This window comes from Streptomyces sp. NPDC093109 (genome assembly GCF_040701725.1).
GTDB lineage: Bacteria > Actinomycetota > Actinomycetes > Streptomycetales > Streptomycetaceae > Streptomyces.
The window spans coordinates 113,385-226,730 of the sequence record NZ_JBFBEZ010000002.1 but is presented as its reverse complement, the minus strand read 5'-3'; the positions used below and the strand labels follow the sequence as shown (position 1 = coordinate 226,730).

The 113,346-nt window shown below is 69.8% G+C and carries 104 protein-coding genes and 4 tRNA genes (2 of these 108 running past the window's edge); 26 read left to right on the top strand and 82 right to left on the bottom strand.

Going from position 1 to position 113,346, the window contains the following annotated elements; translation table 11 throughout:
- The 16 genes from AB0389_RS03370 to AB0389_RS03295 all read right to left on the bottom strand — a co-directional run.
- A protein-coding gene (locus AB0389_RS03370) for a hypothetical protein (protein WP_366393615.1) crosses the window boundary here: on the bottom strand, positions 1-551 show its 5' portion. The gene continues 16 nt to the left of window position 1, outside the view; the window shows 551 of its 567 coding nt (coding positions 1-551); its start codon is at positions 549-551; its stop codon lies beyond the left edge, outside the window.
- Positions 552-709: 158 nt separating this feature from the next.
- On the bottom strand, positions 710-2,119 hold the full coding sequence (locus AB0389_RS03365; protein WP_366393614.1) for a glycoside hydrolase family 43 protein: 1,410 nt from the start codon (positions 2,117-2,119) through the stop codon (positions 710-712).
- A 305-nt stretch (positions 2,120-2,424) separates the two neighbouring features.
- Complete coding sequence (gene tuf / locus AB0389_RS03360) at positions 2,425-3,618, bottom strand: elongation factor Tu (protein WP_366393613.1); 1,194 nt, start codon at positions 3,616-3,618, stop codon at positions 2,425-2,427.
- A gap of 150 nt (positions 3,619-3,768) precedes the next feature.
- Positions 3,769-5,895 (bottom strand): elongation factor G, encoded by a 2,127-nt coding sequence (gene fusA, locus AB0389_RS03355; protein ID WP_366393612.1) that lies wholly within the window; start codon positions 5,893-5,895, stop codon positions 3,769-3,771.
- Between the two features lie 38 nt (positions 5,896-5,933).
- Complete coding sequence (gene rpsG / locus AB0389_RS03350) at positions 5,934-6,404, bottom strand: 30S ribosomal protein S7 (RefSeq protein WP_030351427.1); 471 nt, start codon at positions 6,402-6,404, stop codon at positions 5,934-5,936.
- 2 nt (positions 6,405-6,406) lie between these two features.
- Positions 6,407-6,778, bottom strand: coding sequence for a 30S ribosomal protein S12 (gene rpsL, locus AB0389_RS03345; protein WP_003948652.1), 372 nt, complete (start codon positions 6,776-6,778; stop codon positions 6,407-6,409).
- Positions 6,779-7,114: 336 nt separating this feature from the next.
- A complete protein-coding gene (locus tag AB0389_RS03340) occupies positions 7,115-11,026 on the bottom strand; it encodes a DNA-directed RNA polymerase subunit beta' (RefSeq protein WP_366393611.1) in 3,912 nt (1,303 codons plus the stop codon).
- Between the two features lie 125 nt (positions 11,027-11,151).
- Positions 11,152-14,634, bottom strand: a complete 3,483-nt coding sequence (rpoB, locus tag AB0389_RS03335; protein ID WP_366393610.1) for a DNA-directed RNA polymerase subunit beta — start codon at positions 14,632-14,634, stop codon at positions 11,152-11,154.
- Between the two features lie 586 nt (positions 14,635-15,220).
- Entirely contained in the window at positions 15,221-15,604 is a 384-nt protein-coding gene (gene rplL, locus AB0389_RS03330) for a 50S ribosomal protein L7/L12 (protein WP_366393609.1), read from the bottom strand.
- A gap of 83 nt (positions 15,605-15,687) precedes the next feature.
- Positions 15,688-16,248 (bottom strand): 50S ribosomal protein L10, encoded by a 561-nt coding sequence (gene rplJ, locus AB0389_RS03325; protein ID WP_366393608.1) that lies wholly within the window; start codon positions 16,246-16,248, stop codon positions 15,688-15,690.
- Between the two features lie 256 nt (positions 16,249-16,504).
- Positions 16,505-17,374 carry a DUF1396 domain-containing protein gene (locus AB0389_RS03320; RefSeq protein ID WP_366393607.1) on the bottom strand — a complete coding sequence of 290 codons (870 nt, stop codon included), beginning with the start codon at positions 17,372-17,374 and terminating at the stop codon, positions 16,505-16,507.
- Positions 17,375-17,552: 178 nt separating this feature from the next.
- Positions 17,553-18,275: a 50S ribosomal protein L1 gene (rplA, locus tag AB0389_RS03315; protein WP_366393606.1), complete on the bottom strand. Its 723-nt coding sequence runs from the start codon at positions 18,273-18,275 to the stop codon at positions 17,553-17,555.
- Between the two features lie 85 nt (positions 18,276-18,360).
- A complete protein-coding gene (rplK, locus tag AB0389_RS03310; RefSeq protein ID WP_114659687.1) occupies positions 18,361-18,795 on the bottom strand; it encodes a 50S ribosomal protein L11 in 435 nt (144 codons plus the stop codon).
- A 170-nt stretch (positions 18,796-18,965) separates the two neighbouring features.
- Complete coding sequence (nusG, locus tag AB0389_RS03305; RefSeq protein WP_366393605.1) at positions 18,966-19,844, bottom strand: transcription termination/antitermination protein NusG; 879 nt, start codon at positions 19,842-19,844, stop codon at positions 18,966-18,968.
- A 72-nt stretch (positions 19,845-19,916) separates the two neighbouring features.
- Positions 19,917-20,201 (bottom strand): preprotein translocase subunit SecE, encoded by a 285-nt coding sequence (gene secE, locus AB0389_RS03300; RefSeq protein WP_114622197.1) that lies wholly within the window; start codon positions 20,199-20,201, stop codon positions 19,917-19,919.
- Between the two features lie 108 nt (positions 20,202-20,309).
- A tRNA-Trp gene (locus AB0389_RS03295) sits at positions 20,310-20,382 on the bottom strand.
- Between the two features lie 227 nt (positions 20,383-20,609).
- Between AB0389_RS03295 and AB0389_RS03290 the strand changes: the two genes are divergently transcribed.
- Both AB0389_RS03290 and AB0389_RS03285 read left to right on the top strand, forming a co-directional pair.
- Positions 20,610-21,836 carry a pyridoxal phosphate-dependent aminotransferase gene (locus tag AB0389_RS03290; RefSeq protein WP_366393604.1) on the top strand — a complete coding sequence of 409 codons (1,227 nt, stop codon included), beginning with the start codon at positions 20,610-20,612 and terminating at the stop codon, positions 21,834-21,836.
- A 131-nt stretch (positions 21,837-21,967) separates the two neighbouring features.
- Positions 21,968-22,996, top strand: a complete 1,029-nt coding sequence (locus tag AB0389_RS03285) for an adenosine deaminase (RefSeq protein ID WP_366393603.1) — start codon at positions 21,968-21,970, stop codon at positions 22,994-22,996.
- Positions 22,997-23,017: 21 nt separating this feature from the next.
- Here the strand turns inward: AB0389_RS03285 and AB0389_RS03280 are convergent, their stop codons facing one another.
- The 8 genes from AB0389_RS03280 to AB0389_RS03245 all read right to left on the bottom strand — a co-directional run bounded on the left by AB0389_RS03280 (position 23,018) and on the right by AB0389_RS03245 (position 27,838).
- Complete coding sequence (locus AB0389_RS03280; RefSeq protein WP_366393602.1) at positions 23,018-24,073, bottom strand: UDP-N-acetylmuramate dehydrogenase; 1,056 nt, start codon at positions 24,071-24,073, stop codon at positions 23,018-23,020.
- Positions 24,074-24,146: 73 nt separating this feature from the next.
- A complete protein-coding gene (locus AB0389_RS03275) occupies positions 24,147-25,583 on the bottom strand; it encodes a DHA2 family efflux MFS transporter permease subunit (protein WP_366393601.1) in 1,437 nt (478 codons plus the stop codon).
- Between the two features lie 96 nt (positions 25,584-25,679).
- On the bottom strand, positions 25,680-26,240 hold the full coding sequence (locus AB0389_RS03270) for a TetR/AcrR family transcriptional regulator (RefSeq protein ID WP_366393600.1): 561 nt from the start codon (positions 26,238-26,240) through the stop codon (positions 25,680-25,682).
- Positions 26,241-26,353: 113 nt separating this feature from the next.
- Entirely contained in the window at positions 26,354-26,782 is a 429-nt protein-coding gene (locus AB0389_RS03265) for a MaoC family dehydratase (RefSeq protein WP_366393599.1), read from the bottom strand.
- Between the two features lie 7 nt (positions 26,783-26,789).
- Positions 26,790-27,242 carry a MaoC family dehydratase N-terminal domain-containing protein gene (locus AB0389_RS03260; protein WP_366393598.1) on the bottom strand — a complete coding sequence of 151 codons (453 nt, stop codon included), beginning with the start codon at positions 27,240-27,242 and terminating at the stop codon, positions 26,790-26,792.
- A 145-nt stretch (positions 27,243-27,387) separates the two neighbouring features.
- Positions 27,388-27,552, bottom strand: coding sequence for a 50S ribosomal protein L33 (gene rpmG, locus AB0389_RS03255; protein WP_003956487.1), 165 nt, complete (start codon positions 27,550-27,552; stop codon positions 27,388-27,390).
- Positions 27,553-27,645: 93 nt separating this feature from the next.
- A tRNA-Met gene (locus tag AB0389_RS03250) sits at positions 27,646-27,718 on the bottom strand.
- A 47-nt stretch (positions 27,719-27,765) separates the two neighbouring features.
- A tRNA-Thr gene (locus tag AB0389_RS03245) sits at positions 27,766-27,838 on the bottom strand.
- Between the two features lie 217 nt (positions 27,839-28,055).
- On the opposite strand from AB0389_RS03245, the gene AB0389_RS03240 reads away from it, so the two are divergent.
- Together AB0389_RS03240 and AB0389_RS03235 are read left to right on the top strand one after the other, a co-directional pair.
- Positions 28,056-29,354, top strand: coding sequence for an amidohydrolase family protein (locus AB0389_RS03240; RefSeq protein WP_366393597.1), 1,299 nt, complete (start codon positions 28,056-28,058; stop codon positions 29,352-29,354).
- Between the two features lie 55 nt (positions 29,355-29,409).
- The gene (locus tag AB0389_RS03235) at positions 29,410-30,072 is read left to right on the top strand and encodes an SDR family oxidoreductase (protein WP_366393596.1); all 663 of its coding nucleotides are present in this window, start codon (positions 29,410-29,412) and stop codon (positions 30,070-30,072) included.
- Positions 30,073-30,127: 55 nt separating this feature from the next.
- On the opposite strand, the gene AB0389_RS03230 is transcribed toward AB0389_RS03235, so the two are convergent.
- Positions 30,128-30,209: transfer RNA gene (locus AB0389_RS03230), tRNA-Tyr, on the bottom strand.
- Between the two features lie 183 nt (positions 30,210-30,392).
- Between AB0389_RS03230 and AB0389_RS03225 the strand changes: the two genes are divergently transcribed.
- A complete protein-coding gene (locus tag AB0389_RS03225) occupies positions 30,393-30,881 on the top strand; it encodes a YajQ family cyclic di-GMP-binding protein (protein ID WP_366393595.1) in 489 nt (162 codons plus the stop codon).
- 55 nt (positions 30,882-30,936) lie between these two features.
- Here AB0389_RS03225 and AB0389_RS03220 read toward each other — a convergent pair whose 3' ends face one another.
- A complete protein-coding gene (locus AB0389_RS03220) occupies positions 30,937-31,206 on the bottom strand; it encodes a GlsB/YeaQ/YmgE family stress response membrane protein (protein ID WP_366393594.1) in 270 nt (89 codons plus the stop codon).
- A gap of 165 nt (positions 31,207-31,371) precedes the next feature.
- The gene (locus AB0389_RS03215) at positions 31,372-31,932 is read right to left on the bottom strand and encodes an SMI1/KNR4 family protein (RefSeq protein ID WP_366393593.1); all 561 of its coding nucleotides are present in this window, start codon (positions 31,930-31,932) and stop codon (positions 31,372-31,374) included.
- A gap of 144 nt (positions 31,933-32,076) precedes the next feature.
- Between AB0389_RS03215 and AB0389_RS03210 the strand changes: the two genes are divergently transcribed.
- Positions 32,077-32,478, top strand: a complete 402-nt coding sequence (locus AB0389_RS03210) for a YccF domain-containing protein (RefSeq protein WP_366393592.1) — start codon at positions 32,077-32,079, stop codon at positions 32,476-32,478.
- Between the two features lie 20 nt (positions 32,479-32,498).
- On the opposite strand, the gene htpX is transcribed toward AB0389_RS03210, so the two are convergent.
- The 11 genes from htpX to AB0389_RS03155 form a co-directional block, all read right to left on the bottom strand.
- Positions 32,499-33,362 carry a zinc metalloprotease HtpX gene (htpX, locus tag AB0389_RS03205; RefSeq protein WP_366393591.1) on the bottom strand — a complete coding sequence of 288 codons (864 nt, stop codon included), beginning with the start codon at positions 33,360-33,362 and terminating at the stop codon, positions 32,499-32,501.
- A gap of 147 nt (positions 33,363-33,509) precedes the next feature.
- Positions 33,510-35,036: an NADH-quinone oxidoreductase subunit N gene (locus AB0389_RS03200; RefSeq protein WP_366393590.1), complete on the bottom strand. Its 1,527-nt coding sequence runs from the start codon at positions 35,034-35,036 to the stop codon at positions 33,510-33,512.
- Positions 35,033-36,637, bottom strand: a complete 1,605-nt coding sequence (locus AB0389_RS03195) for an NADH-quinone oxidoreductase subunit M (protein WP_366393763.1) — start codon at positions 36,635-36,637, stop codon at positions 35,033-35,035. Before AB0389_RS03195 ends, AB0389_RS03200 begins: the two co-directional genes overlap by 4 nt.
- Positions 36,638-36,663: 26 nt before the next feature.
- Positions 36,664-38,673, bottom strand: a complete 2,010-nt coding sequence (locus AB0389_RS03190) for an NADH-quinone oxidoreductase subunit L (RefSeq protein ID WP_366393589.1) — start codon at positions 38,671-38,673, stop codon at positions 36,664-36,666.
- The gene (gene nuoK / locus AB0389_RS03185) at positions 38,670-39,047 is read right to left on the bottom strand and encodes an NADH-quinone oxidoreductase subunit NuoK (RefSeq protein ID WP_366393588.1); all 378 of its coding nucleotides are present in this window, start codon (positions 39,045-39,047) and stop codon (positions 38,670-38,672) included. Before nuoK (AB0389_RS03185) ends, AB0389_RS03190 begins: the two co-directional genes overlap by 4 nt.
- A complete protein-coding gene (locus AB0389_RS03180) occupies positions 39,047-39,676 on the bottom strand; it encodes an NADH-quinone oxidoreductase subunit J (protein ID WP_366393587.1) in 630 nt (209 codons plus the stop codon). Before AB0389_RS03180 ends, nuoK (AB0389_RS03185) begins: the two co-directional genes overlap by 1 nt.
- Entirely contained in the window at positions 39,673-40,233 is a 561-nt protein-coding gene (locus tag AB0389_RS03175; RefSeq protein ID WP_366393586.1) for an NADH-quinone oxidoreductase subunit I, read from the bottom strand. Before AB0389_RS03175 ends, AB0389_RS03180 begins: the two co-directional genes overlap by 4 nt.
- Positions 40,233-41,201: a complex I subunit 1 family protein gene (locus tag AB0389_RS03170; protein ID WP_366393585.1), complete on the bottom strand. Its 969-nt coding sequence runs from the start codon at positions 41,199-41,201 to the stop codon at positions 40,233-40,235. The genes AB0389_RS03175 and AB0389_RS03170 overlap by 1 nt, the downstream gene beginning before the upstream one ends.
- Positions 41,198-42,088: an NADH-quinone oxidoreductase subunit C gene (locus tag AB0389_RS03165; protein ID WP_366393584.1), complete on the bottom strand. Its 891-nt coding sequence runs from the start codon at positions 42,086-42,088 to the stop codon at positions 41,198-41,200. The genes AB0389_RS03170 and AB0389_RS03165 overlap by 4 nt, the downstream gene beginning before the upstream one ends.
- Entirely contained in the window at positions 42,085-42,735 is a 651-nt protein-coding gene (locus AB0389_RS03160; protein ID WP_366393583.1) for an NADH-quinone oxidoreductase subunit B family protein, read from the bottom strand. The genes AB0389_RS03165 and AB0389_RS03160 overlap by 4 nt, the downstream gene beginning before the upstream one ends.
- A complete protein-coding gene (locus AB0389_RS03155; protein ID WP_366393582.1) occupies positions 42,726-43,118 on the bottom strand; it encodes an NADH-quinone oxidoreductase subunit A in 393 nt (130 codons plus the stop codon). Before AB0389_RS03155 ends, AB0389_RS03160 begins: the two co-directional genes overlap by 10 nt.
- Before the next feature lie 222 nt (positions 43,119-43,340).
- Between AB0389_RS03155 and AB0389_RS03150 the strand changes: the two genes are divergently transcribed.
- From AB0389_RS03150 to AB0389_RS03130, 5 genes are all read left to right on the top strand, one after another.
- Positions 43,341-44,567, top strand: coding sequence for a sensor domain-containing protein (locus tag AB0389_RS03150; protein ID WP_366393581.1), 1,227 nt, complete (start codon positions 43,341-43,343; stop codon positions 44,565-44,567).
- 180 nt (positions 44,568-44,747) lie between these two features.
- Positions 44,748-46,052, top strand: a complete 1,305-nt coding sequence (locus AB0389_RS03145; protein ID WP_366393580.1) for a sensor domain-containing protein — start codon at positions 44,748-44,750, stop codon at positions 46,050-46,052.
- Between the two features lie 154 nt (positions 46,053-46,206).
- Positions 46,207-46,866 (top strand): response regulator transcription factor, encoded by a 660-nt coding sequence (locus AB0389_RS03140; RefSeq protein ID WP_366393762.1) that lies wholly within the window; start codon positions 46,207-46,209, stop codon positions 46,864-46,866.
- 351 nt (positions 46,867-47,217) lie between these two features.
- Positions 47,218-49,182, top strand: a complete 1,965-nt coding sequence (locus AB0389_RS03135) for a 2-oxoacid:acceptor oxidoreductase subunit alpha (protein ID WP_366393579.1) — start codon at positions 47,218-47,220, stop codon at positions 49,180-49,182.
- Positions 49,175-50,266, top strand: coding sequence for a 2-oxoacid:ferredoxin oxidoreductase subunit beta (locus tag AB0389_RS03130; protein WP_366393578.1), 1,092 nt, complete (start codon positions 49,175-49,177; stop codon positions 50,264-50,266). Before AB0389_RS03135 ends, AB0389_RS03130 begins: the two co-directional genes overlap by 8 nt.
- Before the next feature lie 115 nt (positions 50,267-50,381).
- Here the strand turns inward: AB0389_RS03130 and AB0389_RS03125 are convergent, their stop codons facing one another.
- Positions 50,382-50,825 (bottom strand): helix-turn-helix domain-containing protein, encoded by a 444-nt coding sequence (locus tag AB0389_RS03125; RefSeq protein ID WP_366393577.1) that lies wholly within the window; start codon positions 50,823-50,825, stop codon positions 50,382-50,384.
- Between the two features lie 104 nt (positions 50,826-50,929).
- On the opposite strand from AB0389_RS03125, the gene AB0389_RS03120 reads away from it, so the two are divergent.
- Together AB0389_RS03120 and rarD are read left to right on the top strand one after the other, a co-directional pair.
- Positions 50,930-51,790 (top strand): SDR family oxidoreductase, encoded by an 861-nt coding sequence (locus AB0389_RS03120; protein ID WP_366393576.1) that lies wholly within the window; start codon positions 50,930-50,932, stop codon positions 51,788-51,790.
- A gap of 154 nt (positions 51,791-51,944) precedes the next feature.
- Entirely contained in the window at positions 51,945-52,976 is a 1,032-nt protein-coding gene (gene rarD / locus AB0389_RS03115; RefSeq protein ID WP_366393575.1) for an EamA family transporter RarD, read from the top strand.
- Here the strand turns inward: rarD and AB0389_RS03110 are convergent.
- Entirely contained in the window at positions 52,928-54,499 is a 1,572-nt protein-coding gene (locus AB0389_RS03110; protein ID WP_366393574.1) for an MFS transporter, read from the bottom strand. The genes rarD and AB0389_RS03110 overlap by 49 nt on opposite strands.
- A gap of 125 nt (positions 54,500-54,624) precedes the next feature.
- On the opposite strand from AB0389_RS03110, the gene AB0389_RS03105 reads away from it, so the two are divergent.
- Positions 54,625-55,083: a helix-turn-helix domain-containing protein gene (locus tag AB0389_RS03105; RefSeq protein WP_366393573.1), complete on the top strand. Its 459-nt coding sequence runs from the start codon at positions 54,625-54,627 to the stop codon at positions 55,081-55,083.
- A 34-nt stretch (positions 55,084-55,117) separates the two neighbouring features.
- On the opposite strand, the gene AB0389_RS03100 is transcribed toward AB0389_RS03105, so the two are convergent.
- Positions 55,118-55,762: a CGNR zinc finger domain-containing protein gene (locus tag AB0389_RS03100; RefSeq protein WP_366393761.1), complete on the bottom strand. Its 645-nt coding sequence runs from the start codon at positions 55,760-55,762 to the stop codon at positions 55,118-55,120.
- 150 nt (positions 55,763-55,912) lie between these two features.
- On the opposite strand from AB0389_RS03100, the gene AB0389_RS03095 reads away from it, so the two are divergent.
- Positions 55,913-56,845 (top strand): M28 family metallopeptidase, encoded by a 933-nt coding sequence (locus tag AB0389_RS03095; RefSeq protein WP_366393572.1) that lies wholly within the window; start codon positions 55,913-55,915, stop codon positions 56,843-56,845.
- A 37-nt stretch (positions 56,846-56,882) separates the two neighbouring features.
- Here AB0389_RS03095 and AB0389_RS03090 read toward each other — a convergent pair whose 3' ends face one another.
- From AB0389_RS03090 to AB0389_RS03075, 4 genes are all read right to left on the bottom strand, one after another.
- On the bottom strand, positions 56,883-57,773 hold the full coding sequence (locus AB0389_RS03090; protein ID WP_366393571.1) for an ABC transporter permease: 891 nt from the start codon (positions 57,771-57,773) through the stop codon (positions 56,883-56,885).
- The gene (locus AB0389_RS03085; protein WP_366393570.1) at positions 57,760-58,713 is read right to left on the bottom strand and encodes an ABC transporter ATP-binding protein; all 954 of its coding nucleotides are present in this window, start codon (positions 58,711-58,713) and stop codon (positions 57,760-57,762) included. The genes AB0389_RS03090 and AB0389_RS03085 overlap by 14 nt, the downstream gene beginning before the upstream one ends.
- A 93-nt stretch (positions 58,714-58,806) precedes the next feature.
- Entirely contained in the window at positions 58,807-60,135 is a 1,329-nt protein-coding gene (locus AB0389_RS03080) for a DUF2092 domain-containing protein (protein ID WP_366393569.1), read from the bottom strand.
- A gap of 312 nt (positions 60,136-60,447) precedes the next feature.
- Positions 60,448-61,458, bottom strand: a complete 1,011-nt coding sequence (locus AB0389_RS03075; RefSeq protein ID WP_366393568.1) for a polyprenyl synthetase family protein — start codon at positions 61,456-61,458, stop codon at positions 60,448-60,450.
- A gap of 149 nt (positions 61,459-61,607) precedes the next feature.
- On the opposite strand from AB0389_RS03075, the gene AB0389_RS03070 reads away from it, so the two are divergent.
- The 3 genes from AB0389_RS03070 (at position 61,608) to fahA (ending at position 66,625) form a co-directional block, all read left to right on the top strand.
- Positions 61,608-63,119 carry a peptide MFS transporter gene (locus AB0389_RS03070; RefSeq protein ID WP_366393567.1) on the top strand — a complete coding sequence of 504 codons (1,512 nt, stop codon included), beginning with the start codon at positions 61,608-61,610 and terminating at the stop codon, positions 63,117-63,119.
- Between the two features lie 83 nt (positions 63,120-63,202).
- Positions 63,203-65,257 (top strand): CocE/NonD family hydrolase, encoded by a 2,055-nt coding sequence (locus AB0389_RS03065; protein WP_366393566.1) that lies wholly within the window; start codon positions 63,203-63,205, stop codon positions 65,255-65,257.
- A 147-nt stretch (positions 65,258-65,404) separates the two neighbouring features.
- Positions 65,405-66,625 carry a fumarylacetoacetase gene (gene fahA, locus AB0389_RS03060; RefSeq protein WP_366393565.1) on the top strand — a complete coding sequence of 407 codons (1,221 nt, stop codon included), beginning with the start codon at positions 65,405-65,407 and terminating at the stop codon, positions 66,623-66,625.
- Between the two features lie 73 nt (positions 66,626-66,698).
- Here the strand turns inward: fahA and nuoN are convergent, their stop codons facing one another.
- The 14 genes from nuoN to AB0389_RS02990 all read right to left on the bottom strand — a co-directional run bounded on the left by nuoN (position 66,699) and on the right by AB0389_RS02990 (position 82,662).
- Positions 66,699-68,351 carry an NADH-quinone oxidoreductase subunit NuoN gene (gene nuoN / locus AB0389_RS03055; protein ID WP_366393564.1) on the bottom strand — a complete coding sequence of 551 codons (1,653 nt, stop codon included), beginning with the start codon at positions 68,349-68,351 and terminating at the stop codon, positions 66,699-66,701.
- Entirely contained in the window at positions 68,348-69,925 is a 1,578-nt protein-coding gene (locus tag AB0389_RS03050; protein ID WP_366393563.1) for an NADH-quinone oxidoreductase subunit M, read from the bottom strand. Before AB0389_RS03050 ends, nuoN begins: the two co-directional genes overlap by 4 nt.
- Positions 69,926-69,931: 6 nt before the next feature.
- Entirely contained in the window at positions 69,932-71,827 is a 1,896-nt protein-coding gene (gene nuoL / locus AB0389_RS03045; RefSeq protein WP_366393562.1) for an NADH-quinone oxidoreductase subunit L, read from the bottom strand.
- A gap of 14 nt (positions 71,828-71,841) precedes the next feature.
- The gene (gene nuoK / locus AB0389_RS03040; protein ID WP_114622923.1) at positions 71,842-72,141 is read right to left on the bottom strand and encodes an NADH-quinone oxidoreductase subunit NuoK; all 300 of its coding nucleotides are present in this window, start codon (positions 72,139-72,141) and stop codon (positions 71,842-71,844) included.
- The gene (locus tag AB0389_RS03035; RefSeq protein ID WP_366393561.1) at positions 72,138-72,968 is read right to left on the bottom strand and encodes an NADH-quinone oxidoreductase subunit J; all 831 of its coding nucleotides are present in this window, start codon (positions 72,966-72,968) and stop codon (positions 72,138-72,140) included. Before AB0389_RS03035 ends, nuoK (AB0389_RS03040) begins: the two co-directional genes overlap by 4 nt.
- A complete protein-coding gene (nuoI, locus tag AB0389_RS03030; RefSeq protein WP_366393760.1) occupies positions 72,965-73,522 on the bottom strand; it encodes an NADH-quinone oxidoreductase subunit NuoI in 558 nt (185 codons plus the stop codon). Before nuoI ends, AB0389_RS03035 begins: the two co-directional genes overlap by 4 nt.
- 85 nt (positions 73,523-73,607) lie before the next feature.
- A complete protein-coding gene (gene nuoH / locus AB0389_RS03025; RefSeq protein ID WP_366393560.1) occupies positions 73,608-75,008 on the bottom strand; it encodes an NADH-quinone oxidoreductase subunit NuoH in 1,401 nt (466 codons plus the stop codon).
- The gene (locus tag AB0389_RS03020) at positions 75,005-77,524 is read right to left on the bottom strand and encodes an NADH-quinone oxidoreductase subunit G (RefSeq protein WP_366393559.1); all 2,520 of its coding nucleotides are present in this window, start codon (positions 77,522-77,524) and stop codon (positions 75,005-75,007) included. The genes nuoH and AB0389_RS03020 overlap by 4 nt, the downstream gene beginning before the upstream one ends.
- Positions 77,521-78,882, bottom strand: a complete 1,362-nt coding sequence (gene nuoF, locus AB0389_RS03015; RefSeq protein ID WP_366393558.1) for an NADH-quinone oxidoreductase subunit NuoF — start codon at positions 78,880-78,882, stop codon at positions 77,521-77,523. The genes AB0389_RS03020 and nuoF overlap by 4 nt, the downstream gene beginning before the upstream one ends.
- The gene (gene nuoE, locus AB0389_RS03010) at positions 78,882-79,661 is read right to left on the bottom strand and encodes an NADH-quinone oxidoreductase subunit NuoE (RefSeq protein ID WP_366393557.1); all 780 of its coding nucleotides are present in this window, start codon (positions 79,659-79,661) and stop codon (positions 78,882-78,884) included. The genes nuoF and nuoE overlap by 1 nt, the downstream gene beginning before the upstream one ends.
- The gene (locus AB0389_RS03005; RefSeq protein ID WP_366393556.1) at positions 79,658-81,010 is read right to left on the bottom strand and encodes an NADH-quinone oxidoreductase subunit D; all 1,353 of its coding nucleotides are present in this window, start codon (positions 81,008-81,010) and stop codon (positions 79,658-79,660) included. Before AB0389_RS03005 ends, nuoE begins: the two co-directional genes overlap by 4 nt.
- A complete protein-coding gene (locus AB0389_RS03000; protein ID WP_366393555.1) occupies positions 81,010-81,732 on the bottom strand; it encodes an NADH-quinone oxidoreductase subunit C in 723 nt (240 codons plus the stop codon). The genes AB0389_RS03005 and AB0389_RS03000 overlap by 1 nt, the downstream gene beginning before the upstream one ends.
- The gene (locus AB0389_RS02995) at positions 81,729-82,283 is read right to left on the bottom strand and encodes an NADH-quinone oxidoreductase subunit B family protein (protein WP_066948586.1); all 555 of its coding nucleotides are present in this window, start codon (positions 82,281-82,283) and stop codon (positions 81,729-81,731) included. Before AB0389_RS02995 ends, AB0389_RS03000 begins: the two co-directional genes overlap by 4 nt.
- Positions 82,284-82,302: 19 nt before the next feature.
- Positions 82,303-82,662 carry an NADH-quinone oxidoreductase subunit A gene (locus tag AB0389_RS02990; protein WP_114659735.1) on the bottom strand — a complete coding sequence of 120 codons (360 nt, stop codon included), beginning with the start codon at positions 82,660-82,662 and terminating at the stop codon, positions 82,303-82,305.
- A 759-nt stretch (positions 82,663-83,421) separates the two neighbouring features.
- On the opposite strand from AB0389_RS02990, the gene AB0389_RS02985 reads away from it, so the two are divergent.
- Positions 83,422-84,300 carry a C40 family peptidase gene (locus AB0389_RS02985; protein WP_366393554.1) on the top strand — a complete coding sequence of 293 codons (879 nt, stop codon included), beginning with the start codon at positions 83,422-83,424 and terminating at the stop codon, positions 84,298-84,300.
- A gap of 276 nt (positions 84,301-84,576) precedes the next feature.
- Positions 84,577-85,128 carry a glycoside hydrolase family 25 protein gene (locus AB0389_RS02980; protein WP_366393553.1) on the top strand — a complete coding sequence of 184 codons (552 nt, stop codon included), beginning with the start codon at positions 84,577-84,579 and terminating at the stop codon, positions 85,126-85,128.
- Between the two features lie 16 nt (positions 85,129-85,144).
- On the opposite strand, the gene AB0389_RS02975 is transcribed toward AB0389_RS02980, so the two are convergent.
- Positions 85,145-86,431 (bottom strand): geranylgeranyl reductase family protein, encoded by a 1,287-nt coding sequence (locus tag AB0389_RS02975; protein ID WP_366393552.1) that lies wholly within the window; start codon positions 86,429-86,431, stop codon positions 85,145-85,147.
- Between the two features lie 107 nt (positions 86,432-86,538).
- Between AB0389_RS02975 and AB0389_RS02970 the strand changes: the two genes are divergently transcribed.
- Together AB0389_RS02970 and AB0389_RS02965 are read left to right on the top strand one after the other, a co-directional pair.
- Positions 86,539-87,066, top strand: coding sequence for a GNAT family N-acetyltransferase (locus AB0389_RS02970; protein WP_366393759.1), 528 nt, complete (start codon positions 86,539-86,541; stop codon positions 87,064-87,066).
- A 168-nt stretch (positions 87,067-87,234) separates the two neighbouring features.
- Positions 87,235-87,771, top strand: a complete 537-nt coding sequence (locus tag AB0389_RS02965) for a hypothetical protein (RefSeq protein WP_366393551.1) — start codon at positions 87,235-87,237, stop codon at positions 87,769-87,771.
- A 61-nt stretch (positions 87,772-87,832) separates the two neighbouring features.
- Here the strand turns inward: AB0389_RS02965 and AB0389_RS02960 are convergent, their stop codons facing one another.
- The 4 genes from AB0389_RS02960 to AB0389_RS02945 form a co-directional block, all read right to left on the bottom strand.
- A complete protein-coding gene (locus AB0389_RS02960) occupies positions 87,833-88,525 on the bottom strand; it encodes a demethylmenaquinone methyltransferase (protein WP_366393550.1) in 693 nt (230 codons plus the stop codon).
- Between the two features lie 123 nt (positions 88,526-88,648).
- A complete protein-coding gene (locus AB0389_RS02955) occupies positions 88,649-89,728 on the bottom strand; it encodes an acyltransferase (protein ID WP_366393549.1) in 1,080 nt (359 codons plus the stop codon).
- Entirely contained in the window at positions 89,728-92,016 is a 2,289-nt protein-coding gene (locus AB0389_RS02950; protein ID WP_366393548.1) for a bifunctional polysaccharide deacetylase/glycosyltransferase family 2 protein, read from the bottom strand. Before AB0389_RS02950 ends, AB0389_RS02955 begins: the two co-directional genes overlap by 1 nt.
- Positions 92,017-92,020: 4 nt before the next feature.
- Positions 92,021-92,434: a hypothetical protein gene (locus AB0389_RS02945; RefSeq protein WP_366393547.1), complete on the bottom strand. Its 414-nt coding sequence runs from the start codon at positions 92,432-92,434 to the stop codon at positions 92,021-92,023.
- 298 nt (positions 92,435-92,732) lie between these two features.
- Between AB0389_RS02945 and AB0389_RS02940 the strand changes: the two genes are divergently transcribed.
- A complete protein-coding gene (locus AB0389_RS02940) occupies positions 92,733-93,815 on the top strand; it encodes a hydrolase (protein WP_366393546.1) in 1,083 nt (360 codons plus the stop codon).
- Positions 93,816-93,824: 9 nt separating this feature from the next.
- On the opposite strand, the gene AB0389_RS02935 is transcribed toward AB0389_RS02940, so the two are convergent.
- The 4 genes from AB0389_RS02935 to AB0389_RS02920 all read right to left on the bottom strand — a co-directional run bounded on the left by AB0389_RS02935 (position 93,825) and on the right by AB0389_RS02920 (position 98,415).
- Positions 93,825-94,313 (bottom strand): hypothetical protein, encoded by a 489-nt coding sequence (locus AB0389_RS02935; RefSeq protein ID WP_366393545.1) that lies wholly within the window; start codon positions 94,311-94,313, stop codon positions 93,825-93,827.
- Between the two features lie 16 nt (positions 94,314-94,329).
- Positions 94,330-95,544, bottom strand: a complete 1,215-nt coding sequence (gene mqnC, locus AB0389_RS02930; protein WP_366393544.1) for a cyclic dehypoxanthinyl futalosine synthase — start codon at positions 95,542-95,544, stop codon at positions 94,330-94,332.
- A 115-nt stretch (positions 95,545-95,659) separates the two neighbouring features.
- On the bottom strand, positions 95,660-97,450 hold the full coding sequence (locus AB0389_RS02925; RefSeq protein WP_366393543.1) for a protein kinase: 1,791 nt from the start codon (positions 97,448-97,450) through the stop codon (positions 95,660-95,662).
- Between the two features lie 53 nt (positions 97,451-97,503).
- Positions 97,504-98,415 (bottom strand): menaquinone biosynthesis protein, encoded by a 912-nt coding sequence (locus AB0389_RS02920; protein ID WP_366393542.1) that lies wholly within the window; start codon positions 98,413-98,415, stop codon positions 97,504-97,506.
- Between the two features lie 342 nt (positions 98,416-98,757).
- On the opposite strand from AB0389_RS02920, the gene AB0389_RS02915 reads away from it, so the two are divergent.
- Positions 98,758-98,961 carry a cold-shock protein gene (locus AB0389_RS02915; RefSeq protein WP_003967102.1) on the top strand — a complete coding sequence of 68 codons (204 nt, stop codon included), beginning with the start codon at positions 98,758-98,760 and terminating at the stop codon, positions 98,959-98,961.
- A 177-nt stretch (positions 98,962-99,138) separates the two neighbouring features.
- Here AB0389_RS02915 and AB0389_RS02910 read toward each other — a convergent pair whose 3' ends face one another.
- The 5 genes from AB0389_RS02910 to AB0389_RS02890 all read right to left on the bottom strand — a co-directional run bounded on the left by AB0389_RS02910 (position 99,139) and on the right by AB0389_RS02890 (position 102,692).
- The gene (locus AB0389_RS02910; RefSeq protein WP_366393541.1) at positions 99,139-99,447 is read right to left on the bottom strand and encodes a DUF4229 domain-containing protein; all 309 of its coding nucleotides are present in this window, start codon (positions 99,445-99,447) and stop codon (positions 99,139-99,141) included.
- Between the two features lie 105 nt (positions 99,448-99,552).
- The gene (locus AB0389_RS02905) at positions 99,553-100,080 is read right to left on the bottom strand and encodes a GNAT family N-acetyltransferase (RefSeq protein WP_366393540.1); all 528 of its coding nucleotides are present in this window, start codon (positions 100,078-100,080) and stop codon (positions 99,553-99,555) included.
- 13 nt (positions 100,081-100,093) lie between these two features.
- Positions 100,094-101,287: an aminofutalosine synthase MqnE gene (mqnE, locus tag AB0389_RS02900; protein WP_366393539.1), complete on the bottom strand. Its 1,194-nt coding sequence runs from the start codon at positions 101,285-101,287 to the stop codon at positions 100,094-100,096.
- Positions 101,288-101,382: 95 nt separating this feature from the next.
- Positions 101,383-101,835, bottom strand: coding sequence for an Lrp/AsnC family transcriptional regulator (locus AB0389_RS02895; RefSeq protein WP_366393538.1), 453 nt, complete (start codon positions 101,833-101,835; stop codon positions 101,383-101,385).
- A 92-nt stretch (positions 101,836-101,927) separates the two neighbouring features.
- On the bottom strand, positions 101,928-102,692 hold the full coding sequence (locus tag AB0389_RS02890) for a UbiX family flavin prenyltransferase (protein ID WP_366393537.1): 765 nt from the start codon (positions 102,690-102,692) through the stop codon (positions 101,928-101,930).
- A 213-nt stretch (positions 102,693-102,905) separates the two neighbouring features.
- Here AB0389_RS02890 and AB0389_RS02885 point away from each other — a divergent pair, with 213 nt between their 5' ends.
- Positions 102,906-103,451 (top strand): rhomboid family intramembrane serine protease, encoded by a 546-nt coding sequence (locus AB0389_RS02885; protein WP_366393758.1) that lies wholly within the window; start codon positions 102,906-102,908, stop codon positions 103,449-103,451.
- Positions 103,452-103,495: 44 nt separating this feature from the next.
- On the opposite strand, the gene mqnP is transcribed toward AB0389_RS02885, so the two are convergent.
- A complete protein-coding gene (gene mqnP, locus AB0389_RS02880) occupies positions 103,496-104,401 on the bottom strand; it encodes a menaquinone biosynthesis prenyltransferase MqnP (RefSeq protein ID WP_366393536.1) in 906 nt (301 codons plus the stop codon).
- Positions 104,398-105,849, bottom strand: coding sequence for a menaquinone biosynthesis decarboxylase (locus AB0389_RS02875; protein ID WP_366393535.1), 1,452 nt, complete (start codon positions 105,847-105,849; stop codon positions 104,398-104,400). Before AB0389_RS02875 ends, mqnP begins: the two co-directional genes overlap by 4 nt.
- Before the next feature lie 126 nt (positions 105,850-105,975).
- Here AB0389_RS02875 and AB0389_RS02870 point away from each other — a divergent pair, with 126 nt between their 5' ends.
- Positions 105,976-106,398, top strand: coding sequence for a PLD nuclease N-terminal domain-containing protein (locus tag AB0389_RS02870; RefSeq protein WP_366393534.1), 423 nt, complete (start codon positions 105,976-105,978; stop codon positions 106,396-106,398).
- 99 nt (positions 106,399-106,497) lie between these two features.
- Here the strand turns inward: AB0389_RS02870 and ccsB are convergent, their stop codons facing one another.
- The 7 genes from ccsB to hemL all read right to left on the bottom strand — a co-directional run.
- Entirely contained in the window at positions 106,498-107,595 is a 1,098-nt protein-coding gene (gene ccsB / locus AB0389_RS02865; protein ID WP_366393533.1) for a c-type cytochrome biogenesis protein CcsB, read from the bottom strand.
- On the bottom strand, positions 107,592-109,481 hold the full coding sequence (locus AB0389_RS02860; protein WP_366393532.1) for a cytochrome c biogenesis protein ResB: 1,890 nt from the start codon (positions 109,479-109,481) through the stop codon (positions 107,592-107,594). Before AB0389_RS02860 ends, ccsB begins: the two co-directional genes overlap by 4 nt.
- 4 nt (positions 109,482-109,485) lie before the next feature.
- A complete protein-coding gene (locus AB0389_RS02855; RefSeq protein ID WP_366393531.1) occupies positions 109,486-110,223 on the bottom strand; it encodes a cytochrome c biogenesis protein CcdA in 738 nt (245 codons plus the stop codon).
- A 40-nt stretch (positions 110,224-110,263) separates the two neighbouring features.
- Positions 110,264-110,887, bottom strand: a complete 624-nt coding sequence (locus tag AB0389_RS02850; RefSeq protein WP_366393530.1) for a TlpA disulfide reductase family protein — start codon at positions 110,885-110,887, stop codon at positions 110,264-110,266.
- 78 nt (positions 110,888-110,965) lie between these two features.
- Positions 110,966-112,216: a hypothetical protein gene (locus tag AB0389_RS02845; protein WP_366393529.1), complete on the bottom strand. Its 1,251-nt coding sequence runs from the start codon at positions 112,214-112,216 to the stop codon at positions 110,966-110,968.
- Between the two features lie 169 nt (positions 112,217-112,385).
- A complete protein-coding gene (locus AB0389_RS02840) occupies positions 112,386-113,114 on the bottom strand; it encodes a histidine phosphatase family protein (protein WP_366393528.1) in 729 nt (242 codons plus the stop codon).
- On the bottom strand, positions 113,111-113,346 hold the 3' end of the coding sequence (gene hemL / locus AB0389_RS02835) for a glutamate-1-semialdehyde 2,1-aminomutase (RefSeq protein WP_366393527.1). It continues 1,096 nt past the right edge of the window; only the last 236 of its 1,332 coding nucleotides appear in the window; its start codon lies beyond the right edge, outside the window; its stop codon occupies positions 113,111-113,113. Before hemL ends, AB0389_RS02840 begins: the two co-directional genes overlap by 4 nt.

Sequence of the window (113,346 nt, the reverse complement as noted above, 5' to 3'; positions counted from 1 at the left end):
GGCACATAGACGTCGTAGTCACGGTTGTTGGAGTCGAAGTGGTCGGCGCGCGTGACGATGGCGCACTTCACACCGTTCTGGCCGCAGGTGACACCGGAGGCGATGTTCGGGTTGACGTGGATCGGCACGGAGAAGCTGCCGACGCCGCCGACGTTCGTGTACGGGGACGAGTTGGAGCCCGCAAGCCAGTACCAGTCGCTGTTGATCCAGTGCGAGGCGCCGGTGGTGCCGGCCTCGTCCTGGCCACCGAGACACGGCGTGGGCTTGGCGGTGAAGGTGCTGGAGTCGTTGGTGTCGACGCCGTCGGGGATGACGCAGAGGCTGACGTAGATCCCCTTGGCGATGTTGTAGCCGCTGCCCGTGACCGTGACGTTCTCGCCGGCGGCGGCCAGGGTGCTGGGCGCGGTGACCGAGAGGTTGTACGTCGCACTGCCGACGGTGACCGTGCGGCCGGCGGTCGCGGCGGACGCGGAGCCCGCGAGGCCGACGGTGAGCGCGGCGGCGGCGAGGCCGGCGACGGCGGTACGGGCGAGGAGAGCGGTTGGACGCATGAAGAAGGACACCTTTCAACGCGTAACGAGCGAGCCCGCCGCAGAAGCGAGCTTAGGTAAGGCATACCTAAGTATAAGATCGGCAAAGCGTCAACACCTTGCCGTCACTCACTCCTTGAAGGACCCTCATCAACTCCCCAACTCCCCTCTCCCGACCGTCAGTACCCGACGGAGAAGGTCGCGTCGGCCAGCTCGGTAGCGGTCGACACCGGGTCGATCCGCAGCAGGCTGTCGGCGTGCCGGATGTAGCGCGTCGGGAAGTTGTACGAGCGGAACGACGTCCAGGAGGAGTCGGCCAGCCCGGCGGTCCGGTGGAACGTGGCGTCGGCGGCGAACGCCGAGGTGCCGTCGTTCTCGTCCAGCCGCAGGTTGTAGCTGTAGTGGCGCAGATAGCGGGCCGGATAGTTGACCGACTGGAAGGACACGCCCGCGCTGTCGGCGAGGCCCGGCACGAGCTTCCAGTGCGCGTCGGTGTACGGGTCGAAGGGGTACGGGTCGATGCGGCCGACGAAGCCGGAGTGGCGGACGTAACGGCCCGGGTAGTTGTAGGACTTCAGCCGGTTCCAGGCCGGACTGCCCCACCGCGCGACGAGGTTGGAGTACTCGCTCGCGGTGATCGTCGCGATGGTGCAGTGCTTGGAGTTGACCGGCTGGGTGTAGAGGCGCTGGTCCACGGCCGCCCAGGTGCCGGCGGCGAGACTGCCGCTCTGCCAGGCGTAGAAGACACCGTTGGGTGTGTAGGTGTCGCCCCACAGGTACCAGGTGCCGGAGGTGAGGGATTTCACCAGCGTCGGCGCCTCGGTGCCGCCCTGCGCGACCGGCGTGCTGAAGGGGGTGAAGCTGCCGGGGGCGAGGGTGGTGGAGCGCGCGCCGACGAGGGCCTGATCCTTCTTGTAGTACAGGTAGTTGACGCCGTTCACACCGACGGCGAGGTCGCCGTCGATGACGTCGTAACCGGGGTCGAAGAAGACCTGCGGGGCCGTGGCCGTGACGAAGTCGGTGGTGTAGTTCACCATGATCACGTTGTGGCCGCTGGAGTTCACGGCCGAGTAGATGACCCCGTACTGCCCGCGCCCCGCGTCCCAGTACGCCTCGGGCGCCCAGCTGTGGGTGGCCATGTCGTGCAGCTTCAGCAGCCGGTAGCCGGTGAAGGTGCGCAGGTCGGCGGAGTCCCAGACGTGGATGTACTGGCTGTTGCGGCTCCAGTCGGTGCCCTTGAGATCGGTGGCGATCACAACGAAGCCGCCGTCCTGCTTGCGCATGATGAACGGATCCCGCAGCCCGGCCGCGCCCAGGGTGGGCACGACCACGGGGTTGTTCTGGTTCAGCGGCATCCACTGGAGCCCGTCGGTGCTGACGGCCAGATGCAGCCCGTAGTCGTCCCCCAGCCCGCTGGGCGACTCGGTGAAGTAGCCCATGACATAGGCGGAGTCCACGGCGTACGCGGGCCGCACACCAAGGCTCAGCGCCCCACTCAGGGCCAGCGGTACGGCCGCGGCGGCGCCGAGAAACAACCGCCGCGAGGGGCGGGGGCGGGGGCCTGAGCCGGTACCGGTGCTCGTGCTCATGTGCTCTCCAGGGTCCGAAGGTCCGTGCGGGGACAGTGGCGGCCGATATACCGAACACGGTTCGGCAAACCGATCAGAAGCTAGAGGTAGGACAGGTACACGTCAATCGTTCGGACATTCCTCGGTGCTTCCACCACTGCACGGCACCGACCAACGGCACCAGCACCAGCACCGGCACCGGCACCGGCACCGGCCAACAGCAACGCAAAGGGCCCCGCCCACCATCCGCAAGGACAGTGCACGGGGCCCTTCAGGTCGCTCCGGGGAGCTACCAGGCCGGATCAGGCCCGATCATCCGAGGATGATCAGACGTTGATCTTGGTGACCTGGCCGGCGCCCACGGTCCGGCCACCCTCACGGATGGCGAACTTGAGGCCCTCCTCCATGGCGACCGGCTGGATCAGGTTGACCGTCATGACGGTGTTGTCGCCCGGCATGACCATCTCGGTGCCCTCGGGAAGGGTCACCACGCCCGTTACGTCCGTGGTACGGAAGTAGAACTGCGGGCGGTAGTTGTTGAAGAACGGGGTGTGACGGCCACCCTCGTCCTTCGACAGGATGTAGGCCTGGGCCTCGAACTCGGTGTGCGGCGTGACCGAACCGGGCTTGATGATGACCTGGCCGCGCTCGACGTCCTCGCGCTTGATGCCACGGAGGAGCAGACCGACGTTCTCACCGGCCTGGCCCTCGTCGAGCAGCTTGCGGAACATCTCGATGCCGGTGACCGTGGTGGTGGTCTTGTCCTGCTTGATGCCCACGATGTCAACGGTCTCGTTGACCTTGAGGACACCACGCTCGATACGACCGGTGACGACGGTGCCACGACCGGTGATCGTGAAGACGTCCTCGATCGGCATCAGGAACGGCTTGTCGACGTCACGCTCGGGCTGCGGGATGTGATCGTCGACGGCCTGCATCAGCTCGAGGACGGTCTTGCCCCACTCGGCGTCGCCCTCAAGGGCCTTGAGCGCCGAGACCTTGACGACCGGAAGGTCGTCGCCCGGGAACTCGTAGTCCGAGAGCAGCTCGCGAACCTCGAGCTCGACGAGCTCAAGGATCTCCTCGTCGTCCACCATGTCGGCCTTGTTCAGCGCGACAACGATGTACGGCACGCCGACCTGGCGGGCCAGGAGCACGTGCTCCTTGGTCTGCGGCATCGGGCCGTCGGTGGCCGCGACCACGAGGATGGCGCCGTCCATCTGCGCCGCACCCGTGATCATGTTCTTGATGTAGTCCGCGTGACCCGGGCAGTCGACGTGCGCGTAGTGACGCGACGCCGTCTGGTACTCGACGTGCGCGATCGAGATCGTGATACCGCGCTGGCGCTCCTCAGGAGCCTTGTCGATCTGGTCGAAGGCCGAGGCCTCGTTCAGGTCCGGGTACGCGTCGTGCAGCACCTTGGTAATGGCGGCCGTGAGGGTCGTCTTACCGTGGTCGATGTGACCGATGGTGCCGATGTTGACGTGCGGCTTAGTCCGCTCGAACTTCGCCTTCGCCACTGGGTCCTCCTGGAGTGGTTCTGTACGCCTTACTCATCGGCGCCAGGTGATCTTTGCTGGGATGCCGGGGCCCTGCGTATCCCCCACCGCGATGCGGCGGGGATACCCCAGGACTTCCGGTGACAAGCCTAAAGCGTGGACTCGGAAGAGTTACTCGCCCTTGGCCTTCGCGATGATCTCCTCGGCGACGTTCCGGGGAACCTCGGCGTAGGAGTCGAACTGCATCGAGTAGCTTGCGCGACCCGATGTCTTGCTGCGGAGGTCTCCGACGTAGCCGAACATCTCCGACAGCGGCACCAGGCCCTTGACGACCTTGGCGTTCGCCCGGTCCTCCATGGCCTGGATCTGGCCACGACGGGAGTTGATGTCGCCGATCACATCGCCCATGTAGTCCTCGGGCGTGGTGACCTCGACGGACATCATCGGCTCGAGGAGTACGGGAGACGCCCTGCGGGCACCTTCCTTGAACGCCTGCGAACCGGCGATCTTGAAGGCCAGCTCCGAGGAGTCGACCTCGTGGTAACCACCGTCGAGCAGCGTGATGCGCACACCGGTCATCTCGTAGCCCGCGAGGATGCCGAACTGCATGGCCTCCTGCGCGCCGGCGTCCACCGAAGGGATGTACTCCTTCGGGATACGCCCACCGGTGACCTTGTTCACGAACTCGTACGAGGTGTCGCCACCCTCGATGGGCTCGATCATGATCTGCACCTTGGCGAACTGCCCGGTGCCACCGGTCTGCTTCTTGTGGGTGTAGTCCACACGCTCGACGGTCTTACGGATCGTCTCACGGTAAGCGACCTGCGGCTTGCCGACGTTCGCCTCGACCTTGAACTCGCGGCGCATCCGGTCGACCAGCACCTCAAGGTGGAGCTCGCCCATACCGCCGATGACGGTCTGGCCGGTCTCCTCGTTGCTGTGCACCTGGAAGGAGGGGTCCTCCTCCGCGAGGGACTGGATGGCGACACCCAGCTTCTCCTGGTCACCCTTGGACTTGGGCTCGATCGCGACCTCGATGACCGGGGCCGGGAAGTCCATGGACTCCAGGATCACCTGGTTCTTGTCGTCGCACAGCGTCTCACCGGTGGTGGTCTGCTTCAGGCCCATGACGGCGACGATGTCACCGGCGCCCGCCGACTCGATCTCCTCACGCTTGTTCGCGTGCATACGGTAGATCTTGCCGATGCGCTCCTTGCGGCCCTTCACGGAGTTCAGCACCGCGGTGCCGGACTCCAGCAGGCCGGAGTACACCCGGATGAACGTGAGCTTGCCCAGGTGCGGGTCGCGCATGATCTTGAACGCCAGCGCGGACAGCGGCTCGTCGACGGACGGCAGGCGCTTGACGACCAGCTCGGGGTCCTTCACGTCGTGGCCCTCGATGGCCTCGACGTCGAGCGGGGTCGGCAGGTAGCGCACAACCGCGTCGAGCAGGGGCTGAACACCCTTGTTCTTGAACGCGGTACCGCAGAACACCGGGGTGACGGTGGTCGTGTCGGACTTGCCGGAGGCGATGGTGATACGACGGATCGCCGCGTAGAGCTGCTCCTCGGTGGGCGTGGTGCCCTCCAGGTACAGCTCCATCAGCTCGTCGTCGTTCTCCGAAACGGTCTCCAGCAGCTTGGCGTGCCACTCCTCGGCGTCCTCGGCGTACTCGGCCGGGATGTCGACGACGTCGTACATCTCGCCCTTGGCCGCCTCGGCGGACCAGACGAGGGCCTTCATCGTCACGAGGTCGATGACGCCCTGGAAGTCGGCCTCAGCACCGATCGGAAGCTGCATGACGATCGGAACCGCGCCGAGGCGGTCCGAGATCATCTCGACGCAGCGGTGGAACTCCGCGCCGGTCCGGTCGAGCTTGTTGACGAAGCAGATACGGGGCACGCCGTAACGGTCGGCCTGGCGCCATACCGTCTCGGACTGCGGCTCCACACCGGCGACACCGTCGAACACGGTGACGGCACCGTCGAGGACGCGGAGCGAACGCTCCACCTCGACCGTGAAGTCCACGTGACCCGGGGTGTCGATGATGTTGATGGTGTGGTCGACGTCGTCGAGCGGCCAGTGACAGGTCGTCGCGGCAGACGTGATGGTGATGCCGCGCTCCTGCTCCTGCTCCATCCAGTCCATCGTGGCAGCGCCGTCGTGGACTTCACCGATCTTGTAGCTCACACCGGTGTAAAACAGGATGCGCTCGGTGGTCGTCGTCTTGCCCGCGTCGATGTGGGCCATGATCCCAATGTTGCGGACCTTGGCCAGGTCAAGCGAAGTGGTGGCCATAAGGCTCAATCTTCTCTCGGTCTCGATGTGGGTAGCGACTACCAGCGGTAGTGCGCGAAGGCCTTGTTGGATTCGGCCATCTTGTGCGTGTCCTCACGCTTCTTGACCGAGGCGCCGAGACCGTTGGAAGCGTCCAGGAGCTCGTTCATGAGGCGCTCGGTCATGGTCTTCTCACGACGGGCGCGGGAGTAACCCACGACCCAGCGCAGCGCGAGGGTGGCGGCGCGACCGGGCTTGACCTCGATCGGCACCTGGTAGGTGGCGCCACCGACACGGCGGGACTTGACCTCGAGCGTGGGCTTGACGTTCTCAAGCGCGCGCTTCAGGGTGATGACCGGGTCGTTACCGGTCTTCTCGCGCAGGCCCTCCATGGCGCCGTACACGATCCGCTCGGCGGTGGAACGCTTGCCGTTGAGCAGAAGCTTGTTGATGAGGGACGTGACAAGAGGAGAACCGTAGACCGGGTCGATGATGACCGGGCGCTTCGGGGCGGGGCCCTTACGAGGCATTCTTACTTCTCCTTCTTGGCGCCGTAGCGGCTGCGGGCCTGCTTGCGGTTCTTGACACCCTGGGTGTCAAGGGAACCGCGGATGATCTTGTAGCGAACACCCGGCAGGTCCTTCACACGGCCACCACGCACGAGCACGATCGAGTGCTCCTGCAGGTTGTGTCCCTCACCCGGAATGTAGGCCGTGACCTCGATACCAGAGGTCAGACGCACACGTGCGACCTTCCGGAGCGCGGAGTTCGGCTTCTTCGGGGTGGTCGTGAAGACACGCGTGCAGACGCCACGACGCTGGGGCGAGCCCTCAAGCGCGGGTGTCTTGTTCTTCTCGACCTTGTCCTGCCGGCCCTTCCGGACCAGCTGCTGGATCGTAGGCACTACTTCTCCGGTTTCTGTGTGCCGTTAGTGAAACTAACCTGGAACACCTCCGACCCACGCGGTCGGGTGTGTCGAATGCTGCATGACCCCGCACGAAGCAAAGGAAGCGCAGATTGCGGCGGCCGGTACTCGGACTCCCGATGCGGCTGTAGACACGCACAGGAGCCCAGGCACACCCCAGGCACAAGGTCTGAGCGTACCTACCTCATCCACTCCGGTCAAAACAAATGCCGGGCACCCCGACACGCCGGGGCTCAGCGGTCCCGTGAAGGGCCCGGAAACGCCCGGAGGGCGGCCGTCCCACGCCGGGACGGCCGCCCTCCGTTCACTCACATGTCACTGGTTGTACGGACCGTAGTCGTAGTCCTCCAGCGGTACGGCCTGGCCGGAGCCCGTGCCGAACGGCGAGTAGTCGATGTCGTCGTAGCCGACGGCCGAGTACATCGCGGCCTTGGCCTCCTCGGTCGGCTCCACCCGGATGTTGCGGTAGCGGGACAGACCCGTACCGGCCGGGATGAGCTTACCGATGATGACGTTCTCCTTGAGGCCGATCAGGGAGTCCGACTTGGCGTTGATCGCCGCGTCGGTGAGGACCCTGGTCGTCTCCTGGAAGGACGCCGCCGACAGCCACGACTCGGTGGCCAGCGACGCCTTGGTGATACCCATCAGCTGCGGACGGCCGGAGGCCGGGTGGCCGCCTTCCGTGACCACACGACGGTTCTCGGTCTCGAACTTCGAGCGCTCCACCAGCTCGCCCGGCAGCAGCTCCGCGTCGCCGGACTCGATGATCGTCACACGGCGCAGCATCTGCCGGATGATGATCTCGATGTGCTTGTCGTGGATCGACACACCCTGCGAGTTGTAGACCTTCTGGACCTCGCCGACCAGGTGGACCTGGACCGCGCGCTGACCGAGGATCCGCAGCACGTCGTGCGGGTTGGTGGCACCGACGGTGAGCTTCTGGCCCACCTGGACCGGGTCGCCCTCGCCGACCAGGAGACGGGCGCGCTTGGAGATCGGGAACGCCGTCTCCTCGCTGCCGTCGTCCGGGGTGACGACGAGCTTCTTGGTCTTCTCGGTCTCCTCGATACGGACGCGGCCGGCCGCCTCCGAGATCGGGGCGACACCCTTGGGCGTACGGGCTTCGAAGAGCTCGACGACTCGGGGCAGACCCTGGGTGATGTCGTCACCGGCCACACCACCGGTGTGGAAGGTACGCATCGTGAGCTGCGTGCCGGGCTCACCGATGGACTGGGCGGCGATGATGCCGACCGCCTCACCGATGTCGACCAGCTTGCCGGTGGCCAGCGAGCGGCCGTAGCAGAAGGCACAGGTGCCGACCGCGGACTCGCAGGTCAGGACCGAGCGGGTCTTGACCTCCTCGACCCCGGCGGCCACGACCGCGTCGATCAGGACATCGCCCAGGTCGACGTTTGCCGGCGCGATGACCTTGCCGTCGACGACGACGTCCTCGGCGAGCATCCGCGCGTACACGGACGTCTCGACGTCCTCCGCCTTGCGGAGCACACCGTCGGCGCCGCGCTCGGCGATCCGCAGCTTCAGACCGCGGTCGGTGCCGCAGTCCTCCTCGCGGATGATGACGTCCTGCGAGACGTCCACCAGACGACGGGTGAGGTAACCCGAGTCGGCGGTACGCAGGGCGGTGTCGGCCAGACCCTTACGGGCACCGTGCGTGGAGATGAAGTACTCCAGCACGGACAGACCTTCACGGAAGGACGCCTTGATGGGACGCGGGATCGTCTCGTTCTTGGCGTTGGACACCAGACCACGCATACCGGCGATCTGACGCATCTGCATCATGTTTCCACGAGCACCCGAGTTGACCATCATGAAGATGGGGTTGGTCTTCGGGAAGTTCGCGTTCATCGCCTCGGCAACCTCGTTGGTCGCCTTGGTCCAGATCGCGATGAGCTCCTGGGTGCGCTCGTCCTTGGTGATCAGACCGCGCTCGTACTGCTTCTGGACCTTCTCGTCCTGCGCCTCGTAGCCCTGGACGATCGCCTTCTTCGCCTCGGGCACGACGACATCGGAGATGGCGACGGTGACACCGGAGCGGGTCGCCCAGAAGAAGCCGGCCGCCTTCAGGTTGTCGAGCGTCGCCGCCACGATGACCTTGGGGTAGCGCTCGGCGAGGTCGTTGACGATCTCGGAGAGCTGCTTCTTGCCGACCGAGTCGTCGACGAACGGGTAGTCCTCGGGCAGCAGCTCGTTGAAGAGCGCACGGCCCAGGGTCGTACGGAACCGGAACGGGTCGCCCTGCTGCCACGCGACGGCGGTGCCGTCGGTGTCGGCCTCGGCGGCCGGCGGGGTCCAGCCGCGCGGCGGGATGGTGCCCACCGGGAAGCGGATGTCGACCTTCGCCTGGAGCGACAGCTCCCGGTTGTCGAACGCCATGGTCGCCTCGGCGGTCGAGCCGAAGGACCGGCCCTCGCCGATGACCTTGCGCTCCTCCTCGTCCGTGGTGAGGAAGAAGAGGCCGAGCACCATGTCCTGGGTGGGCATGGTGACGGGACGGCCGTCGGCCGGCTTCAGGATGTTGTTCGAGGACAGCATCAGGATGCGGGCCTCGGCCTGCGCCTCCGCGGAGAGCGGCAGGTGGACGGCCATCTGGTCACCGTCGAAGTCCGCGTTGAACGCGGTGCAGACGAGCGGGTGGATCTGGATGGCCTTGCCCTCGACGAGCTGCGGCTCGAACGCCTGGATGCCCAGTCGGTGCAGCGTGGGCGCACGGTTCAGCAGCACGGGGTGCTCGGCGATGACCTCTTCGAGCACGTCGTACACGACCGTACGGCCGCGCTCGACCATGCGCTTCGCCGACTTGATGTTCTGCGCGTGGTTCAGGTCCACCAGGCGCTTCATCACGAACGGCTTGAAGAGCTCCAGCGCCATGGCCTTCGGCAGACCGCACTGGTGCAGCTTGAGCTGCGGGCCGACGACGATCACGGAACGGGCCGAGTAGTCGACTCGCTTGCCGAGGAGGTTCTGACGGAACCGGCCCTGCTTGCCCTTGAGCATGTCGCTCAGGGACTTCAGGGGACGGTTGCCGGGACCGGTCACCGGGCGACCGCGGCGGCCGTTGTCGAACAGCGCGTCGACGGCCTCCTGGAGCATCCGCTTCTCGTTGTTCACGATGATCTCGGGGGCACCGAGGTCGAGGAGACGCTTGAGGCGGTTGTTCCGGTTGATCACACGGCGGTACAGGTCGTTCAGGTCGGAGGTCGCGAAGCGGCCACCGTCCAGCTGCACCATCGGACGCAGGTCCGGCGGGATGACCGGCACGCAGTCCAGCACCATGCCCTTGGGGCTGTTGCTGGTCTGCAGGAACGCGGAGACGACCTTGAGGCGCTTGAGCGCACGGGTCTTCTTCTGGCCCTTGCCGGTGCGGATGATCTCGCGGAGGCGCTCGGCCTCCTCGTCGAGGTCGAAGGACTCCAGGCGCTTCTGGAGCGCGGCGGCGCCCATCGAACCGTCGAAGTACGTGCCGAAGCGGTCGCGCAGCTCGCGGTAGAGCAGCTCGTCGCCCTCCAGGTCCTGGACCTTGAGGTTCTTGAAGCGGCTCCACACCTCGTCGAGACGGTCGATCTCGCGCTGCGCACGGTCGCGCAGCTGCTTCATCTCGCGCTCGGCGCCTTCGCGCACCTTGCGGCGCACATCGGCCTTGGCGCCCTCGGCCTCCAGCTCGGCCAGGTCGGTCTCGAGCTTCTTGGCGCGGGCTTCGAGGTCCGAGTCACGGCGGTTCTCGACCTGCTGGCGCTCGACGGAGACATGCGCCTCCAGCGAGGGCAGGTCGCGCGTCCGGCGCTCCTCGTCCACGAACGTGATCATGTACGCGGCGAAGTAGATGACCTTCTCGAGGTCCTTCGGCGCGAGGTCGAGCAGGTACCCGAGGCGTGACGGGACACCCTTGAAGTACCAGATGTGGGTGACGGGCGCGGCCAGCTCAATGTGGCCCATCCGCTCACGGCGCACCTTGGCGCGGGTGACTTCGACGCCACAGCGCTCACAGATGATGCCCTTGAAGCGGACACGCTTGTACTTGCCGCAGTAGCACTCCCAGTCCCGGGTCGGACCGAAGATCTTCTCGCAGAAGAGTCCGTCCTTTTCGGGCTTGAGCGTGCGGTAGTTGATGGTCTCCGGCTTCTTCACTTCGCCGTGCGACCAGGTCCGGATGTCGTCCGCGGTGGCAAGGCCGATCCGCAGCTCGTCGAAGAAGTTGACGTCGAGCACTTGTCGTCAATCCCTCTTTCGGGGGTTCGAGCCCCTCGCGTCAGCGAGTAGATGGGGCACTTCAGCAATGGTCTGAACGGGTCCGGGGAGAGCCGGCCGGATACGGGATCCGGCCGGCGAACCCGTCAGACCTCTTCGACGCTGCTCGGCTCGCGCCGGGACAGGTCGATACCGAGCTCCTCCGCCGCGCGGAAGACGTCCTCGTCCGTGTCACGCATCTCGATGGACATGCCGTCCGAGGAGAGCACCTCCACGTTGAGGCAGAGCGACTGCATTTCCTTGATGAGCACCTTGAAGGACTCGGGGATGCCGGGCTCGGGGATGTTCTCGCCCTTGACGATGGCCTCGTAGACCTTCACGCGGCCGGTCACGTCGTCGGACTTGATCGTCAGCAGCTCCTGGAGTGCGTACGCGGCGCCATAAGCCTCCAGCGCCCACACCTCCATCTCACCGAAGCGCTGGCCACCGAACTGGGCCTTACCACCCAGCGGCTGCTGGGTGATCATCGAGTACGGGCCGGTCGAGCGGGCGTGCAGCTTGTCGTCGACCAGGTGGTGCAGCTTGAGGATGTACATGTACCCGATCGAGATCGGGTCCGGGAACGGCTCACCGGAGCGGCCGTCGAACATCCGCGCCTTGCCGGAGCCCTTGACCATCCGCTCGCCGTCGCGGTTCGGGATCGTGGACTCGAAGAGTCCGGAGATCTCGTCCTCGCGGGCGCCGTCGAAGACGGGGGTGGCGACGTTCGTGCCGGGCGCGACATCGTCGGCGCCGATGGCCTTCAGCCGCTCCATCCACTCCTCGTTGCCCTCGACCTTCCAGCCCTGGCTGGCGAGCCAGCCGAGATGGATTTCGAGGACCTGTCCCGGGTTCATTCGGGACGGCACACCGAGCGGGTTGAGGATGATGTCGACCGGGGTGCCGTCCTCCAGGAACGGCATGTCCTCGATCGGCAGGATCTTCGAGATGACGCCCTTGTTGCCGTGACGGCCGGCGAGCTTGTCACCGTCGGTGATCTTGCGCTTCTGGGCGACGTAGACGCGCACCAGCTGGTTGACGCCGGGCGGCAGCTCGTCGCCCTCCTCGCGGTCGAAGACGCGGACGCCGATGACCTTGCCGATCTCGCCGTGCGGGACCTTCAGCGAGGTGTCACGGACCTCGCGCGCCTTCTCACCGAAGATCGCGCGGAGCAGCCGCTCCTCCGGGGTCAGCTCGGTCTCGCCCTTGGGCGTGACCTTGCCGACCAGGATGTCTCCGGCGACGACCTCGGCACCGATACGGATGATGCCGCGCTCGTCGAGGTCCGCGAGGACCTCTTCGGAGACGTTCGGGATGTCCCGGGTGATCTCCTCGGGGCCGAGCTTGGTGTCCCGGGCGTCGACCTCGTGCTCCTCGATGTGGATCGAGGAGAGGACGTCGTCCTGGACCAGCCGCTGGCTGAGGATGATCGCGTCTTCGTAGTTGTGGCCCTCCCACGGCATGAACGCCACGAGCAGGTTCTTGCCGAGCGCCATCTCACCCTGCTGGGTGGCCGGCCCGTCGGCGAGGACCTGGGACTCCACGACCCGGTCGCCCTCGTTGACGACAACCTTCTGGTTGACCGAGGTGCCCTGGTTGGAGCGGGAGAACTTGGCGATGCGGTACGTGGTGTACGTACCGTCGTCGTTGGCGACGGTGATGTAGTCCGCGGAGACCTCCTGGACCACACCTTCCTTCTCCGCCTTGATGACGTCACCGGCGTCGACCGCGCAGCGGTACTCCATGCCGGTGCCGACGAGCGGCGCCTCGGACGTGATCAGGGGCACGGCCTGACGCATCATGTTCGCGCCCATGAGGGCACGGTTGGCGTCGTCGTGCTCCAGGAACGGGATCATCGCGGTCGCGACCGACACCATCTGGCGCGGCGAGACGTCCATGTAGTCGACGTCGTCGCCGGGGATGTAGTCGACCTCGCCGCCACGACGGCGGACGAGCACGCGGGGCTCCGTGAAGCGCATGTCCTCGGAGAGCGTGGCGTTCGCCTGCGCGATGACGAAGCGGTCTTCCTCGTCGGCCGTCAGGTAGTCGACCTCGTCGGTGACGACACCCTCGGTGACCCTGCGGTACGGCGTCTCGACGAAGCCGAACGCGTTGACCCGGCCGTAGGAGGCGAGCGAGCCGATCAGACCGATGTTCGGGCCTTCGGGGGTCTCGATCGGACACATGCGGCCGTAGTGCGACGGGTGCACGTCACGGACCTCGAAGCCGGCCCGCTCGCGGGAGAGACCACCCGGGCCAAGCGCCGACAGACGGCGCTTGTGGGTGAGACCCGACAGCGGGTTGTTCTGGTCCATGAACTGCGACAGCTGGCTGGTGCCGAAGAACTCCTTGATGGAGGCGACGACCGGCCGGATGTTGATCAGGGTCTGCGGCGTGATCGCCTCGACGTCCTGGGTCGTCATGCGCTCGCGCACGACGCGCTCCATCCTCGCCAGACCCGTACGGACCTGGTTCTGGATGAGCTCGCCGACGTTGCGCAGACGGCGGTTGCCGAAGTGGTCGATGTCGTCGGTCTCGACGACGATCTGGGTGCCGTTCTCGCCGACCGTCTCGGTCTCACCGGCGTGCAGCTTGACCAGGTACTTGATGGTCGCGATGACATCGTCGGTGGTGAGCACGCCGGCGTCCAGCGGCTCGTCCGCGCCGAGCTTCTTGTTCACCTTGTAGCGGCCGACCTTCGCGAGGTCGTAGCGCTTCGGGTTGAAGTAGAGGTTCTCGAGCAGCGTCTGAGCGGCCTCGCGCGTCGGCGGCTCGCCGGGGCGCAGCTTGCGGTAGATGTCGAGCAGCGCGTCGTCCTGGCCCTGGGTGTGGTCCTTCTCCAGGGTGGCGCGCATGGACTCGTACTCGCCGAACTCCTCGAGGATCTGCTCGGTCGTCCAACCGAGAGCCTTGAGGAGGACGGTCACGGACTGCTTGCGCTTGCGGTCGATGCGGACACCGACCATGTCGCGCTTGTCGATCTCCATCTCCAGCCAGGCACCCCGGGACGGGATGATCTTGGCGGAGAAGATGTCCTTGTCGGACGTCTTGTCGATGGAGGAGTCGAAGTAGACACCCGGCGAGCGCACCAGCTGGGACACCACGACACGCTCGGTGCCGTTGATGACGAAGGTGCCCTTGTTCGTCATGAGCGGGAAATCACCCATGAAGACCGTCTGGGACTTGATCTCGCCGGTCTCGTTGTTGGTGAACTCGGCTGTGACGAAGAGCGGCGCCGCGAACGTGAAGTCGCGGTCCTTGCACTCCTCGATCGAATTCTTGGAGGGCTCGAAGCGGTGGTCGCGGAAGGTCAGCGACATCGACCCGGAGAAGTCCTCGATCGGGGAGATCTCCTCGAAGATCTCCTCCAGACCTGACTTCCTGGGGACGTCCTGCCCACTCTCGACAGCCGCCTCGACACGAGCCTTCCAGGCGGGGTTGCCGAGGAGCCAGTCGAAGCTCTCGGTCTGGAGCGCCAGAAGGTTCGGAACCTCAAGCGGCTCCTTGATCTTTGCAAAGGAGATGCGCAGCGGGGCAGTGCTTGCGCCGTTGTTCGTATTCGTGGTCGAGGCGTTGCGCGAGGCGGCCAAGAGGGGGTCCTTCCGAGGGCTCGGACTCACTACGCGCGTACCGGTCCCAAGCGGACACCGAGAGGGAAAGCCCAGTTCAGGGCTGTTAACTCACCGATGCTCTTGCGAGGGGGTGCCCCTGGTGACGGGCAGGGAGCAGCTAACAGGCAGCGCAAAGGGTCAGTGTAGCCACTTGGCACACTGATGTCCAGAGCGGGTTTTCCGACACCCTCGTTTTTCTCAACACCCTTGTCTCAACTGCATGTCTCTACTACGGCAATCATCGCGCCGCGGGCGCACATCGTTACTGCCCTCTTCGCCATCGATCCATGCCTCGGATCCGGATCGATTGTGACGACGCGTCCTGAGAATTGCGCGCTGCGTGCGGTTCGTCAAGGCCCCCGCCTCCCGCGAGAGGCCCCGGGCGTACGGAAGCACGGCGATGATCACGATACTCGCCGGGAGCGGAAGAGCAAGGCACCCCCCGCGCGAACGGCGAAGGGCGACCACCCGACTGGGTGATCGCCCTTCGCGTCAACGCTGCGCCGCGAGGCGCCGAGACAGCCTCCGTACGCCTCTCAGCGGCCGGAGACGGACTCGTGTGGTGTTACTTGACCTCGACGGAGGCGCCGGCGCCCTTGAGGGCCTCGGCGGCCTTCTCGGCGGCAGCCTTGTCGACCTTCTCGACGACGGCCTTGGGGGCGCCGTCCACGAGGTCCTTGGCCTCCTTGAGGCCCAGGGAGGTGAGCTCGCGCACAACCTTGATGACCTGGATCTTCTTCTCGCCGGCACCCGTGAGGATGACGTCGAACTCGTCCTGCTCCTCGACGGCGTCCGCGACGGCGGCAGCGCCACCGGCAGCGGCGACGGCGACCGGGGCGGCGGCCGTGACGTCGAACTTCTCCTCGAAGGCCTTCACGAAGCCGGAGAGCTCGATGAGGGTCATGTCCTCGAACTGCGCGAGCAGCTCGTCCTGGGTGAGCTTCGCCATGATGGCGGTCCTTCCACTATTCGGCTGGGTGCCGTATGTACAGTTCCGCGGGCGTACCGCCCGCTGTGGCCGACCGAGCGTGATTACTCGGAGTCGGCCTCGACGGGGGCCGCCGGGGCGGCACCGTCCTGCTCTTCCTTCTTGGCACGAAGCGCTTCCGCGGTGCGGGCGAACTTCGACGGAAGCGCCTGGAAGAGCGCGGCAGCCTGGGACTGCTTGCCCTTCATGGCACCCGCCAGCTTGGCGAGCAGAACCTCACGGGACTCGAGGTCCGCGAGCTTCTTGATCTCATCGGCGGACAGCGCCTTACCGTCAAGGACACCGCCCTTGATGATGAGATTCGGGTTGTCCTTGGCGAAGTCACGAAGACCCTTCGCCGACGTCACCGGGTCACCGGTGATGAAGGCAACCGCCGTCGGACCCGCGAACAGGTCGTCCAGCGCGTTGATCCCGGCCTCGTTGGCCGCGATCTTGGTCAGCGTGTTCTTCACCACGGCGTACTGGGCGTTCTCACCGAGAGAACGGCGCAGCTCCTTGAGCTGCGCCACGGTGAGACCCCGGTACTCGGTCAGCACAGCGGCGTTCGAGCTGCGGAACTGGTCCGTCAGCTCGGCTACCGCGGCAGCCTTGTCGGGCCTTGCCATGAGCGTCGGCCTCCTTCCGGGTGATGAGGACCGCTCAGAAGGGGCTGGGCAAAACGAAACGCCCCGGCGCAGGCGCACGGGGCGTAGCTCAACCGAATGGGATCCGGGAGCTTTCCACAGTCACCTGCGCAGGACGTCCGCAGCTAGCGGATCCTTCGGCCGCCGCACACTCTTACGAGCACACGGCAACGACCAGCGGTCTTTGGCTTCTGGGGAAGAGTACGTGCGAAGGGACGCGAAGGGCAAATCGCGTCGCTCAGACGTCGTCGCCGCCGCCTTCGCCCGCCATCATCTCGGCGAGGTCGGCCACCTCGGAGGCCGGCGGTTCCTTGATCTCGACCGGCTTGTTGTAGTCGACGAACTTGACCGTCATGTCGAGCGGGCCGTCCTCCGTGGCCGCCCGGGTCCGGAACTGCTTGGTCCGGTCGTTCCCGTCGATCCACATGTCCATCGTGAGCGTGTCGATGCCCATGTCCTCGTACGCCTTGAGGCTCTTCTCGCGCTGCGCCTTCCGCTTCGCGTCGAGGCCCTTCAGCGACTCCTCCATGGCGCTGAGCGGGAGCGAGCCCGTGTAGTGGGTGGTCTTCACCCCGCCGACGGTCTCCTCGCCGACCTTCTTGAGGTCCTTGGCCGCGGTCAGCGACGCGGACTCGGCGGCCGGGTTGCGGTCCACCTGGCCGCCCATTCCGCCGAGCGGGCTCTCCCCGTTCTCCGCGGCGGTCATCGCGTCGAGAGAGCCCACGGGGAACTTGATCCAGCGCTTGCCGTCCATGTCCGGATCGGACGCGGCGCTGTCGCCCCCGATGTACATGCCGCCCGAGGTGATCAGGATCTCGATCTCCTGGTCCTCCCCGTCCAGATTGCCCGCCATCTTCATCCGCATGGCCTGCGGATCCATGCTCATCGCCACCTCGCCCGTGACGGCCCCCTCGCCGGGAATCTTCCCTTCCATCGTGTACGAGAGCGAGGTGATCTTCTCGTTCTTGTCGGCGGCCCGCTGGACGGCGGCCACCGGGTCGAGCTCGACCGATTTCGAGGCGGAGTCCGTGGACGAACAGGCGGCGGTGGAACAGAGCAGCGCACCGCTCAGCACGGTCACCGCGGCGGTCCGGTACATCGAGTTCATGGTTCCCCCCACAGGAATGGCACAGTTGACCCAAATCTTGCGCTGACCTTACCGGCCGCCTCTGACAACGCCACCGGAACAACGGCCCGGAACAACGGCAAAGCCGGTCCCCGCACCTCCGGAGAGGTGTGGGGACCGGCTGCGTTCCGTGCGGTGCGACCCGCGGCTGCCGTCAGTGTCAGACGGAGGCCGGGTCCTCCTCGACGAGGAGGTTACGGGTGCGGTTGGCGTCCAGCGGGATGCCGGGGCCCATCGTGGTGGCCAGCGTGGCCTTCTTGATGTAGCGGCCCTTGGCGGCGGACGGCTTCAGACGGAGGATCTCGTCCAGCGCCGCGGCGTAGTTCTCGACCAGCTTCGTCTCGTCGAAGGAGACCTTGCCGATGATGAAGTGCAGGTTCGAGTGCTTGTCGACGCGGAACTCGATCTTGCCGCCCTTGATGTCGTTGACAGCCTTGGTGACATCGGGGGTGACGGTGCCGGTCTTCGGGTTCGGCATCAGACCACGCGGGCCGAGGACGCGGCCGAGGCGGCCGACCTTGCCCATGAGGTCCGGGGTGGCGACGACGGCGTCGAAGTCCAGACGGCCCTTCGACACCTCGTCGATCAGTTCGTCGGCGCCGACGATGTCGGCGCCCGCGGCACGCGCGGCCTCGGCGCGGTCACCGGTCGCGAAGACCAGGACCCGGGCGGTCTTGCCGGTGCCGTGCGGGAGGTTCACGGTGCCACGGACCATCTGGTCGGCCTTGCGCGGGTCGACACCCAGACGCATGGCGACCTCGACGGTGCCGTCGAACTTGGTGGAGGTGGTGTCCTTGGCGATACGGACGGCCTCGAGCGGGGCGTAGGTACGCTCCCGGTCGATCTTGGCTTCCGCGCCGCGGAGTGCCTTGCTGCGCTTCACTTCGTCTCCTGGTGTTTCTTCAGGTGTGGAGTTCGTGGTCCGGACCGCGCATGGCCCTGCCACTGGGTGGTACTGCGGGGCTGGATCAGCCCTCGACCGTCACGCCCATGGAACGAGCGGTGCCGGCGATGATCTTCTCGGCGGCGTCCAGGTCGTTGGCGTTGAGGTCGGGCATCTTCGTCGTGGCGATCTCGCGCACCTGGTCGCGGGTGAGCTTCGCGACCTTCTTGACGTGCGGCTCGCCGGAGCCCTTGTCCACACCCGCGGCCTTGAGGATCAGCTTGGCGGCCGGCGGAGTCTTGGTGATGAAGGTGAAGGAGCGGTCCTCGTAGACCGTGATCTCCACCGGCACGACCATGCCACGCTGCGACTCGGTCGCGGCGTTGTAGGCCTTGCAGAACTCCATGATGTTCACGCCGTGCTGACCCAGCGCGGGGCCGACCGGCGGAGCCGGGTTGGCCGCGCCGGCCTTGATCTGGAGCTTGATAAGCCCCGTGACCTTCTTCTTCTTGGGAGGCATTGCTCTCTCCGGGTCCTAGTGAGAGTTTTCGGCCGCCATCCGGTCATCCGGACGGAGGCATACCGCACAACGATAACGGGTATAGCTGCACGGCCAAAAACCGACAGGTCAGACAGGTGTTGAAGCCTGTCTGACCTGTCGGAAGCTGGGGAGCGCGGGCTTGGCCCGGCTCAGTTCTTCTGGATCTGGTCGAAGCTCAGCTCGACCGGGGTCTCGCGACCGAAGATCTCGACGAGGCCCTTGACCTTCTTCGAGTCCGCGTTGATCTCGTTGATGGTCGCCTGGAGGGTGGCGAACGGACCGTCGGTGACAGTGACCGAGTCGCCGACCTCGAAGTCCAGCACCTGGACCTCGACCTTGCGGGCCGGAGCCGGCTTGCCCTCGGCCTCGGCGGCCTCACGCGCGGCCTTCTCCTCGGCCTCCGGGGCGAGCATCTTGACGATCTCGTCCAGGGTCAGCGGGTACGGGTCGTACGCGTTGCCCACGAAGCCGGTGACGCCGGGGGTGTTGCGGACGACGCCCCAGGACTCGTTCGTCAGATCCATGCGCACCAGGACGTAGCCCGGGAGCTTGTTCTGGCGAACGTTCTTGCGCTCGCCGTTCTTGATCTGGACGATCTCTTCCTCGGGGACCTCGGCCTGGTAGACGAACTCCTCGACGTTCAGCGAGACGGCGCGCTGCTCCAGGTTGGCCTTCACGCGCTTCTCGTAGCCCGCGTAGGTGTGGATCACGTACCACTCGCCGGGCAGCGTGCGCAGCTCCTCGCGGAGCGCGGCGACCGGGTCGACCGCGGGAGCCGCGGTCTCGTCCTCGGTGGCCTCGTCGTCCTCGGCGTCGTCCTGAGCCTCGACCGTCTCGACGTCCTCGGTCGCGTCTTCGTCGTCCTCGTCCACGACGTGCACAGCGGCTTCCTCGGCCGGCTCGCCCGCGGCGATGTCAGCGGCTTCGGCCTGGTCTGGCTCGACAGCGTCCGCCGCCTCGACGATGCCGGTCGCGTCCTCTCGGGACTCCACCGACTCGCTGGCGTCGTTCAGTTTCGGGTCAGACACGGTGGCTGCTTCTTCCTGGCTCAATGGGTGGAACACGCGAAAGGGGCGCCGCACTGGGCGCCCTACGCGGGATCAGCCGAAGACGTACTTGATTGCTTGCTGGAAGCCATAGTCAATCACGGTCACCAGACCGATCATGACGACGACGAAGACAATCACGACTGTGGTGTACGTAGTCAGCTGACTACGAGTCGGCCAGACAACCTTGCGCAGCTCTGCGACGATCTGGCGGTAGAAGAGCGCGAGACGGCCCAGAGGGCCCTTCTTGCCTCGCTTGCCACCCTTGCGGGGCTTCTTCGACTCGGCGGACTCATCGTCGGCATCAGGCTTGTCGATGGAGCCCACGGCGTCCGTCACGCTCTCTCACCTGATTCCGGGTCGTGACCGTGCCGCGCCCGGGGGAGCCGCACGGCGATGCATTGAATGTACGTACATGCGCACACGCCCTGGCGAAGGCGTGTGTAGCAGGGCCGGAGGGACTTGAACCCCCAACCGCTGGTTTTGGAGACCAGTGCTCTACCAATTGAGCTACGACCCTTTGTGTTTTCCCGAACCTACCGCATCCGACCGGATACATGGAGTGCCCGGTATGGACTTGGCGGATGAAGGCCAACGACGAGTGAGTGTACGTGGTCGTCGGCCCTGCGTCGAACAGCTCCCCCGGGAACGGTCGGCGGCCAACCGTCCACAGTTCTTGTCGGGTTATGTGTCCACCGTACGAAACCTGTGTACCCCGGATGTTTCGGGTCTGCGAGCATGGTCCGTATGAGCGCTGCAACCCCTCCGACCGAGCGCCGGGTCTCCGCCCGCATCGGCGCGATCTCCGAGTCCGCCACCCTCGCCGTGGACGCCAGGGCGAAGGCCCTCAAGGCCGCCGGCCGTCCGGTGATCGGCTTCGGCGCCGGTGAGCCCGACTTCCCGACCCCCGGCTACATCGTCGAGGCCGCTGTCGAGGCGTGCCGCGATCCCAGGTACCACCGCTACACCCCGGCCGGCGGGCTCCCCGAGCTGAAGGCCGCCATCGTCGCCAAGACGAAGCGCGATTCCGGTTACGAGATCGAGCCGGCCCAGGTCCTGGTGACCAACGGCGGCAAGCAGGCGATCTACGAGGCGTTCGCCGCCGTCCTCGACCCGGGCGACGAGGTCATCGTCCCGGCTCCGTACTGGACGACGTACCCGGAGTCGATCCGGCTGGCCGGCGGCGTCCCGGTGGAGGTCGTGGCCGACGAGACCACCGGCTACCGCGTCTCCGTCGAGCAGCTGGAGGCGGCCCGTACGGAGCGCACGAAGGTCGTGCTCTTCGTCTCCCCGTCCAACCCGACGGGCGCCGTCTACAGCGCGGCCGACACCGAGGCCGTCGGCCGCTGGGCCGTCGAGCACGGCCTGTGGGTGATGACGGACGAGATCTACGAGCACCTCGTCTACGGCGACGCCGTCTTCACCTCGCTGCCGGCCGTCGTCCCCGAGCTGCGCGACAAGTGCATCGTGGTCAACGGCGTCGCCAAGACCTACGCCATGACCGGCTGGCGGGTGGGCTGGCTCGTCGGCCCGAAGGACATCGTCAAGGCCGCGACGAACCTCCAGTCGCACGCCACCTCCAACGTCTCCAATGTGGCGCAGGTCGCCGCGATCGCCGCACTCACCGGCGATCTCACCGCCGTCGCCGAGATGCGGACCGCCTTCGACCGGCGCCGCCGCACGATCGTGCGCCTGCTCAACGAGATCGACGGCGTCCTGTGCCCGGAGCCCGAGGGCGCGTTCTACGTGTACCCGTCGGTGAAGGGCCTCCTCGGCAAGGAGATCCGCGGCAGGCGCCCGCGGGACTCGGCCGAGCTGGCCGCGCTGATCCTCGACGAGGCCGAGGTCGCCGTCGTCCCGGGCGAGGCGTTCGGCACCCCCGGCTATCTGCGGCTGTCGTACGCGCTGGGCGACGAGGACCTGGCGGAGGGCGTGGGCCGGATCCAGCAGCTCCTGGGCGAGGCCAAGGACTGACCCGCTCCCGCACCGCGTGGGGCCCGACGGGCTCCCGGCCAGGCTGCCGGGAGCCCGTTTTTACGTTCGAACAAGACCACGATCGGGGAAAGTGGCTGCCACTGGGCCGATCCGTACGGCAGGATCTAGCAATGGAGAGCACCATCCCCCGCGATCTCAGCCTGCTGCCCAAGGCTCATCTGCATCTGCACTTCACCGGCTCGATGCGCCCCACCACCCTGCTGGAGCTCGCCGACAAGTACGGCGTACGACTCCCGGACGCGCTCACCGGCGGCGAACCGCCCAAGCTGCGCGCGACCGACGAGCGCGGCTGGTTCCGCTTCCAGCGGCTGTACGACATCGCCCGGTCCTGTCTGCGCACCCCCGAGGACATCCAGCGGCTGGTCCGCGAGGCCGCCGAGGAGGACGTCAGGGACGGCTCCGGCTGGCTGGAGATCCAGGTCGACCCCACCTCGTACGCCCCGCACCTCGGCGGGCTGATCCCCGCCATGGAGGTCATCCTGGACGCCGTGGACGCGGCCTCCAGGGAGACCGGCCTCGGGATGCGCGTCCTGGTCGCGGCGAACCGGATGAAGCATCCGCTGGAGGCAAGGACGCTGGCCCGGCTCGCGGTGCGCTACGCGGACCGGGGCGTCGTCGGCTTCGGGCTCTCCAACGACGAGCGCCGTGGCATGGCCAGGGACTTCGACCGTGCCTTCGCGATCGCCAGGGACGGCGGGCTGCTGGCCGCGCCGCACGGCGGCGAGCTGACCGGGCCCGCGTCCGTACGGGACTGCCTGGACGATCTGAGCGCCGCCCGGATCGGGCACGGCGTACGGGCCGCCGAGGACACCGAGCTGCTGCGCAGGCTCGCCGAGCGCGGGGTGACCTGCGAGGTCTGCCCGGCGTCGAATGTCGCGCTGGGCGTCTACGAGAAGCCGGAGGACGTGCCGCTGCGGACGCTGTTCGACGCCGGGGTGCCGATGGCGCTGGGCGCGGACGACCCGCTGCTGTTCGGCTCCCGGCTGGCCGCGCAGTACGAGCTGGCCCGGCGCCACCAGGGCTTCTCCGACGCCGAACTGGCCGAGCTGGCACGCCAGTCGGTACGCGGCTCGGCGGCGCCGGCGGACGTACGGGACAAGCTGCTCGCGGGCATCGACGCCTGGCTGGGCCCTGTCTGACCGCGTAGGACCGGGCCCGTACTACAGGCTGACGCCCACCGTCACCGGCTCGTTGACCAGCGTGATCCCGAAGGCCGCGTGCACCCCGGCGACCACCTCGCGGGCCAGCGCGAGGAGGTCCTCGGTGGTCGCCGCGCCCCGGTTGGTCAGGGCGAGGGTGTGCTTGGTCGAGATCCGGGCCGGGCCCGTGCCGTACCCCTTGGTGAAACCGGCCTTGTCGATCAGCCAGGCGGCCGAGGTCTTCGTGTACCCCTCCCCCTCCGGGAAGCCGGGCGGCGTCACGTCCTTGCCGAGCCGCTCCCTGACGCGGGCGGTGAAGTCGGCGTACCGCGCGTCGTCAAGGATCGGGTTGGTGAAGAAGGAGCCCGCCGACCAGGTGTCGTGGTCCTCGGGGTCCAGCACCATGCCCTTGCCGGCCCGCAGCCTCAGCACGGTCTCGCGGGCGGTCGCCGCGGGGACCCGCTCGCCGGGCTCGACGCCCAGGGCGCGGGCCGTCTCCGCGTACTTGAGGGGGGCGGAGAGCCCGCCCGCGTCCTCCAGGGCGAAGCGGACGCGCAGCACGACCCAGCGGCTCGGGTGCTCCTTGAAACGGCTGTGGCGGTACGCGAAGCCGCAGTCGGCGTTGGTGAGGGTGACCCGCTCGCGGGTGGTGCGGTCGTAGGCGTCGACCTCCGTGATGGTGCGGGACACCTCCTGGCCGTACGCGCCGACGTTCTGGATCGGGGTGGCGCCGGCCGAGCCCGGGATGCCGGCGAGGCACTCGACGCCCGCCAGGCCCGCTTCGACCGTACGGGCGACCGCGTCGGTCCACACCTCGCCGGCGGCCAGCTCCAGCGTGGTGCCGTCGAGGGTGAAGCCCCGGGTGGCGATGCGCAGGGCGGTGCCGTCGAAGCCCTTGTCCCCGATGATCAGGTTGCTGCCGCCGCCGATGATCAGCAGCGGGGTGCCGGTGTCGTCCGCCTCGCGTACGGCGGCGGTCACTTCCTCGTCGGTGGTGGCCGTGACCAGGCGGGTCGCGGGGCCGCCGAGGCGGAAGGTGGTCAGGGGGGCGAGGGGCGCGTCGTGGAGTTCCTGCACGGGGACAAGGGTACGGTCCGGTCCCGCGCGCGGGGCGACGCGCGGGGCCGGACCGCGGCCGGGTCGGCGGAGCTCAGGCGACGGTGGTCAGCTCGCTCCGGCCCTTCTCCGCCGCGCCGGCCGGGACTCGGGCGCCCCGGCCGGGGATGAGCAGCGCCGACAGCGCCGCGAGCGCCACGGCGCCGGCGCCGATCCACAGGGCGGGGACCGTGCCGTCGACGAAGGTGTCGGGGGTGTCGTACCCGCCGCGTGCGGCGAAGACCGCGCCGAGGACGGCGACACCGAGCGCGCCGCCGACCTCGCGCAGGGCGTTGTTGGTCCCGGAGGCGATGCCCTGTTCGGCGGTGCGGACGCTGGACATGACGAGGCTGGAGGCCGGGGCGAAGTACAGCCCCATGCCGATGCCGCTGATGATCAGGGCCGGCAGCTGGGCCGCGTACGACACGTCGGGGGCGAGGACCAGGGCGAACCAGCCCAGTCCGACGGCCTGGAGCGCCAGCCCGGCGGCCACGACGGGCCGGCCGCCGATCCGGTCGGAGACGAAACCGGCGATCGGCGAGACGAGCAGCGGCATCGCGGTCCAGGGCAGCATCCGCACCCCGGCCTCGGTGGGGGTGTAGCCGACGACGCCCTGGAGGAACTGGCTGAGCAGGAAGATCGAGCCGAACATGCCAAGGAACATCAGCAGGCTCGCCGCGTTGATGCCGGCGAAGGCGCGGTCCTTGAACATCCGCATGGGCAGCATGGCGTCCTGGCGGGTCAGTCCGTGCCGTACGAAGGCGACGAGCAGCGCGGTGCCGGCGAACAGGCAGAGCAGGACGATGGCGCTGGTCCAGCCCTCCTCGTTGGCGTTGACGAGTGCGTAGACGATGCCGAAGAGGCCGCCGCTGATGAGGAGCGTGCCGGGGACGTCGAGGCGGGCGCCGGGCGCGGACGACTCGGCCAGCCGGAACCGGGCGAGCGGCAGCAGGACGAGTCCTATGGGGACGTTGAGCCAGAAGATCCACTGCCAGGACAGGTGTTCGGTGAGCGTGCCGCCGACGAGCGGGCCGCTGGCGACGGCGAGGCCGGTGACGGCGCCGAAGACGCCGAGAGCCGCGCCGCGCCGCGCGGCGGGGACGGCCGCGGTGAGCAGGGTGAGCGTGAGCGGCATCATGACCGCCGCGCCGACGCCCTGGACGGCACGGGCGGCGATCAGCGCGTCGATGCCGGGCGCGAGGGCGGCGGCGGCCGAGGCGCCGGTGAAGACCGTGAGGCCGGCCATGAAGAGCCTGCGGCGGCCGAACCGGTCTCCGAGGGCCGCGCCGAACATGAGGAGGACGGCGAAGGTGAGGGTGTAGGCGTTCACCGTCCACTCCAGATCCGCCAGCTCGCCGCCGAGTTCGTCGCGGATGGAGGGGAGCGCGGTGGTGACGACGAGGTTGTCGAGGGCCGCCATGAAGCCGGCGAGGCCGGTGATGAGAAGGGCCCATGCGGCGCGGGTGCCGCCCGGTGCTGTCTGCTGATGCATCGCATCTCCAATTAGTAATTGCTAACTAACTTTCCTGGCCAGAAAAAAAGCCCGCCGGGCGGAGGGACGGAACCGCTCCGCACCGGCCGGCTCCGCTCACTCGCCGGACGGCCGCGTCGACTCGTAGAAGCCGGACCAGACGCGGTGCCCGACCGGAAAGCCGAGCGAGACAAGCGTGTTGATGAGCATGCCGTACGCCATGAACTTCGTGGTCTCGCCCGTCTCCGCGCCGAGCGACAGATGGGCCACGTCCCAGAGTTCCAGCCAGCTCGCCCGCACCGAATCACCGAATTCATGATCACCGGCGGCCTCCGCAGACGCCACGGCGACATACATCTGCATCTGCATGAGCAGCTTCTCCGGGTCGTCGGCGATGAGCCGCTGGTACGCGGCGCCCATGGCGTGCACGGCCTCCTCCCCGTCCAGCCCCTCCGTCGCCGCGACGAAGACCCGCTGGGTGTCTGCCAGGCAGCGCCGTGCGGCGGCGAGGAAGATGGCCTGCTTGTTCGGGAACAGCCGGAAGAGGTACGGCTGCGAGACGCCGACGCGGCGCGCGATCGTCTCGGTGGAGGTGCCGACGTATCCGGTGCGCGCGAACTCCGTGACCGCCGCGCGTACGACACTCTCGCGGCGTTCCTCCGCGCTCATCCTGACCATGGGATTAAGTTATTGGCCACTCACTAATCTTGTCAAGGGGTGACGGCGAGCACGTAAACGGTAAGGGGCGCCCGCACTGGCGGGCACCCCTTACCGCGGCCTCGTGCGGTGTCTCAGGCGAGCCGGACGACGGCGCGGGAGAGGCCCAGCACCTTCTGCCCCTCGCTGATGGCCGTCAGATCGACCCGGACCTGGTGGTCGTCCAGCTTGGCGGCGACCTTGGCGCTGACCTCGACGAGCGCGCCCGCGTCGTCGTTGGGCACCACGACGGGCTTGGTGAAGCGGACCCCGTACTCGACGACGGCCGCCGGGTCGCCCACCCAGTCGGTCACCACTCGGATCGCCTCGGCCATGGTGAACATGCCGTGGGCGATGACGTCGGGGAGACCGACCTCCTTGGCGAACTTCTCGTTCCAGTGGATCGGGTTGAAGTCCCCGGAGGCGCCCGCGTACTGGACCAGGGTCGCGCGCGTGACGGGGAAGCTCTGGGCCGGCAGCTCCGTACCGACCTCGACGTCGTCGTAACCGATCTTCGCGGTCATCGGTTTCTCACGCCTCCTCGGCGGCGCGCGCCACCAGCTTGGTCCACGCGGTCACGACATGCTCGCCGGCCTCGTCGTGCACATCGCCCCGGACATCGATGATGTCGTTCCCGGCGAGGGACTTGATCTCCACGATGGTCGAGGTGACCGTCAGCCGGTCCCCCGCCCGTACCGGACGGGTGTAGGCGAACTTCTGGTCGCGGTGCACCACGCGGCTGTAGTCCAGACCGAGCTGCGGGTCGGCGACCACCTCGCCCGCCGCCTTGAACGTGATCGCGAACACGAAGGTGGGCGGCGCGATCAGATCGGTGTGCCCGAGCGCCTTCGCGGCCTCCGGATCGGTGTACGCCGGATTGGGGTCGCCCACCGCCTCGGCGAACTCGCGGATCTTCTCCCGGCCGACCTCGTACGGCACGGTGGGCGGATAGCTCCGCCCCACGAAGGACTGGTCGAGCGCCACGACTCGCTCCCTCCTGACGTCCTGCTGAACGTCCTGCTGAACGTCCTACTGATCTTGTACTGATGTTCTACGGCATGGCGTGCCGCATGCCGAAACGACGCGAGGCCGTCCCCAGAACGGGGACGGCCTCGCGTACGAGCCTGATTCAGCGCGTTTCGCGGTGCGCGGTGTGCGAGTTGCAGCGCGGGCAGTGCTTCTTCATCTCAAGACGGTCCGGGTTGTTACGCCGGTTCTTCTTGGTGATGTAGTTCCGCTCCTTGCACTCCACGCAGGCCAGCGTGATCTTCGGGCGGACGTCGGTGGCAGCCACGTGAGTGCTCCTTGGACGGACAACGGATGAACGGATGAACGCATAAAAGAGTAGCCGATCGAAGGACCGACCCCACAATCGGCTACTTTTGTGTAGCGGTGACCGGACTTGAACCGGTGACACAGCGATTATGAGCCGCTTGCTCTACCGACTGAGCTACACCGCTTCGATGTTGGTTCTCCTCGCCCGAGGGCGAGGATCACCGAACATCTGAGCCCCAATACGGAATCGAACCGTAGACCTTCTCCTTACCATGGAGACGCTCTACCGACTGAGCTATTGGGGCGAGCGATGAAGACATTACACGGTCGGCTGCCGATCGCCCAAATCCGTTTCAACGGCCTCTTCCCCGTGCCTCACCAGCGCCCCACCCGCCCCGTCGGTGGGCTCGCCGGTACGACTATTTCGCTCCTCCTCGAAGCGCGGCGGAGCCGCCCCTAGGCTCGACCGCACCGCGTGATCCTTCCCTCATTCGCCCCGTCCCTCTGCACGTCCGGAGCCCGATGCCCGACAGCCCACCGCAGCCGTCCGACGACGCCACGGCCGACACCACCGCGCTCGTCCTGTGCGGCGCCCGGCTCGCCGACGGCAGGACCGTCGACGTACGGCTCGCCGCCGGCCGGATCGAGGCGGTGGGCACGGCCGGGGGCCTCACCGCGTACGGCACCCGTGTCGACCTCACCGGCTTCCTGCTGCTCCCGGCCCCCGCAGAACCGCATGCCCACGGCGACACCGCCCTCACGGCGCTCGCCGCCCCGGGCGGGGGGCCGCGCGGGCCCGTCTCGTACGCGCCGGAGGACGTCCAGCGCCGCGCCACCGAGGCCACCCTGCTCCAGCTGGGGCACGGCGCGACCGCGCTGCGGGCCCACGTACGGATCGGCGAGCGGCAGCGGCTGGGGCGGCTGGAGGCGGTGCTCCAGGCGCGGCGGTCACTGCGCGGGCTCGCCGATCTGACCGCCGTCGCGGTCCCCCGGCTGCTGACCGGCGTCGCCGGGGCCGACGGTCTGGCGATGCTGCGCGACGCGGTGAAGATGGGCGCGGGCGTGGTGGGCGGCTGCCCCGATCTCGACCCGGATCCGGCCGGGTACGCGGAGGCGGTGCTGGAAGTGGCCGCCGAGCACGGCTGTCCCGTCGATCTGCACACGGACGGCGCCGATCCGGCGCGGCTCGCGCGGCTGGCCGCGATGGCGGGCGGCGTACGGCAGGGCGTGACGCTCGGGCCGTGCGCGGGGCTGGCCCGGCTGCCGGCCGAGGTGGCGGCGCGGGCGGCGGACCGGCTGGCGGCGGCGGGGGTGACGGTGGTGTGCCTGCCGCAGGGCACGTGCGGCGGCGCGGAGCACGCGGGCGGCGATCCGTCCCGTACGCGGTCGCCGGGCGCGGAGCGCGGGCGCGGGGTGGCGCCCGTACGGCTGCTGCGGGCGGCCGGGGTGCGGGTCGCGGCGGGCGGCGGCGCGCTGCGGGACCTCGCGAACCCGGTGGGGCGCGGGGATCCGCTGGAGGCCGCGTATCTGCTGGCCTCCCGGAGCGGGCTGCGCGCGGCGGACGCGTACGGCGCGGTGAGCACGGCGGCGCGGGCCGCGATGGGGCTTGCCGAGGTGCGGGTGGAGGCGGGTTTCCCGGCCGAGCTGCTGGCGGTGCGCGGGGACAGCGTCGAGGGCGCGCTCTCGCTGGCGTACAGCAGGATCGTCATCCACCGGGGCCGGGTGGTGGCGCGGACGAGCGCGGTGCGGGAGTACTGCGATTCGGCGGCGGTGGTGGCGCTGGAGCTGCCGCGGCAGGGCCGCTCGGACCTCGGCGCGTGAGCGCGTAAGCCGTGCGGGACGGTGCCGGGCGTGCGGTCCGGCGTACGGTCTGATCATGCGAATCGTGATTGCCGGAGGACATGGACAGATCGCGCTGCGGCTGGAACGGCTGCTCAGCGCGCGCGGGCATGAGGCCGTGGGCGTGATCCGCGCCGCCGGGCAGGCGGACGACCTGCGCGCCGCGGGCGCCGAACCGGTCGTGCTGGACCTGGAGTCGGCCTCGGTGGACGAGGTCGCCGCGGTGCTGGCGGGCGCGGACGCCGCGGTCTTCGCGGCGGGCGCGGGCGGGGGCAGCGGCGCGGCCCGCAAGGAGACGGTGGACCGGGGCGCGGCGGTGCTCTTCGCGGACGCGGCGGAGCGCGCGGGCGTACGCCGGTTCGTGGTGGTCTCGTCGATGGGCGCGGACCCGGACCGCGCGGGCGGCGAGGTCTTCGACGCGTACCAGCGCGCGAAGGGCGCGGCGGACGCGTACGTACGGTCAAGGGCCGCGCTGGACTGGACGATCCTGCGGCCTGGCCTGCTGACGGACGACGCGGGTACGGGACTTGTCGCGCTGGAGGCGTCAACGGGGCGCGGTCCGGTGCCGCGTGACGATGTGGCGGCGGTCCTGGCGGAGCTGCTGGAGACCCCGGGGACGGCCGGTCTGACGCTGGAGCTGATCAGCGGGGCGGTGCCGGCGTCGGACGCGGTGAGGGCGGCGGCGGCCGACGGCTCCTGACACGAAAATGGCCCCTGTCGCACGTTTCCGTGGGACAGGGGCCATCTCGCTCGCGTGGCGGCGCCAGGATTCGAACCTGGGAAGGCTAAGCCGGCGGATTTACAGTCCGCTCCCATTGGCCACTCGGGCACACCGCCATGGGATGTCGCTGCCGTGAGGATCATCGCTGGTGGGCGGTGCTCCGTGGCAACGACGTAAACAATACCCGATGCCCGGGGGTGCTCCGCCACTGGTTTGATCAGCGCTGGGCGCGGGCGCGGGTGACTAGGCTTTACGGCAGCACAGCACCCCGCAGCACCGATGACAAGGAGCCACAGGACATGGCCGACTCCAGTTTCGACATCGTCTCGAAGGTCGAGCGGCAGGAGATCGACAACGCTCTCAACCAGGCATCGAAGGAGCTCGCCCAGCGTTACGACTTCAAGAACGTCGGGGCCTCGATCGGCTGGTCCGGCGAGAAGATCCTGATGCAGGCGAACTCCGAGGAGCGGGTCGCCGCGATCCTCGATGTCTTCCAGACCAAGCTGATCAAGCGCGGCATCTCGCTGAAGGCGCTGGACGCCGGCGAGCCGCAGCTGTCCGGCAAGGAGTACAAGATCTTCGCCTCGATCGAGGAGGGCATCTCCCAGGACAACGCGAAGAAGGTCGCGAAGTTCATCCGAGACGAGGGCCCCAAGGGCATCAAGGCGCAGGTCCAGGGCGATGAGCTGCGCGTCAGCTCGAAGAGCCGCGACGACCTCCAGACGGTGATCGCGCTGCTCAAGGGCCAGGACTTCGACTTCGCGCTCCAGTTCGTCAACTACCGCTGACGCCTGCCGACGGCCGCCGCCGCGCGGCGGCGGCCCCCGAGGGCGCCGTACCCGGTCAGCGGGACCGCGAGTGGCCGAAGAGGATCCGGTAGCCGATCAGCAGGACGAGCGCGCCGCCGATGGCCGCCGCCCAGGTGGCGCCGTCGTAGAAGCTGTTGTTGATGGGGTGGTCGAGCCAACGGGCCGATATCCAGCCGCCGATGAACGCGCCCGCGATCCCGATGATCGTCGTGCCGAGGATCCCGCCGGGGTCCCGGCCGGGGAGCAGAATCTTGGCGACGGCTCCGGCGAGCAGTCCGAGAATGATCCAGCCGATGATGCTCATGCCTTGAGTCCTGCCTTTCCGTGCTGTGTACCGGGGAAGACGTCGAGGTGGCGGGCGATGGTTGCGCGATTCCGCAACTCACGGCGTACGCACAGGAACACACGAGGGACGCACAGGGACGCGTAGGAACGCACAGGAAACCGTGGGCCCCGGGAACCCCGCGGCCTAGGAAGCCGTCGGCACCGCGGTCCGGTCCGCGAAGCCCGGCCAGGGCTCCACGTCCATGTCGCCGTCCTCGGACATGAACCAGGCCGTGCCGTCCAGCCAGCCGCGCAGCCACGCGTCGAGGCCGGCCGTGTCCACGTACCAGGCCGATTCGACGAAATCGGCGTTCGGCTCGAAGAGCAGGACGGCGGCGTCCTCGCTGCGGCAGTCGACGCAGGCCAGCATCCCGCAGCCCCAGTCGGCCAGCGGGAGGACGCCCTCGGGCCAGCCCCAGTCGTCGTCCCCGCCCGCCCGCTGCTCCGCGTACGCGGTGACGGCGCCCTCCAGCGGCAGCAGGCCGTATCCCGGGCCGAAGCCGCCGTCCCCCACGCGGGTGTAGAGCCCGGCCAGCAGCGGCGGCAGCGCGAAGCCCAGCGCCGCCTCCGCACGGGCGATCGCCGCCGGCCCGAGGGGCTCGGGGACCGGGCCCGCGTACGGGGTCGGGGACGCCGCCGCGTGGTCCGTGACGGCCTTCAGCAGCCGCTCGGTTCCTGTCGCCGGGCTCTTCGGCGGGTTCGTCATGGGACTAATCATGGATTCATCGTGGACCACGCCACTGACAACCGGCCGGGAACCGTGGACAGGCCCGTTTTCGTCTCAGCCGGTCGGAGCCGGATAATTGGTGTGAGCGGCGATGCGGGCAGACCTCGCGAAAGGCAAGTGATCATGAAGCTCATCGAGCTGATCCTCAACGTCCTGTGGCTGGTGCTCTGCGGCATCTGGATGGCCATCGGCTACGCCATCGCAGCCGTCATCTGTTTCGTGCTGATCGTGACGATCCCGTTCGGCATCGCCTCGCTGCGCATCGCCGGCTATGTGCTGTGGCCCTTCGGGCGCACCACGGTCGAGCGGCCCGACGCCGGGGCGCCGTCCTTCATCGGCAACATCATCTGGGTCGTCTGCGCGGGCTGGTGGCTGGCGCTCGGGCACCTGCTGACGAGCATCCCGCTGTTCGTCTCGATCATCGGAATCCCCTTCGGCTGGGCGAACCTCAAGATGATCCCGGTCTCGCTGATGCCCCTGGGCCGCGAGGTCGTGCCGTCGGACGCCCGCTTCGGAGCCCGCTGACGGCGGACCCCGCGACGTGCCTACGGCCGGTGGGGGCCGGCCATCTGCTCCAGCCGGGCGATGCGCTCCGCCATCGGGGGGTGCGTGGAGAACAGCTTCGAGACCTCGCCGGGCCGGAACGGGTTCGCGATCATCATGTGGCTCGCGGTCTCCAGCCGGGGCTCCGGCGGCAGCGGAAGCTGCCGCGTCCCGGCCTCCAGCTTGCGCAGCGCGCTCGCCAGCGCCAGCGGGTCGCCCGTGAGCTGCGCGCCGGAGGCGTCGGCCTCGTACTCGCGCGAGCGGCTTACCGCCAGTTGGATGACGGAGGCGGCGAGCGGGCCCAGGATCATGAGCAGCAGCATGCCGAAGAAGCCAGGCCCGTCATCGTCGTCGGAGCGGCCGAACGGGATCAGCCAGGCGAAGTTCACCAGGAACATCACCACCGAGGCGAGCGCGCCCGCGACCGACGAGATCAGGATGTCGCGGTTGTAGACATGGCTCAGCTCGTGGCCGAGGACCCCGCGCAGCTCGCGCTCGTCGAGGAGCTGGAGGATGCCCTCCGTGCAGCAGACGGCGGCGTTGCGCGGATTGCGGCCGGTGGCGAACGCGTTGGGCGCCTGGGTCGGTGAGATGTAGAGGCGCGGCATCGGCTGACGGGCCACCGTCGAGAGCTCCCGGACGATCCGGTAGAGCTGGGGGGCCTCGAACTCGCTGACCGGGCGGGCGCGCATGGCGCGCAGGGACAGTTTGTCGCTGTTCCAGTAGGAGTACGCGTTGGTGCCGAGCGCCACGACGAGCGCGATGATCAGGCCCGTACGGCCGAAGAAGCTGCCGATCCCGATGATGAGTGCTGAGAGTCCCGCGAGGAGTACGGCGGTTTTCAGCCCGTTGTGCCGGCGGTGCACGGTACGCCCTCCAAGTGGTGCGGCAGGGGAACCCTTTGCCTGGTGCTGCTCCACTCTCCAGTGGACCCTTACCTTCTGGTCAACGCGAGGCGAGCGGTCCGGGTTCCCCGCCGTGCCCGTACGGGCACGGCACCGTGGTACGGCCGGTCAGAACAGGCCGGTACCCGCGAAGCGCAGCACCAGCTGAGGAGCTCCCGACAGCACGATTCCGGCGGCGGCCGTCAGCCCGATGGCGGCGGTGATCGCGGGGGTGGCCGGCGTGGCGGTGATGGCGGGGGTGGCGGCCGAGTGCTCCGGCTGCTCCTGCGCCTCCGGGGCTCGGAAGAGGACGGCCGTCCACTGGAGGTAGTAGGAGAGGGCGATCACCACGTTGACGGCCATGACGACGGCCAGCCAGCCGAGTCCCGCGTCGACGGCCGCGGCGAAGACGGTGACCTTGGCGAAGAGGCCGATGATCCCCGGGGGCAGTCCGGCCAGGCAGAGCAGGAAGAAGGCCAGGGCGAGGGCGGCGAACGGCCGGCGCGCCCAGAGGCCCCGGTAGTCGGAGATCCGGTTCAGCGGCTTCGTACGGGCCACCAGGACGGTGACGGCGAAGGCGCCCAGGTTCACGACGGCGTACATCAGGGCGTACGCGACGGTGGAGCCGATCCGCTCCTCGCCCGCGTAGGCGGCCGACGCGATCGGTACCAGCAGATAGCCGGCCTGGGCGACGGACGACCAGGCGAGCAGCCGTACGGCGCTCCACGCGCGCGTGGCCGACTGCCGGAGCGCGGCGACGTTGCCGACGGTCATGGTGAGCGCGGCGAGGACCGCGAGGAGCGGGCCCCACACGTTCCCGTACGAGGGGAACGCGACGACGGTCACCAGGATGAGGCCGGAGAAGCCGACGGCCTTGCCGACGACGGAGAGGTACGCGGCGATGGGCAGGGGCGCGCCGACGTAGGTGTCGGGGACCCAGAAGTGGAACGGGGCGGCGGCTGCCTTGAAGGCGAAGCCGACCAGGGTGAGGGCGACACCGGCCTTGGCGAGCGTCGTCAGCGGGCCGGACACCTCGGCGAGTTCGCGGGCGATCTCGCCGAGGTGGAGGCTGCCGGTCGCCGCGTACACGAAGCTGACGCCCAGGAGCATCACGGCGGTGGCGGTGACCGAGGAGAGGAAGAACTTGAGCGCGGCCTCGGAGGAGAGCCGGTCGCCGCGCCGGAGCCCGACCAGGGCGAACGCGGGCAGGGAGGCGACCTCCAGGGCGACGACCAGGGTGGCGAGGTCGCGCGAGGCGGGCAGCAGGGCGGCGCCGGCCGCCGAGGCGAGCAGCAGGAACCAGTACTCCCCTACGGGGAGTTCCCCGGTGTCGTGGAGCGAGAGGAGCACGGTGAGCAGCGCCCCGCCGAGCACCAGCGCCTGGATGACGAGGGTGAAGTGGTCGGCGGTGTAGCTGCACACGTCGGGCTGGGCGGGGAGGCAGAAGGTGGCGCGGTGTCCGGCGCGCAGCGGTACGAGGGTGAGGAGCGCGGCCACGAGTCCGGCGGCGGCGAGCGCTCCGAGGAGCGGTTTGCGGTGCGCCGGTACGAAGAGATCGGCGACGAGGACGGTCAGGGCGACCGCCGCCGTGAGGGTGGGGGGCGCGATCGCGAGCCAGTCGACGGACTGGACGAGGCTGGCGGCGGCCACGGTCACGACTTGCCTCCTGCGAGGAGCTTCTGCACGGCGGGGTCGGTGAGACCGAGGAGGACCGCGGGCCAGAGCCCGGCGACCACGGTGAGGACGACGAGCGGGCTCCAGGCGGCGATCTCGTAGCCCTGGATGTCGGGGGCTCCGGTGCCGGAGGCCCGGGCTTCGGGGGCCGGAGCGTCAGCGGCCCGTTCCCGCGGGGGCACACCCATGCACACGCGGCGCACGACGACCAGGAGGTATGCGGCGGTGAGCAGCGTGCCGAGGGCGGCGATGGCCATGAAGGTGCGGAAGGCGGGGCGGCTGAGCCCCTCGGCCGGGTCGAACGCGCCGAACAGGGTGAGCATCTCGCCCCAGAATCCGGCGAGTCCCGGCAGTCCGAGGGAGGCGACGGCGGCGAAGGCGAGCAGTCCGCCGAGGCGGGGTGCGCGGCCGTAGAGCGCGGCGCCCGTCGCGCCGGCGAGGGTGTCGAGGTCGGCGGTGCCGTACCGGTCCTTGACCGCTCCGACCAGGAAGAAGAGCAGGCCGGTGATGAGTCCGTGGGCGATGTTGGCGAAGAGCGCGCCGTTGACTCCGGTGGGGGTCATGGTCGCGATGCCGAGCAGGACGAAGCCCATGTGGCCGACGGAGGAGTAGGCGATCAGCCGCTTGAGGTCGCCGCCCGCGCCGTGCTGGGCGAGGGCGAGGCAGGCGAGGGATCCGTAGATGATGCCGGTGACGGCGAAGGCGGCGAGGTAGGGGGCGAAGGTCCGCATCCCGTCGGGCGCGACGGGCAGGACAATCCGGACGAAACCGTACGTTCCCATCTTGAGCAGGACACCGGCGAGGAGTACGGAGCCGACGGTCGGGGCGGCGGTGTGGGCGTCCGGCAGCCAGCTGTGCAGCGGCCACATCGGGGTCTTCACGGCGAGCCCCAGACCGATCGCCAGAACGGCGGTGACCTGCACGGACTTGCTGAGTCCTGACCCGTTGTCAGTGGCCAGTGCCATCATGTCGAAGGTGCCCGCGTTGAGTCCGATCAGCAGCAGGCCGAGCAGCATGATCACGGAACCGAGCAGGGTGTAGAGGATGAATTTCCGGGCGGCGGCCTCCCGGCCGCCGGCCACGCCTTCCGATCCGCCCCAGCGGGCGATCAGGAAGTACATGGGGATCAGCACCATCTCGAAGGCGAGGAAGAAGAGCAGCAGGTCGAGGACGGCGAAGGTGGCGAGGGTGCCGGACTCCAGTACGAGCAGCAGGGCGACGAATGCCTTGGGCGAGGGCCCCTGCGGCATTTTGAAGTAGCTGTAGAGCGCGCAGAGGAAGGTCAGCAGCGCGGTCAGGACCAGAAGGGGGAGGGAAATGCCGTCGATGCCGAGGTGGATCCGCACGTCGAGTGCCGCGATCCAGCTGATGTCCGTGGTGGCCTGCATCCTCGACGGCTGGCTGTGGTCGAAGCCGAGCGCGAGGAGGACCGTGGCGGCGAGGATCGCGCCGGTCACGGTGACGCCGTGGCGGAGCACGGCCTGGTCGGGGCTCCTGCCGCGCAGTCCGGGCGGGGCAGGCAGGAGCGCGGCGACGGCGCCGGCGAGGGGCCCGGCGATGATCAACGCCAGAAGGAACTGCATCACGGACTCACTGATATCGATCACGCTCACGCTCCGGCGGCGATGAGTACGGCGGCGATCGCCAGGACGACGGAGCCGGCGAGCAGGGCGCTCAGATAGGTCTGCGCATTGCCGGTCTGCGCGCGGCGCACGGCCGCGCCGAGCCCGCTCGCCCCCGCTCCCGCGCCGCGTACGTAGGTGTCGACGACCTCGCGGTCGAGGAAGCGGACCAGCCGGGCCGCCGCCAGTACGGGGCGTACGAAGAGGCGGTCGTAGAGGGCGTCGAGGTGGAAGCCGGCCGCCGCGTGGCGGTGGAGCGGGCCCAGCAGAAGCCGGCCGGGGTCGGCCGGGTCGGGGGCCGCCGCGGTCGCGGGCCCGTACATCCGGGTGTGGGCCTCCATCGCCTCCCTCTCGGCGAGGGCGGGTTCGGCGTCGGGGTGGGCGGCGACGGCGCCCATGGGCGTACGGGCGGCCAGCGCCGTGGTGTGGCGCCAGCAGCCGTAGGTGATCAGGCCGCCGATGAGCGCGGCGCCCGTCCCGAGGACGGAGGTGGTGAGGTTCGGCGCGAGGCTGTGGCCGTCGAACCAGCCGGGGAGGTGTCCGACGGTCAGACCGAGCGCGAGGGAGGGCAGGGCGAGCACCCAGAGCACGGCGTTCATGGAGAGCGGCTGCCTGCCGTGGTCGGGGGCCTCGGCTCCGTGCCCGCGGAAGGCCAGCAGCCAGAGGCGGGTGGCGTAGGCGGCGGTGAGGACGGCGGTCAGCAGTCCGGCGACGAGCACGGTCCAGCCCGCGGCGCCCGGGGCGGTGCCTGACGTGCCGAGGGCCGTGTGCTCGGCGGCGACGAGCACGGACTCCTTGGAGAAGAAGCCGGCGAAGGGAGGGATGGCGGCCAGCGCCAGCAGGGCGACGGTCATCGTCCAGTAGGCGTCGGGGATGCGCCGGGGCAGGCCGCGCATCCGGGACATCGTGGCGAGCGAGTTGGTGCCGGCGGCGTGGATGACCACACCGGCGCCGAGGAAGAGGAGGGCCTTGAACGCGCCGTGCGAGACGAGATGGAAGACCGCCGCGCCCCGGTCGCCCACCGCCAGGGCGCCCGACATGTAGCCGAGCTGGCCGATGGTCGAGTAGGCGAGGACCCGTTTGATGTCGTCCTGGGCGAGGGCGGCGAGCGCCGAACCGACCATCGTGACCGCGGCCAGCGCCGCCAGTACCACCAGGGCCGCCGCCGAGGCGGCGAAGACGGGAAGGAGCCGGGCCACGAAGTAGATACCGGCGGCGACCATCGTGGCGGCGTGGATCAGCGCGGAGACGGGCGTCGGGCCCGCCATCGCGTCGGGCAGCCAGGTGTGCAGCGGGAACTGCGCGGACTTGCCCGCCACCCCCGCGAGCAGCAGCAGCGCGATCAGGGTGGGGTGGCCGAGCTGACCGTCGGCGACGGTCTTCAGGATGCCGGTGATCCGGAACGTACCGGCGGCGGAGGCGAGGGCGAACAGCCCGATGAGGAAGGGGACATCACCGAGCTTGGTGACCAGGAACGCCTTGAGGGAGGCCGCGCGGGCCTCGGGGGTCTCCCAGTAGTGGCCCACGAGGAAGTACGAGCAGATGCCCATGATCTCCCAGCCGACCAGCAGCACCATCAGGTCGCCGGAGTAGACGACGAGCAGCATCGCGGAGGTGAAGAGGGAGACGAGAGCGGCGTACGAGGGGTAGCGCGCGTCGCCGCGCAGATACCCCGTCGAGTAGATCTGCACACAGGACGCGACGACGCCGACGAGGACGGCGACGAGGGCGGCGAACCCGTCGATGTGCAGGGCGAGGTCGATGGGGACCGAGCCGGTCGGCGTGAGCCGGGTCGAGGCGTCCAGCGGCGCCGTGGCGTCGCCCGCGCCACCGCCCTGGCGTACGGCCACCGCGACGGCGAACGCGGCGGCGGCCAGGGTCGGCAGCACGGCCAGCGGGCGGACGAACCCGGGGGCGGTACGGCCGAGCAGCAGCCCGGCGACGGCGCCCAGGAACGGCAGGAGGGGGACCAGGACGGCGAGGGTCGTGGTGGTCACGCGGTGGCCTCGGCCTTCTTCTCCGCTGCCGGAGCGTCGGGGTCCGCCGGGGCGCCGGCACCGGCCGGGCCCTCGGCGGTGTCGCGGAGCCGGTCGATGTCCGCGGTGCCGCGGTTGCGGTAGACCGTCAGGACGATCGCCAGCCCGATGCCGATCTCCGCGGCGGCGATGGCGATGACGAAGAGAGTGAGGGACTGTCCGGCGTGCAGTTCGTCGCGGAGCCACACGTCGAAGGCGACGAGGTTGAGGTTGACGGCGTTGAGCATCAGCTCGACGGACATCAGGACGAGGATCGCGTTGCGGCGGGCGAGCACCCCGTACAGCCCGACGCAGAACAGGAGGGCCGCGAGCACGGCGGGATAGGCGAGATGCATCAGCGCCGCTCCTTGGGGCCCTTGGGACCATTGGGGCCCTTGCGGTCCGTGTGGTCCTTGCGGTCCGTGTGGTCCTTGCGGTCCGTGTGGTCCTTGCGGGACAGGACGATCGCGCCGACGAGCGCCGCGAGCAGCAGCACGGAGAGCGCCTCGAAGGGCAGCACCCAGTTCCGGAACAGGAACTGCCCGGTGACCTCGGTGGAGCCCTGCGCCGGTCCGCCCAGGTCGATCCAGGTCGTCCGGAACGCGTCGACGACCACCCAGACCAGAGCGCCGGCGGCGACCACGGCCACGCCGAGGGCGACCGGGCGGTTCTCCCCGTCGGCGTCCGGGGAGCGGCCGATGGGCGCCTTGGTGAGCATCAGCCCGAAGAGAAGGAGGACCACGACGGAGCCGACATAGATCAGGACCTGCACCCAGGCGATGAACTCCGCCGTCAGCAGCAGGTACTCGACGGCCAGTCCGCCGAGCGCCACCACCAGCCAGAGGGCCGCGTGCACCAGCTGCTTCGTCGTGACGGTCACGAGGGCCGCGCCGAGGGTCAGCAGTCCGACAAGGACGAAGGCGATCTCGACGCCGGTCGGGGAGAGGAAGCCGGGCCCGGTGGCGGCTGTCGTCAGGGGGGTCACTCGGCACCCTCCTCAGTTGCTGCCGCCGCTGCCGCTGCCGCCGCGAGTTTGTCTGCCGTCTTGCGGGCGGCGCCCAGCTCCTTCGGCTCCTCCGCGCCCGGGTCGAGCGCGGGCGGCGCGGGCACCGTCCACATCCACTCGCGGAGCTTGTCGCGCTCGTGGGTGAGTTCGAGGATGTCCGTCTCCGCGTACTCGAACTCCGGTGACCAGAACAGCGCGTCGAAAGGACAGACCTCGATACAGATCCCGCAGTACATGCAGAGCGAGAAGTCGATGGCGAACCGGTCGAGGACGTTACGGCTGCGCTCCCGGCCGCCAGGGGCCGCGGCCGGGACCGTCTCCTTGTGAGAGTCGATGTAGATGCACCAGTCGGGGCACTCACGGGCGCAGAGCATGCAGACCGTGCAGTTCTCCTCGAACAGGCCGATCACCCCGCGCGTGCGGGGCGGCAGTTCGGGCTGCACCTCGGGGTACTGGGCGGTGACGGCCTTTCTCGTCATCGTCCGCAGGGTGACGGCCAGACCTTTGGCCAGGCCGGAGCCGGGGATCGGGGGCATCAGCTGATCGCCACCTTCACGATGCCGGTGAGCGCGATCTGCGCGAGGGCGAGGGGGATGAGTACGGTCCAGGCGAGTTTCTGGAGCTGGTCCTCGCGCAGCCGCGGATAGCTCACCCGCAGCCAGATCACGACGAACGCGAGGACGGCGGTCTTCAGCAGCGTCCAGACCCAGCCGAGGCTGTCGGGTCCGAACGGGCCGTGCCAGCCGCCGAGGAAGAGGACGGTGGTCAGCCCGCACAGAACGACGATGCCCGCGTACTCGGCGAGCAGGAACAGCGCGAACCGCAGCCCCGTGTACTCGGTGTAGGCGCCGAAGATGATCTCGGAGTCGGCGACCGGCATGTCGAAGGGCGGGCGCTGGAGTTCGGCGAGCCCCGCGACGAAGAAGACCAGGGCGCCGACGATCTGCCAGGGCAGCCACCACCACTGGAAGGCGTCGAGGATGCCCGGCAGCGAGACGGTTCCGGCCGCCATGGCGACGGAGGCCGCGGCGAGCAGCATCGGCAGCTCGTACGCGAGGAGCTGGGCGGCGGTCCGCAGACCGCCGAGGAGGGAGAACTTGTTGGCCGAGGCCCAGCCCGCCATGAGCGAGCCGAGCACACCGACGCCCATCACCGCGAGCACGAAGAAGACGCCCGCGTCGACGACCTGGCCGACCGCGCCCTCACCCCGCCCGACCGGGATGACGAGCACGACCAGGAGGTACGGGAGGAGGGCGACGGCGGGGGCCAGCTGGAAGACGCGGCGGTCGGCGTTGGCCGGGACCACGTCCTCCTTCTGTACGAACTTCACACCGTCGGCGACGAGCTGGGCCCAGCCGTGGAAGCCGCCCGCGTACATGGGGCCGAGCCGGCCCTGCATATGGGCCATCACCTTGTGCTCGGCCTGCCCGACCACGAGCGGGACCACCATGAACACGGCGAAGACGATGAGCAGCCGGAGTGCGACGTCGAGCACGTCGTTCACGCGTCTCCTTCGGGGCGGTCGCGTTCGGGCTCGGGTGCGGGCTCAGGTGCGGGTTCGGGTGCGGGTTCGGGCTCAGGTGCGGCTTCGGGTGCGGGTTCGCGCCACGGCGCGTCCGCGGTGGGCTTCGCCGGCGGTACGGGGGTCCCCGCGGGCGTCCCTGCGTCCGCCGGCCGCTGGCTCGCCGAGCCCGCCGTAACGCTGCGCGCCCGCCGTACCGGACGGTCACCCGCCGAGCCCGCCGAGCCCGCCGCACCGGGGGCGCCAGCCGCGCGGGCTCCGCGCGCCGGGCGCGCCGGGGCGGGCGGCAGCTGGCCCTTGAGCGGGCCCCACTCGTTCGGGTCGGGCACACCCGGCGGCAGCATCTGGCGCCGCTTCGGGCCGCCGTGGCCCGCCGCGGGCTCGCCCGGCTCCTTCGCGCCCGGCCACGCCTTGGCCACCCGGGCCGCGAGGACGAAGTCCTTGCGCAGCGGATGGCCCTCGAACTCCTCGGGGAGCAGGAGATGGACCAGGTTGGGATGGCCGGTGAAGGTGACGCCGAACATCTCGTACGTCTCCCGCTCGTGCCAGCCGGCGCCCGCGTAGACCCCGATGGCCGTCGGCAGAACAGCCCCGTCGTGCGGCACGGTCGTACGGACCAGGAGGCGCCGCACCCGGCCGGGCTCCAGCGCGGCGACATGCGCGCCGACGCGGAAGCCGGAGCCCGGTTCGTCGACGGCGCTCAGCCAGTCGAAGAAGGTGCAGCCCAGCTCGTCGCGGGCGGTTTCCAGGGCGGCGAGCCAGCCGACGGCGGGGACGTCGACGGTGAGCAGGTCGTAGGCGAGTTCGGCCGTGGCGTCCGCGCCGAAGATCTCGGTGACGGCGTCCGGGAGCCGGTCGTACGCGCTCACGCGCCGTCCTCCCCCGGAGCCGGCGACGAGGGCGTCGGCTCCGGCGACGAGGGCGAGGGCGAGGGCGTCGGCGGCGCCGCGACCAGACCGCTGCTCAGCGCCGCAGCCGAGGGCCGGCCGGCCGCCGCGTAGCGCTCGCCGAGCGACTCGCGGGCGATCTTCTCCTGAAGCTTGAGGATGCCCTGGAGCAGCGCCTCGGGGCGCGGCGGGCAGCCCGGTACGTAGACGTCGACCGGGATGATCTGGTCGACGCCCTTCGTCACCGAGTAGGAGTCCCAGTACGGGCCGCCGCAGTTGGAGCAGGCGCCGAAGGAGATCACGTACTTCGGCTCGGGCATCTGCTCGTACAGCCGCTTGACCGCGGGCGCCATCTTGTCCGTGACGGTGCCGGAGACCACCATCAGATCGGCCTGGCGCGGTCCCGGTGCGAAGGGGATGACGCCGAGCCGGATGAAGTCGTGCCGGGCCATGGAGGCGGCGATGAACTCGATGGCGCAGCAGGCGAGTCCGAAGTTGAAGACCCAGAGGCTGTAGCGGCGGCCCCAGTTGAGGATGACCTTCATCGGCTCGGGTGCCAGCCGCGAGAGCACGCCGAGTCTCGGCTCCGGAAGCGGTACGGGCGCGGGAGTCGTGGGGGTCACGTCCATTCCAGGACGCCCTTCTTCCATGCGTAGAGCAGTCCCACGGCCAGGAAACCGAGGAAGACGAACATCTCGACAAGCGTCGTGGCGCCATATCCCGGGGCGGCGAAAATCGTCGCCCACGGGAAAAGGAAGATCGAGTCGACCGCGAAGATCACATAAAGGAACGCGTAGACGTAGTAGCGGACCTGGGTGTGTGCCCAGCCCTCGCCCACAGGGTCGACTCCGCATTCGTACGTGAGCAGTTTCTCCGGCGTCGGCACCACCGGCCGCAGCAGCCGTCCCGCTCCGAAGGCCACGGCGACGAAGAGCGCCCCGACGACCGCGAGCAGTCCGACCACCGCGTAACTCTGGAAGTAGTCCGCCGCGAGAACGGCCGGTTGCGACACGTCCGCCCCTCGCTCCCTGACCTCGACGACCTGTACGCACGGGAGTCTAGGCCCTGTTAAAGAGCCGGTAAGCGGTCGCGTCCCGGGTAATGGGCGGTCGCCGGGGACACAGAGGGTGCCGCAGGGGTGCCACAGGGGTACCGGAGGGGGGATATCCCTACGTCGTCACCACCGAGCCACCCCATGGCGTACGGCACGCCCGGCAGGGCACGCTGGGGCTCCATGACCATGCTCGAGTCCGGGAGCAAGCCCGTGAGCAGCACCCCCTCCGCCCAGGCCGCCGACCGGGCCGCCGCCGCAGCCGACGACGGCCGGCCACCGCCCGCGCGCCTCGGCTACGACCGGCACACGTGGCGGGAGATCTCGTTTCTGCTGACGAATCTCCCGGTCACGCTGATCGGGTTCCTTTACGTGGTGACGACGGTGTCCACCGGGGTGGCCCTGTCGGTCACGGTGATCGGTCTGCCGTGGCTCGTCGTCGGACTGAGCGGCGCCCGGTGGCTCGGCCGCCGGGAGCGGGCGCGGGCGCGGGCGCTGCTGGGGGTACGGATCGACGAGCCGAGCCCCCTGTACCGGCGCCGGGAGGGGACGCTCGGCCGGATCTGGACCGGTCTGAAGGACCCCGTGGCCTGGCGGACCATGCTGTACGGGTTCATCAGGCTGCCCTGGGGCGTGGTGACGTTCGTGATCACCCTGGTGGGGCTGATCGTCCTCTGGCCGGTGCTGCCGTTCCTGGTGCGGGGGATGGCCAACGCCGACCGGGCGATGGCGCGCGGCCTGCTGGCGCCGTCCGACGAGCTGGAGCGGCGGATCGCGGAGCTGGAGTCGGACCGGGGCGTGGTCGTGGACACGGCGGCGGCCGATCTGCGCCGGATCGAACGCGATCTGCACGACGGCGCCCAGGCCCGGCTCGTCGCGCTCGCCATGGGGCTCGGGCTGGCGAAGGAGAAGCTGCTGGAGGACCCGGAGGCGGCGGCCCGTATGGTCGACGAGGCCCACGGCGAGGTGAAGCTCGCCCTCCAGGAGCTGCGCGACCTCGCCCGCGGCATCCACCCCGCCGTCCTCACCGACCGCGGGCTCGACGCGGCCCTGTCGTCCGTCGCCTCGCGCTGCACGGTCCCGGTGAAGGTGACGGTGGATCTGCCCGCCAGACCGGCGGCTGCGATCGAGGGCATCGCGTACTTCACCGTCTCCGAGCTGCTCCAGAACGTCAGCAAGCACAGTGGGGCGCGGATGGCGTCCGTCGATGTGTGGCGGACGGAGCACCGGCTGCTGATCCAGGTACGGGACGACGGCCACGGCGGCGCGCGGCTGGACGGCGGTACGGGGATGTCGGGGCTGTCGGAGCGGCTGGGCGCGGTCGACGGGCTGTTCGTACTGGACTCCCCGCCCGGCGGGCCGACGACGGTGACGGCGGAGCTGCCCTGGAGGGAGCGCGAGGGCGCCTGACCGTCGCCCGTACCCGCCGTACGTACGTGCCGTACGGGGGAAAACCCCAGGGCGAAGAGGGAGACCGCCCTCATGGTGCGGGCCGCCGGGCCGCCGCAGCATGGACGGACACGGGCTCTCCAACCCCCTGCCGCTCACCCGCTCACCCGCTCACCCGCCTCCAGATCGGACGAGACACCGATGGCCACGGATCACGGATCGCAGTCGCGTCCCCGGCTCCTCCCTCCCGTACTGCGCGCGCCGTTCGGGGGGCGCGCCTGGCGCGAGTTCGGCTATGTGCTGCTCAGCCTGCCGATCGGCGTGGTGCTGTTCGCGTACGCGCTCGCGATGGTCGCCGTAGGGGCCGGTCTGCTCGTCACGTTCCTCGGGGTGCCGGTGCTGGCGCTGGCGCTCGTCGGCTGCCGGGGCGCCGGGGTGCTGGAGCGGGCGCGGGCCCGGGCGCTGCTGGGGGTCGAGATCGCGGAGCCGGCGCCGGCCCGGGCCCGGGCGGAGGGACTGCTGCCGTGGATCGGCGCGGTCCTGAAGAGCGGGGTGTCCTGGCGGCATCTGGCGTACGCGGTGCTGCGCCTGCCGTGGGCGGTGGTCGCGTTCGTGGTCGGGGTGACGTTCTGGGTCACGAGCTGGGGGCTGCTCCTCTATCCGCTGTGGTACCCGCGGCGCGACGACGTGACGGGGTTCGTGCTCTTCGCGGACAGCCGGGGCCACCGGCTGTATCTGGACGGCCCGTTCGAGATCGCGGCCGTCACCGCCGTCGGGCTGGTCTCCGTACTGGCCTGCCCGTGGCTGGTCAGGGGCCTCACGGCGGTGGACCGGTGGATGGTGACCGGCCTGCTCGGGCCCTCGCGGCTGGCCGGCCGGGTCGCGGAGCTGGAGTCGGACCGGGGGGTGGTCGTGGACACGGCGGCGGCCGATCTGCGCCGGATCGAACGCGATCTGCACGACGGCGCCCAGGCCCGGCTCGTCGCGCTCGCCATGGATCTGGGGCTGGCGAAGGAGAAGCTGCTGGAGGATCCGGAGGCGGCGGCGCGCATGGTCGACGAGGCCCACGGCGAGGTGAAGGTGGCCCTCCAGGAGCTGCGCGACCTCGCCCGGGGCATCCATCCGGCCGTCCTCACCGACCGCGGACTGGACGCGGCCCTGTCGTCCGTCGCGTCCCGCTGCGCGGTCCCGGTGAAGGTCGAGGTCGAGCTGCCGGCCAGACCGGCGGCTGCCATCGAGGGCATCGCGTACTTCACCGTCTCCGAGCTGCTCCAGAACATCAGCAAGCACGCGCGGGCTACCCGGGCCTCGGTGGATGTGTGGCGGACGCGGAACCGGCTGATGCTCCAGGTCACGGACGACGGCCGGGGCGGCGCTGACCCGGCGGCGGGCAGCGGGCTGGCCGGGCTGGCGGAGCGGCTCGGCGCGGTCGACGGGGTCCTGGTCGTGGACTCCCCGCCCGGCGGGCCGACGACGGTGACGGCGGAACTGCCCTGGCGCGGCTGATCCGGCGCTGCCGGGGTACGCCGGGCCCGGTGGGCTCGTTCCGTAACCGCGAGTGGGGGCGCAGTGGTCCGAATCCTGGGATGCTGGAGGGATCAGGGGCGCGACACACTTCGGCAGTGGGGGATTCGGATCCGTGAAGGACCTGCAGGACAGAGTGCGTGTGGTCATCGCCGAGGACTCGGTACTGCTCCGGGAGGGACTGACCCGGCTGCTGACCGACCGCGGGCACGAGGTGGTCGCGGGGGTCGGCGACGGTGAGGCGCTGATCAAGACCGTCGACGGCCTGGCCGCCGCGGGCACGCCGCCGGACGTGGTGGTCGCGGACGTACGGATGCCGCCGACCCACACCGACGAGGGCGTACGGGCGGCGGTGCGGCTGCGCAAGGACCATCCCGGCATCGGGGTGCTGGTGCTGTCGCAGTACGTCGAGGAGCAGTACGCGACCGAGCTGCTGGCCGGCAGCAGCCGGGGCGTCGGGTATCTGCTGAAGGACCGGGTCGCGGAGGTCAGGGAGTTCGTGGACGCCGTGGTCCGGGTGGCCAAGGGCGGTACGGCGCTGGATCCCGAGGTGGTGGCCCAGCTGCTCGGCCGGAGCCGCAAGCAGGATGTGCTGGCCGGGCTGACACCGCGTGAGCGCGAGGTGCTGGGGCTGATGGCCGAGGGCCGGACGAACTCGGCGGTGGCCAAGCAACTGGTCGTGAGCGACGGCGCGGTCGAGAAGCACGTCAGCAATATCTTCCTGAAGCTCGGTCTCTCGCCGAGTGTGGGCGATCACCGCCGGGTGCTGGCCGTACTGACGTATCTCCGATCCTGATCCGGCGAATCCACGTGCGATTCCTCGTGCGAATCCACCAGGAATCTCACGAGGATCAGCCGGCGGATCCGTCCACCGGCCCACTACCGGCCCACCTCCGACCCACCACCGACCCGCTGTCGAATCCAACAGAAGCCCTAGACCCAAAGGCTGAGGGCACGCCAGCCCTCTTCCGCACCCACAAGGCCGGGTAAGCATGACAAATTGGTACGCCGAGACGTCGCGCAAGGCGTCCGCCGTCCGGCCGGTCAAGGAAAGGCAATCCTTACCGACGTAGGGTGGCCGGTTCTCCGGGACCGCCGGGCGACCGGCCGGTTCCGGGACCGCCGCCTCCTAAGGAGGTCAAGTTCAGTGACCAGCCAGGTCAGTAGCCCGGCCGAGCAGGCCGACGAGACCCACGGCGCGGGCGGCAACGACCGCGCTCTCGGCGAACAGCGAGCGCCTCTGCGCAGACGCGTGGGCGACAAGGAAGTCCGCCGCCTGGACCGGGTGATCATCCGTTTCGCGGGTGACTCGGGCGACGGGATGCAGCTGACGGGTGACCGGTTCACCTCGGAGACCGCGTCGTTCGGGAACGATCTGTCGACGCTGCCGAACTTCCCTGCCGAGATCCGGGCCCCCGCCGGGACCCTGCCGGGTGTCTCCTCGTTCCAGCTGCACTTCGCCGACCACGACATCCTCACCCCGGGCGACGCGCCGAACGTGCTGGTCGCGATGAATCCGGCGGCGCTCAAGGCGAACATCGGCGATGTGCCGCGCGGCGCGGACATCATCGTCAACACCGACGAGTTCACCAAGCGCCCGATGGCCAAGGTCGGCTACGCCGTCTCCCCGCTGGAGGACGGCTCGCTCGACGCCTACCAGATCCACCCGGTGCCGCTGACGACGCTGACGATCGAGGCGCTCAAGGAGTTCGGACTCCCCCGCAGGGAGGCCGAGCGCAGCAAGAACATGTTCGCGCTCGGGCTGCTGTCGTGGATGTACCACCGGCCCACGGAGGGTACGGAGCGGTTCCTGCGGGTCAAGTTCGCGAAGAAGCCGCAGATCGCCGAGGCGAACGTGGCCGCGTTCCGGGCCGGCTGGAACTTCGGCGAGACGACCGAGGACTTCGCGGTCAGCTACGAGGTGGCCCCGGCCGGCGCCGCGTTCCCGCCCGGCACGTACCGGAACATCTCCGGCAACCTCGCGCTGTCGTACGGTCTGGTCGCCGCCGGCCACCAGGCGGAGCTGCCGCTCTACCTCGGCTCGTACCCGATCACCCCGGCCTCGGACATCCTGCACGAGCTGTCCAAGCACAAGAACTTCGGTGTGCGGACCTTCCAGGCCGAGGACGAGATCGCCGCCATCGGCGCGGCGCTGGGCGCGGCCTTCGGCGGCGCGCTCGCCGTGACCACCACCTCGGGGCCCGGGGTGGCGCTCAAGTCGGAGACGATCGGGCTCGCGGTCTCGCTGGAGCTGCCGCTGCTCGTCGTCGCCATCCAGCGCGGCGGCCCGTCCACCGGCCTGCCCACCAAGACGGAGCAGGCCGATCTCCTCCAGGCGATGTACGGGCGCAACGGCGAGGCCCCGGTGCCGGTACTCGCGCCCAGGACCCCGGCCGACTGCTTCGACACCGCGCTGGACGCCGCCCGGATCGCGCTGACGTACCGTACGCCGGTCCTGCTGCTCTCCGACGGCTACCTCGCCAACGGCTCCGAGCCCTGGCGGGTCCCGGAGCCCGGCGAACTCCCGGATCTGCGGGTGCGGTTCGCCACCGGTCCGAACCATGAACTGGCCGACGGCACCGAGGTGTTCTGGCCGTACAAACGCGACCCGCTGACGCTGGCGCGCCCCTGGGCCGTGCCCGGCACGCCCGGTCTCGAACACCGGATCGGCGGCATCGAGAAGCAGGACGGCACGGGCAACATCTCCTACGACCCGGCCAACCACGACTTCATGGTCCGCACCCGGCAGGCCAAGGTCGACGGCATCGAGGTCCCCGACACCGAGGTCGACGATCCGGACGGCGCCCGCACGCTGGTGCTGGGCTGGGGCTCCACGTACGGGCCGATCACCGCGGCCGTGCGCCGGCTGCGCGCGGCGGACGTCCCGATCGCGCAGGCGCATCTGCGGCATCTCAACCCCTTCCCGCGCGATCTGGGGGAGGTGCTGAGCCGCTACGACAAGGTCGTGGTGCCGGAGATGAACCTCGGTCAGCTCGCCACAATGATCCGCGCGAAGTACCTGGTCGACGCCCATTCGTACAACCAGGTCAACGGCATGCCGTTCAAGGCCGAGCAGCTCGCCACGGCCCTCAAGGAGGCCATCGATGCCTGACACGACGAGCTCGGCGACCGGCGGCCGGGCCATCAGCAACGAGCTGCTGACGCTGGTGCCCCGGGCCGACGCCAAGCAGTCCATGAAGGACTTCAAGTCGGACCAGGAGGTCCGCTGGTGCCCCGGCTGCGGTGACTACGCGGTCCTCGCCGCCGTCCAGGGCTTCATGCCGGAGCTGGGCCTCGCCAAAGAGAACATCGTGTTCGTCTCGGGCATCGGCTGCTCCTCCCGCTTCCCGTACTACATGAATACGTACGGGATGCACTCGATCCACGGCCGCGCGCCGGCCATCGCGACCGGGCTGGCCACCTCGCGCCGCGATCTGTCGGTCTGGGTGGTCACCGGCGACGGCGACGCGCTCTCCATCGGCGGCAACCATCTGATCCACGCGCTGCGCCGGAACGTCAATCTGAAGATCCTGCTGTTCAACAACCGGATCTACGGGCTGACCAAGGGCCAGTACTCCCCCACCTCCGAGGTCGGGAAGATCACCAAGTCGACGCCGATGGGCTCGCTCGACGCTCCGTTCAACCCGGTGTCCCTGGCGATCGGCGCGGAGGCGTCGTTCGTGGCCCGCACGGTCGACTCGGACCGCAAGCACCTGACGGAGGTGCTGCGGCAGGCCGCCGAGCACCCGGGCACGGCGCTGGTGGAGATCTACCAGAACTGCAACATCTTCAACGACGGCGCCTTCGAGGTCCTCAAGGACAAGGAGAGGGCGGCGGAGGCGGTGATCCGGCTGGAGCACGGGCAGCCGATCCGCTTCGGTACGGACGGCGCGAAGGGCGTCGTACGGAACCGGGCCACCGGCGAGCTGGAGGTCGTCGCCGTCACGGCGTCGAACGAGGCGGACGTCCTGGTCCACGACGCGCACGCGGCGAGCCCGACCACCGCGTTCGCGCTCTCGCGCCTCGCCGACGCGGACACGCTGCACCACACGCCGATCGGGGTGCTGCGCAGCGTGGCGCGGCCGGTCTACGACACGCTGATGTCCGAGCAGCTGGACGCGGCGGTCGGGCGGCAGGGCAAGGGCGATCTGGCGGCCCTGCTGGCGGGCGGCGACACCTGGACGGTCGCGGGCTGAGGCGGCCGTTCCGTAACGGCGCTTCCATACGCGGCACTTCCGTACGCGGCACTTCCGTGCGCGGCGCTTCCGTACGCGGCGCTTCCGTACGCGGCGGCCCGGGTCTCCTGTTCCGTCAGGGGGTCCGGGCCGCCGCCGTGTCCGCCCCGGCCGCCACTGTGTCCGCCGCGCCCGCGCGGGCGCGCGCTCCGTCGTACGCCTCCCGTGCCCGGAAGACCTCGTCCAGCCGCCGCTCCGTCCAGCGCGCCAGCCCCCACACCTGCTCGGCGGCCTCCCGCCCCAGCTCCGTCAGCGAGTAGTCGACGCGCGGCGGGATGACGGGCTTGGCGTCGCGGTGGACGAAGCCGTCGCGCTCCAGGGTCTGGAGGGTCTGGGCGAGCATCTTCTCGCTGACCCCGCCGACCTCGCGCCGCAGCTCGCTGAAGCGGTACGAGCGCTCCAGCAGCGCGGCCAGGACGAGTACGCCCCAGCGGCTCGTGACGTGCTCCAGGACCAGCCGCGAGGGGCACATGGTCCGGTTGACGTTCGGCTTGACGTTCGGCGTATTGCTTACTGTCATACCAGTAGCTTACTTCAAGGTGGGTACTTTCACTTAGTTAGTGCAGACCATAGGGTGAGTGCATTCGAAACCGCACGAAACCGCACGGACTGGAGAACACCCCCATGAGCATCGTCGTCACCGGAGCCACCGGACACCTCGGCCGTCTCGTCGTGGAAGCCCTGCTCGCCGCCGACGTCCCGGCCGACGGCATCGCCGCCGTCGTACGGAACACGGAGAAGGCCGCCGATCTCGTGGCGCGCGGTGTCGAGCTGCGCGTCGCCGACTACAGCGCCCCCGAGACGCTGAAGGACGCCTTCCGGTCCGGCGACCGGGTCCTGCTGGTCTCCGGCAGCGAGGTCGGGCAGCGCGTGGCGCAGCACACCGCCGTCATCGAGGCCGCGAAGGCGGCGGGAGTGGCCCAGCTCGCGTACACCGGCGTCCTCGGCGGCCCGGACGCCGACTTCGACCTGGCGGCCGAGCACAAGGTCACCGAGCAGGCGATCCTCGACTCCGGCCTGCCCTACACCTTCCTGCGCAACGGCTGGTACACCGAGAACTACACCGAGAACCTCGCGCCGGTGCTGGAGCACGGCGCCGTCGTCGCCAGCGCGGGCGAGGGCAGGGTCGCCGTCGCGACCCGCGCGGACTACGCCGCCGCCGCTGCCGCCGTCCTGACCGGCGAGGGCCACCTGAACAAGGCGTACGAGCTGAGCGGCGACACGGCGTGGTCGTTCGCCGAGTACGCGGCCGAGATCGCGCGCCAGACCGGCAAGGACATCACGTACAACAACGTCCCGGCGGAGGCCCACCTCCAGATCCTGACCGGCGCCGGTCTGCCCGAGCAGTTCGCCGCGATCCTCGTGGACGTGGACGCCGCGATCGCGCGCGGGCGGCTGGCCCTCACCACCGGTGACCTGGCCCGACTGGCGGGCCGTCCGACCACGCCGCTCGCGGAGACGCTCGCGGAGGCGCTGAAGGCGTGACCGCCCGAGCCCCGGAACACCTGGACACCTGGACACCTGGACACCTGGACGCCCGAAGTACCTGAGCGCCCTCGCGTCATGACCATCTGACGATACGAACATGACATCCCGGCCCACGCGGCGCTACCTTCGTCCCGTGGGCCAGGGAGGGTCAGTGATATCGGACGGGGAACAGCGACAGCAGCGCAGCGGGCTGCTGTACGGGATCGGCGCCTACGGCATGTGGGGGCTGGTCCCGCTCTACTGGCCGCTCCTCCAGCCGGCCGGGGCGATGGAGATCCTCGCCCACCGGATGGTCTGGTCCCTGGGCGTCGTCGTGATCACGCTCCTGGTGCTGCGCCGCTGGGCGTGGATACGGGAGCTGCTCCGGCAGCCACGCAAGCTGGCGCTCATCGCGGTGGCCGCCGCCACGATCACCGTCAACTGGGGCGTCTACATCTGGGCGGTCAACACCGGCCGGGTCGTGGAGGCGTCCCTCGGGTACTTCATCAACCCGCTGGTGACCATCGCCATGGGCGTCCTGCTGCTCAAGGAGCGGCTGCGGGCGGCCCAGTGGGCGGCGGTCGGCATCGCCGTCAGCGCCGTACTGGTCCTGGCGGTCGGATACGGGCGACCGCCGTGGATCTCGCTGACGCTCGCCTTCTCGTTCGCGACGTACGGACTGGTCAAGAAGAAGATCAACCTCGGCGGTCTGGAGTCGCTGGCGGCCGAGACCGCGGTGCTCTTCCTGCCCGCGCTCGGCTATCTCGTATGGCTGAGCGCGACCGGCGCGGCCACGATCGGCTCCCAGGGCGCGGGCCATGTGGCGCTGCTCGCCAGCACGGGCCTGATCACCGCGCTGCCGCTGATCTGCTTCGGCGCGGCGGCCATCCGGGTACCGCTGTCGACGCTCGGGCTGCTCCAGTACCTGGCCCCGGTCTTCCAGTTCGTGCTGGGCATCACGTACTTCCACGAGGCGATGCCGCCGGAGCGCTGGGCCGGCTTCTCCCTGGTCTGGCTGGCACTGACGCTCCTGACCTGGGACGCGCTGCGGACGGCCCACGGCAACAAGGCACGGGCGCAGGCGCTCCGACTGACGGCCGAGGCATCGTCGCCCCCTGAGGAGCCGGCACCGGCACCCGCACCGGATCCGGCTCCTCAGGGGCTGACGCCCTCCGCGACGACCCCCCGCGAGCCCTCGGCCTGACACCCGCCGGAGCCGGCGGCCGGGCGACGGGTACGGGTGTGACGCCGCCGCAGCCCGGCGGCCATGACGAGCGCGCCCAGGATCACGCCGGCCACCGGGACCAGCAGCGCGGCCCGGTACGCCGTCAGCGCGGCGGCCGGGGAGCCGTCCGTACCCGCGACGGCCAGGCCGTACACCGCCGTCACCGCCGAGATCCCGACCGCCGAGCCGAACTGGGTCGCGGTGTGCAGCAGCCCGCCCGCCAGCCCCTGCTCCCCCGGTGCCACCCCGTCCGTGGCGGCGATGGCCAGCGGCCCGTACGCCAGCGCGAAGGCGACGCCGGTCAGGATCAGCGTCGGCAGCATCATCGCGTACGACCAGTCCGGGCCGACGGGCAGGAACAGCCCGTACGACACGATCGCGAGCAGGAATCCGCCGAGGATCACCCGGACCGTGCCGAACCGGTTCACCAGGAGCGGGGTGAGCAGCGGGGCGAGCACCGCGTCGCACCCCATGGCCACCAGCGCCAAGGCGGTCTCCAGGGACGACCAGCCGCGCAGCTCCTGGAGGTAGAGCGTGACGACGAACTGGAAACCGAAGAACGAGCCGACGAAGAGCAGCGCGCCCAGATCCGCGCGGACCATCGCCGCCCGGCGGAAGATCGCGAGACGCACCAGCGGGTCGGGCGAGCGGCGCTCGATCACCGTGAAGACGCCCAGCAGCACCAGTCCGGCGGCGAAGGCTGCGGCCGTCAGCCGGAGGCCCGAGCCGGCGTGTTCGAGCCGCAGGATCCCGTACGCCAGGAGCAGCATCGCTCCGGCCGCCGCCGCCGCGCCCGGCAGATCGAAGCCGCGCGGGCGCGGGCCACGGCGCGCGCCCGGGGCCGGTTCGGAGGCTCTGTCCCGGTTCCTGCCCCTGCCCCTGTTCCGGCTCCTGTCCCTGTCCCGGTCCCGGTCCCGGTCGCCGCGCGGCAGCAGGCGTACGGCCGCCGCCAGGATCACCGCCGACGTCAGCACCGGCGCGAAGAACACCCAGCGCCAGCCCAGTTCGGTCAGCAGCCCGCCGATGACCATCCCGAGCGAGAACCCGGCGGCGCTCGTACCGGCGAAGATCAGCAGGGCCCGGTTGCGGCGCGGCCCCTCCTCGTACGACGTGGTAATGATCGACATCGCCGCCGGTGTCATGAACGCGGCCGACACGCCCGTGATGAAGCGCGCGACGACCAGCGTCCCCCCGTCGTCAGCGAACCCGCCCAGACCGGAGAAGAGCAGAAAGACCGTGAGCGCGCCGAGGAACATCCGGCGGCGACCGAGCAGATCGGCCGCGCGGCCGCCGAGCAGGGTGAACCCGGCGTAGCCGAGGACGTACGCGCTCATCACCCAGGCCGCGGTGCCGGTCGACAGCCCCAGTTCGGCGCGGATCGACGGGATGGCCACCGCGAGCATGGCGACATCGGCACCCTCCAGGAAGACCGTCCCGCAGAGAACGAGAAGCAGTGCAGAGGGCGCGGAGGGCGCGGAGGGCGCGGAGGGCGCGGAGGGCATGCGGAAGCTCCTTGAGGAACGGCGGGAGGAACGGCGGGAGGAACGGCGGGAGGAGGGGTTGGTTACCGAAACGGTGGCCGGTTCCTTCTTGTAACCAATGGAATCCTGCGGCAGCATGACCTCCCATGGAAGTAGGCACTTCGAAGTCACCCGGTTACCGCGAAGGCACCGACTCCCCCGTCGGCCCCCCGGTCGGCCCCCCGGACGACGGTGAGGACCTCGACCCCTTCCAGTGGGACACCCGGGAGGACTGCGAGGTGCGGCAGATCCTCGACCGGGTCGCCGACAAGTGGTCCCTGCTGGTCATCGCCCTGCTGGACCGCCGTACGCTGCGCTTCACCGAGCTGCGCCGGGAGATCGACGGCATCAGCCAGCGGATGCTGACGGTCACGCTGCGGCAGTTGGAGCGCGACGGACTGGTGAAGCGGACGGTGTATCCGGTCGTGCCGCCCCGGGTGGACTACGAACTGACGCCGCTGGGCTGCACCCTGCACACCACGATCCGCGCGCTGGTCGCCTGGACCGAGGAGCACCGGTCGGAGGTCGCGGCGGCCCGCGCCGCCTACGACACGCGCATCGCGTAGGCGGGCGCGTCGGGCAGGCGGGCGCTCCGCCGCGTTACCGGGTACGGCGGGCGCGGTGGGCCCGTGTCCTGTTGCGGTTCCCGCACCGGTCCATGGCGCACCAGCGGCGGCGGCCCGGCCGGGAGGTGTCCGCGAAGAGCAGGAAGCAGTCGTGCGAGCCGCATTCGCGGATCCGGTGCGCGTACGGACCGGTGAACAGCGCGACGGCGTCGCGGGCGACGGTCGACAGCAGCCCGGTCCCGGTGGCGCCGGGCGCCCACGCGTGCGCGCCCTCCGGGGTGATCCGGGCCACCAGCGGGGGTTCGGCCGCCGCCGCGTTCAGGGTCGCGAGGTCGGCCGTGTCCGGGGTCAGGTCGTGCGCGCGGGCCAGGGTCAGCCGCAGCAGCGCGTCCCGTACGGCACGGGCCGCCCGTACCTCCGTTCCGCTCACCGACAGCTCCGGCTCAAGACCGGGCGCGAGCCGGCTCAGGGCGGCCCACTCCACCAGCGCGTCCGGGGTGCGCAGCGCCTCGTGGCGGGCGTACGGTTCCGGGCCGCCGGTGATCAGCAGCTCCAGGCAGAGCGCGCCCGCGTCGAAGCGGAAGGGGCGGCCTTCGGGCGTGCGCAGGATCAGGCCGGGCTCGTAGGGCCCGGGGCGGTCCGGCCCGGGGCCGGCCGGCAGATCCCTCGCGGACTCCATCACGCGACCACCGTAGGTGGTTGCCCTCGCGGGCACCCGTGTCCATTTCCCACTCTTGACGGCAAGTCAATCTCTCGTTGACCATTCAGCACGCTCAACCGTTTCACCCACCCCCACCCCCACCCCCCACATACGGATCCGGAGCCCCCCATGAAACTCTCCGTTCCCGCCGTCGTCGGTCTCGCGCTCGCGGGGCTGCTCGCCGCCTCCGCGCCGAGCGCGTCCGCCACCACCACCCTGGCGGCGCCCGAGATACCGCTCGCCAACGTCAAGGCGCATCTGACCCAGCTGTCGTCGATCGCGGCGGCCAACGGCGGCAATCGCGCGCACGGGCGGGCCGGCTATCTGGCGTCCGTCAACTACGTGAAGGGCAAGCTGGACGCGGCCGGATTCACCACCACCGTCCAGCAGTTCACCTCCAGCGGGTCCACCGGCTACAACCTGATAGCGGACTGGCCGGGCGGCGACAGCAACCAGGTTGTCATGTCCGGGTCGCATTTGGACTCGGTGACGGCGGGCGCCGGCATCAACGACAACGGCTCGGGCTCCGCCGCCGTCCTGGAGACCGCGCTCGCCGTCTCCCGGGCGCAGCTGAAGCCGACGAAGCACCTCAGGTTCGCCTGGTGGGGCGCCGAGGAGCTGGGGCTGGTCGGGTCCCGGTACTACGTCAACAACCTGCCGACCGCCGACCGGGCGAAGATCAGCGGCTATCTCAACTTCGACATGATCGGCTCCCCGAACCCCGGCTACTTCGTCTACGACGACGACCCGACGATCGAGCAGACCTTCAAGAACTACTACGCGGGCCTCGGCATCCCGACGGAGATCGAGACCGAGGGCGACGGCCGCTCGGACCACGCCCCGTTCAAGAACGTGGGCATCCCGGTCGGCGGCCTCTTCAGCGGCGCCGACTACATCAAGACGGCCGCGCAGGCGCAGAAGTGGGGCGGCACCTCCGGACTGGCCTTCGACCGCTGCTACCACCGCTCGTGCGACACCACGGCGAACATCGACGACACCGCCCTCGGCCGCAACAGCAACGCCGTCGCGTACGCGGTCTGGTCGCTCTCCGGCGCCAGCTGACCCGGCCCCGCCGGCCTGAGGAGCCCGCGCGGGCTCCTCAGGCCGTGATGTCCTTCGTCGTGAACCTCGCCCACGCCGCCGACCCGAACACCGCCGCGTACAGCGCCTGGAGCTCCAGGTTCTTCCCGATGTCCGCCCAGTAGAACGGGTCGCGCAGCACATCGGCGAACGACAGCCAGTAGTGCGGGAAGAGGTACGGCTGTACGGCGTGCAGCTGCGGGATCGTGTCCAGGATCTGCGCCGTGATCACCAGCCCGACCGTCGCCGCCATGGCGCCGATACCGCTGCTGGTCAGGGTGGAGACGAACAGGCCGACCGCCGCGAGCCCCGTCAGCGACGCGGCGACCAGCACCGCTATCAGCAGCGCCCGTATCAGCCCGTCCCCGAACGGGATCCGGGTCCCCGAGATGGTGGTGACCTCGCCGAGGGGGAACAGCAGCGCGCCCACGGCGAGCGCCGAGACCGCCACGGTCAGGGTCGCGACCAGGCAGAAGGCCAGCGTCGACGCGTACTTGACGAGCAGCAGCCGGGTACGCCCCGCCGGCGCCACCAGCAGATAGCGCAGCGTGCCGGCGCTCGCCTCACCGGCGAGCGCGTCGCCCGCGATCACCCCGACGGCCATCGGGAGGAAGACCGGCAGTGTCGCGGCGAGCGCGGCGAAGACCAGGAACAGCCCGTTGTTGGTGATCTGGGTGAGGAAGGCCGGGCCGTGCGCCGCGCCGCCGCCTCCGCCACCTCCGTCGCCCGTCTGGATCTTCACCGCGATACCGATGAGGACGGGTACGGCGGCGAGCACGCCCAGCAGGGCCCAGGTCCGCCGGCGCCGCAGGACCAGCCCCAGCTCGGAGCCGAGCAGGCCGAACGTCCACCACAACGGCGCGGGCCGCACCCGCGACCGTACAGACGGCTCCGTCTCAGCCCGCGACATCGAATCCCTCCCCCGTCAGCGCGACGAACGCGTCCTCCAGCGAGGCGCGCTCCAGGCCGAAGGCCCGTACCCGCACCCCCGCCCCGACCAGCGCCGCGTTCAGCTCGGCGGGATCCGTGTCCGCCGGGGGCTCGCCGGTCACCCGGTCGTCCGTGACCACCACATCCGTGACGCCCCGCTCCTTCAGCACCCGGGCGGCCCCGCCCGGATCGGGGGTGGTGACGGCCAGCCGCCGGGTCCCGGCCGCCAGCTCGGCGACCGTGCCCTGGGTGATCAGCCGGCCGCGGGTCATCACCGCGACATGCGTGCAGACCTGCTCGATCTCGTCCAGCAGGTGCGAGGAGAGGAAGACCGTCGTGCCGTCCGCCGCCAGCTCCCGCACCAGCGTCCTGATCTCGCGCATGCCCTGCGGGTCGAGCCCGTTCGTCGGCTCGTCGAGCACCAGCAGCCTGCGCGGCCTGAGCAGCGCCGCCGCCAGCCCGAGCCGCTGCTTCATGCCCAGGGAGTACGCCCTCGCCCGCTTCCCCGCGGCGGCGGTCAGCCCGACCCGGTCCAGGGCCTCGGCCACCCGGGCCCGCCGGGTGCGGGGGTCGGCCGTCGGGTCGGCCGCGTCGTACCGTACGAGATTGTCCCGGCCCGTCAGATACCCGTACAGCGCGGGCCCTTCGATCAGGGCCCCCACCTCGGGCAGTACGGCGCGCGCCGCGCGCGGCATGGGGCGGCCCAGCACGGCGGCGGAGCCCGCGGTCGGCTCGATGAGGCCCATCAGCATGCGGATGGTGGTGGTCTTGCCCGAGCCGTTGGGCCCGAGGAAGCCGAAGACGCTGCCCGCGGGCACGGTCAGGTCGAGCCGGTCGACCGCGAGATGCCCGCCGCCGTACCGCTTCGTGAGACCGCGTGTCTCGATCACGGAATCCACCACGGGATCCACGGAATCCATCAGCACCACCCCCGTCCGCTACGAGAACGGACCGGTCCCGCTCAGCGTTCCGCCCGCCGCGCGAACCTCGCGGCGGGGCGGTCGGCAGGAGTGCTACTTCGCCTGGTCCGCGGCCTTGACCAGGGCGTCCTTCGTGACGGCGCCGACGTAGACCTTTCCGTCGTCCGTCATCAGCGCGTTGACGATCCGGGTCTTGAAGACCGTGCCCGAGCCGAACTTCCCGGTGACCTTCTCACCCAGCGAGTCGATGAAGCCCTGGGCCTCCGACGGCAGATCGCCCGGCTTCGCGGACGCTCCTGGCGCCCCGGACGCCCCGGACGTTCCGGACGTTCCGGACGACAGCTCGTAGACCGTGCTCCAGCCCGCGCCGATCGTCTTCACGCTGTCGGCTCCGGCACCGGCCCCGTCGAGTCCGACGAGTCCGCCCAGCCCCTCCGGAAGCCCCCCGGAGTTCAGGTGCGTGCTGTCCGGTCCCTTGGCGCCGTCCGCCGTGCCTTCCGCGCCGTGCTCCTCCCCCTGCGTCACCTTCGCGCCCTTGGGCGGGGTGAAGTCGAAGGTGGACGCGGCGGGCTTGGCGAAGTCGACCTGGGTGAAGCCCACGTCCACGACGGCCTTGCCGCCGGCGCTCGGCGCCAGCGTGAACTTCAGCGGGGTGCCGGTCTTCGCGTCGACCGCGATCGTGACCGAGCCGACCGTCGAACCCGCCTGCTTGGGCTTGACGACCAGCCGGTACGCGTCGCGTCCGGCGATCCGGGTCGTACCGTCGACCGTCACCGAGGTCGTGTCGGCCGAGGCCTTCAGCACCTGCGCGGCGAAGTCGGCCGGTGTGGCCGTCAGGCCCCGGGACTCGGTGGCGCCCTTCCCCGCGTCCTTCGGCGCGTCCTTCGCGCCGTCCTTCGGGGCCGTCGCGTGGTACGCCTCGTTGGAGGCGCTGTCGTACGCCCACACCTCGTCGCCGTTGTGGATCAGGCTGTACTCGGCGGCGTTCTCCAGGATGGAGAGCCGCTGCTTGTCGGGGCCGTCGACCGCGACGCGCAGCGTGTGGGTGCCGGAGCCGAGCTCCATGAGCTTCTCGCTCGGGTCCGCGGACGCGCCGCCGCCCGTGACGTTCCCCGCGCCGAGCGAGCCGGCCACGCTGTCGAGACCGGACAGCGCCGGGAGCCCCAGATCCGTGGTGATCTTCACGGACCCGGAGAGCTGCTGGGTGTCGGACGCGGCGATCTTCTCGATGAGCTGCTGCGCGCTGATGTCCGCCAGATCGGGACCGCCGGTGCTCGCGGCCAGCGCGGGTACGAGCCCGATGGTCGCCGCGGCCACCCCGGCTACGGCGACAGGGAGCCCGTAACGCGCCGCCTTGCGGCGGAACACGCCCGGCTCCCGGTCCTCCTCCTCGGTGATGCGCGCACTGTCGTTCGGTGCCATGTGTGCCCTACCTCCGTGGTCGGCGGCCTTCCGTCCGTTGCACTCGTCCACCCCTCGCCGCCATTCTCACCCGAATTGGTCAGGAGTGGTGCTTACCATCTGACCAATTCGGCGCCCGGGAAGCGTCAGCCCCCGGGATCAACTTCCCGTACTGCTTTGGGATGACAAACGGATCAGCCGCCCGGGGCCACCCACTAGGGGACGTCCCGGAGCGGCCAAAAGGGGCCGGCCACGCACCGCCGACCGGGGCAACACAGCGGACCGGGCCCCTCGCGGGCCGCTGCCGGACCGTCAGCCCGCGCGCCGGACCCGTCAGCCCGCGCGGTGGACCACCGCGTCGCAGAGCTCCACCAGCGCCGACTTCGCGTACCCCTCGGGCAGCGGCGCCAGCGTCGCCCGCGCCGCCTCCGCGTACCGCACGGTGTCGCGCCGCGCCTGTTCCAGCGCCGGATGGACGCGCAGCCGCTTCAGGGCCTCCGCGAGCAGCGCGTCGTCCGCCAGATCGCCGTCCAGCAGCTCGACCAGCTCCAGGTCCTCCGCCCGGCCGTGCGCCGCCGCCTGGGCGCGCAGCAGCAGCACCGGCAGCGTCGGGATGCCCTCGCGGAGATCGGTGCCGGGGGTCTTGCCCGACTCGTGCGAGTCGCTGGCGATGTCGAGGACGTCGTCGGCGAGCTGGAAGGCGACCCCGAGCCGCTCCCCGTACTGGGTGAGGATGTCGACGACCGACTCGTCCGCGCCGGAGGTCATCGCGCCGAAGCGGCCGGAGACCGCGATCAGCGAGCCCGTCTTGCCGCCGATGACGTCCAGGTAGTGGTCGACCGGGTCGCGGCCGTCGCGCGGCCCCACCGTCTCCAGGATCTGGCCCGTCACCAGCCGCTCGAACGCCTCCGCCTGGACCCGTACGGCCTCGGGACCCAGATCGGACAGGATGTGCGAGGCGCGGGCGAACAGGAAGTCGCCCGTGAGGACGGCGACGGAGTTGTCCCAGCGGGTGTTGGCGCTGGGCACCCCCCGGCGGACATCCGCCTCGTCCATCACGTCGTCGTGGTAGAGCGTCGCGAGATGCGTCAGCTCGACGACCACGGCCGCGGGGACGACACCGGGCGCGTAAGGGTCACCAAATTGTGACGCGAGCATGACCAACAGAGGCCGGAAACGCTTGCCGCCGGCCCGCACCAGATGCTGGGCGGCCTCCGTGATGAAGGGCACGTCGCTCTTGGTCGCATCGAGCAGCCCCGCCTCCACGGCGGCCAATCCGGTCTGGACATCGGCCTCAAGAGCCTGGTCCCGCACGCTCAGCCCGAACGGCCCGACGACGGTCACGAGAGGTACTCCTGTCTGCTGACGATCACACGGATTGTCGATGTGTCGCTGTCATCACTCAAGTCAGCGTATCCGGTCCCCTTTCGATCACCATGGGCGGCTTCCCGGCTCCGCCGGTATGTTCGGGATCATCCGTACGAGCAGGAGTGATGCTTTTGTCCGGAACCACGACCGACCCCGTCGCGCCCGAGGACGAGCCGCCACCGCGTGACGATCATGCCTTCCTGGGGCATCCCCGGGGACTGCTGACCCTCTCCGGTCTGGAGGTCTGGGAGCGCTTCTCGTTCCTCGGGATGCAGGCGATCCTCGTCCTGTACTTCGTCGCCTCCCTCAAAGAGGGAGGGCTCGGCATGGAGCCCGGCACGGCCGCCTCCCTCTCGGCGGCGTACGGGACCCTCGTCTATCTGCTCTCGGTGGCCGGCGGCTGGCTGGCCGACCGCGTCCTCGGCTCGTACCGCGCGGTGCTCTGGGGCGGCATCCTCATCGCCGTCGGCCACTACGCCATGGCCGTCCCCACGGCCGCCATGACCTGGGCCGGTCTCGGGCTGATCAGCGCCGGTACGGGCCTGCTCAAGCCCAATGTCTCCGCGATGGTCGGCAAGCTCTACCGGACCGAGGACGAGCGCAGGGACGCCGGCTTCGCCCTGTACTACATGGCCATCAATATCGGCGCTTTCCTCGGCCCGCTGGTCACCGGCTGGCTCGGCGACCACGCGAGCTGGCACACGGCGTTCTCCGCCGCCGCCGTGGGCATGACCCTCGGGCTGGTCCAGTACGTGGCCGGCCGCCGCCATCTCGCCGGGCGCAAGCACGCCGCCGAGTTCGCCCTCGCGCCGGGACCGATGCGCCGGGCCGTCCGCCTGATGGCCGCCGGCGCGGCCGTGGTCGCCGTCCTCGCGGTGGCGCTGTCCCTGGCGGGGTGGCTCACCATCGGCCGCTTCGCCGACGTACTCACCGTGCTCTCGGTCGTCGCGCCGGTCGTCTACTTCGTGGTGATGTTCCGCAGCCCCCGGGTGAGCGCGGAGGAGCGCGGCAGGCTCCGCCCGTACGTCGTGCTCTTCCTGGCCTCCGTCTTCTTCAACTTCATCCTCTTCCAGGCGTATTCGACGATGATCCTGCTGGCCTCCACCAACGCCGACACCTCGATCCTCGGCTTCACCTTCCCGGCCGGCTGGTACGCCTCCGCCCTCGGCGCCTTCGAGGTGGCACTCGCGCCCGTGGTCGCGGCCGTCTGGGTCCGGATGGGCCGCAATCAGCCGCACGCCTCCAACAAGATCGCCGTCGGGGTGATCCTGGGCGGGCTGTCCTTCCTGCTCATGGTCCTGCCCACCTCGGGACACGGCGGGGCGGAGTACCGGATGGCCGCCTGGTGGATCGTCGGCTCGTATCTGCTGCTCGGCCTCGGCGACATCCTGGTGGAGACCTCCGGGCTCTCCGCCTCCACCAAGCTCGCGCCGAAGGCGTTCGCCAGCCAGACGCTCGCGCTCTGGTTCCTCTCGCTGGCCCTCGCCAACGGCATCCAGGCCCAGACGGTGAAGCTGTACGGCCAGGTCTCGCAGTCCGCGTACTTCGGCGTCAACGGCGCCGTCGCGGTCGTGGCGGGGCTGCTGGTGATCGCCGCGGCGCCCTGGCTGCGGCGCACCATGCACCCCGTCCACTGACGGTACCCCCGTCCACTGACAACGCCCCCGAACACTGACACCGAACTCGCTCCGCCCCTCCACCGCCCCGCGAGGTGACCGGCATGTCGTCGTCCCCCACCCCCACCCCTTCCATCCGTCGCGACTTCCCGTACGAGACCACCCGCGAGGACGTCCGGATCCCGCTCTCCGACGGCACCCGGCTCTACGCCCGCGTCTGGCGCCCCGTCACCGACGAGCCCGTCCCCGTCCTGCTCGAATACCTGCCGTACCGGCTCACCGACTGGACCGCGCCGCGCGACTGGCAGCGCCACCCCTGGTACGCGGGCCACGGCTACGCGTCCGTACGGGTCGATGTGCGCGGGCACGGCAACAGCGAGGGGCTGCCGGGCGACGAGTACGACGCGACCGAGCTGGCCGACGGCGTCGAGGTGATCCACTGGCTCGCCGCGCGGCCCTGGTCCAGCGGCCGGGTGGGCATGTTCGGCATCTCCTGGGGCGGCTTCAACTCGCTCCAGCTGGCCGCGCTCGCGCCCGAGCCGCTCAAGGCGATCGTCACCGTCTGCTCCACCGACGACCGGTACGACAACGACGTCCACTACATGGGCGGCTCCGTCCTCGCCGTCGACATGCACGCCTGGGCCGCGACCATGCTCGCCTTCACCGCCCGGCCGCCGGACCCGCTGTACGCCGGGGACACCTGGCGCGAGATGTGGCTCACCCGCCTCGAAGCCGTCGATCCGCTCATCCACACCTGGCTGGCCCACCAGACCCGGGACGCGTACTGGCGGCACGGCAGCGTCTGCGAGGACTACGGCGCGATCCAGGCGGCCGTGCTGGCGGTCGGCGGCTGGCACGACCCGTACCGCGACACCGTGCTGCGGCTGGTCGAGCGGCTGGATCCGGGGCGGGTACGGGGGCTGATCGGGCCCTGGTCGCACCAGTACCCGGACCGGGGGCTGCCGCCGGGCCCCGCGATCGGCTTCCTCCAGGAGACGCTGCGCTGGTGGGACCAGCACCTCAGGGGCGTCGACACGGGGATCATGGACGAGCCGCCGCTGCGCTCCTGGATCAGCGCCTCGCACCCGCCCAAAACCAGCTACCCGGAGCTGCCGGGCCGGTGGGTGGGCGACCCCGGGTGGCCCTCGCCGAACGTCGCGACCGTGCCGTACGCCTTCCGCGGTGAGCCGGTGACCGTCGACTCCCCGCACCACACCGGGCTGGACGCGGGCCGCTTCTTCCCGTTCGGCAACGACGCGGATCTCCCGCCGGACCAGCGGGAGGAGGACGCGAAGTCGGCGTGCTTCGACTTCGAGGTCGACGACGGACCCGCACCGGCCGGCACCGCACCGGCCGGCGGCGCCATCGAGATCCTCGGCCGCCCCCGGGTCAGGCTGCGGCTGCGCATGGACGTCCCCACCGGGCAGGTCGTCGCCCGGCTCTGCGACGTCGCGCCCGACGGCTCCTCCACCCTCGTCACCCGCGGCGTCCTCAACCTGTCGGCCAGGAAGGGCCGGGACCGGATCGAGCCCTGGCCCGAGGGCGCCACCGAGGACGTCATCTTCGAGCTGAACGGCATCGGCCACACCTTCCCGGCCGGCCACCGCGTCCGGCTCGCCGTCTCCTCCGCGTACTGGCCCTGGATCTGGCCACAAGCCGGGTCGGCGGGCTTCACCCTCCACCCGGTCGGCAGCTCCCTCGAACTCCCCGTCCGCCAACCGGAGGCACAGCCGCGCCCGGTCGTCTTCGGACCGCCGGAGCAGTCGGAGCCGCTGGGCGTGGTGTTCCCCGCGACGCTGGACGAGGAGCGCCCCGAGCGGCTGGTGGTACGGGACGTGGCCAAGGGGCTCTGGCGGCTGGAGGTGGACCCGCGCTACGGCGGCTCCCGCGTCTATCCGGACGGTCTCGAATTCACCGAGGACGCCCTGGAGACGTACACCATCCAGGAGGACGACCCGCTGTCGGCGCGCACCCGCTCGGACTGGACGATCCGGCTGCACCGGCCCGAACTCGGCTGGGACGCCCGGGTCAGGACCCGCTCGGAGATCAGCTGCGACGCGACCGGCTTCCTCACGGCCAATGAGGTGATCTGCCAGGTCGGCGACGAGGTGGTCTTCCACCGGACCTGGGAGAAACGGATCCCCCGTACGGCGGGCTGACCTGCCGTCCGACGGAACGACCGCCGCGGCGGCCACCGGAACCCCGGACGGAACAGGAGGCCCAATGCGGGCTTTTCACCACTGCCGCCAGTGGGCAACACCGACGTAACGTGTCCTGCATCGATCCGGAAAGCGAGGCAGTACCCCATGCCCGAGCAGAGCCCGCTCGAACCGGCCGAGGGCGACCCCTTCGGCCCGCACAACCTGCCGTACGGAGTCTTCTCCCCCGCGGCCGAGCCCGACCGCCGCCGGGTCGGGGTCCGCATCGGCGACCATGTGCTCGACGCCGGAGCCGCGGCGCGGGCGCTGGGCTCCCCGTACGCGGCGCTGCTCGACCGGCCGAGCCTCAACCCCCTGATGAGCGCGGGCCGTACGGCCTGGCGCGATGTACGGCGCGCGCTGACCGCCTGGGTGACGGTGCCGGCGCACCGCCCCGACATAGAGCCTCTGCTCCACCCGCTCGACGCGGTCACGCTGCATCTGCCGTACGAGGTCGCGGACTATGTCGACTTCTACGCGAGCGAGCACCACGCCACCAACGTCGGCCGGATCTTCCGCCCGGACGGCGAGGCGCTGACTCCCAACTGGAAGCATCTGCCGATCGGTTACCACGGCCGGGCCGGCACGGTCGTCGTGTCGGGTACGGAGGTGACGCGCCCGTCAGGGCAGCGCAAGGGGCCCGCCGATCCGGCGCCGGTCTTCGGGCCGTCCACCAAGCTGGACATCGAGGCGGAGGTGGCCTTCGTCGTCGGTACGCCGTCCGCGCGCGGCCAGGTGGAGCTGGCCTCGTTCCGCGACCACGTCTTCGGGCTGTCCCTGCTCAACGACTGGTCGGCGCGGGACATCCAGGCGTGGGAGTACGTGCCGCTCGGCCCGTTCCTGGGGAAGTCCTTCGCCACGTCCGTCTCCGCCTGGGTGACCCCGCTGGAGGCCCTGGACGCGGCCCGGGTGGCTCCTCCGGCCCGTTCCACCGGGCTTCTCCCCTATCTGGACGACGCGGACGAGGAGGAGCCCGGCGGCTTCGATCTGCGGATCTCCGTCGCGCTGAACGGCGAGGTGATCTCCGAGCCGCCCTTCTCCACCATGTACTGGACGGCGGCCCAGCAGTTGACGCACATGACGGTCAACGGCGCTTCGCTCCGTACGGGCGATGTCTTCGCCTCCGGCACGGTCAGCGGCGCGGCGCGCGAGCAGCGCGGCTGTCTTCTCGAACTGACGTGGAACGGTACGGAGCCCCTGGAACTCGGCGCCGGGAAACGCACGTTCCTGGAGGACGGCGACGTGGTCACGATCACGGCATGGGCCCCGGGCCCGGACGGCACCCGGGTCGGCCTGGGCGAGGTGACGGGCCGGGTCCTGCCCGGCTGAACCGCACCCCGGACGCGTCGGCGCGCGGCCCGGCACCCCCGAGGTGCCGGGCCGCGCGCACGACAGAACGCGACTACCGGACGAAGACCCCCGCCTGGCCCGCCAGGTCCAGGAAGTACTGGGGTGCGACGCCCAGGACCAGGGTGACGAGGACGCCGACGGCGATCGCCGTCATGGTGAGCGGTGAGGGCACCGCGACCGTGGGGCCCTCGGGCTTCGGCTCGCTGAAGAACATCAGCACGATGACGCGGATGTAGAAGAACGCGGCGATCGCCGAGGCGATCACACCGACCACCACCAGCGCGCCCGCACCGCTCTGCGCCGCCGCCTTGAAGACGGCGAACTTGCCCGAGAAGCCCGAGGTCAGCGGGATGCCCGCGAAGGCGAGCAGATAGATGGCGAAGACCGCCGCCACCAGGGGCGAACGCCGCCCGAGCCCCGCCCACTTGGACAGGTGGGTCGCCTCGCCGCCCGCGTCGCGGACCAGGGTGACCACCGCGAACGCGCCGATGGTGACGAACGAGTACGCGGCCAGGTAGAAGAGGACGGACGAGATCCCCTCGGCGGTCCCGGCGATCACGCCGGCCAGGATGAAGCCGGCGTGGGCGATCGAGGAGTACGCCAGGAGCCGCTTGATGTCGGTCTGGGTGATGGCGACGATCGCGCCGCCGAGCATGGTGGCGATGACGACGCCCCACATCACCGGCCGCCAGTCCCAGCGCAGCCCCGGCAGGACGACGTACAGCAGCCGCAGCAGCGCGCCGAAGGCGGCGACCTTGGTCGCGGCGGCCATGAAGCCCGTGACGGGGGTGGGCGCGCCCTGGTAGACGTCCGGCGTCCACATGTGGAACGGCACCGCGCCGACCTTGAAGAGCAGCCCCATGAGGATCATCGCGCCGCCGATCAGCAGCAGCGCGTCGTTCCCCATGGTGTCGGCGAGGGCCGGGTCGACGTTCTGGACGGTGCCGTCGACGACCTCGGCGATCCGCGCGTACGACACGGAGCCCGCGAACCCGTACATCAGGGCGATCCCGAAGAGCAGGAACGCCGACGAGAAGGAGCCCAGCAGGAAGTACTTGACCGCCGCCTCCTGCGACATGAGCCGCTTGCGGCGGGCCAGGGCGCAGAGCAAGTAGAGCGGGAGGGAGAAGACCTCCAGCGCGATGAAGAGCGTCAGCAGGTCGTTGGCCGCCGGGAACACCAGCATGCCCGCGACCGCGAACAGCGCCAGCGGGAAGACCTCGGTGGTGGTGAAGCCCGCCTTGACCGCGGCCTTCTCGCTGTCGCTGCCGGGGACGGACGCGGCCTGCGCGGCGAAGGAGTCGACGCGCCTGCCGTGGCTCTCCGGGTCGAGCTTGCGCTCGGCGAAGGTGAAGACGGCGACGACGGACGCCAGCAGGATGGTGCCCTGGAGGAAGAGCGCCGGGCCGTCGACGGCGATGGCGCCCATGGCCGCGAGCCGCGCCTTGGTCGTGCCGTACCCGTCGGCCGCGAGGGCGACCACCGCCGCGAAGGACGCGGCCAGGGCGACCAGGGAGAGGAAGAGCTGTGCGTGGTAGCGCCCCTTGCGGGGGACGAACGCCTCGATCAGGATGCCCAGGACCGCGGCGCCCAGCACGATGAGCACCGGTGACAGCTGCGCGTACTCGATTTTCGGGGCCGGGATCTTGACGATCGCGTCGGCCGCCGAAGTTGTCCACAGGCTGTGGACGGCAGTCGCACTCATGGAGCGGCCTCCACCTCGGGCTTGGGGTCGGTCTTCTGTACGTCGGAGAGCGTGTGCTCCACCGCCGGGTTGACGATCTCGGTCAGCGGCTTGGGATAGACGCCCAGGAAGAGGAGCAGCGCGATCAGCGGGGTGACGACCACCAGCTCCCGTACGCGCAGGTCCGGCATGGTCCTGACCGCGTCCTTCACCGGGCCCGTCATCGTGCGCTGGTAGAGGACGAGGACGTAGAGCGCGGCGAGCACGATGCCGAGGGTGGCGATGATGCCGACCACCGGATAGCGGCTGAACGTCCCGACCAGGACCAGGAATTCACTGACGAACGGGGAGAGCCCCGGCAGCGACAGGGTGGCGAGGCCGCCGATCAGGAAGGTGCCGGCGAGGACGGGCGCGACCTTCTGGACGCCGCCGTAGTCCGCGATGAGGCGCGAGCCGCGCCGCGAGATCAGGAACCCGGCGACCAGCATCAGGGCGGCGGTGGAGATCCCGTGGTTGACCATGTAGAGCGTGGCGCCCGACTGGCCCTGGCTGGTCATCGCGAAGATGCCCATGATGATGAAGCCGAAGTGCGAGATCGACGCGTACGCGATCAGCCGCTTGATGTCGCGCTGGCCGACGGCGAGCAGCGCCCCGTAGATGATGCTGATCAGCGCCAGCACCAGGATCGCGGGGGTGGCCCACGCGGACGCCTCGGGGAAGAGCTGGAGGCAGAAGCGGAGCATCGCGAAGGTGCCGACCTTGTCGACGACGGCGGTGATCAGTACGGCGACGGGCGCGGTGGCCTCGCCCATGGCGTTGGGCAGCCAGGTGTGCAGCGGCCAGAGCGGCGCCTTCACGGCGAACGCGAAGAAGAAGCCGAGGAAGAGCCAGCGCTCGGTGCCGGTCGCCATGGACAGCGTGCCGTCGGCCCGGGCGGCGGCGATCTCGGAGAGCGAGAAGCTGCCCGCGACGACATAGAGCCCGATGACTGCGGCCAGCATGATCAGGCCGCCGACCAGGTTGTAGAGGAGGAACTTGACGGCCGCGTACGAGCGTTGGGTGGCCGCCGCCTCGTCGCCGCCGGCATGGGCGCGGTCGCCGAAGCCGCCGATGAGGAAGTACATCGGGATGAGCATGGCTTCGAAGAGGATGTAGAAGAGGAAGACGTCGGTGGCCTCGAAGGAGAGGATCACCATCGCCTCGACCATCAGGATCAGCGCGAAGAAGCCCTGGGTCGGCCGCCAGCGGCGGTTGGGCCGCGCGTCCTCCAGCGGGTCGGCGTCGTGCCAGCCGGCCAGGATCACGAACGGGATCAGCAGGGCGGTCAGCGCGAGCAGCGCCACCCCGATGCCGTCCACGCCCAGTTCGTACCGGACGCCGAAGTCCGCGATCCAGGCGTGCGATTCTGTGAGCTGGTAGCGGGCGCCGCCGGGTTCGAAGCGGACCAGGACGAGCGCGGCCAGCGCGAGGGTGGCGAGCGAGAAGAGCAGCGCCAGCCACTTGGCGGCGGTGCGCCGGGCGGCCGGCACTGCGGCCGTGGCGATCGCGCCGACCGCCGGGAGAACCGCCGTCGCCGTCAGGAGAGGGAACGACATATCCGTTTACACCGCCCTCATCAGCAGGGTCGCGGCGATGAGCACTGCCGTACCTCCGAACATCGAGACCGCATAGGTGCGGGCGTAGCCGTTCTGCAGCTTGCGCAGCCGGCCGGAGAGCCCGCCGAACGACGCCGCGGTGCCGTTGACCACTCCGTCGACCAGGGTGTGGTCGACGTACACGAGGGAGCGGGTGAGGTGCTCGCCGCCGCGTACGAGGACGACATGGTTGAAGTCGTCCTGGAGGAGGTCGCGGCGGGCGGCGCGGGTGAGGAGCGAGCCGCGCGGGGCGGTCACCGGGATGGAGCCGCGTCCGTACAGCAGCCAGGCGATGGCGACGCCGATGACCAGGACGACCATGGTGGCGCCGGTGACGACGCCCGCGCTGATCGGCGCGTCCCCGTGGTCGTGTCCGGTGACGGGCTCCAGCCAGTGCAGGAAGCGGTCACCGAGGGAGAAGAAGCCGCCGGCGAAGACCGAGCCGAAGGCCAGGATGATCATGGGGATGGTCATGGACCTCGGCGACTCGTGCGGGTGCGGCGCCTGTCCTTCCGCGTCCGGCTGCCAGCGCTTCTCCCCGAAGAAGGTCATCAGCATCACGCGCGTCATGTAGAACGCGGTGATCGCGGCGCCGAGCAGGGCTACGGAGCCGAGGATCCAGCCCTCGGTGCCGCCCTTGGCGAAGGCCGCCTCGATGATCTTGTCCTTGGAGAAGAAGCCGGACAGTCCGGGGAAGCCGATGATCGCCAGATAGCCGAGCCCGAAGGTGATGAAGGTGACCGGCATGTACTTCCGCAGGCCGCCGTACTTCCGCATGTCGACCTCGTCGTTCATGCCGTGCATGACCGAACCGGCGCCGAGGAAGAGCCCGGCCTTGAAGAAGCCGTGCGTCACCAGGTGCATGATCGCGAAGACATAGCCGATCGGGCCGAGGCCCGCCGCCAGGATCATGTAGCCGATCTGCGACATCGTCGATCCGGCGAGCGCCTTCTTGATGTCGTCCTTCGCGCAACCGACGATCGCCCCGAACAGGAGCGTCACCGCGCCGACCACCACGACCACCAGCTGGGCGTCCGGGGCCGCGTTGAAGATCGCGCCCGACCGGGTGATCAGATAGACGCCCGCCGTCACCATGGTCGCCGCGTGGATCAGGGCCGAGACCGGGGTCGGGCCCTCCATCGCGTCACCGAGCCAGGACTGGAGCGGCACCTGCGCGGACTTGCCGCAGGCGGCCAGCAGCAGCATCAGGCCGATCGCCGTCAGCTTGCCCTCGGTGGCGCCGCCCGTGGCCTCGAAGACCGGGCCGAAGGCGAAGGTGCCGAAGGTGGTGAACATCAGCATGATGGCGATGGACAGGCCCATGTCGCCGACCCTGTTGACCAGGAACGCCTTCTTGGCGGCCGTGGCCGCGCTGGGCTTGTGCTGCCAGAACCCGATGAGCAGGTACGAGGCGAGCCCGACACCCTCCCAGCCCATGTAGAGCAGCAGGTAGTTGTCGGCGAGGACCAGCAGCAGCATCGCCGCCAGGAACAGGTTCAGATAGCCGAAGAAGCGGCGGCGGCGCTCGTCGTGCTCCATGTATCCGATGGAGTAGACGTGGATCAGCGTGCCCACACCGGTGATCAGCAGGACGAAGGTCATCGACAGCTGGTCGAGCTGGAAGGCCACGTCCGCCCGGAACCCCTCGACGGGGATCCAGCTGAACAGATGCTGGTGCAGGGCGCGTTCCTCCGCGCCCCTGCCGAGCATGTCGGCGAAGAGCACCACGCCGATCACGAAGGACGCGGCGGCCAGCAGGGTGCCGAGCCAGTGGCCCGCGCGGTCGAACCGCCGGCCGCCGCACAGCAGGAGCGCCGCTCCGAGCAGAGGCGCCGCCACGAGCAGCGCAATCAAGTTCTCCACGATTCAGCGACCCCTCAGAGCTTCATCAGGCTGGCGTCGTCGACCGAGGCCGAGTGGCGGGAACGGAAGAGCGACACGATGATCGCGAGCCCGACCACGACCTCCGCGGCGGCGACGACCATCGTGAAGAAGGCGATGATCTGGCCGTCGAGGTTGCCGTGCATACGGGCGAAGGTGACGAACGCGAGATTGCAGGCGTTGAGCATCAGCTCGATGCACATGAAGACCACGATCGCGTTGCGCCGGATCAGCACACCGGCCGCGCCGATGGTGAACAGCAGGGACGCGAGATAGAGGTAGTTGACCGGGTTCATCGCTTCGCCTCCTCCTCGTCGCGGCCGAGTTCGTCACGGCCGAGCCGGTCGGCGGACCGCCGCTCCAGCGCCTTGATGTCGGCGATGGCCTCGGCGGACACATCGCGGATCTGACCGCGGTCCTTGAGCGTCTTCATGACCGTCAGCTCGGACACGGTGCCGTCCGGCAGCAGCCCGGGGATGTCCACCGCGTTGTGCCGGGCGTAGACACCGGGGGCCGGCAGCGGCGGCAGGTGCCTGCCCTCGCGGACCCGCTCCTCCGCCATCTCCCGCTGCGTCTTCGCCCGTTCGGTGCGCTCCCGGTGGGTGAGGAGCATCGCGCCGACGGCCGCGGTGATCAGCAGCGCGCCGGTGATCTCGAACGCGAAGACGTACTTGGTGAAGATGAGGGCGGCCAGCCCCTGGACGTTGCCGCCGGAGTTGGCCTGGCCGAGCCCGTTGAACGAGGTCAGCGAGGCGTTGCCGATACCGGCGATCAGCAGGGTGCCGAAGCCGAGCCCGCAGAGGGCGGCCCACCAGCGCTGGCCCCTGAGCGTCTCCTTGAGGGAGTCGGCCGCGGTGACGCCGACCAGCATCACGACGAAGAGGAAGAGCATCATGATCGCGCCGGTGTAGACGACGACCTGGACGATGCCCAGGAAGTACGCCCCGTTGGCCAGGTAGAAGACCGCGAGGATGATCATCGTCGCGGCCAGGCAGAGCGCGCTGTGCACGGCCTTGCGCATCAGGATCGTACAGAGCGCGCCGACCACGGCGACCGTGCCGAGGATCCAGAACTGGACGGCCTCACCGGTCGAGGTGGTGGAGGCGGCGGCGAGCGTGTTCATGCGCCGACCTCCTCGTCGTGCGGCTTCTCGCCCTTGCTCACGGCGACCTGCCGAACCGTCCCGGGCGCGGCCTCCGTGACCAGCCCCCGGTAGTAGTCCTGCTCGTCCGTGCCGGGGAAGATCGAGTGCGGCGACTCGACCATGCCCTCGTCGAGCCCCGCGAGAAGCTGCTCCTTCGTATAGATGAGGCTCTCGCGGGAGCTGTCGGCCAGCTCGAACTCGTTGGTCATCGTGAGCGCCCGGGTCGGACAGGCCTCGATGCACAGCCCGCACAGGATGCAGCGCGCGTAATTGATCTGGTAGACGCGGCCGTAGCGCTCGCCCGGGGAGTAGCGCTCCTCCTCCGTGTTGTCCGCGCCCTCGACGTAGATCGCGTCCGCCGGGCACGCCCAGGCGCACAGCTCGCAGCCGATGCACTTCTCCAGGCCGTCCGGGTGCCGGTTGAGCTGGTGGCGGCCGTGGAAGCGCGGCGCCGTCACCTTCGGCTGCTCCGGATACTGCTCGGTCAGCCGCTTCTTGAACATGGCCTTGAAGGTCAGCCCGAAGCCGGCCACCGGATTCCGAGGGGGACGCGGGACATCTCCCTCGTGCGCGTGCTGCTGCTCACCCGTGAGTTCGCCCGGGTGTTCGCCCGAAGAGTCAGACACTGTCGGCCTCCTTTCCGTCACTCTCGGTTCCGTCACTCACAGTATTGACCCCACCACTGACAATCAGCTCCCGCTCCCGGTGCGACCGCCTCCGCGGTACGGGTGGCAGCGTCTGGCCGGGCAGCGGCGGTACGGGGAATCCCCCGGCCATCGGGTCGAAGGCGGGTGGCTCCGGTTCGTTCTCGGCCGCGGTCCTGTCCCGCTTGTCACGGAAGACGTCCGCGACGAAGGAGAGCAACAGCAGCAGGATCACCGCGGACACCACGTACAGCACGATCTGCTGGAAGTCGTAGTTCTCGTTGCGCAGGGCCCGTACGGTCGCGACGAGCATCAGCCAGACCACCGAGACCGGGATCAGGACCTTCCAGCCGAGCTTCATCAGCTGGTCGTAGCGGACCCGGGGCAGGGTGCCGCGCAGCCAGATGAAGAAGAACAGCAGCAGCTGGACCTTGAGGACGAACCAGAGCATCGGCCACCAGCCGTGGTTCGCGCCCTCCCAGAACGTGGAGATCGGCCACGGAGCGCGCCAGCCGCCCAGGAAGAGCGTGATGGCGACGGACGAGACGGTGACCATGTTGATGTACTCGGCGAGCATGAACATCGCGAACTTGATCGACGAGTACTCGGTGTTGAAGCCGCCGACGAGGTCGCCCTCGGACTCCGGCATGTCGAACGGGTTGCGGTTCGTCTCACCGACCATCGTGATGATGTAGATGACGAAGGAGACCGGCAGCAGCACCACGTACCAGCGGTCGGCCTGCGCCTCCACGATCGCCGACGTCGACATCGACCCGGAGTAGAGGAACACCGACGCGAACGCGGCGCCCATCGCGATCTCGTACGAGATCATCTGCGCGCACGAACGCAACCCGCCGAGCAGCGGATACGTCGAGCCCGAGGACCAGCCGGCCAGGACGATGCCGTAGATGCCGACCGAGGCGACCGCGAGGATGTAGAGCATCGCGATCGGCAGGTCGGTCAGCTGCATCGCGGTGCGCTGGCCGAAGACCGACACCTCGTTGCCCGCAGGACCGAACGGGATCACGGCGATCGCCATGAACGCGGGGACCACGGCGACGATCGGCGCGAGGACATAGACGACCTTGTCCGCGCGCTTGACGATGATGTCTTCCTTGAGCATCAGCTTCACGCCGTCGGCCAGGGACTGGAGCATGCCCCAGGGGCCGTGTCGGTTGGGGCCGATGCGCAGCTGCATCCAGGCGACGACCTTGCGCTCCCACACGATGGAGAAGAGCACGGTCACCATCAGGAACGCGAAGCAGAACACCGCCTTGACGGCCACGAGCCACCACGGGTCGCCGCCGAACATCGACAGGTCCTCGACGGCGAGTACGGTCCGCGGCGGTGCGGCGAGTTGAGCGAGGGCGGTCATGCGCGCACCTCCGGTGCCGCGTCGGACGGAGAGGCATCGGCCGGATGGGCCGGGGCGATACGGACCAGCGTGCCGGGGCGGGACCCGGTGTCCGAGAGGACGCCGCCGCCCGTGGAGTTCAGCGGCAGCCAGACCACCCGGTCCGGCATCGCCGTCACCAGCAGCGGGAGCGTGACCGTGCCCGCCGGGCCACTGACGGCGAGTTCGTCGCCGTCCTTGACGCCCGTCTCGGCGGCCGTCGCGGCGGAGAGCCGGGCGACCGCGGCATGACGGGTGCCCGCCAGCGCGTCGTCGCCCTCCTGGAGCCGGCCCCGGTCGAGCAGCAGCCGGTGGCCCGCGAGGACCGCCTCGCCGTCGGCGGGCCGGGGCACCGGACGCGCCGTCTCCAGCGGCTCGGTGGCGCGCGGACCGTCCCAGCCGCCGAGCCGGTCCAGCTCGCCGCGTACGGCCCGCAGGTCGGGCAGCCCGATCTCGGTGCCGAGCGCGTCGGCCAGCATGTGCAGGACGCGCGCGTCGCTCGGCGCGAGCCGCCGCGTCATCTGCTCCGGCTTCAGCGACGCCTCGAACAGCCGCGCCCTGCCCTCCCAGTTGAGGAAGGTGCCGGGCTTCTCGGCGACGGCCGCGACCGGCAGAACCACATCGGCCCGCTCACTCACCTCGCTCGGCCGCAGCTCCAGCGAGACGAGGAAGCCGACCGCGTCCAGCGCGGCCCGCGCGGCGGCCGGGTCGGGCAGGTCCGCCACCTCGACCCCGGCGACCAGCAGCGCGGACAGCTCGCCGGTGGTGGCCGCCTCGACGATCCCGCCGGTGTCGCGCCCGTAGCGGTGCGGCAGTTCGGGTACGCCCCAGACCGCGGCGGTCTCCGCACGGGCCCGCGGGTCGGTCGCGGGGCGTCCGCCGGGCAGCAGCGACGGAAGCGCTCCCGCCTCCAGGGCACCGCGCTCGCCCGCCCTGCGCGGGATCCAGACCAGCCGGGCCCCGGTCGCGGTGGCGGCGCGTACGGCGGCGGTCAGCCCGCCGGGTACGGCCGCGAGCCGCTCACCGACGACGATCACGGCGCCCGGCGCGCGCAGCGCCTCCGCGGCCCGCTCGCCGTCCTCGTCCAGCCCCGTACGCCCGGCCAGCGCGTCCAGCCACTCGGTCTCGGTGCCCGGCGCGGCCGGCAGCAGGGTGCCGCCCGCCTTCGCCAGCCCCCGGGTGGCGTACGGCGCGAGCGAGAAGGTCCGCTGGCCGCGCTTGCGGTGGGCCTTGCGCAGCCGCAGGAAGACGCCGGGGGCCTCCTCCTCCGACTCGAAGCCCGCGAGCAGCACCGCCGGCGCCTTCTCCAGCGTGGTGTACGTGATCCCCGTACCGTCCAGGTCCCGGCCCCGGCCCGCGACATGGGCCGCCAGGAAGTCCGCCTCCTCGGCGCTGTGCACGCGCGCGCGGAAGTCGATGTCGTTCGTGTCGAGCGCCACGCGCGCGAACTTCGCGTAGGCGTAGGCGTCCTCGACGGTGAGCCGGCCGCCGGTGAGCACGCCCGTACGTCCGCGCGCGTCCGCCAGGCCGCGGGCCGCGACCTCCAGGGCCTCGGGCCAGCTCGCCGGTTCCAGGACGCCGTCCGCGTTGCGCACCAGGGGCGTCGTCAGACGGTCCGGCTTCTGCGCGTAACGGAAACCAAACCTCCCCTTGTCGCAGATCCACTCCTCGTTGACCTCGGGGTCGTCCGCCGCCATCCGTCGCATCACCTTGCCGCGCCGGTGGTCCGTACGGGTCGCGCAGCCGCCCGCGCAGTGCTCGCAGACGCTCGGTGACGACACCAGGTCGAACGGGCGGGAGCGGAAGCGGTACGCCGCCGAGGTGAGCGCGCCGACCGGGCAGATCTGGATGGTGTTCCCGGAGAAGTACGACTGGAACGGATCGCCCTCGCCCGTGCCGACCTGCTGGAGCGCGCCGCGCTCGATCAGCTCGATCATCGGGTCGCCCGCGACCTGGTTGGAGAACCGGGTGCAGCGGGCGCAGAGCACACAGCGCTCGCGGTCCAGCAGCACCTGGGTGGAGATCGGCACCGGCTTCTGGAAGGTGCGCTTCTTGCCCTCGAAGCGGGAGTCGGCGGAACCGACCTGCATCGCCTGGTTCTGCAGCGGGCACTCACCGCCCTTGTCGCAGACCGGGCAGTCCAGCGGGTGGTTGATGAGCAGCAGCTCCATCACCCCCCGCTGGGCCTTCTCGGCGACCGGCGAGGTCAGCTGCGACTTGACGACCATGCCGTCGGTGCAGGTGATGGTGCAGGAGGCCATCGGCTTGCGCTGGCCCTCGACCTCGACGATGCACTGCCGGCAGGCGCCGGCCGGGTCGAGCAGCGGATGGTCGCAGAAGCGCGGGATCTCGATGCCGAGGAGTTCGGCGGCGCGGATCACCAGCGTCCCCTTGGGGACGGAGATCTCGATGCCGTCGATCGTCAGCGAGACGAGATCCTCCGGCGGGACCGCCGCGCCTTCGCCCCCGGAGTGGGTGGCCGACGTGGTGACGGTCATGCGTTCACCTCCAGGTGCGGGTTCCGGTCGGCCCACACGGTGGACTTCGCGGGGTCGAAGGGGCAGCCCTTGCCGGTGATGTGCTCCTCGTACTCCGCGCGGAAGTACTTGAGCGACGAGAAGATGGGGGAGGCGGCGCCGTCACCGAGCGCGCAGAACGACTTGCCGTTGATCGTGTCGGCGATGTCGTTGAGCTTGTCGATGTCCGACATCCGCCCCTTGCCTGCCTCGATGTCGCGCAGCAACTGGACCAGCCAGTACGTGCCTTCGCGGCACGGGGTGCACTTGCCGCAGGACTCGTGCGCGTAGAACTCGGTCCAGCGGGTGACGGCCCGTACGACACAGGTCGTCTCGTCGAAGCACTGGAGCGCCTTCGTGCCGAGCATCGAGCCGGCGGCGCCCACGCCCTCGTAGTCCAGCGGGACGTCGAGGTGCTCCTCGGTGAACATCGGGGTGGAGGAGCCGCCGGGGGTCCAGAACTTGAGGCGGTGACCGGCCCTGATGCCGCCGCTCATGTCGAGGAGCTGACGCAGCGTGATGCCGAGCGGGGCCTCGTACTGGCCGGGGCTGGTGACATGGCCGCTGAGCGAGTAGAGCGTGAAGCCCGGGGACTTCTCGCTGCCCATCGACTTGAACCAGTCCTTGCCCCGGTTGAGGATCGCGGGAACCGAGGCGATGGACTCCACGTTGTTCACCACAGTGGGGCAGGCGTAGAGGCCCGCCACCGCCGGGAAGGGAGGACGCAGCCGGGGCTGTCCGCGACGGCCCTCCAGGGAGTCCAGCAGCGCGGTCTCCTCGCCGCAGATGTACGCGCCGGCGCCCGCGTGCACGACGACGTCGAGGTCGAGGCCGCTGCCGAGGATGTTCCTGCCGAGGTAGCCCGCCGCGTAGGCCTCGCGTACCGCTTCGTGGAGTCTGCGCAGTACGGGGACGACCTCGCCGCGCAGATAGATGAACGCCTGCTGCGAGCGGATCGCGTAACAGGCGATCACGATGCCCTCGATGAGGGCGTGCGGATTGGCGAAGAGCAGGGGGATGTCCTTGCAGGTTCCCGGCTCCGACTCGTCCGCGTTGACAACAAGATAGTGCGGTTTGCCGTCGCCCTGCGGAATGAACTGCCACTTCATGCCGGTGGGGAAGCCGGCGCCGCCCCTGCCGCGCAGGCCCGCGTCCTTGACGTACGCGATGAGGTCGTCGGGCGCCATCGCGAGGGCCTTGCGCAGGCCCCGGTAGCCCTCGTGCCGTTCGTAGGTGGCCAGGGTCCAGGACTCCGGCTGGTCCCAGAAGGCGGAGAGGACGGGGGCGAGGAGCTTCTCGGGGCTGGTGCCGTTCTGGTCGAGCTGGGTCGCCATGGTCATCACTCCCCCTCCTCGGCTGCGCCGGGCTGCGGTTCGTCCTGGGGATGCGCGCCGTCCCGGGGCCGTACGACCCGCTGCGGGATCTCGCCCTTGGCGAGCCGGAGGCCGATCAGCGAGGCGGGCCCGGCACCGCCGGTGGCCTCGACGGCGCCGGGGCGCTCGTCGGGGAAGCCGGCCAGGATCCGGGCGGTCTCCTTGTACGTGCAGAGCGGGGCGCCCCGGGTGGGTTCGACGGTGCGGCCGTCGCGGAGGTCGTCGACGAGCCGGGTGGCGCTCTGTGGCGTCTGGTTGTCGAAGAACTCCCAGTTGACCATCACCACGGGCGCGAAGTCGCAGGCGGCGTTGCACTCGATGTGTTCGAGCGTGATCTTCCCGTCCTCGGTGGTCTCGTTGTTGCCGACACCGAGGTGCTCCTTGAGCGTGTCGAAGATGGCGTCGCCGCCCATCACCGCGCAGAGCGTGTTGGTGCAGACCCCGACCTGGTAGTCGCCGCTGGGGGCGCGCCGGTACATGGAGTAGAAGGTCGCGACGGCGGTGACCTCGGCGGTGGTCAGGCCGAGCAGCCCGGCGCAGAACGCCATGCCCGTACGGGAGACGTATCCCTCCTCGGACTGGGTGAGGTGCAGCAGGGGAAGGAGTGCGGACCGGCTGTCCGGGTAGCGCGCGATGATGTCCTTCGCGTCGGCCTCCAGCCGGGCGCGCACATCGGCCGGGTAGTCCGGCGCGGGCAGCTGCGGCATGCCCAGGCTGACCTGGGAATCGGGCGGTGTGGCGGTCACCGGTCGACGCCTCCCATCACGGGGTCGATGGACGCCACGGCGACGATGACGTCGGCGATCTGGCCGCCCTCGCACATCGCTGCCATGGACTGGAGATTGGTGAAGGACGGGTCGCGGAAGTGGACCCGGTACGGGCGGGTGCCGCCGTCGGAGACGACATGCGCGCCGAGTTCGCCCTTGGGCGACTCCACGGCCGCGTACGCCTGGCCGGCCGGGACCCGGAAGCCCTCCGTCACCAGCTTGAAGTGGTGGATCAGCGCTTCCATCGAGGTGCCCATGATGTTCTTGATGTGGTCGAGCGAGTTACCGAGTCCGTCCGGGCCGAGCGCGAGCTGCGCGGGCCAGGCGATCTTCTTGTCGGCGACCATCACCGGGCCCGGCTCCAGCCGGTCGAGGCACTGTTCGACGATCCGCAGCGACTGGCGCATCTCTTCGAGGCGGATGAGGAAGCGGCCGTACGCGTCGCAGGTGTCGGCGGTCGGGACGTCGAAGTCGAAGGTCTCGTAGCCGCAGTACGGGTCGCTCCTGCGCAGGTCGTGCGGGAGGCCGGCGGAGCGCAGGACGGGTCCTGTGGCGCCGAGGGCCATGCAGCCGGTCAGGTCGAGATAACCGACGTCCTGCATACGGGCCTTGAAGATGGGGTTGCCGGTGGCGAGCTGGTCGTACTCCGGGAGGTTCTTCCTGAGCTTCTTCACCAGCTCGCGCAGGGAGTCGGTGGCGCCGGGGGGCAGGTCCTGGGCGAGGCCGCCTGGCCGGATGAACGCGTGGTTCATCCGCAGGCCGGTGATCAGCTCGTAGGCATCGAGAATCAGTTCACGATCGCGGAAGCCGTAGATCATGATCGTCGTCGCGCCGAGTTCCATACCGCCGGTGGCGATGCAGACGAGGTGCGAGGAGAGCCGGTTCAGCTCCATGAGCAGGACGCGCAGGAGGGTGGCCCGGTCGGGGATGTCGTTCTCGATGCCGAGGAGTTTCTCGACGCCCAGGCAGTACGCCGTCTCGTTGAAGAACGACGTCAGGTAGTCCATGCGCGTGACGAAGGTGGTGCCCTGCGTCCAGTTGCGGAATTCGAGGTTCTTCTCGATACCGGTGTGCAGATAGCCGATACCGCAGCGGGCCTCGGTGACGGTCTCGCCGTCGATCTCCAGGATCAGCCGCAGCACTCCGTGGGTGGAGGGGTGCTGGGGGCCCATGTTGACGACGATCCGCTCGTCGTCGGCCTGGGCGGCGGACTGGACGACCTCGTCCCAGTCGCCGCCGGTGACCGTGTAGACGGTGCCCTCGGTGGTCTCCCTGGGCGGGGCGGCGGAGGCGTCGGGAGCGTCCGCGGAAGCGTGTGAAGTGGTCATCAGGAGTACGACCTCCGCTGGTCCGGAGCCGGGATCTGGGCGCCCTTGTACTCGACGGCGATGCCGCCGAGCGGGTAGTCCTTGCGCTGCGGGAAGCCCTGCCAGTCGTCCGGCATCATGATCCGGGTCAGGGCCGGATGTCCGTCGAAGATCAGACCGAAGAAGTCGTACGTCTCGCGCTCGTGCCAGTCGTTGGTCGGATAGACCCCTACGAGGGACGGCACATGCGGGTCGGCGTCCGGGGCGGAGACCTCCAGCCGGATCAGCCGGCCGTGGGTGAGCGAGCGCAGATGGTAGACGGCGTGCAGCTCGCGGCCCTTGTCGTTGGGGAAGTGGACGCCCGACACCCCCGTACACAGCTCGAAGCGGAGGGCGGGGTCGTCGCGCAGGGTGCGGGCGACGCGGACGAGGTGTTCGCGGGCGATGTGGAAGGTGAGTTCGCCGCGGTCGACGACCGTCTTCTCGATGGCGTTGCCGGGGAGGAGTCCCTGCTCCTCCAGGGCGCCTTCGAGTTCGTCGGCGATCTCGTCGAAGGCTCCGCCGGGTCCGCCGTACGGCCGAGGGGTCGCGCCGGGGAACATGACGGTCCTGACGAGGCCGCCGTAGCCCGTGGTGTCCGCGCCCTTGGCGGCGCCGAACATGCCGCGCTGGACGCGGATGGCCTCGCCGGTGCCGTCGTGCGGAACGGGAACGGCGTCCTCTGGTCGCTGCTCGTCACTCACCGGAGAAGCCCCTTCATCTCGATCGTCGGAAGCGCCTTCAGCGCCGCTTCCTCCGCCTCACGGGCCGCTTCCTCGGCGTTCACCCCGAGCTTCGAACCCTGGATCTTCTGGTGGAGCTTGAGAATCGCGTCCATCAGCATCTCGGGGCGCGGCGGACAGCCGGGCAAATAGATATCGACCGGGACGATATGATCCACACCCTGCACAATCGCGTAATTGTTGAACATTCCGCCCGATGAAGCGCAAACCCCCATGGAAATAACCCACTTGGGGTTGGGCATCTGGTCATAGACCTGCCGCAGGACGGGCGCCATCTTCTGGCTGACCCGTCCGGCCACGATCATCAGGTCGGCCTGGCGCGGCGAGCCGCGGAAGACCTCCATCCCGAACCGCGCCAGGTCGTACCGCCCGGCGCCGGTCGTCATCATCTCGATGGCGCAGCAGGCGAGGCCGAAGGTCGCGGGGAACACCGACGACTTCCGCACCCAGCCCGAGGCCTGTTCGACGGTGGTCAGCAGAAAACCGCTCGGCAGCTTCTCTTCGAGTCCCATGGGTTCCCCCTCAGCCCCTTCAGTCCCATTCCAGGCCGCCGCGCCGCCACACATACGCATAGGCGACGAAGACGGTGAGCACGAAGAGCAGCATCTCCACGAGCCCGAAAATCCCCAGGGAGTCGAAGGTGACCGCCCAGGGGTAAAGGAAGACGACCTCGATATCGAAAATGATGAAGAGCATCGCCGTCAGGTAGTACTTGATGGGGAATCGGCCGCCTCCGGCCGGCGTCGGCGTGGGCTCGATGCCACACTCGTACGCTTCGATTTTCGCCCGGTTGTAGCGCTTTGGACCGATAAGCGTGGCCATGACCACGGAGAAGATCGCAAACCCGGCCCCCAGAGCGCCGAGCACGAGGATGGGTGCGTAGGCATTCACGCCCCTCAGCTCCTTCCAGTCGTCCTTGACCGTTGGATCGCACCGGGCGGTTCACATCGCCGCCCCGCCGCGGATCGCTGAAGATCGCGTACATGTGAGGCAGTTCACAAGCCCGACTGCCCCGCATCCTATGCCGACTGGTCTGTGATCTGCGACACGGGGTACAGCAACGTCTTTGTGATCTCCACCACCTGACGAAGGATCATGAACCCGGGTGAGCGGTGATCTTCATACGCGAAGGCGCCACGCGATCACCAGATGTGACATTCACGCCTGTTGACGCTGGTCGGAGGGGTGCGGCCCTACCAAGAGATGCAACCTACAAACAAATTGGCGATGAGACGCTTTCGAGTGATAAGGCGCGGGGACTCACTCGGGCGAGGGGTACGCAGGGAGCGAAGTGGACACGTGCACGCATTCACGAGCAAAGAAGTACGTGCTCGCGCGGGGCCGGAGCAGGTACCGCGGGCGCCGTGATCCCCTTGACGGCCGAACGGTGACCTCCCTGTGACCTGCACCACTCCACCCCACCCCGCAGAGAAGCGGGCTTGGCCATCGAATCGAAGGGGTGGTATGCACTCGGCAATTCGGACCTTTAGCGGAAAGGCTCAGATCACAGCCGTGTTCACCCATGCCCGGTTTGACCGTTACGGCGTCAATAAGGCCCGGCGCTAAGCGGATTCACAGATTCCGGGCACAACTGTGGCGCAGGACACGTTTCTTGACGGGAATGGGGTCCGGCCTGATAGCGGTTGTCCCATGTCCCACACCGCTCAGATACCCAGCCACCGGAAACCCCGCCGGAGCGCGCAGAAGGTCACCGTCATCCGCGCCGGAGTCACCGGTGGTGTGCTCAGCACCATCGCGATCGCCGCGGCCGCCGGTCCGGCGAACGCCGACGCGGTGACCCAGACCATCGAGATGCCCACGCTCACCTCCGGGCTCGCGAGCGACTTCGCCAAGTCCGCCGACGCCACCCAGCGGGTCGCCAACAACCTGGACCTGCGCGCCCAGGAGGACGCCGCGGTCGCCAAGGCCGCGAAGTCCGCCAAGACGGCCAAGGCCGAGGCGGAGCGCAGGGCAGAGGCGGAGAAGAAGAAGGCGGAGGCCGAGGCCCGCGCCGAGGCCGCCCGGGTCGCCGAGGCCGAGCGCGCCTCCCGTACCGCCGAGCGGACCGTCCTCACCGCGTCCTCCTCGAACACGGGATCGGGTTCCAACTCCGGCTCCTCCACCGGGTCGTCCACCGCGACCAGCACCACGTCGACCGTGACGTCGCAGGCGACCGGCTCCGCCGCAGCCGTCGTCGCGTTCGTCCAGTCGCACGTCGGCGACGCGTACATCATGGGCTCCACCGGCCCCAACGCGTGGGACTGCTCCGGCCTCGTCCAGGCCGCGTACAACCAGATCGGTGTGAACCTCCCCCGGGTGTCGCAGGACCAGTCGACGGCCGGCACCCAGGTCTCGCTGAGCAACCTCCAGCCGGGCGACATCCTCTACTGGGGCGGTGCGGGCAGCGCTTACCACACGGCCATCTACATCGGCGACGGCCAGTTCATCGGCGCCCAGAACCCCAGCAAGGGCGTCGTACAGGCCTCCCTGGACTACGACCCGCCGAGCGGCGCCGTCCGCGTCCTCTGAGCGCCTCCACAAGCTCGGCCGAGGCCCGCACCCCGCTGCTCGGGGGGTGCGGGCCTCAGTCGTACCCCGGTTCGACTCGCGGGTAACCCGGATGGCTGACACACGCCACGGGCGCACCGAACGCCTCACGGGTGGGTAGGACTGGACCAGCCGCTCGTGAGGGCGGCGGTGAACGGATCGGAGCCCTGCCGCGTAGTAGTGAGTCAGTACCGAGTCAGCACGTCTTGGATCACACCTCGCACCAAGGGCGATCTCCCTGCCCAGGAGGAACCCCCCATGACCACCAAAGGCATCGACGTCTCGTCCCACCAGAACTCGACCTACAGCACGACCGGCCTCGACTTCGTCTTCGTCAAGGCCACCGAGGGGACGTCGTACCTCAACCCCAGGATGACCGCGCAGGCCGGGCACGCCCGCGCCGCCGGACTCGTCGTCGGCTTCTACCACTTCCTGCGGCCCGGGGACATGAAGGCGCAGGCCACGTACTTCGTGGAGAAGTGCGCGAGCCTCCCGCACGACCCGCTCTTCGCCGACTGGGAGGACGACGGCGTCTCCAACGCCGAGAAGGACGCCTTCATCGCCGAGGTGAAGCGGCAGCGCGGCGCCACCCACCGGGTCGGCCTCTACTGCGGCCAGTACTACTGGCTGAACCGCGATAAAACGAGCAACGCGGGCGACGCGCTGTGGATCGCGGACTACGTGACGGCGGGCAAGCCCCGGATCACCGCGCCCTGGAAGTTCCACCAGTACACGGACAGTCCGATCGATACGAACGTCGGGGCGTTCGCCGACCGGGCCGCACTGCGCGCCTGGGCGAAGAAGGGCTGAGACGGTGACCCCGGTCTCAGGCTTTCGGCGCCACCTTCGACAGGCCGTTGATGACGCGGTCCATCGCGTCACCGCCCGTCGGATCCGTCAGGTTCGCCAGCATCTTCAGGGTGAACTTCATCAGCAGCGGATGGGTCAGCCCGTGCTGGGTGGCCAGCTTCATGACCTTCGGGTTGCCGATGATCTTCACGAACGCGCGGCCCAGCGTGTAGTAGCCGCCGTAGGTGTCCTTGAGGATCTTCGGATAGTGCCGCAGCGCCAGTTCGCGCTGGCCGGGGGTGGCGCGGGCATGGGCCTGGACGATGACGTCCGCCGCGATCTGCCCCGACTCCATGGCGTACGCGATGCCCTCGCCGTTGAACGGGTTGACCATGCCGCCCGCGTCACCGACCAGCAGCAGGCCCTTGGTGTAGTGCGGCTGCCGGTTGAACGCCATCGGCAGCGCGGCGCCGCGGATCGGCCCCGTCATGTTGTCCGGGGTGTACCCCCACTCCTCCGGCATCGAGGCGCACCAGGCCTTGAGCACCTCGCGCCAGTCCAGCTCCTGGTACGCGGAGGACGAGTTGAGGATCCCCAGGCCGACGTTGGACGTACCGTCGCCCATGCCGAAGACCCAGCCGTAGCCGGGCAGCAGCTTGTCCTCGCCGGGGCCTCGCCGGTCCCACAGCTCCAGCCAGGACTCCAGATAGTCGTCGTCGTGGCGGGGCGAGGTGAAGTACGTGCGGACGGCCACCCCCATCGGCCGGTCCTCGCGCCGGTGGAGGCCCATCGCGAGGGAGAGCCGTGTCGAGTTGCCGTCGGCGGCGACGACGAGCGGCGCGCGGAAGGTGACCGGGGTCTTCTCCTCGCCGAGCTTGGCGTGCACACCGACGATCCGGCCGGTGCGCTCGTCCAGGATCGGGGCTCCGACGTTGCACCGCTCGTACAGCCGGGCGCCGGCCTTCTGGGCCTGGCGGGCGAGCAGGTCGTCGAAGTCGTCCCGCTTGCGGACCAGTCCGTAGTCCGGATACGCGGCGAGGTCCGGCCAGTCGAGCTGGAGCCGTACGCCGCCGCCGATGATCCGCAGGCCCTTGTTCCGCAGCCAGCCGGCCTCTTCGGAGATGTCGATCCCCATCGACACCAACTGCTTGGTGGCGCGGGGCGTCAGGCCGTCGCCGCAGACCTTCTCGCGCGGGAAGGCCGTCTTCTCCAGCAGCAGGACGTCGAGTCCGGCCTTGGCCAGGTAGTACGCCGTCGTCGAACCGGCCGGTCCGGCGCCGACGACGATGACATCCGCGGTGTTTTCGGAGAGGGGCTCGGTCACAGCGGGTTCTCCCGAAGACTAGAAATGGCGTACCGGTCGGCACTCGACATGTGCAGTCTATGGGTGCGTACCGATCTCCCCAGTGAAGGGCTGCCCTCGTGGACCACATCACCAAGCCGCTCCCCGTGGTACAGCTCCGCGTGCCCACGGAGGAGGACGCGTTCCTCTGGCACGAGGTCTTCAACGACCGTGAGGTGATGGAGTTCCACGGCGGCGCCCCCGCCGAACTCTCGGTGTACGCGGAGCTGACCGCGCGGCAGCGCAGGCACGACGCGGAGCGCGGCTTCTGCTTCTGGACGATGCTGGACGGGCAGGGCGAGGTCATCGGCTTCACCGGCGCCCAGCCCTGGCCGCACCAGCACATGGGGCCGGTCGGCGAGATAGAGATCGGCTGGCGCCTGGGCCGGGCGCACTGGGGCCGGGGCTACGCGACGGCCGCCGCCCGCACCACACTGGAGCGGGTCCGGGCGGCGGGCGTCGAGCGCGTCGTGGCGATGGTCAACTCCCGCAACACCCGCTCGGCGGCGTTGGCCAGGCGGCTGGGCATGGAGGAGGACGAGACGTCCGCGTTCTCGTTCTCCTCGAAGACGGACGGGACGGAGCAGCGGGCGCTCTGCTTCCGGCTCGACCTGTGACCCGGCAGCCCCTGCATATGCCGGAGCACCGCCACAAGAGTCACCACTCAGGCATCGATGTGTCATTTGCGGCCAAGTACTGAAGTAAAGCGAAAGGGATCAGTCGCTTCCCCGGATGCTGTGCGAGCACCGGCCCTGCCCGGGCCGGTCTCACCGAAGGAGCGATCCTTGAAGAAGCTACTGGCCCGGACGACGGCCGCCCTCGCCACGGCCGCCTCGCTCGTACTGATGCCGCTGGCCGCCTCTCCCGCCCGGGCGGCCGTCGCCGCCGACCACCCCGGGATGACCTGGAGCGTGGTCAACAAGGGGAGCGACGGCACCGTCCAGCCCAGCTCCGACGCCGTGACCGACGCGTACAACGGCGACACCCCGGCGAGCGAGACACTGCCCGTGCTGTGTCTGAGAATCACGAACGCGCCCCTGCCCGCCAGTGTCACCCCGGACTTCTATACCGGATGGGCGCGCGGCACGGTCGCCGCGACCCCGCCCGTCCAGGGCAGCACACTGACCGGCCGGGCCGTGGCCGACGCGCTGTGCGCCCAGTACTACGGGCCGGGCTGGCGGATGGCCGAGTTCCATGACGGCCGCTACGGTCCCGATCTGTCGTGGTCGGGCGGCTGGTCGTTCTGGGCCCACGGCTATCTGCCGGAGAACACCCGCTTCTGGGTGGCCATCGACGACCAGGCCGCCAACCCCTGGAACTGACGGGCACCGAGCCGGTGCCGCGGCGGGCTCACGGAACCCGCGAGTCCGTCACGGCCCCCGCTCAGGCGCGTACGCCCCGGTGCAGGGCCACGACCCCACCCGTCAGATCGCGCCACGCCACCTTCGACCAGCCGGCCCGCTGGAGCCGGGCCGCGAGCGCCGGCTGGTCCGGCCAGTCGCGGATCGACTCGGCGAGATAGACATACGCGTCGGGGTTGGAGGAGACGGCGCGCGCGGTCGGCGGGAGCGCGCGCATCAGGTACTCCTCGTACACCGTCCGGAAGGGCGCCCAGGTCGGGTGGGAGAACTCGCAGATCACCACGCGCCCGCCCGGCTTCGTCACCCGGTACAGCTCACGCAGCGCGAGATCGGTGTCCTGGACGTTGCGCAGGCCGAAGGAGATCGTCACCGCGTCGAACACCTCGTCGGCGAACGGCAGCTTCGTCGCGTCGCCCGCCGTGAACGGCATCCACCCGTGCCGCTTCTTGCCCTCGCGCAGCATGCCCAGCGAGAAGTCGCAGGGCACCACGTACGCGCCGGTGGCGGCGAAGGTCAGCGAGGAGGTGGCGGTGCCGGCCGCCAGGTCGAGGACCTTCTCCGCCGGACGCGCGTTCACGGCCTTGGCGACCTCCTTGCGCCACCGCCGGGCCTGGCCGAGCGAGAGCACATCGTTGGTGAGGTCGTAGTTCGCCGCCACTTCGTCGAACATCGAGGCGACTTCGTGCGGCTGCTTGTCCAGGGATGCTCGGGTCACGCCCTCCATTGTGGCAGGGCGTGCCCCGGGCCTCCCGTGTCAGGGCCGTCAGGGCCGTCAGGGGCGTCAGGGGCGTCGGGGCCGTCAGGGGCGTCGGGGCATCAGCCATCGCCGTCGGAGCCGTCAGGGCAGGAGCCTCGGTGCCCGTTTCGCGGCGACGTCCTCCACCCAGCCGAAGAGCGCGACGGCGACGGCGATCAGCACCCACGCGACCCCGAACTGGAACCACTGGCTGTCGAGCGGCAGATCCTGCTCGAAGGCCGGGACGTTCCACATCAGATCGATCAGCGGCACGGACACCATCAGCGCCACCTCGTGCCAGAGATAGACCGTCACCGCGCGCGCGTTGAAGATCTTCACGATCCGGTCGGCCACCGGCCACCGCGCGAGCCGGCCGAAGTCCGGCCGGAACCGCAACAGCAGCAGCACGAACCCCCCGGACCACAGCGCCTGGGCGAGCGGGATGTCGTCCAGGTCGTACGTACCGTCGACCTGATGGCCGAAGGCCCACCAGCCGCCGACGGCCATCAGCGGCAGCGCCGCCCCGATCACCGCGCCCGGCCCCAGCCGGTCCAGCACCCCGTCGCGGTGGGCGAAGCCGAGCAGCCAGCAGAAGAGAAAGACGGACAGATCGCTGAGCGCGCTGCCGAGCCGCCCGTCCGGCACGCTCCACACCGTCTCGAAGACGACGACCGGGACGAGGGAGAGCAGCAGCACGGGAAGGGGCGCGAGCCGGAACGCCCGCAGCAGCACCGGCGACAGCAGCACGAACCAGAGGTACGTACGCAGATACCAGAGCACCGCCCACGCCTGCTCGCCCCACGCGTTGCCCGGCGGATCCCCCACCGGCAGCACCCAGTAGAGGATGTCCGCGCCGGGCAGCCATCCGTGCTTCGCCATCGCCACCACGAGGACCAGCGCGAAGACCCACAGCGGGATCAGCAGCCGCCGCAGCCTGCTCCGGATGACCCGCCCGGCCGGCCGCTCCAGGGAGCGGGCCATCAGCGACCCGGCGAGCGCGAACATCACCCCCATCGACGGGAAGACCAGCCCCAGCCAGGGCCATTCGAAGGTGTGGTACGTGACGACCCGGACCAGCGCGAAGGCGCGCAGCGCGTCGAAGTACCGGTCGCGGCCCCCGCCGGGCGCGGCTCCCGCAGACGCCTCCGCCGCCGCCCCTCTGCGGTGCGCGCCGCCCGCCATCAGAGCGCCTCCGTCCCGGCCTGCGGCGTGCCGACCTGGCCGGTGCGCTTCAGCTTCTGCCAGCGCAGCCGGCCACCCGTGAGCGCCGTGACGCTGGAGTGGATCAGCACGAGATACATCAGCTGCCGGTAGGCGACCTGCTGGAGCGGCAGCATCAGCAGATAGCGGTACTTCTCCCGGTCGAGCCGGAACGCGTACGCGGCGCAGAGCAGTTGTACGAGCAGGACGGCCAGCCACGCCAGCAGCGACGCCTTGAAGTCCACGAAGATCATCGCGTACACGGTGAACACGTCGATGAGGGGCGCGAAGACGGGCGTGACCACCTGGAAGAGCACCACGAGCGGCATGCCCACCCGGCCGAACCGGCCCGAGGGCCCCCGGTCCAGGACCGACCTGCGGTGCTTCCACAGCGCCTGCATCGTGCCGTAACTCCAGCGGTAGCGCTGCCGCCACAGCTGCCCGAGGCTCGCGGGCGCCTCGGTCCAGGCGCGCGCGTGCTCGGCGTAGACGACGCGCCAGCCGGCCCGGTGGAGGGCGATGGTGATGTCGGTGTCCTCGGCGAGGGTGTCCTCGCTCATGCCGCCGACCTCGAGGACGGCCTCCCGGCGGAAGGCGCCGATCGCGCCGGGGATGGTGGGCATGCAGCGCAGCAGGTCGTACATGCGGCGGTCGAGGTTGAAGCCCATCACGTACTCGATGTGCTGCCAGGCACCGATCATGGTGTCGCGGTTGCCGACCTTGGCGTTGCCGGCGACCGCGCCGATCCCCGGGTCGCCGAAGGGCTGGACGAGCAGCCGTACGGTGTCCGGCTCGAAGACGGTGTCGCCGTCCATCATCACGACGATGTCGTACCTGGCCTGCCGTACGCCGTTGTTGAGCGCGGCCGACTTCCCGGCGTTCTCCTGGCGGATGACGCGGACGTTGGGCAGCCCCAGGGACTCGGCGATCTCGGCCGTGCCGTCGGTGGAACCGTCGTCCACGAGGACGATCTCGATGGGGTGGGTGCTCGCGGCGAGGGAGTTGAGGGTGTTGGCGATGCACTCCTTCTCGTTGTACGCGGGCACGATGACGCTCACCGGTTCGTACACCGGCGGCCCCCACGCGAAGCGCCGTCTGTTGCGCTGCCGGTAGTGGCGGCGGGCGAGGATCAGCATCAGCCCGAACCGGCCCATCACGGCGACGCCGACGACCGCGAGACCGGCCGCGAGACCGGGTACGGACCACTCGGCGACGGCGACGGCGGCGATCAGCGCACGGCCCTCCCAGAGGGTGGTGCCGGTGGCCTTGTGGTGGGCGGCCTGGAGGAGGTTGCCACCCTGGGCGCTCTGCGGGCCCCCCTGATTCCCTTGCGGGCCACCGAACCCGTTTCCTCCCTGCTGATCCTGCTGTTGCTGCTGCTGTTGGGCGCCGCTGACCGTGGTGAAGGTGTAGCCCTTCGCCTTCATCTGCTTGATGTACTTGGGCAGCGCCACCAGCGTCTCGTCGCGGTTGCCGCCCGCGTCGTGGAAGAGCACCGCCGCGCCCTTGCCGCTCTTCGGCGTCGCCCACTTGATGATCTTGTCGACCCCCGGCAGCTGCCAGTCCTCGCTGTCGGTGTCGATGAAGACGCTGGTGTACCCCATCGCGCCGAGCCGCTGGTAGACCGGCCAGCTCTCATTGTCGATCGCGTCGTTCGTGGACGAGTACGGAGCCCGGAACAGCGTGGTCGTAATTCCCGCCGCGCCCGCCAACGCCAGTTGGGTCTGCGCTATTTCGCGCTTGACGCGGGCCGCGCTCTGGTACGAGAGATCGACATGGGTGAACGTATGGACGCCGACCTCGTTCCCGTCCGCGACCATCTTCTTCACCACGCCCGGATAGCGGGAAATCATGGAGCCGATCAGAAAGAAAGTGCCGGGTACGTCATTGTCGTCGAGGATCTTGAGTACCTGGTCGGTGTACTCGGGATCCGGGCCGTCGTCGAATGTCAGAACGATGGTTTTGTCGGCCACGGACTGGGTGCGCGGGCGCCCGTTCGCGAAGGTGAGAAAGGGCCCGCCGTCGGAGACCGAGTCGGGCACCTCGCTGCTGCTCGCGTCGGACCGTACGCGCTGGTCGCCGCCGACCTCGGAGCGCAGATAGCCGTCGAGCAGCAGCACGCTGACCAGCCCGACGAGGAGCAGCAGGGCCACGACCACGCGCGGCTTGGGGATCGCCTGGCGGCGGACCTGCCCGATACGGCTGGGGGTGGCGTGACGGCGTTTACGGCTGGAGGCGTTGGTGCTGTTGGTGCTGTTGGTGCCGGCCATCGGATCAGTTGCCACTGCCGGTCGAGGCAGAGGGCGCACCGGAAGGCGCGCCTGTGGGCATACCGCTCGGCTGTCCGCTCGGCGGCGCCGACGGCATCCCGCTCGGCGGCGCCCCCTCCCCCGGCGGTACGTTCCCCGCGCCACCGGCGCCGCCCCCGCCCTCCGCCGCCGCGGGACCGCCGTTGAACGGCGAGATCTCCGACGGTGTCAGGGAGATCCCGCCCATGAAGGCGAGCCCGAGCACGGCGACATAGCCGACGCAGACCACGCCGAACACGATCCCCGCGCGGCGCAGCAGCCGGGACCTGCGTCCTGACGTGTCCACGAATACGGGGCCTTCCCGGTGGCCGGTGCCACGCTTGCGACGGCGGCGGCCACGCGGCGCTGATCGGTTCTCAAGGGCGGAGTCGGAATGCATGCGAGCACGGTCGCCGTTGGTTATGTGTGAATCCTGTGCTTCCCGGTCGGCATTGCTATGAATGCGGTCCATCCCTGTCAATGAGCTGAGAAAAGCACCGCGCGGACCACCGTCCGGGGTACTCTCCGCACCCCATAACCCGCAGCGTGAAAGCGGCAGTTGGCAGAAGATCCCGAACAGCTTTCCGGGCTGCTGTGCGGTCCGTCACCCCATTCGCCCGTGAGAGGCTCGCTTCCGTCTTCTTGTCCTTCATGTCCTTCGTTCCGAGACGGAAATCACGAAAGCAGGTGCATTCACCATGCGGAGTTTCCCGAACCGGGCGGCGGTATGGCTGGCAGGAGCGGTCGCGCTGAGCCTGGCCTGCGCGGGCTGCTCGACGGGTACGGCCGCCGACACCGGCCAGGGCTCCGCACCTCCGGGCGCGCCGTCGGGGCCCGGCGGGCCCTCCAGCGATACGGGCAAGGGCGCGGGCACCGCCACCACCACGACCGCCTTCGCCCCGTACGTCAGCGCCACCACCGCCGCGAGCACCGACACGACCGGCTCCCCGGCCACGTACAACCTCGCCTTCGCTGTGGCCGACGGCACGGACGGCAGCGCCACGTGCGCCCCCGCCTGGGGCGGTACGGCGGCGTACGACAGCGCGGCCGTGGCGGCCCGTACGGCGAAGCTGACCGCCTCAGGCGCCGATATCCGGGTCTCCTTCGGTGGCGCCGCCAGCACCGAGCTGGCGCTCGCCTGCGGCAGTGCCGACAAGCTCGCGGCGGCCTACGCGAAGGCGCTCGACGCGATCGGCGCGTCCAAGGCCGACTTCGACATCGAGGGCAGCGCCCTCACCGACACCGCCTCGATCACCCTGCGGAACAAGGCGCTCGCCCAGCTCCAGCGGAAGCGCGACCTCGACATCACCTACACCCTGCCGGTGATGCCCGACGGCCTGGAGAAGACCGCGACCGCCGTCCTCACCGACGCCGCGAAACAGGGCGTGGACCTCTCGGCCGTGAACATCATGGCCATGAACTACAGCACCTCGGACACCGGCGACATGGGCGACTACGCCGAGAGCGCCGCCGAGGCCGCGCACGGCCAGATAGCCGACGCCCTCGGGCTGTCGTCCGCCAAGGCGTGGCGGGCCCTGCACATCACCGCGATGATCGGCGTCAACGATGTCGCCGGCGAGACCTTCACCCTCGCGGACGCGGCCCAACTCCGTACGTTCGCCCGGCGGAAGGGCGTGGGCGCGCTCTCCATGTGGGCGACCTTCCGCGATCAGCGGTGCGCGGACGGGGTGTCGACGGCCAAGGCGTCGGACACGTGCAGCGGCGTCGACCAGGAGACGGGCGCCTTCGCGAAGGCGCTCGCCGGTACGGAGACCGACTGAGCCGGTCGCTCAGGCCCGCCGGTGCAGCAGCCGCCCCGCGCACACCGTCGCCACGCACCGCCCGTCCGCGTCGAACACCGCGAGGTCGGCGCGGCCCGCCTCCACGATCGCCGTACGCCGGTCCGTCCGGTCCGTCCGGTCCGTCTGCCGGCCGCCCGGCAGGACCAGCACCCCGGCGCGCGCGGCGGCGGCCCGGACGCCCGGCTCCGCCGCGTACTCCTCGAGCACCGCCACCGCGCCCCGTTTCAGTACGGCGTGGATCCGCTCGCGCGGGCTCGGCGCGTCGGGCAGCGGCCCGTCGTGGACGAGCGCGGGCCCCAGGACGCCGCTCCACCGCCGTACCCGGGCGGCCGGGAAACGTTCCCGCAGGTCGTCGTACGGACCGATCGCGCCGATCCGGTCGCCGCTCACCACGACCGCGCCCACGGCAGCGCCCCCGGCCGAGTCGGGGCCGTCCCAGGCCGCACGGACCTCGTCGGCGGTGTGCAGGGTCTCCAACGCGGGCTCCGGGCTCTCAGTTGGTGGCGATGAGCTTCAGCTCGGGGTGGGCCGTACCGCCCTCGATCGCCGTCGACGAGATGTGCGAGGCCACGCGGTCGTCGACCGGGTCGTTCGCCGGATCGTCGTGCACGACGAGGTGCTCGTACGTCGTGGCGCGCTGCGCCGGGACGCGGCCCGCCTTGCGGATCAGGTCGATGATCTCCAGCCGGTTGGAGCGGTGCCTGGCCCCCGCCGACGAGACGACGTTCTCCTCCAGCATGATCGAGCCGAGGTCGTCCGCGCCGTAGTGCAGCGACAGCTGGCCGACCTCCTTGCCGGTGGTCAGCCAGGAGCCCTGGATGTGCGCGACGTTGTCGAGGAAGAGGCGCGCGATCGCGATCATGCGCAGGTACTCGAAGAGGGTGGCCTGCGTCCGGCCCTTCAGCTTGTTGTTCTCCGGCTGGTACGTGTACGGGATGAACGCGCGGAAGCCGCCCGTCCTGTCCTGCACGTCCCGGAGCATCCGCAGGTGTTCGATGCGCTCGGCGTTGGTCTCGCCCGTACCCATGAGCATGGTGGACGTGGACTCGACGCCCAGTCCGTGCGCGGTCTCCATGATCTCCAGCCAGCGCTCGCCCGACTCCTTGAGCGGGGCGATCGCCGTACGCGGCCGGGCGGGCAGCAACTCGGCGCCGGCGCCCGCGAAGGAGTCGAGACCGGCGGCGTGGATGCGCCGGATCGCCTCGTCGACCGTGACCTTGGAGAGCCGCGCCATGTGCTCGACCTCGGAGGCGCCGAGGGAGTGGATGACCAGCTGCGGGAATTCCTTCTTGATGGCGGAGAAGTGCTTCTCGTAGTACTCGACGCCGTAGTCCGGGTGGTGGCCGCCCTGGAACATGATCTGCGTACCGCCCAGTTCGACGGTCTCCGCGCAGCGGCGCAGGATGTCGTCGAGGTCGCGGCTCCAGCCCTTGGCGGTGTCCTTGGGCGCGGCGTAGAAGGCGCAGAACTTGCAAGCCGTCACACATACGTTCGTGTAGTTGATGTTCCGCTCGATGATGTACGTCGCGATGTGCTCGGTGCCCGCGTACCGGCGGCGGCGTACGGCGTCGGCGGCGGAGCCCAGCGCGTGCAGCGGCGCGGAACGGTAGAGGACGAGCGCTTCCTCGGGCGTGATCCGGCCGCCGGCGGCGGCACGGTCGAGGACGCCAGCGACGTTCACGGACGTGGGGTCGGCCTTTTCGGTCACTGGGGCGGGTCCTTCCCGAGGGGGTGCTGACGACCGATCCAGCCTACGCCAGGCGGGTCGGCGGACCGGCGAGCGGCCTGGCGTAGGCACTGACTCACCGGCCCTCGGGATCCGCTCACCGCTTCTGCGGGGTGAGCGTGCCGTGCGGAGTTCCGGCCGCCGCGTCCCGCGAGTCGTAGGTGACGCTGGAGCCGTCGCCCGCGAGGGAGTAGACCACCTCGACCGTGCCACCGGTGCAGAGACCTGCGGCGGAGGACTTGTCCGGATCCAGGCGCTCCGTGATCAGCAGCTCCCGGTCGTCGGAGGTGACGGAGACCAGCGTCCCGACGCCGTGGCACGCCAGTTCGTCGCCGAGGCCGGGGAACTGATTGGTCGTACGGACGACGGCCTCGCCCTTCACGCCCTTGCTGAATACGGCCGTGAGGGTGCCCCCCGGCAGGCCGGAACCGGTGGTGACGTTCCCCTTCCAGGTGCCCACGAAGCCGGCGGGCAGCTCGGCGATGCTCCCTCCGGCGTCGCCGGGCGCGGTGTCGCCGGGCGCGGTGTCGCCGGGCGCGGTGTCGCCGGGCGCGTCGGGCGCGGGCTCGGCCCCGGTGCCGGGCTCGGCGGCGGGCGCGGTGGCGGATCCGGTGGGGCTGGTTACCGTGCCGCTGCCGACATCGCTCGTACTGCTGCTGCCGCCACCCGGGAAGAGGTCGAGGAGGAACGCGCCGCCCACGGTCGCCACGGCCAGCGCGCCCGCCACGGCGAGGGCGATGGTGCAGCTCATCCTGCGGGTACGCGGCCGGGCGCCGGCCCCGGACGCCCCGCCCGGCGCCGTACCCGGATCCGTACCGCTGTCGGCGGTGACGGAGAAGGACAGCCGCTGCGCCGGCACCGCGTGGGCGACCGGCTCGGCGGGCGCGCCGGTGAGCGCCGGGCTGCTGAACGGTACGAGCCCGGTGTCCGCCGCCGAAGCCGGGCCGGCCTGGCCGACCGGCGCGACCACCGCCACGGGCGCCGCAGCGTCCAGGTCCAGCAGCCGCACCGCCGCCCGGCTGACCTCCTCCACCAGCGGCCCCGGCAGCCATCCGCCCGCCGCGACCAGCGCCCCCGCGCCGCCGTCGCCGGGCGCGAGCCGCCGGGCGATCTCCTCGGGCGCGGGCCTGGCGGCGGGGTCCTTGGCGAGGCAGGACGCGGCCAGCTCCCGCAACTCGCCGCCGAGGGAGCCGAGTTCCGGCGCCTCGTGCACCACCTTGTAGAGCAGGGCCGCCGACGAGTCACCGGCGAACGGCCCGGTCCCCGTCGCCGCGTACACCAGCACCGCGCCCAGCGAGAAGACGTCCGCCGCGCCGGCGACGGTCTTGGCCAGTATCTGCTCGGGCGACATATAGCCGGGCGAGCCGACCGAGACACCGGTCGAGGTGAGCGAGGCCGTGCCGTCGATGGCGCGGGCGATCCCGAAGTCGATCAGCCGGGGCCCGTCGAGGGTGAGCAGGACGTTCGACGGCTTGACGTCCCGGTGGACGAGCCCGAGGCCGTGCACGGCCGCGAGCGCCTCCGCGAGCCCGGCGCCCAGCGTCCGTACGGTCCGCTCGGGCAGCGGGCCGTGCCCGGCGACCGCCTGGGTCAGCGAGGGGCCCGCCACATAGCCGGTGGCCACCCACGGAACGTCCGCCTCCGGATCCGCGTCCAGGACCGGCGCGGTCCAGACGCCGCCGACCCGCCGCGCCGACTCCACCTCGCGCCGGAAGCGGGCGCGGAACTCGTCGTCGCGCGCGAAGTGCGGATGGACGACCTTGACCGCGACCGTACGACCGCCCTCGGAGCGGGCCAGATAGACCCGCCCCATCCCGCCCGACCCCAGCCGGCCGAGCAGCCGGTACGGTCCGACGGCCGCCGGCTCACCTGCCTCCAGCGGCTGCATGGACCCCGCCTCCCTGACTCGTCTGCGCAGCAGCCTAGGGGGTCGGACCGGGCCTACGGCGCGAGCAGTTCGACATGTACGTCCGCCGGGAAGCCTGTCGTAGGTCCGGTCCTGCGCGCGAACTCGGCGACGCCCGCGAGCTGGTCGGGGCCGAAGCGGAAGTCGAGCGTCGTGAAGTAGCGCTCCAGCAGCTCCGCGTCGAAGGACTCCCAGCGCGCCGCCTGCTTGGCGACCTGCCCGACCTCCGCCAGCGAGAGGTCCCGGGAGGCGAGGAACGCCTCGTGCGCCTTCTTCACATGCCACGGCTCGCGCGCCAGATAGTCCTTGCGGGCCGCCCAGACCGCGAAGACGAACGGCAGTCCGGTCCACTCCTTCCACATCTGCCCCAGGTCATGGACCTGGAGGCCGAGCCTGGGCGCGTCGTGCAGGGCGGCGCGCAGCGCGGCGTCGCCGATCAGGACGGCCGCCTCGGCGTCCTGCATCATCAGCCCGAGGTCGGGCGGGCACGTGTAGTAGTCGGGTTGGACGCCGTACCGCTCGGCGAGCAGCAGCTCCGCAAGTCGAACGGACGTACGAGACGTGGAGCCGAGCGCCACCCGGGCACCGTCCAGCTGCTCCAGCGGCACCTGCGAAACGATGACGCAGGACATGACAGGACCGTCGCAGCCGACCGCGAGGTCGGGGAATGCGACAAGGTCGTCTGCGTTACGGAGGAATTCGACGAGGGTGATGGGGCCGATATCCAGCTCGCCCCGAATCAGCTGTTCGCTGAGCTTCTCCGGGGTGTCCTTCGTCAGCTCCAGATCAAGGAGTGTTCCGGTCCTGGCGAGCCCCCAATAGAGGGGCAGGCAGTTCAGGAACTGAATATGGCCGACGCGGGGCCGGGTACGCCCGGGCTCACCGCCCGCCTCCGCCGCGACGCCCGTCGCGACATCCGCCACCGCTTCCGCCGGCACGTCCGTCATCACCGCTTCCGCCACCGCTGCTGGCGCTGCCGCTGTGTTTTCCTCGGGACTCTCCACATCGCGAGGCTAGACCTGTGCGGCGGTGGAGGCCGATCCGGGGCGCCCGGGGAGCCCGCTCGGCGTGCCGTTTCGTCAGCGCGGAGGGCGCTATACAAACGTCCGGGTGAAGTGATCTTTCCCTCTACCGCTGCACGCGGAGTGCGTGCTAGGCTCGCCGCAAGTTGCAGTTTGGTTTCCCTTGCAGTACAGAGCCTGCGGAGCATGTGACCCGCAGGCTTTTGTAGTTTTCAGACTTCTTTGCAGGTTCTGGAGCAGGGCAACCCTTTGGCCCAAGGAGGGCTTATGGCTACCGGAACCGTCAAGTGGTTCAACGCTGAAAAGGGCTTCGGCTTCATCGCCCAGGACGGCGGCGGCCCGGATGTCTTCGTCCACTACTCCGCGATCAACGCGTCCGGGTTCCGCTCCCTCGAGGAGAACCAGGTCGTGAACTTCGACGTCACTCAGGGCCCGAAGGGCCCGCAGGCGGAGAACGTCACCCCGGCCTAGTCTCCCGGGTCGGCGATCGCGCACGACTTAGCAGTAACCAAGGAGCCCTGCTTCCCCCACTCGGGTGGGGAAAGCAGGGCTCCTGCCTGTGCGGGGTGCGCCGGCCGCCGGCCGCCGTATACGGCGCGGTTACGAACCGTAACGGCAGCCCGCTCCGTGCCCGCTCCGTGCTCGCTCCTACTGGACGGCGCCGTCCTCCTGCGTCCGGTTGGACTCCAGGCGGGCGTCCAGCCTGGCCTTCGCGTGGTCGACCTTGGGGGCGAGCTGGGCGGACATCTCGTCGCGCTGCTTGCGCAGCAGGACGAAGCTGAGCGGCGCCGAGACGACGAGGGAGAGCAGCAGGACCCAGATGAAGTTGGAGTCGCCCAGGCCCTTCGGCAGGATGCCGAACTGGACCAGGACGGCCACGACGGCGAACGAGCCGACGAAGATGCCCAGGCGCATGACGCTGTACCGGATGGTGGCGTTCGTCTTCGCAGCGGTCACGGCGGGGCCTTCTCTCTCGTCTGGTGTCCGAACAAGTCAAGCATGTCCCGTTCGGTACCTGTTCCTTCGGTACCTGTTCCTCGGTACCTGTTCCTCGGTACGCACTCAGCGGTGCAGCGGGAGCAGCATCGTGATGTCGTCGCGGTCGTCGCCCGGGGAGACCCTGATCGCGTCGGGGACGCGGCCGACCTCCTTGTAGCCGCAGGCCGCGTAGAACGTGTCCGCGCCCGTACCGCCCCGGCAGGTGAGCCGGATCGCCTCGATGCCGTCCAGGCCGCGCGCGGCGTCCGCCGCGGCGGCCATCAGGTCGCGGCCGTAGCCCTTGCCCTGGTGGCCGGGGTGCACCATGACGGTGTAGAGCCAGAGCCAGTGCCGCATCAGCCGGTGGGTGTTGAGCGTGAGGAACGCCGTCGCGGCGACGGCGCCCGTCTCGTCGTACCCGACCAGCAGCCGGGACCGGCCCTCGGCCATCGCCGTGAAGTGTTTGAGCAGCTCGGGCCGTATGTCCTCGGGCGTCACGGGCGGTACGAAGCCGACGGCGCCGCCCGCGTTGGTGACGTCCGCCCAGAGCGCGAGCAGCCCGTCGCGCAGGGCGGCGTCCACCTTCGGGTCCAGCTCGAATATGAGTGCCACGTCCGGGACCGCCTCAGATCCGCATGGGCTGCGGGGACTCGCGGCGGTCCGCGTCAGGACCCGGGTACTCGCGGATGATCTCGTAACGGGTGTTCCGCTCGACGGGGCGGAAGCCCGCGTCGCGGATGAGGTCGAGCAGGTCCTCACGGCCGAGCTTGTTCGGCGTGCCGTAGTTGTCCGCGTCGTGCGTGATCTTGTACTCGACGACCGAGCCGTCCATGTCGTCCGCGCCGTGCTGGAGAGCGAGTTGCGCGGTCTGGACGCCGTGCATCACCCAGAAGACCTTGACGTGCGGGACGTTGTCGAAGAGCAGCCGGGAGACCGCGAAGGTCTTCAGCGCCTCGGCACCGGTGGCCATCGTCGTCCGCGCCTGGAGGCGGTTGCGGACCTTGCCATCCTTCATGTCCACGAAGTCGTGCTGGTAGCGCAGCGGGATGAAGACCTGGAACCCGCCGGTCTCGTCCTGGAGTTCGCGCAGCCGCAGTACGTGGTCCACCCGGTGCCGGGGCTCCTCGATGTGCCCGTACAGCATCGTCGCCGGGGTCTTGAGCCCCTTCTCGTGGGCGAGCCGGTGGATACGCGACCAGTCCTCCCAGTGGGTGTTGTGGTCGACGATGTGCTGCCGGACCTCCCAGTCGAAGATCTCGGCGCCGCCGCCGGTCAGCGACTCCAGACCGGCGTCGATCAGCTCGTCGAGGATCTCGGAGGCGGAGAGCCCGGAGATCGTCTCGAAGTGGTGGATCTCGGTGGCGGTGAACGCCTTGAGGGAGACCTGCGGGAGGGCTTCCTTGAGCGCGCTGAGCGAGCGCGGGTAGTAGCGCCACGGCAGCGTCGGGTGGAGGCCGTTGACGATGTGCAGCTCGGTGAGGTTCTCGCCCTCCATCGCCTTGGCGAGGCGGACGGCCTCCTCGATGCGCATGGTGTACGCGTCCTTCTCGCCCGGCTTGCGCTGGAACGAGCAGTAGGCGCAGGACGCCGTGCACACGTTCGTCATGTTGAGGTGACGGTTGACGTTGAAGTGGACCACGTCACCGTTCTTGCGCGTCCGGACCTCGTGCGCGAGCCCGCCGAGCCAGGCCAGGTCGTCCGACTCGTAGAGGGCGATGCCGTCCTCACGGGTCAGCCGCTCACCGGCCCTGACCTTCTCCTCCAGCTCGCGCTTGCGACCTACATCCTGGACAGATGCAGTCATCAGGCCGCCTCCCATACGTCTACCAATCGGGCGGTCCGAGCCTACGCCCCCCTACTGACAACGCCCGAGGCGGCCCTCCGACGGACCGGCGGGGCACGGCTTTCCCGGGCTCACTCCTCGGGCAGTTCACCGACCCGGTTCTCCCACTTCGTGGAGAGAACGATGGTGGTGCGCGTCCGGGAGACGCCCTTCGTGCCGCTCAGCCGGCCGATCGTCCGCTCCAGGCCGTCCACGTCGCCGGCCCTGACCTTGAGCATGTACGAGTCGTCGCCCGCGATGAACCAGCAGTCCTCGATCTCGCTGAGGTCGCGCATCCGCCGGGCGACGTCCTCGTGGTCGGCCGCGTCGGAGAGGGAGATCCCGATCAGCGCGGTGACGCCGAGACCGAGCGAGGCCGAGTCGACGGTGGCGCGGTAGCCGGTGATGATGCCGGCCGTTTCGAGCCGGTTGATACGGTCGGTGACGCTGGGGCCGGAGAGCCCGACGAGCCTGCCCAGCTCGGCGTACGAGGCCCTGCCGTTCTCCCTGAGGGCCTGGATGAGCTGCCTGTCCACGGCGTCCATATGGATTAAAGCCTTCCATTATTCAGCGATCAAGCGAGAATACACAGCCAATCTAAGGCATGTAGAGCAGGATGCCTGCGAATCGGCACTTTCTAGCGGGCGGGGCCGACCGGGCCGCCCCGGGGAGCCGAGCCGCCGCCCAGCTGCCCCTCCCAGCGGCGGTACAGCCGGTGCTCCACCCCTGCCGCGTCCAGTACCCGCCCGGCGACGAAATCCACCAGGTCCTGGATATGGGTCGCGCCCGCGTAGAACGCGGGGGACGCGGGCAGCACCACGGCGCCCGCCTCGTCCAGCGCCACCAGGTGCTTCAGCGTCTGCCCGTTCAGCGGCGTCTCCCGTACGGCGACCACCAGCGGGCGGCGCTCCTTCAGGGTCACGCTCGCCGCGCGCTGGAGCAGGTCCTTCGACAGGCCGAGCGCGACCCCGGCCACGCACGCCGTCGACGCGGGCACGATCAGCATGCCCTTGACGGGGTACGAGCCGGACGAAGGCCCGGCGGCCAGGTCCCCGGCGCCCCAGTGCCGTACGCCGGCGAGGCCCGCGCCGGAACCGGTGCCGCCCGGCTCGAAGGTGGCGGGCTTGCCGTCGGCGCCGCGCGCCAGCCAGGTGCGCAGGTCGTCGCGCCAGTGCGCGTCCCGGAAGGAGATGCCGGTCTCGTCGAGCAGCGTCAGCCGCGCGGCACGGCTGACGACGAGGTCGACGCTCTCACCGGCGTCCAGCAGGCCGCGCAGCACGGCGGCGGCGTACGGCGTCCCCGACGCGCCGGAGACCCCGACGACCCAGGGCCGCCGGGGCTCCCCGGGCTGCTCCCCGGGCTGTCGGGGGGTGGCGTCGTCTGCGTACGGTCCGGGCTTCACAGGTCCGAGCCTATCCGGCGGCCCCGGGCCGGAACCGGGAGCGGCCCCCCGGACGTTGGAAGGGCGAGAGAAGCGGGAAGAAGCGGGAGAAGAGAAGCCGGAAGAGAGACGGGAACCGGCGAGGGGGCCCTGATGCCGTATCCAAATCCGACCACCTACCACTCGACGAATCCGCGGGGGCGCACCTCCCGCGTGAAGGCCGCCGCCGGCGTGATGATCGGCTGGGTCGCGCTGCTCTGGGTGCTGGAGGCGTTCAACAGCGCGACGGGCTCGCTCTCGACGTACGGGCTGAGCCCGCGCGAGGTCGGTGAGCTGCGCGATGTGATCCCGATGGCCTTCCTGCACCACGGCTTCGACCACCTCATGTCGAACACCGTGCCGCTGCTGATCCTCGGGTTCCTCGCGGCGCTGACGGGCCTGCGCCGGTTCGCCGCCGTGGTCCTCACGATCATGCTTGTCGGCGGTCTGGGCGTCTGGCTCACCGCCGCCGACAACACCGTCACGGCGGGCGCCTCCGGCGTGGTCTTCGGCCTGCTCGGCTATCTGCTGGTCCGTGGCTTCGTGGACCGCAACGCGGTGGACATCGTCACCGGCCTGCTGGTGCTGCTCTTCTACGGCTCGGCCCTGTGGGGCGTGCTGCCGACCAACTCGGCCGTCAGCTGGCAGGGCCATCTCTTCGGCCTGATCGGCGGGGTAATGGCGGCGTTCATGTACCGCCGCGAGCCCCCGCTGAACGAGCGGATAACCGGCCGCGGCTGACCGCACGCACGCGGCCGGCCGCACCCGCCCGGCCAGACGCCCGGCTACACGCCCAGACCGCGGACGATCAGGTCGAGGAGCGCGCACACGAAGAGGGCGATCCCGATGAAGCCGTTGACCGTGAAGAACGCGCGGTTCAGCCGGGACAGGTCATGGGGTTTGACGATGGTGTGCTCGTAGAGGAACGCGGCGGCGACGATCACCAGACCGGCCCAGAAGAACGCGCCGGCGTCGGTGGCCAGCGCGTACCAGACCAGCAGGGCCATGGTGACGGCGTGGCAGGCGCGGGCGCCGTACAGGGCGGCCGGGATGCCGAAGCGGGCCGGGACGGAGAGGACACCGTGGGCGCGGTCCGCCTGGACGTCCTGGCAGGCGAAGATCAGGTCGAAGCCGCCGATCCACACCCCGACCGCCAGGCCGAGGATCACCGCGTCCCACGACCAGCTCCCGGTCACCGCCAGCCAGGCGCCGATCGGGCCCATGGCCTGCGCGATGCCGAGGATCGCGTGCGGGAAGTCGGTGAACCTCTTGCCGTACGGATAGACCACCATCGGGACGACGGCGATCGGCGCGAGCGCGAGACAGAGCGGGTTGAGCGCCGCCGCCGCGCCCAGGAAGACGGCGAGGGCGACCAGCGCGCCGGTCCACGCGGACCGTACGGACACCGCGCCCGTCACCAGCTCGCGGCCGGCCGTGCGCGGGTTACGGGCGTCGATCTCGCGGTCGATGATCCGGTTGCAGGCCATCGCGAACGTACGGAGGCCGACCATGGCGACGGTGACCAGCAGCAGCCGGACCCAGTGGACGGTGCCGTCCTGCCGGAACATCGCGGTCAGCGCGGCGATATAGGCGAACGGCAGGGCGAAGACCGAGTGCTCGATCATCACCAGCCGCAGGAATCCCCTGGTCCGGCTCGGCGGCTGCGGCAGTGCCGCGGCGGCGCTGGTCACAGTCCGTACTCCCGCCACCTGCGGTCGACCTTCGCCGCCGTCTCCGGATCCGACTCGACCATCTCCGGCCAGCCCCCGTCCCGGGTGTACCCCTCCTCGGGCAGCTTCCGGGTGGCGTCGATGCCCGCCTTGCCGCCCCAGAACTGCTGGTAGGAGGAGTGGTCGAGATGGTCGACCGGGCCCTCCACCACGGTGAGGTCGCGCGCGTAGTCCGTGTTCCCCAGCGCCCGCCAGGACACCTCGTGCAGATCGTGGACATCGCAGTCCGCGTCGACGACCACGATCAGCTTGGTCAGCGACATCATGTGCGCGCCCCAGATCGCGTGCATCACCTTCTGCGCGTGCTTGGGGTACTTCTTGTCGATCGAGATGATCGCGCAGTTGTGGAAGCCGCCCGACTCGGGCAGGTGGTAGTCCACGATGTCCGGCACGATGATCTTCAGCAGCGGCAGGAAGAAGCGTTCCGTCGCCCGTCCCAGCGGCCCGTCCTCCGTCGGCGGTCGGCCGACCACGATCGACTGGATCAGCGGCTTCCTCCGCATCGTCACGCAGTCGATGGTGAGCGCGGGGAACTCCTCCTGCGGCGTGTAGAAGCCGGTGTGGTCGCCGAACGGCCCCTCGGGCAGCGTCCTGCCCGGTTCGAGCCAGCCCTCGATGACGACCTCGGCGTTGGCGGGCACCTGGAGCGGCACGGTCTTGCAGTCGACCATCTCGATGCGCCGGCCCTGTACGAAGCCCGCGAAGAGGTACTCGTCGATATCGCCCGGCAGTGGCGCGGTCGACGCGTACGTCACCGCGGGCGGACAGCCGAACGCGATCGCGACGGGCAGCCGCTCGCCGCGCTTGGCGGCCACCGCGTAGTGGTTGCGGCTGTCCTTGTGGATCTGCCAGTGCATGCCGATGGTGCGCCGGTCGTGGCGCTGGAGCCGGTAGAGGCCGAGGTTGCGGACGCCGGTCTCGGGGTGCTTGGTGTGCGTCAGCCCGAGGTTGAAGAAGGAGCCGCCGTCCTGCGGCCAGGTGAAGAGCGCGGGCAGCTGGTCCAGGTCCACGTCGTCCCCGGTGAGGACCACTTCCTGGACCGGCGCGTCCTTGATCTTCTTCGGCGGTACGTGCGTCATCGCGCCGAGCTTGCCGAACGCCTCGCGCACCCCGATGAAGCCCTGCGGCAGCTCCGGCTTGAGCAGCCCGCCGATCTTGTCGCTGATGTCGCTGTACGCGGTGAGCCCGAGCGCCTTCAGCAGCCGGCGGTCCGTGCCGTACACGTTCATCGCCAGCGGCATGGACGAGCCGCGTACGTTCTCGAAGAGGAGCGCGGGTCCGCCGGCCTTGTTCACCCGGTCGACGATCTCCGCGACTTCCAGGTGGGGGTCGACTTCGGCCTTGATGCGCTTGAGGTCGCCGTCGCGCTCCAGCGCCCTGAGGAGCGAGCGAAGATCGTCGTAAGCCATGCGCTCCAGTGTGTCATCCTCCCCGGCGGCTTCGGCCGGGGGCGGTACCGCGGGCGCACTCGCTACTCTGGACGTTCAGGGGGGCCGTTCACCCGGTCTCGATCTCCAAGCGCAGGGGGGACCTCCATGCTGCGGGTGCTGATGTTTCTGGTGCCGCTGGCTCTCAGCATCTACGCCTTCATCGACTGCATCACCACCGATGAGAAGGAGATCCGCTTTCTCCCGAAGCCCATCTGGGCCATTCTGGTGCTGCTCTTCCCGCTGGTCGGCTCCATCTCCTGGCTGATCGTCGGCCGGGACCGTACGACGACGGTGCGCGGCGGCGGCTGGATCGCGCCGGACGACAACCCGGAGTTCCTGAAGTCCCTCAAGGACGAGAAGGACCCCGGAGAGCCGGAGAAGAACACCAAAGGCGCCAAGGACGCCGACGACGCCGACGACTCCTCGCACCTGGCGCAGTGGGAAGCGGACCTGCGCCGCCGCGAGGAGGAGATCGAGCGCCGCGAGAAGGGCGGCGGCAGCGCGGACGACGTCCCGCCGAAGCCCTGACAGTCCTGACAGTCCTGAAGCCGTGATCTCACGCGACAGGAGAGGCGCCCCCGTTTCTGTCTACGGGGGCGCCTCTCCTGCTTATGCGCGCTCTACGCGTCAAACTCCCGCGTACGAGTGCTTTCCGGTGACGAAGATGTTGACGCCGTAGTAGTTGAACAGCCAGCAGCCGAAGGCGATCAGGGCCAGATAGGCGGCCTTGCGGCCCTTCCAGCCGGCCGTCGCGCGGGCGTGCAGATACGCGGCGTACGCGACCCAGGTGATGAAGGACCAGACCTCCTTGGGGTCCCAGCCCCAGTAGCGGCCCCAGGCGTCGCCCGCCCAGATCGCGCCCGCGATGATCGTGAACGTCCAGAGCGGGAAGACGGCGGCGTTGACGCGGTACCCGAACTTGTCGAGCGTCGCGGACGCCGGCAGCCGCTCCATGACGGACGTGGCGAACGCGCCGGGCTTGCCGCCCTCGGCGAGCTTCGTCTCGTACCGCTCGCGGAAGAGGTAGAGCACCGTGGCGGCGGCTCCGACGTAGAACACGGCGCCGCAGAAGATCGCGGTGGAGACGTGGATCCACAGCCAGTACGAGTGGAGCGCCGGCACGAGCTGGTCGCTGGCGGTGTACAGGACGGTGACGGCGAGGCCCAGGTCGAGCAGGACCGTCGTGATGAGCGGCAGCCCGAGCCAGCGCACGTTCTTCTTCATCACCAGGAAGGTGAGGTAGACGGCCACGGCGACCGTCGAGAAGGTGATGTTGAACTCGTACATGTTGCCCCACGGCGCCCGTCGCACGGACAGCGCGCGGGTGACCACGCCCCCGGCCTCGATGGCCCAGGCGAGGACGGTGAGGGAGACCGCGATCCGGCCGTACAGGTCGCCCTGTTCGTCGCCGCCGGCCGCGCCGGGGCCGTCGGGGATGTCGCGGGCGCCGGGCGCGGCGCGGGTGATGATCTTCGGCCGCTCCAGGACGGCCGTACCGCCCTTCACCGCCGCGGCGTCCGCCCGCGCGGGCTTGCGGGCGCCCGAGACCGCCTTGGCGTCGCCGGTGATGGCGGCGGCCGTTCTGGCGACCTTGGAGCGGCTGCCGAACAGCCACTCGGCGATATGCGCGAAGAAGGCCAGCATGTAGACGGCCATCGACGAGTAGATCAGCACATTGCTGGTGCTTGCCAGGCTCTCATTGGTTGCTGCGGCGGCGAGATTCACTTCTCGGCCCCTCCGGCATTCTCTTCTCGGGACTCTGCGGATGCTGCGGACTCGGCGGCTTCGGCGGGTTCAGCGGTTTCGGCCGGTTCGGCGGTTTCGGCCGGTTCAGCCGGTTCGGCGGGCTCGGGCGCGGTGGGCGCCTTCTCGTGGAGGGCGTAGGCCAGTACGCCCAGTTCCTCGGGGAGCTTGGCGGACTCGCTGCGGCCGAGGCCCGCCATCTCGACGACGGTGACGCCGTCGGCACCCCGTACCGTACGGACCCAGATCCGGCGCCGCTGGATGAAGAGCGACCCGGCCAGCCCCACGATGGCCGCGACGGCGCCGGTGAGCGCCCACGCGTCGCCGGGCTGGTGGGTGATCTGGAAGCTCGCCCACTCCTTGACGCCCTTCTCGAAGGTGATCGAGCCGGCGCCGTCGGGCAGGGTGAGCTTGTCGCCCGGCAGGAGGGTCTTCTTGAGGACATTGCCCTTGGCGTCCTTGAAGGCCTTCAGCTTGCGGGTGTTGAGCTGGTAGACGTTCTGCGGCAGTCCGGCGTCGACGCCCAGGTCACCGTGGTACGCGCCGATGTTGAGCACCGGGAAGTCGAGGGCGGGGAACCGGGAGAACATCTGCCCGGAGCCCTTGCCGCCGTACGTCGGCACGAAGAACGCGGCGAAGCCGAGCTGGTCCTTCTTGCCGTTCTTGTCGCGGTAGCCGTCCATCACCTTGATGGCGCCCGTGGACGAGATGTTGTTGTCGATGGGCAGCAGCGGGACCGCGCCGGTGAAGACCACCTTGCCCTTGCCGTCCCGGACGGTGACGACGGGCGCGTAGCCGTGGGAGATCAGATAGACCTTCGAGCCGTCCACCACCAGCGGCTCGTTGACCTTGATGACCGCCTTGCGCTCCTTGTCGTCCGGGCCGTCCAGGTAGTTGACGTGGGCCTCGAAGGTCCGGGGGGTGCCGAGCTGGGGCCCGCTGCGCTCGTACGTCGCGGTGAACTTCTCCAGGTTGAAGCTGAACGGCGCGAGGTCGTCCGTGGAGAACAGGGAGCCGGACTTGAAGTCGTCGTACTGGGTGAGCGTGTTGGCGAAGCCGTCGCCCTCGACGATCAGCTTGCCGCCCTCGGACTTGAAGAGCTGGCCGGAGGCGAAGGCGATCAGCAGCACGATGAGCGCGATGTGGAAGGCCAGGTTCCCGGCCTCGCGGAGATAGCCCTTCTCGGCGGCGACGGCGTCACCGACGGTGTGGGCGCGGTAGCGGCGCTTCCTGAGGATCGCGAGCGCGGCCTCGCGGGCCGCCTCCGGCTCCGCCGTCGTACGCCAGGTGGTGTACGCGGGCAGCCGGGTGAGGCGGCGGGGCGCGCCCGGCGGCCGGCCCCGGAGCTGGCCGACGAACTGCCAGGTGCGCGGGACGATGCAGCCGATGAGGGAGATGAACAGCAGGATGTAGATCGCGGAGAACCACACCGAGCTGTAGACGTTGAAGAGCTGGAGCTTGTCGTAGAGCGGGGCGAGCGTCTCGTGCCGGTCCCTGAAGTCCTGGACCTTCAGCTCGTCGATGCTGGTCTGCGGGATCAGCGAGCCGGGGATCGAGCCGAGGGAGAGCAGGAAGAGCAGGATCAGCGCGACGCGCATCGAGGTCAGCTGCCGCCAGAACCAGCGGATCCAGCCGACGATCCCGAGGGTGGGGCCGCCGATGACGTCGCTGTCGCGATCGCGGTCGGCGGTGCCGCTGCCGCCCGTGCCCTCCTCGCGTGGCGCGGTGGAGAGGCTGGCACCCGCGTCACTGAAGTCCCGGGCGTCCTGCGCGGCGTCCGTGCCGGCGGCGGTGTCCGTGCCGGCCCCGGTGTCTGTGCCGTCGGGCGCTGTGCCGTTCGTGCTGGTGCTCGTCGAAGCCTTGCTCATGGAACTAGATCCCTACCGTGAAGCCGTTCGACCAGGTCTGCATCTGCTGCACGATGGTGTCCCACGCCCCTGTGAGCAGCAGCAGACCGGTCACGATCATCATTCCGCCGCCGACGCGCATGACCCATACGTAGTGGCGCTTTATCCAGCCGAAGGCCCCCAGCGCCTTGCGGAACGCCACCGCGGCGAGCACGAAGGGCAGGCCGAGGCCGAGGCAGTACGCGACCATCAGTATCGCCCCGCGGCCCGCGCTGGCCTCGTTGAGCGCCAGGGTGTTCACCGAGGTGAGGGTGGGGCCGAGGCAGGGCGTCCAGCCGACGCCGAACATCACCCCGAGCAGCGGGGCGCCCGCGAGGCCGGACACCGGGCGCTTGTGGAAGCGGAACTCGCGCTGGGTGAGCCAGGGCATCAGCCCCATGAAGAAGATCCCCATGAGGATCATCACCACGCCGAGTACCCGGCTTATCGTCGACTGGTACTCCTGGAGCGTGGCGCCGAAGAACCCGAAGAGCGCGCCGCCCGACACGAAGACGGCCGTGAAGCCGAGCACGAAGAGCGAGGCGCCGGCGAGCATCCGGCCGCGCCGGGCGTCCGCCAGGTCGGTGCCGCTGACCCCGGTGACGTACGAGAGGTAGCCGGGTACGAGCGGCAGCACGCACGGCGAGAAGAACGAGACGAGCCCGCCGAGCACCGCGATCGGGAGCGCGAGCAGCAGGGCCCCGCTGTAGACCGTCTCGTTCATACGGGACGCCCCGGGCGCCCGGGCTCCGCGTGCCGGCGCATCACTTCTCCGCGATCAGCGGGTCGATCATCTTGCGCAGCTTGTCCTCGTTGAGCGCCATCAGCGAGCGCGCCGCGATCTTCCCGTCCCGGTCGAGCACGATCGTGGAGGGGATGGCCTGCGGGTTGAGGGTGCCCTTCGGGAATCCGCTCAGGATGAGCTTGCCCGTCGGGTCGTACAGGCTCGGGTACTCGACGCCGTAGTCCTTCTCGAAGGCGAGCGCCGGGCCCTTGTTGGGGTCGCGCGTGTTGATGCCGACGAAGGTGACGCCCTTCGCCTCGGTCTCCTTGGCCACCTTCGCGAAGTGCGGGGCCTCGGCGCGGCAGGGCGGGCACCAGGAGCCCCAGACGTTCAGGACGACGACCTTGCCCTTGAGGTCGGCCACGTCCAGCTTCTTGCCTTCGAGGGTCTCGCCGGCGATCTCGTTGACGGACGTACGCTCGGCCCGTGCGACGGTGGTGATACCACCGGAGTTCGTCACGAAGTTGGTGTCACCACCACCCCCGGACTTGCCGCCGCCTCCGCACGCCGAGAGGGTCAGCGCGGCGACTGCGATCGCGATCGGTGTGATCGCGCGGGAACGGTGGCGGCCGGAGCGGGGTCGGAGGGCACGACCTGAGTTCATGTGAAAAGTTTCGCATGGGCGTTTCGTGGATCTTGCGCACCCCCCTGGTCCCGGCGGGAACCCCCGCGAACGCCGCCGTCAGGCGCCCTTGAAGAACCCGTTCCAGCCGCCCTCCGGCTTCTGCCCCGGGTTCAGCGTGCGGAGCTTGGCGAGTACGGCGGGGTCCTGGGCGTCCATCCAGTCGGTGAACTGGCGGAAAGAGACCAGCCGTACGTCCTTCTTTCCCGCGATCTTCTTCAGGACCTCCTCGACGGCGTCCATGTAGATGCCGCCGTTCCACTGCTCGAAGTGGTTGCCTATGAAGAACGGCGCGCGGTTCGACCCGTAGGCCCGGTCGAAACCGGCGAGATAGGAACCGGCCGCCTGTTCGCGCCATTCCGGGTAGCGCGAGGTCATTCCCTTGGTCGAATTCCCCGACTGATTGGCGAGAATGTTGTAGTCCATGGAGAGGACTTCGAAACTGTGGCCGGGGAAAGGCATCGCCTGGAGCGGGAAGTTCCAGATGCCGCCCATTTTCGCCGGCCAGATCTGGGTGCCGCCGGGGGAACTCGCGTCGTACCGCCAGCCCAGCTTCTTCGCCATCGGCAGCAGATTCTCCTGGCCGAGCAGGCAGGGCGTACGGGCCCCGATCAGTTCCTTGCGGTAATCGAAGGGCAGCGGGTCGAGATCGGTCCAGCCCGTGTTCGTACGCCACTCGGTGACGAAGGAGACGGCCTGGTCGATCTCGCTGCGCCACTGGGCCGGGGTCCACTTCCCGACCGAGCCAGAGCCGCCGCAGAAGTGGCCGTTGAAGTGCGTGCCGATCTCGTGGCCGTCCAGCCATGCCTGCCGGACGTTCTTGAGGGTGTCCTTGACGTGCTCGTCGGTGAGATAGCCGATGTCGGAGGCGCCGACGGGGTTGTTGGGCGGGCGGTAGAGGGTCTTCTTCGACTCGGGCAGCAGATAGATCCCGGAGAGGAAGAAGGTCATGGCCGCGTCGTGCTCCTTGGCCAGCTTCAGGAAGCGCGGGAAGAGGCCGTTGCCGACCTCGCCCGCGCCGTCCCAGGAGAAGACCACGAACTGCGGCGGGGTCTGGCCGGGCTCAAGACGGACGGGCGCGGGCGGCTGGTGGGGCTGCTTCCCGGTGTCGGAGGTGGAACCGTCACCGATGAGCCGGGCGTCCTTGGCCTTGGGGCTCGACTTGGCGGACGGGCTCCCGCTCGCGTCGCCGCTCCCCTTGCCCGTCGCGTCGGCCAGCTTGCTCTCCCCGGAGGACGAACAGCCGGCCACCCCGATCGCCGCTGCGCCAAGTCCCGCACCGAGCAGGCTCCTCCGGCTGATGTCGCGCATTCCGCTCCCCATCCCACGCGTGTTACCGCTCATACAAGTCTTACAAGCGGCAATACATGAGAGGTGCGAACGAACGCGGAGGTTCCGCCTCTATTCAGATTTTTACGGATGTAACAAGAGATGTGACAAAAGTTGTCACATCTGAGCAGTTACGCCCCGAACGCCTTGGCTACGCCCCGAACGCCTTGGTGCCACCCTTCACCGGCCGGGCGCCAGGCAGAAGATGGGCGGGTACGAGATCACGGGCGGGCTCCGAGTAACCGACCGAGACGATCTTGTCGCCCTGATAGGTGAAGCTGGTCAGGGACGCGAGCGTGCACTGCCGGCGCCGCGGGTCGTGCGCCAGCCGGCGCCGCTCGACGAAGCTCCGCACGATCCAGATCGGCAGCTGGTGGCTGACGCAGACCGCCTCATGTCCCCGGGCCGCGTCGCGCGCGGCGGTCAGCGCGCCCATCATCCGTACGACCTGGTCGATATAGGGCTCGCCCCAGGACGGGCGGAACGGGTTGGTGAGGTACTTCCAGTTGGCGGGCCGGCGCAGCGCCCCGTCACCGACCCCGAAGGTCTTGCCCTCGAAGACGTTCGCGGCCTCGATCAGCCTGCCGTCGGTGTCGAGGGTCAGCCCGTGGACCTTGGCGAGCGGCGCCGCCGTCTCCTGGGCGCGCTCCAGCGGGGAGGCGACGACATGGGTGATGTCGCGGCCCGCGAGGTGCTCGGCGACCCGCTCGGCCATCCGTACCCCCAGGTCGGAGAGGTGGTAGCCGGGGCGCCTGCCGTACAGCACGCCCTCGGGGTTGTGCACCTCGCCGTGGCGCATGAGGTGGACGACGGTGATGTCGCCCTTCTCGCCCTTCTCGCTCTTCTCACTCGTCTCGTTCTTGAGGGTCGGGTCGCTCATGCGGCGTTCTCCGGTTCGGTGGCACGCGCGGCGGCGCGGGCGGCGGCGGGCAGGGCGGCGGCGATCCGCTCGACCGCGCGCTCGTCGTGCGCGGTGGAGACGAACCAGGACTCGAAGGAGGACGGCGGCAGATAGACGCCGTCGGCGAGCATCGAGTGGAAGAAGGGGGTGAAGCGGAACGACTCCTGCTTCTTGGCGTCGTCGTAGTCACGTACCTCGTCGGCCGTGAAGA

Excerpts from the sequence above, each read along its gene's own strand:
- AB0389_RS03210 (WP_366393592.1), top strand. The coding sequence starts at position 32,077 with ATGAAGCTCATCGAGCTGATCCTCAACGTCCTGTGGCTGGTGCTCTGC.
- rplL (WP_366393609.1), bottom strand. The coding sequence starts at position 15,604 with ATGGCGAAGCTCACCCAGGACGAGCTGCTCGCGCAGTTCGAGGACATG.
- AB0389_RS02860 (WP_366393532.1), bottom strand. The coding sequence starts at position 109,481 with ATGAGCAAGGCTTCGACGAGCACCAGCACGAACGGCACAGCGCCCGAC.
- AB0389_RS03265 (WP_366393599.1), bottom strand. The coding sequence starts at position 26,782 with ATGACCGCGAAGATCGGTTACGACGACGTCGAGGTCGGTACGGAGCTG.
- fahA (WP_366393565.1), top strand. The coding sequence starts at position 65,405 with ATGCCCGAGCAGAGCCCGCTCGAACCGGCCGAGGGCGACCCCTTCGGC.
- AB0389_RS03145 (WP_366393580.1), top strand. The coding sequence starts at position 44,748 with ATGGCCACGGATCACGGATCGCAGTCGCGTCCCCGGCTCCTCCCTCCC.
- AB0389_RS02840 (WP_366393528.1), bottom strand. The coding sequence starts at position 113,114 with ATGAGCGACCCGACCCTCAAGAACGAGACGAGTGAGAAGAGCGAGAAG.
- AB0389_RS03005 (WP_366393556.1), bottom strand. The coding sequence starts at position 81,010 with ATGACCACTTCACACGCTTCCGCGGACGCTCCCGACGCCTCCGCCGCC.
- rpsG (WP_030351427.1), bottom strand. The coding sequence starts at position 6,404 with ATGCCTCGTAAGGGCCCCGCCCCGAAGCGCCCGGTCATCATCGACCCG.
- AB0389_RS02885 (WP_366393758.1), top strand. The coding sequence starts at position 102,906 with ATGATCGGCTGGGTCGCGCTGCTCTGGGTGCTGGAGGCGTTCAACAGC.
- AB0389_RS03050 (WP_366393563.1), bottom strand. The coding sequence starts at position 69,925 with ATGTCGTTCCCTCTCCTGACGGCGACGGCGGTTCTCCCGGCGGTCGGC.
- AB0389_RS02920 (WP_366393542.1), bottom strand. The coding sequence starts at position 98,415 with ATGACGGACGTGCCGGCGGAAGCGGTGGCGGATGTCGCGACGGGCGTC.
- AB0389_RS02995 (WP_066948586.1), bottom strand. The coding sequence starts at position 82,283 with ATGGGACTCGAAGAGAAGCTGCCGAGCGGTTTTCTGCTGACCACCGTC.
- nuoK (WP_366393588.1), bottom strand. The coding sequence starts at position 39,047 with ATGCATCTCGCCTATCCCGCCGTGCTCGCGGCCCTCCTGTTCTGCGTC.
- AB0389_RS03035 (WP_366393561.1), bottom strand. The coding sequence starts at position 72,968 with ATGAACACGCTCGCCGCCGCCTCCACCACCTCGACCGGTGAGGCCGTC.
- AB0389_RS02940 (WP_366393546.1), top strand. The coding sequence starts at position 92,733 with ATGCGGAGTTTCCCGAACCGGGCGGCGGTATGGCTGGCAGGAGCGGTC.
- AB0389_RS03220 (WP_366393594.1), bottom strand. The coding sequence starts at position 31,206 with ATGAGCATCATCGGCTGGATCATTCTCGGACTGCTCGCCGGAGCCGTC.
- nuoF (WP_366393558.1), bottom strand. The coding sequence starts at position 78,882 with ATGACCATGGCGACCCAGCTCGACCAGAACGGCACCAGCCCCGAGAAG.
- AB0389_RS03090 (WP_366393571.1), bottom strand. The coding sequence starts at position 57,773 with ATGTCGCGGGCTGAGACGGAGCCGTCTGTACGGTCGCGGGTGCGGCCC.
- fusA (WP_366393612.1), bottom strand. The coding sequence starts at position 5,895 with ATGGCCACCACTTCGCTTGACCTGGCCAAGGTCCGCAACATTGGGATC.
- AB0389_RS02855 (WP_366393531.1), bottom strand. The coding sequence starts at position 110,223 with ATGAACGAGACGGTCTACAGCGGGGCCCTGCTGCTCGCGCTCCCGATC.
- AB0389_RS02845 (WP_366393529.1), bottom strand. The coding sequence starts at position 112,216 with ATGCGCGACATCAGCCGGAGGAGCCTGCTCGGTGCGGGACTTGGCGCA.
- AB0389_RS03070 (WP_366393567.1), top strand. The coding sequence starts at position 61,608 with ATGCTTTTGTCCGGAACCACGACCGACCCCGTCGCGCCCGAGGACGAG.
- nuoK (WP_114622923.1), bottom strand. The coding sequence starts at position 72,141 with ATGAACCCGGTCAACTACCTCTATCTCGCGTCCCTGCTGTTCACCATC.
- rplK (WP_114659687.1), bottom strand. The coding sequence starts at position 18,795 with ATGCCTCCCAAGAAGAAGAAGGTCACGGGGCTTATCAAGCTCCAGATC.
- AB0389_RS03100 (WP_366393761.1), bottom strand. The coding sequence starts at position 55,762 with ATGGAGTCCGCGAGGGATCTGCCGGCCGGCCCCGGGCCGGACCGCCCC.
- AB0389_RS03290 (WP_366393604.1), top strand. The coding sequence starts at position 20,610 with ATGAGCGCTGCAACCCCTCCGACCGAGCGCCGGGTCTCCGCCCGCATC.
- AB0389_RS03275 (WP_366393601.1), bottom strand. The coding sequence starts at position 25,583 with ATGCATCAGCAGACAGCACCGGGCGGCACCCGCGCCGCATGGGCCCTT.
- AB0389_RS03085 (WP_366393570.1), bottom strand. The coding sequence starts at position 58,713 with ATGGATTCCGTGGATCCCGTGGTGGATTCCGTGATCGAGACACGCGGT.
- AB0389_RS02875 (WP_366393535.1), bottom strand. The coding sequence starts at position 105,849 with ATGGCTTACGACGATCTTCGCTCGCTCCTCAGGGCGCTGGAGCGCGAC.
- AB0389_RS03065 (WP_366393566.1), top strand. The coding sequence starts at position 63,203 with ATGTCGTCGTCCCCCACCCCCACCCCTTCCATCCGTCGCGACTTCCCG.
- AB0389_RS03150 (WP_366393581.1), top strand. The coding sequence starts at position 43,341 with ATGACCATGCTCGAGTCCGGGAGCAAGCCCGTGAGCAGCACCCCCTCC.
- mqnE (WP_366393539.1), bottom strand. The coding sequence starts at position 101,287 with ATGGGAGGCGGCCTGATGACTGCATCTGTCCAGGATGTAGGTCGCAAG.
- AB0389_RS03365 (WP_366393614.1), bottom strand. The coding sequence starts at position 2,119 with ATGAGCACGAGCACCGGTACCGGCTCAGGCCCCCGCCCCCGCCCCTCG.
- AB0389_RS03105 (WP_366393573.1), top strand. The coding sequence starts at position 54,625 with ATGGAAGTAGGCACTTCGAAGTCACCCGGTTACCGCGAAGGCACCGAC.
- AB0389_RS02870 (WP_366393534.1), top strand. The coding sequence starts at position 105,976 with ATGCTGCGGGTGCTGATGTTTCTGGTGCCGCTGGCTCTCAGCATCTAC.
- AB0389_RS03160 (WP_366393583.1), bottom strand. The coding sequence starts at position 42,735 with ATGGACGTGACCCCCACGACTCCCGCGCCCGTACCGCTTCCGGAGCCG.
- AB0389_RS02945 (WP_366393547.1), bottom strand. The coding sequence starts at position 92,434 with ATGCATTCCGACTCCGCCCTTGAGAACCGATCAGCGCCGCGTGGCCGC.
- AB0389_RS02895 (WP_366393538.1), bottom strand. The coding sequence starts at position 101,835 with ATGGACGCCGTGGACAGGCAGCTCATCCAGGCCCTCAGGGAGAACGGC.
- AB0389_RS03320 (WP_366393607.1), bottom strand. The coding sequence starts at position 17,374 with ATGAACTCGATGTACCGGACCGCCGCGGTGACCGTGCTGAGCGGTGCG.
- AB0389_RS03225 (WP_366393595.1), top strand. The coding sequence starts at position 30,393 with ATGGCCGACTCCAGTTTCGACATCGTCTCGAAGGTCGAGCGGCAGGAG.
- AB0389_RS02925 (WP_366393543.1), bottom strand. The coding sequence starts at position 97,450 with ATGCAGCCGCTGGAGGCAGGTGAGCCGGCGGCCGTCGGACCGTACCGG.
- AB0389_RS03195 (WP_366393763.1), bottom strand. The coding sequence starts at position 36,637 with ATGCAGTTCCTTCTGGCGTTGATCATCGCCGGGCCCCTCGCCGGCGCC.
- AB0389_RS03095 (WP_366393572.1), top strand. The coding sequence starts at position 55,913 with ATGAAACTCTCCGTTCCCGCCGTCGTCGGTCTCGCGCTCGCGGGGCTG.
- AB0389_RS03125 (WP_366393577.1), bottom strand. The coding sequence starts at position 50,825 with ATGACAGTAAGCAATACGCCGAACGTCAAGCCGAACGTCAACCGGACC.
- AB0389_RS03240 (WP_366393597.1), top strand. The coding sequence starts at position 28,056 with ATGCCCGACAGCCCACCGCAGCCGTCCGACGACGCCACGGCCGACACC.
- AB0389_RS02980 (WP_366393553.1), top strand. The coding sequence starts at position 84,577 with ATGACCACCAAAGGCATCGACGTCTCGTCCCACCAGAACTCGACCTAC.
- AB0389_RS02950 (WP_366393548.1), bottom strand. The coding sequence starts at position 92,016 with ATGGCCGGCACCAACAGCACCAACAGCACCAACGCCTCCAGCCGTAAA.
- AB0389_RS03175 (WP_366393586.1), bottom strand. The coding sequence starts at position 40,233 with ATGCCCCCGATCCCCGGCTCCGGCCTGGCCAAAGGTCTGGCCGTCACC.
- AB0389_RS03110 (WP_366393574.1), bottom strand. The coding sequence starts at position 54,499 with ATGCCCTCCGCGCCCTCCGCGCCCTCCGCGCCCTCCGCGCCCTCTGCA.
- AB0389_RS02955 (WP_366393549.1), bottom strand. The coding sequence starts at position 89,728 with ATGGCGGGCGGCGCGCACCGCAGAGGGGCGGCGGCGGAGGCGTCTGCG.
- AB0389_RS03235 (WP_366393596.1), top strand. The coding sequence starts at position 29,410 with ATGCGAATCGTGATTGCCGGAGGACATGGACAGATCGCGCTGCGGCTG.
- AB0389_RS02985 (WP_366393554.1), top strand. The coding sequence starts at position 83,422 with ATGTCCCACACCGCTCAGATACCCAGCCACCGGAAACCCCGCCGGAGC.
- AB0389_RS03215 (WP_366393593.1), bottom strand. The coding sequence starts at position 31,932 with ATGACGAACCCGCCGAAGAGCCCGGCGACAGGAACCGAGCGGCTGCTG.
- AB0389_RS03080 (WP_366393569.1), bottom strand. The coding sequence starts at position 60,135 with ATGGCACCGAACGACAGTGCGCGCATCACCGAGGAGGAGGACCGGGAG.
- rplJ (WP_366393608.1), bottom strand. The coding sequence starts at position 16,248 with ATGGCAAGGCCCGACAAGGCTGCCGCGGTAGCCGAGCTGACGGACCAG.
- AB0389_RS03285 (WP_366393603.1), top strand. The coding sequence starts at position 21,968 with ATGGAGAGCACCATCCCCCGCGATCTCAGCCTGCTGCCCAAGGCTCAT.
- AB0389_RS02915 (WP_003967102.1), top strand. The coding sequence starts at position 98,758 with ATGGCTACCGGAACCGTCAAGTGGTTCAACGCTGAAAAGGGCTTCGGC.
- AB0389_RS03020 (WP_366393559.1), bottom strand. The coding sequence starts at position 77,524 with ATGACCGTCACCACGTCGGCCACCCACTCCGGGGGCGAAGGCGCGGCG.
- AB0389_RS02850 (WP_366393530.1), bottom strand. The coding sequence starts at position 110,887 with ATGAACTCAGGTCGTGCCCTCCGACCCCGCTCCGGCCGCCACCGTTCC.
- AB0389_RS03130 (WP_366393578.1), top strand. The coding sequence starts at position 49,175 with ATGCCTGACACGACGAGCTCGGCGACCGGCGGCCGGGCCATCAGCAAC.
- nuoN (WP_366393564.1), bottom strand. The coding sequence starts at position 68,351 with ATGAGTGCGACTGCCGTCCACAGCCTGTGGACAACTTCGGCGGCCGAC.
- AB0389_RS03120 (WP_366393576.1), top strand. The coding sequence starts at position 50,930 with ATGAGCATCGTCGTCACCGGAGCCACCGGACACCTCGGCCGTCTCGTC.
- AB0389_RS03270 (WP_366393600.1), bottom strand. The coding sequence starts at position 26,240 with ATGGTCAGGATGAGCGCGGAGGAACGCCGCGAGAGTGTCGTACGCGCG.
- nuoH (WP_366393560.1), bottom strand. The coding sequence starts at position 75,008 with ATGACCGCCCTCGCTCAACTCGCCGCACCGCCGCGGACCGTACTCGCC.